The 115,343-nt window shown below is 57.8% G+C and carries 102 protein-coding genes and 1 pseudogene; 31 read left to right on the top strand and 72 right to left on the bottom strand.

Annotated features, from left to right (window positions below; genetic code table 11):
- The first annotated feature begins 161 nt into the window (after positions 1–161).
- Complete coding sequence (locus AAC599_RS04235; protein ID WP_340149157.1) at positions 162–737, top strand: methyltransferase domain-containing protein; 576 nt, start codon at positions 162–164, stop codon at positions 735–737.
- A gap of 26 nt (positions 738–763) precedes the next feature.
- On the opposite strand, the gene AAC599_RS04230 is transcribed toward AAC599_RS04235, so the two are convergent.
- Both AAC599_RS04230 and AAC599_RS04225 read right to left on the bottom strand, forming a co-directional pair.
- Complete coding sequence (locus AAC599_RS04230) at positions 764–2,077, bottom strand: TetR family transcriptional regulator (RefSeq protein WP_340149156.1); 1,314 nt, start codon at positions 2,075–2,077, stop codon at positions 764–766.
- Positions 2,078–2,119: 42 nt separating this feature from the next.
- Complete coding sequence (locus tag AAC599_RS04225; protein WP_340149155.1) at positions 2,120–2,824, bottom strand: transglutaminase family protein; 705 nt, start codon at positions 2,822–2,824, stop codon at positions 2,120–2,122.
- A 200-nt stretch (positions 2,825–3,024) separates the two neighbouring features.
- Here AAC599_RS04225 and AAC599_RS04220 point away from each other — a divergent pair, with 200 nt between their 5' ends.
- A complete protein-coding gene (locus AAC599_RS04220; RefSeq protein ID WP_340149154.1) occupies positions 3,025–4,692 on the top strand; it encodes an NAD(P)/FAD-dependent oxidoreductase in 1,668 nt (555 codons plus the stop codon).
- A 4-nt stretch (positions 4,693–4,696) separates the two neighbouring features.
- Here AAC599_RS04220 and AAC599_RS04215 read toward each other — a convergent pair whose 3' ends face one another.
- The 4 genes from AAC599_RS04215 to AAC599_RS04200 all read right to left on the bottom strand — a co-directional run bounded on the left by AAC599_RS04215 (position 4,697) and on the right by AAC599_RS04200 (position 10,003).
- Positions 4,697–5,671, bottom strand: coding sequence for an NADPH:quinone oxidoreductase family protein (locus tag AAC599_RS04215; protein ID WP_340149153.1), 975 nt, complete (start codon positions 5,669–5,671; stop codon positions 4,697–4,699).
- Between the two features lie 88 nt (positions 5,672–5,759).
- On the bottom strand, positions 5,760–6,794 hold the full coding sequence (locus AAC599_RS04210; protein WP_340149152.1) for a TAXI family TRAP transporter solute-binding subunit: 1,035 nt from the start codon (positions 6,792–6,794) through the stop codon (positions 5,760–5,762).
- Between the two features lie 42 nt (positions 6,795–6,836).
- Positions 6,837–8,741 (bottom strand): TRAP transporter fused permease subunit, encoded by a 1,905-nt coding sequence (locus tag AAC599_RS04205; protein WP_340149151.1) that lies wholly within the window; start codon positions 8,739–8,741, stop codon positions 6,837–6,839.
- Positions 8,742–8,758: 17 nt separating this feature from the next.
- A complete protein-coding gene (locus AAC599_RS04200; protein WP_340149150.1) occupies positions 8,759–10,003 on the bottom strand; it encodes an acyl-CoA dehydrogenase family protein in 1,245 nt (414 codons plus the stop codon).
- Between the two features lie 105 nt (positions 10,004–10,108).
- On the opposite strand from AAC599_RS04200, the gene AAC599_RS04195 reads away from it, so the two are divergent.
- From AAC599_RS04195 to AAC599_RS04175, 5 genes are all read left to right on the top strand, one after another.
- Positions 10,109–11,320, top strand: a complete 1,212-nt coding sequence (locus AAC599_RS04195) for a CoA transferase (RefSeq protein WP_340149149.1) — start codon at positions 10,109–10,111, stop codon at positions 11,318–11,320.
- Positions 11,317–12,150: an IclR family transcriptional regulator gene (locus AAC599_RS04190; protein ID WP_340149148.1), complete on the top strand. Its 834-nt coding sequence runs from the start codon at positions 11,317–11,319 to the stop codon at positions 12,148–12,150. Before AAC599_RS04195 ends, AAC599_RS04190 begins: the two co-directional genes overlap by 4 nt.
- A gap of 27 nt (positions 12,151–12,177) precedes the next feature.
- Positions 12,178–13,269, top strand: a complete 1,092-nt coding sequence (locus tag AAC599_RS04185; protein WP_340149147.1) for a nitronate monooxygenase — start codon at positions 12,178–12,180, stop codon at positions 13,267–13,269.
- Positions 13,270–13,301: 32 nt separating this feature from the next.
- Positions 13,302–14,477 carry an acyl-CoA dehydrogenase family protein gene (locus AAC599_RS04180; protein WP_340149146.1) on the top strand — a complete coding sequence of 392 codons (1,176 nt, stop codon included), beginning with the start codon at positions 13,302–13,304 and terminating at the stop codon, positions 14,475–14,477.
- Positions 14,478–14,544: 67 nt separating this feature from the next.
- The gene (locus AAC599_RS04175; RefSeq protein ID WP_340149145.1) at positions 14,545–16,782 is read left to right on the top strand and encodes an arylsulfatase; all 2,238 of its coding nucleotides are present in this window, start codon (positions 14,545–14,547) and stop codon (positions 16,780–16,782) included.
- 34 nt (positions 16,783–16,816) lie between these two features.
- Here AAC599_RS04175 and AAC599_RS04170 read toward each other — a convergent pair whose 3' ends face one another.
- Entirely contained in the window at positions 16,817–18,451 is a 1,635-nt protein-coding gene (locus AAC599_RS04170) for an AMP-binding protein (protein WP_340149144.1), read from the bottom strand.
- A gap of 290 nt (positions 18,452–18,741) precedes the next feature.
- On the opposite strand from AAC599_RS04170, the gene eutB reads away from it, so the two are divergent.
- The 8 genes from eutB to AAC599_RS04130 all read left to right on the top strand — a co-directional run bounded on the left by eutB (position 18,742) and on the right by AAC599_RS04130 (position 27,902).
- On the top strand, positions 18,742–19,758 hold the full coding sequence (gene eutB, locus AAC599_RS04165; protein ID WP_340149143.1) for a hydroxyectoine utilization dehydratase EutB: 1,017 nt from the start codon (positions 18,742–18,744) through the stop codon (positions 19,756–19,758).
- Positions 19,751–20,743, top strand: a complete 993-nt coding sequence (locus AAC599_RS04160; RefSeq protein WP_340149142.1) for a cyclodeaminase — start codon at positions 19,751–19,753, stop codon at positions 20,741–20,743. Before eutB ends, AAC599_RS04160 begins: the two co-directional genes overlap by 8 nt.
- A 28-nt stretch (positions 20,744–20,771) precedes the next feature.
- Entirely contained in the window at positions 20,772–21,944 is a 1,173-nt protein-coding gene (doeA, locus tag AAC599_RS04155; protein ID WP_340149141.1) for an ectoine hydrolase DoeA, read from the top strand.
- A gap of 16 nt (positions 21,945–21,960) precedes the next feature.
- Complete coding sequence (gene doeB / locus AAC599_RS04150; protein ID WP_340149140.1) at positions 21,961–22,953, top strand: N(2)-acetyl-L-2,4-diaminobutanoate deacetylase DoeB; 993 nt, start codon at positions 21,961–21,963, stop codon at positions 22,951–22,953.
- A 131-nt stretch (positions 22,954–23,084) separates the two neighbouring features.
- Positions 23,085–24,659 (top strand): AMP-binding protein, encoded by a 1,575-nt coding sequence (locus AAC599_RS04145; protein ID WP_340149139.1) that lies wholly within the window; start codon positions 23,085–23,087, stop codon positions 24,657–24,659.
- Position 24,660: 1 nt separating this feature from the next.
- Complete coding sequence (locus tag AAC599_RS04140; protein WP_340149138.1) at positions 24,661–25,650, top strand: nitronate monooxygenase; 990 nt, start codon at positions 24,661–24,663, stop codon at positions 25,648–25,650.
- A 100-nt stretch (positions 25,651–25,750) separates the two neighbouring features.
- Complete coding sequence (locus tag AAC599_RS04135; RefSeq protein ID WP_340149137.1) at positions 25,751–26,761, top strand: lipid A deacylase LpxR family protein; 1,011 nt, start codon at positions 25,751–25,753, stop codon at positions 26,759–26,761.
- 70 nt (positions 26,762–26,831) lie between these two features.
- The gene (locus tag AAC599_RS04130) at positions 26,832–27,902 is read left to right on the top strand and encodes a saccharopine dehydrogenase (RefSeq protein WP_340149136.1); all 1,071 of its coding nucleotides are present in this window, start codon (positions 26,832–26,834) and stop codon (positions 27,900–27,902) included.
- 80 nt (positions 27,903–27,982) lie between these two features.
- On the opposite strand, the gene AAC599_RS04125 is transcribed toward AAC599_RS04130, so the two are convergent.
- The 12 genes from AAC599_RS04125 to AAC599_RS04070 all read right to left on the bottom strand — a co-directional run bounded on the left by AAC599_RS04125 (position 27,983) and on the right by AAC599_RS04070 (position 40,940).
- On the bottom strand, positions 27,983–29,725 hold the full coding sequence (locus AAC599_RS04125; RefSeq protein WP_340149135.1) for an AMP-binding protein: 1,743 nt from the start codon (positions 29,723–29,725) through the stop codon (positions 27,983–27,985).
- A gap of 57 nt (positions 29,726–29,782) precedes the next feature.
- Positions 29,783–30,487 (bottom strand): transglutaminase-like domain-containing protein, encoded by a 705-nt coding sequence (locus AAC599_RS04120; RefSeq protein ID WP_340149134.1) that lies wholly within the window; start codon positions 30,485–30,487, stop codon positions 29,783–29,785.
- A 42-nt stretch (positions 30,488–30,529) separates the two neighbouring features.
- Positions 30,530–31,423 carry an alpha/beta hydrolase gene (locus tag AAC599_RS04115; protein WP_340149133.1) on the bottom strand — a complete coding sequence of 298 codons (894 nt, stop codon included), beginning with the start codon at positions 31,421–31,423 and terminating at the stop codon, positions 30,530–30,532.
- Positions 31,424–31,536: 113 nt separating this feature from the next.
- Positions 31,537–32,538 (bottom strand): 4-hydroxyproline epimerase, encoded by a 1,002-nt coding sequence (locus tag AAC599_RS04110; protein WP_340149132.1) that lies wholly within the window; start codon positions 32,536–32,538, stop codon positions 31,537–31,539.
- 9 nt (positions 32,539–32,547) lie between these two features.
- The gene (locus AAC599_RS04105; RefSeq protein ID WP_340149131.1) at positions 32,548–33,816 is read right to left on the bottom strand and encodes an FAD-dependent oxidoreductase; all 1,269 of its coding nucleotides are present in this window, start codon (positions 33,814–33,816) and stop codon (positions 32,548–32,550) included.
- Positions 33,817–33,907: 91 nt separating this feature from the next.
- Positions 33,908–34,852 (bottom strand): alpha/beta hydrolase, encoded by a 945-nt coding sequence (locus AAC599_RS04100; RefSeq protein ID WP_340149130.1) that lies wholly within the window; start codon positions 34,850–34,852, stop codon positions 33,908–33,910.
- Positions 34,853–34,998: 146 nt separating this feature from the next.
- Positions 34,999–35,808, bottom strand: a complete 810-nt coding sequence (locus AAC599_RS04095) for an enoyl-CoA hydratase-related protein (protein ID WP_340149129.1) — start codon at positions 35,806–35,808, stop codon at positions 34,999–35,001.
- A 27-nt stretch (positions 35,809–35,835) separates the two neighbouring features.
- A complete protein-coding gene (locus tag AAC599_RS04090; RefSeq protein ID WP_293958460.1) occupies positions 35,836–36,999 on the bottom strand; it encodes an acyl-CoA dehydrogenase family protein in 1,164 nt (387 codons plus the stop codon).
- Between the two features lie 3 nt (positions 37,000–37,002).
- Positions 37,003–37,749, bottom strand: coding sequence for an SDR family NAD(P)-dependent oxidoreductase (locus tag AAC599_RS04085; RefSeq protein WP_340149128.1), 747 nt, complete (start codon positions 37,747–37,749; stop codon positions 37,003–37,005).
- 31 nt (positions 37,750–37,780) lie between these two features.
- Positions 37,781–38,530, bottom strand: a complete 750-nt coding sequence (locus tag AAC599_RS04080; RefSeq protein ID WP_340149127.1) for an enoyl-CoA hydratase/isomerase family protein — start codon at positions 38,528–38,530, stop codon at positions 37,781–37,783.
- Entirely contained in the window at positions 38,527–40,158 is a 1,632-nt protein-coding gene (locus AAC599_RS04075) for an AMP-binding protein (protein WP_340149126.1), read from the bottom strand. The genes AAC599_RS04080 and AAC599_RS04075 overlap by 4 nt, the downstream gene beginning before the upstream one ends.
- 5 nt (positions 40,159–40,163) lie before the next feature.
- A complete protein-coding gene (locus tag AAC599_RS04070; protein WP_340149125.1) occupies positions 40,164–40,940 on the bottom strand; it encodes an SDR family oxidoreductase in 777 nt (258 codons plus the stop codon).
- A 579-nt stretch (positions 40,941–41,519) separates the two neighbouring features.
- Here AAC599_RS04070 and AAC599_RS04065 point away from each other — a divergent pair.
- Positions 41,520–42,179 carry a TetR/AcrR family transcriptional regulator gene (locus AAC599_RS04065; protein WP_293958451.1) on the top strand — a complete coding sequence of 220 codons (660 nt, stop codon included), beginning with the start codon at positions 41,520–41,522 and terminating at the stop codon, positions 42,177–42,179.
- A gap of 95 nt (positions 42,180–42,274) precedes the next feature.
- Here the strand turns inward: AAC599_RS04065 and AAC599_RS04060 are convergent, their stop codons facing one another.
- The 13 genes from AAC599_RS04060 to AAC599_RS04000 all read right to left on the bottom strand — a co-directional run bounded on the left by AAC599_RS04060 (position 42,275) and on the right by AAC599_RS04000 (position 56,787).
- Positions 42,275–43,576, bottom strand: coding sequence for a TRAP transporter large permease (locus tag AAC599_RS04060; RefSeq protein ID WP_340149124.1), 1,302 nt, complete (start codon positions 43,574–43,576; stop codon positions 42,275–42,277).
- Positions 43,577–43,605: 29 nt separating this feature from the next.
- Complete coding sequence (locus AAC599_RS04055) at positions 43,606–44,151, bottom strand: TRAP transporter small permease (protein ID WP_340149123.1); 546 nt, start codon at positions 44,149–44,151, stop codon at positions 43,606–43,608.
- A 106-nt stretch (positions 44,152–44,257) separates the two neighbouring features.
- Positions 44,258–45,331 (bottom strand): TRAP transporter substrate-binding protein DctP, encoded by a 1,074-nt coding sequence (gene dctP / locus AAC599_RS04050; protein WP_340149122.1) that lies wholly within the window; start codon positions 45,329–45,331, stop codon positions 44,258–44,260.
- Positions 45,332–45,526: 195 nt separating this feature from the next.
- Complete coding sequence (locus AAC599_RS04045; protein ID WP_340149121.1) at positions 45,527–46,312, bottom strand: SDR family oxidoreductase; 786 nt, start codon at positions 46,310–46,312, stop codon at positions 45,527–45,529.
- Between the two features lie 42 nt (positions 46,313–46,354).
- Positions 46,355–47,554: a CoA transferase gene (locus tag AAC599_RS04040; protein WP_340149120.1), complete on the bottom strand. Its 1,200-nt coding sequence runs from the start codon at positions 47,552–47,554 to the stop codon at positions 46,355–46,357.
- Positions 47,555–47,585: 31 nt separating this feature from the next.
- Complete coding sequence (locus AAC599_RS04035; RefSeq protein ID WP_340149119.1) at positions 47,586–48,452, bottom strand: MaoC/PaaZ C-terminal domain-containing protein; 867 nt, start codon at positions 48,450–48,452, stop codon at positions 47,586–47,588.
- Between the two features lie 137 nt (positions 48,453–48,589).
- Positions 48,590–49,360, bottom strand: coding sequence for an enoyl-CoA hydratase-related protein (locus tag AAC599_RS04030; RefSeq protein WP_340149118.1), 771 nt, complete (start codon positions 49,358–49,360; stop codon positions 48,590–48,592).
- Between the two features lie 19 nt (positions 49,361–49,379).
- Positions 49,380–50,879: a hypothetical protein gene (locus AAC599_RS04025; RefSeq protein ID WP_340149117.1), complete on the bottom strand. Its 1,500-nt coding sequence runs from the start codon at positions 50,877–50,879 to the stop codon at positions 49,380–49,382.
- 22 nt (positions 50,880–50,901) lie between these two features.
- Complete coding sequence (locus AAC599_RS04020; RefSeq protein WP_340149116.1) at positions 50,902–52,044, bottom strand: CaiB/BaiF CoA-transferase family protein; 1,143 nt, start codon at positions 52,042–52,044, stop codon at positions 50,902–50,904.
- A 50-nt stretch (positions 52,045–52,094) separates the two neighbouring features.
- Positions 52,095–53,249, bottom strand: a complete 1,155-nt coding sequence (locus tag AAC599_RS04015) for an acyl-CoA dehydrogenase family protein (protein WP_293960129.1) — start codon at positions 53,247–53,249, stop codon at positions 52,095–52,097.
- Positions 53,250–53,251: 2 nt separating this feature from the next.
- Positions 53,252–53,722, bottom strand: coding sequence for a MaoC/PaaZ C-terminal domain-containing protein (locus tag AAC599_RS04010; protein WP_293960126.1), 471 nt, complete (start codon positions 53,720–53,722; stop codon positions 53,252–53,254).
- A complete protein-coding gene (locus AAC599_RS04005; RefSeq protein WP_340149115.1) occupies positions 53,723–55,897 on the bottom strand; it encodes an acetate--CoA ligase family protein in 2,175 nt (724 codons plus the stop codon).
- A 212-nt stretch (positions 55,898–56,109) separates the two neighbouring features.
- Entirely contained in the window at positions 56,110–56,787 is a 678-nt protein-coding gene (locus tag AAC599_RS04000) for a TetR/AcrR family transcriptional regulator (protein WP_340149114.1), read from the bottom strand.
- Between the two features lie 244 nt (positions 56,788–57,031).
- On the opposite strand from AAC599_RS04000, the gene AAC599_RS03995 reads away from it, so the two are divergent.
- Positions 57,032–58,225, top strand: coding sequence for a thiolase family protein (locus AAC599_RS03995; protein WP_293960117.1), 1,194 nt, complete (start codon positions 57,032–57,034; stop codon positions 58,223–58,225).
- Positions 58,222–58,641 (top strand): Zn-ribbon domain-containing OB-fold protein, encoded by a 420-nt coding sequence (locus AAC599_RS03990; protein WP_340149113.1) that lies wholly within the window; start codon positions 58,222–58,224, stop codon positions 58,639–58,641. The genes AAC599_RS03995 and AAC599_RS03990 overlap by 4 nt, the downstream gene beginning before the upstream one ends.
- A gap of 12 nt (positions 58,642–58,653) precedes the next feature.
- Here AAC599_RS03990 and AAC599_RS03985 read toward each other — a convergent pair whose 3' ends face one another.
- The 15 genes and pseudogenes from AAC599_RS03985 to AAC599_RS03915 all read right to left on the bottom strand — a co-directional run bounded on the left by AAC599_RS03985 (position 58,654) and on the right by AAC599_RS03915 (position 71,663).
- On the bottom strand, positions 58,654–59,445 hold the full coding sequence (locus tag AAC599_RS03985; protein WP_340149112.1) for a heme ABC transporter ATP-binding protein: 792 nt from the start codon (positions 59,443–59,445) through the stop codon (positions 58,654–58,656).
- A complete protein-coding gene (locus tag AAC599_RS03980) occupies positions 59,442–59,927 on the bottom strand; it encodes an iron chelate uptake ABC transporter family permease subunit (RefSeq protein WP_340149111.1) in 486 nt (161 codons plus the stop codon). Before AAC599_RS03980 ends, AAC599_RS03985 begins: the two co-directional genes overlap by 4 nt.
- Positions 59,928–59,931: 4 nt before the next feature.
- A complete protein-coding gene (locus tag AAC599_RS03975; protein WP_340149110.1) occupies positions 59,932–60,765 on the bottom strand; it encodes a hemin ABC transporter substrate-binding protein in 834 nt (277 codons plus the stop codon).
- Positions 60,762–61,193 (bottom strand): biopolymer transporter ExbD, encoded by a 432-nt coding sequence (locus tag AAC599_RS03970; RefSeq protein ID WP_340149109.1) that lies wholly within the window; start codon positions 61,191–61,193, stop codon positions 60,762–60,764. The genes AAC599_RS03975 and AAC599_RS03970 overlap by 4 nt, the downstream gene beginning before the upstream one ends.
- The gene (locus tag AAC599_RS03965; protein WP_340149108.1) at positions 61,190–61,801 is read right to left on the bottom strand and encodes a MotA/TolQ/ExbB proton channel family protein; all 612 of its coding nucleotides are present in this window, start codon (positions 61,799–61,801) and stop codon (positions 61,190–61,192) included. Before AAC599_RS03965 ends, AAC599_RS03970 begins: the two co-directional genes overlap by 4 nt.
- The gene (locus AAC599_RS03960; RefSeq protein ID WP_340149107.1) at positions 61,791–62,882 is read right to left on the bottom strand and encodes a ChuX/HutX family heme-like substrate-binding protein; all 1,092 of its coding nucleotides are present in this window, start codon (positions 62,880–62,882) and stop codon (positions 61,791–61,793) included. The genes AAC599_RS03965 and AAC599_RS03960 overlap by 11 nt, the downstream gene beginning before the upstream one ends.
- 16 nt (positions 62,883–62,898) lie before the next feature.
- A complete protein-coding gene (locus tag AAC599_RS03955) occupies positions 62,899–63,762 on the bottom strand; it encodes an energy transducer TonB (protein ID WP_340149106.1) in 864 nt (287 codons plus the stop codon).
- Positions 63,756–65,795 carry a TonB-dependent hemoglobin/transferrin/lactoferrin family receptor gene (locus AAC599_RS03950; protein ID WP_340149105.1) on the bottom strand — a complete coding sequence of 680 codons (2,040 nt, stop codon included), beginning with the start codon at positions 65,793–65,795 and terminating at the stop codon, positions 63,756–63,758. Before AAC599_RS03950 ends, AAC599_RS03955 begins: the two co-directional genes overlap by 7 nt.
- Before the next feature lie 89 nt (positions 65,796–65,884).
- A pseudogene (hemP, locus tag AAC599_RS03945) lies at positions 65,885–66,003 on the bottom strand (hemin uptake protein HemP); the annotation flags it as partial.
- A gap of 311 nt (positions 66,004–66,314) precedes the next feature.
- Positions 66,315–67,079 carry an enoyl-CoA hydratase-related protein gene (locus tag AAC599_RS03940; protein WP_340149104.1) on the bottom strand — a complete coding sequence of 255 codons (765 nt, stop codon included), beginning with the start codon at positions 67,077–67,079 and terminating at the stop codon, positions 66,315–66,317.
- Positions 67,080–67,101: 22 nt separating this feature from the next.
- A complete protein-coding gene (locus AAC599_RS03935; RefSeq protein ID WP_340149103.1) occupies positions 67,102–67,926 on the bottom strand; it encodes an SDR family NAD(P)-dependent oxidoreductase in 825 nt (274 codons plus the stop codon).
- 23 nt (positions 67,927–67,949) lie between these two features.
- A complete protein-coding gene (locus AAC599_RS03930; RefSeq protein WP_340149102.1) occupies positions 67,950–68,369 on the bottom strand; it encodes a MaoC family dehydratase in 420 nt (139 codons plus the stop codon).
- Between the two features lie 8 nt (positions 68,370–68,377).
- Positions 68,378–68,821: a MaoC family dehydratase N-terminal domain-containing protein gene (locus AAC599_RS03925; protein WP_340149101.1), complete on the bottom strand. Its 444-nt coding sequence runs from the start codon at positions 68,819–68,821 to the stop codon at positions 68,378–68,380.
- 69 nt (positions 68,822–68,890) lie between these two features.
- Positions 68,891–70,072 carry a lipid-transfer protein gene (locus tag AAC599_RS03920; RefSeq protein WP_340149100.1) on the bottom strand — a complete coding sequence of 394 codons (1,182 nt, stop codon included), beginning with the start codon at positions 70,070–70,072 and terminating at the stop codon, positions 68,891–68,893.
- Between the two features lie 31 nt (positions 70,073–70,103).
- The gene (locus tag AAC599_RS03915) at positions 70,104–71,663 is read right to left on the bottom strand and encodes a long-chain fatty acid--CoA ligase (protein ID WP_340149099.1); all 1,560 of its coding nucleotides are present in this window, start codon (positions 71,661–71,663) and stop codon (positions 70,104–70,106) included.
- A gap of 213 nt (positions 71,664–71,876) precedes the next feature.
- On the opposite strand from AAC599_RS03915, the gene AAC599_RS03910 reads away from it, so the two are divergent.
- The gene (locus AAC599_RS03910) at positions 71,877–72,485 is read left to right on the top strand and encodes a TetR/AcrR family transcriptional regulator (protein WP_340149098.1); all 609 of its coding nucleotides are present in this window, start codon (positions 71,877–71,879) and stop codon (positions 72,483–72,485) included.
- Positions 72,486–72,509: 24 nt separating this feature from the next.
- On the opposite strand, the gene AAC599_RS03905 is transcribed toward AAC599_RS03910, so the two are convergent.
- The 24 genes from AAC599_RS03905 to AAC599_RS03790 form a co-directional block, all read right to left on the bottom strand.
- The gene (locus AAC599_RS03905; protein ID WP_340149097.1) at positions 72,510–73,352 is read right to left on the bottom strand and encodes a sugar phosphate isomerase/epimerase family protein; all 843 of its coding nucleotides are present in this window, start codon (positions 73,350–73,352) and stop codon (positions 72,510–72,512) included.
- Positions 73,349–74,509 (bottom strand): dihydrodipicolinate synthase family protein, encoded by a 1,161-nt coding sequence (locus AAC599_RS03900; RefSeq protein WP_340149096.1) that lies wholly within the window; start codon positions 74,507–74,509, stop codon positions 73,349–73,351. The genes AAC599_RS03905 and AAC599_RS03900 overlap by 4 nt, the downstream gene beginning before the upstream one ends.
- A 4-nt stretch (positions 74,510–74,513) precedes the next feature.
- The gene (locus tag AAC599_RS03895; protein ID WP_340149095.1) at positions 74,514–75,662 is read right to left on the bottom strand and encodes a Gfo/Idh/MocA family oxidoreductase; all 1,149 of its coding nucleotides are present in this window, start codon (positions 75,660–75,662) and stop codon (positions 74,514–74,516) included.
- A 59-nt stretch (positions 75,663–75,721) separates the two neighbouring features.
- Complete coding sequence (locus AAC599_RS03890) at positions 75,722–76,780, bottom strand: dihydrodipicolinate synthase family protein (protein WP_340149094.1); 1,059 nt, start codon at positions 76,778–76,780, stop codon at positions 75,722–75,724.
- A gap of 4 nt (positions 76,781–76,784) precedes the next feature.
- Positions 76,785–77,459 carry a TetR/AcrR family transcriptional regulator gene (locus AAC599_RS03885; protein WP_340149093.1) on the bottom strand — a complete coding sequence of 225 codons (675 nt, stop codon included), beginning with the start codon at positions 77,457–77,459 and terminating at the stop codon, positions 76,785–76,787.
- 6 nt (positions 77,460–77,465) lie between these two features.
- The gene (locus AAC599_RS03880) at positions 77,466–78,491 is read right to left on the bottom strand and encodes an NAD(P)-dependent oxidoreductase (RefSeq protein WP_340149092.1); all 1,026 of its coding nucleotides are present in this window, start codon (positions 78,489–78,491) and stop codon (positions 77,466–77,468) included.
- Positions 78,488–79,942, bottom strand: coding sequence for a hypothetical protein (locus AAC599_RS03875; protein ID WP_340149091.1), 1,455 nt, complete (start codon positions 79,940–79,942; stop codon positions 78,488–78,490). The genes AAC599_RS03880 and AAC599_RS03875 overlap by 4 nt, the downstream gene beginning before the upstream one ends.
- Entirely contained in the window at positions 79,939–80,769 is an 831-nt protein-coding gene (locus AAC599_RS03870) for a sugar phosphate isomerase/epimerase family protein (protein WP_340149090.1), read from the bottom strand. The genes AAC599_RS03875 and AAC599_RS03870 overlap by 4 nt, the downstream gene beginning before the upstream one ends.
- A gap of 6 nt (positions 80,770–80,775) precedes the next feature.
- Complete coding sequence (locus AAC599_RS03865) at positions 80,776–81,294, bottom strand: tripartite tricarboxylate transporter TctB family protein (protein ID WP_340149089.1); 519 nt, start codon at positions 81,292–81,294, stop codon at positions 80,776–80,778.
- Positions 81,291–82,808, bottom strand: a complete 1,518-nt coding sequence (locus AAC599_RS03860) for a tripartite tricarboxylate transporter permease (RefSeq protein WP_340149088.1) — start codon at positions 82,806–82,808, stop codon at positions 81,291–81,293. The genes AAC599_RS03865 and AAC599_RS03860 overlap by 4 nt, the downstream gene beginning before the upstream one ends.
- 101 nt (positions 82,809–82,909) lie before the next feature.
- Positions 82,910–83,911: a tripartite tricarboxylate transporter substrate binding protein gene (locus AAC599_RS03855; RefSeq protein WP_340149087.1), complete on the bottom strand. Its 1,002-nt coding sequence runs from the start codon at positions 83,909–83,911 to the stop codon at positions 82,910–82,912.
- 237 nt (positions 83,912–84,148) lie between these two features.
- Positions 84,149–85,504: a biotin carboxylase N-terminal domain-containing protein gene (locus AAC599_RS03850; RefSeq protein ID WP_340149086.1), complete on the bottom strand. Its 1,356-nt coding sequence runs from the start codon at positions 85,502–85,504 to the stop codon at positions 84,149–84,151.
- Between the two features lie 76 nt (positions 85,505–85,580).
- The gene (locus AAC599_RS03845) at positions 85,581–87,527 is read right to left on the bottom strand and encodes a TRAP transporter fused permease subunit (RefSeq protein WP_340149085.1); all 1,947 of its coding nucleotides are present in this window, start codon (positions 87,525–87,527) and stop codon (positions 85,581–85,583) included.
- 136 nt (positions 87,528–87,663) lie between these two features.
- A complete protein-coding gene (locus AAC599_RS03840) occupies positions 87,664–88,644 on the bottom strand; it encodes a TAXI family TRAP transporter solute-binding subunit (RefSeq protein ID WP_340149084.1) in 981 nt (326 codons plus the stop codon).
- Positions 88,645–88,721: 77 nt separating this feature from the next.
- Complete coding sequence (locus AAC599_RS03835; RefSeq protein WP_340149083.1) at positions 88,722–90,338, bottom strand: carboxyl transferase domain-containing protein; 1,617 nt, start codon at positions 90,336–90,338, stop codon at positions 88,722–88,724.
- The gene (locus tag AAC599_RS03830) at positions 90,320–90,541 is read right to left on the bottom strand and encodes an acetyl-CoA carboxylase biotin carboxyl carrier protein subunit (RefSeq protein WP_340149082.1); all 222 of its coding nucleotides are present in this window, start codon (positions 90,539–90,541) and stop codon (positions 90,320–90,322) included. The genes AAC599_RS03835 and AAC599_RS03830 overlap by 19 nt, the downstream gene beginning before the upstream one ends.
- Positions 90,542–90,565: 24 nt before the next feature.
- Entirely contained in the window at positions 90,566–92,125 is a 1,560-nt protein-coding gene (locus tag AAC599_RS03825) for a carboxyl transferase domain-containing protein (RefSeq protein WP_340149081.1), read from the bottom strand.
- Positions 92,122–93,405, bottom strand: a complete 1,284-nt coding sequence (locus AAC599_RS03820) for a CoA transferase (protein WP_340149080.1) — start codon at positions 93,403–93,405, stop codon at positions 92,122–92,124. Before AAC599_RS03820 ends, AAC599_RS03825 begins: the two co-directional genes overlap by 4 nt.
- A gap of 13 nt (positions 93,406–93,418) precedes the next feature.
- The gene (locus AAC599_RS03815) at positions 93,419–94,117 is read right to left on the bottom strand and encodes a GntR family transcriptional regulator (RefSeq protein ID WP_340149079.1); all 699 of its coding nucleotides are present in this window, start codon (positions 94,115–94,117) and stop codon (positions 93,419–93,421) included.
- A gap of 320 nt (positions 94,118–94,437) precedes the next feature.
- On the bottom strand, positions 94,438–95,205 hold the full coding sequence (locus AAC599_RS03810) for an ABC transporter ATP-binding protein (RefSeq protein ID WP_340149078.1): 768 nt from the start codon (positions 95,203–95,205) through the stop codon (positions 94,438–94,440).
- A 22-nt stretch (positions 95,206–95,227) separates the two neighbouring features.
- Positions 95,228–96,064, bottom strand: a complete 837-nt coding sequence (locus AAC599_RS03805) for a GNAT family N-acetyltransferase (RefSeq protein WP_340149077.1) — start codon at positions 96,062–96,064, stop codon at positions 95,228–95,230.
- Positions 96,061–97,497, bottom strand: a complete 1,437-nt coding sequence (locus AAC599_RS03800) for an amidase (RefSeq protein WP_340149076.1) — start codon at positions 97,495–97,497, stop codon at positions 96,061–96,063. Before AAC599_RS03800 ends, AAC599_RS03805 begins: the two co-directional genes overlap by 4 nt.
- Positions 97,494–98,351, bottom strand: a complete 858-nt coding sequence (locus AAC599_RS03795) for an ABC transporter permease (protein WP_340149075.1) — start codon at positions 98,349–98,351, stop codon at positions 97,494–97,496. The genes AAC599_RS03800 and AAC599_RS03795 overlap by 4 nt, the downstream gene beginning before the upstream one ends.
- A 131-nt stretch (positions 98,352–98,482) precedes the next feature.
- Positions 98,483–99,154: a TetR/AcrR family transcriptional regulator gene (locus tag AAC599_RS03790; RefSeq protein ID WP_340149074.1), complete on the bottom strand. Its 672-nt coding sequence runs from the start codon at positions 99,152–99,154 to the stop codon at positions 98,483–98,485.
- Between the two features lie 175 nt (positions 99,155–99,329).
- Here AAC599_RS03790 and AAC599_RS03785 point away from each other — a divergent pair, with 175 nt between their 5' ends.
- Positions 99,330–100,325, top strand: a complete 996-nt coding sequence (locus AAC599_RS03785; protein WP_340149073.1) for an ABC transporter substrate-binding protein — start codon at positions 99,330–99,332, stop codon at positions 100,323–100,325.
- A gap of 87 nt (positions 100,326–100,412) precedes the next feature.
- Here the strand turns inward: AAC599_RS03785 and AAC599_RS03780 are convergent, their stop codons facing one another.
- Entirely contained in the window at positions 100,413–101,372 is a 960-nt protein-coding gene (locus AAC599_RS03780; RefSeq protein WP_340149072.1) for a LysR family transcriptional regulator, read from the bottom strand.
- Positions 101,373–101,481: 109 nt separating this feature from the next.
- On the opposite strand from AAC599_RS03780, the gene AAC599_RS03775 reads away from it, so the two are divergent.
- From AAC599_RS03775 to AAC599_RS03725, 11 genes are all read left to right on the top strand, one after another.
- Positions 101,482–102,351: an ABC transporter permease gene (locus AAC599_RS03775; RefSeq protein WP_340149071.1), complete on the top strand. Its 870-nt coding sequence runs from the start codon at positions 101,482–101,484 to the stop codon at positions 102,349–102,351.
- Positions 102,348–103,133 carry an ABC transporter permease gene (locus AAC599_RS03770; RefSeq protein ID WP_340149070.1) on the top strand — a complete coding sequence of 262 codons (786 nt, stop codon included), beginning with the start codon at positions 102,348–102,350 and terminating at the stop codon, positions 103,131–103,133. Before AAC599_RS03775 ends, AAC599_RS03770 begins: the two co-directional genes overlap by 4 nt.
- A 40-nt stretch (positions 103,134–103,173) precedes the next feature.
- Complete coding sequence (locus tag AAC599_RS03765) at positions 103,174–104,313, top strand: extracellular solute-binding protein (RefSeq protein WP_340149069.1); 1,140 nt, start codon at positions 103,174–103,176, stop codon at positions 104,311–104,313.
- 66 nt (positions 104,314–104,379) lie between these two features.
- A complete protein-coding gene (locus AAC599_RS03760; protein WP_340149068.1) occupies positions 104,380–105,465 on the top strand; it encodes an ABC transporter ATP-binding protein in 1,086 nt (361 codons plus the stop codon).
- Positions 105,462–106,820, top strand: a complete 1,359-nt coding sequence (locus AAC599_RS03755; protein ID WP_340149067.1) for an aspartate aminotransferase family protein — start codon at positions 105,462–105,464, stop codon at positions 106,818–106,820. The genes AAC599_RS03760 and AAC599_RS03755 overlap by 4 nt, the downstream gene beginning before the upstream one ends.
- Before the next feature lie 42 nt (positions 106,821–106,862).
- Positions 106,863–107,885, top strand: coding sequence for a histone deacetylase family protein (locus AAC599_RS03750; RefSeq protein ID WP_340149066.1), 1,023 nt, complete (start codon positions 106,863–106,865; stop codon positions 107,883–107,885).
- A complete protein-coding gene (locus tag AAC599_RS03745) occupies positions 107,882–108,982 on the top strand; it encodes an FAD-binding oxidoreductase (RefSeq protein ID WP_340149065.1) in 1,101 nt (366 codons plus the stop codon). The genes AAC599_RS03750 and AAC599_RS03745 overlap by 4 nt, the downstream gene beginning before the upstream one ends.
- A gap of 141 nt (positions 108,983–109,123) precedes the next feature.
- A complete protein-coding gene (locus tag AAC599_RS03740) occupies positions 109,124–110,206 on the top strand; it encodes an efflux RND transporter periplasmic adaptor subunit (protein ID WP_340149064.1) in 1,083 nt (360 codons plus the stop codon).
- A gap of 1 nt (position 110,207) precedes the next feature.
- The gene (locus AAC599_RS03735; protein ID WP_340149063.1) at positions 110,208–113,297 is read left to right on the top strand and encodes an efflux RND transporter permease subunit; all 3,090 of its coding nucleotides are present in this window, start codon (positions 110,208–110,210) and stop codon (positions 113,295–113,297) included.
- Positions 113,298–113,496: 199 nt separating this feature from the next.
- Positions 113,497–114,486 carry an AraC family transcriptional regulator ligand-binding domain-containing protein gene (locus tag AAC599_RS03730; protein WP_340149062.1) on the top strand — a complete coding sequence of 330 codons (990 nt, stop codon included), beginning with the start codon at positions 113,497–113,499 and terminating at the stop codon, positions 114,484–114,486.
- 326 nt (positions 114,487–114,812) lie between these two features.
- Positions 114,813–115,343: hypothetical protein (locus AAC599_RS03725; RefSeq protein ID WP_340149061.1), on the top strand; the 531-nt coding region annotated here is incomplete at its 3' end.

The raw sequence follows: 115,343 nt of genomic DNA, 5'->3' as shown, positions 1-115,343 counted from the left end.
CTATCGGGACCCCCGGTTTACAAATTTTTCCACATATTGCGGGGTCCGGCGGTGTCATCAATACTTTTCAACGAACCGCTGTTTATGATTTAATTGTCAGGCTCGCCTTCCACCGGCGCGTAATTCCTGATCCCAATCCGGTCGTATGGAGGGCCCGGCTTTTGTATCAACCATTCGTCCTTGCCCTGTTGCGCAGTCCCCGGCAGGTTGGCGCCGTCGCCCCCAGCGGACCGTTGCTGGCGCGGGCCATGGCCGAGGCGGCCGATCCGGCAGGCAAGCGCATCCTGGAGATCGGACCCGGCACCGGCGTCATAACCGAGGCCCTGCTCGACCGCGGGGCGCCCCGGGACGCGCTTTACCTGCTTGAGCGGGATGTCACCCTCGCTGCCTTTCTCGGTCGCAAGTTCCCCGATATAAACGTCATTGTCGGAGATGCACGCTCCGTTTCAAATCTGATCAGCCCGGACCATGCCGGCAGCTTCGACGTCATCGTGTCCAGCCTGCCGCTCCTGAATATGAAGGAAGCGGACAAGGTCTCCATTTTAAAGCAGTTCTTCACCCTGCTCAGGCCGGACGGCGTGCTGATTCAATATACCTATTCGGCGAAAGCGCCCATCGCGCCCGCTCTCGCAACCCGGCATGGCATCAGGGGGACCCGGATGTCGACAATCTTCCGCAATCTTCCCCCGGCACGCGTCTGGAAATACGGCCGCGATCAGACACCGGCCGGTCAGTAAAAATCTAAGCCCAGCCGCAGCGGCAGCTACGCAGAGACAGCGGCTTCCCGTGCAACGATCCCTTCGAGAAACAAGGCGCGCTGCACATCGATCACCTCGTCCAGTGACTTGAAATTCCGCGTCTTTTGCCGTTCGGGATCGAACCACAGCACCGTCCAGTTCAGGGCACCGAGCATAAACTGGCGAATGGGAATGACATCGAGATTCACGCGGAGAGCCCCCGCCGCCTGCGCCCGGTTGAGGCTGCGGTCCCAGATGGCGGCATAGGCGCGGCGCTCGGGAATATGCCGCAAGCTGACCCCCTTGGGAATTTGTCCGTAGACCCGGATATTTGTCGAGACAAACGCGTGGCGCGCGTAAAGATGCAACATATGGGCCCGTATGCCGGCGGCCAGCCGACTGCCATGGTCGGGAAACAGCGCTTCGTTATCCAGGATAGCACTGACACCATCCGCGATTCCGCGCAGGCCCAACGTCAGAACCTCGTCAATAACCTCCTCCCTTGAGGAGAAATGATAATAGATGCTTCCGGCCTTGACACCGGCCCCCTCGGCGATCCGGCGCAAGGTCGTATTTTCATAACCGCTTTCACAGAGAATCTGCGAGGCAGAGAAGATAATCATATTCCGTGTTTTCTCCGCCTTCGCCCGGCTTCTCCCGATCTCGGACACCGGATCGACAAAAAGCGGGACTTTCGCACGCAGACCGGTCCTGGCGGACGGATCGAGCATGCCGTCCAGCAACAGTCCTGCCGCGTTGTCAAAAAAGTCGCGCAGCGGATAACGATCCGCATCAAACCATTCCACCGTCCAGTTGAGGGCGCCGACGATCAACCGCTGGAGCAATGACAGGTCGATATCCGCCCGGACCTCACCTGTCGCCTGCGCTGTTGTCAGCAGCCTCACCCAGAGATCGCCATAGGCTTGAAAGGATGGTCGATGCCGCCGGCGCAAGGAGCCCTGCATGGTCGAGAAATTCCGCATGGTGGCGGCCGCGAAGTCGCCCTCGATCAGGATGCAGCGTAGATGCGCATGGATCATGGCACGGAAGCTCTCGCGAAAGCCCGCCCCGCGCGCCTCACACTCCCGGCAGACGGTAGCAACCGCATCCATCGACTGCCGGAAGCCGAGATCGAGCACTTCTTCGAGAATGTCTTCCTTGGACGCGAAATAATAATACAGGCTTGCCGGTTCGATCCCGGCAACGGCACCGATCTCCTTGAGCGTGGTGGCGGCATAGCCCTTTTCCCGGAACTGCCGCGCCGCCGCCGCCAGAAGAAGCTTGCGGGTCTCCGCAGTTTGACTGCTTCTGCCCTTTCGCCTGCCCCGTGTTTCCCGCATCAACACACTCGCACTAACAAAACGTCAGAATAGCCCGATGAATTATGCCGTAAAGGTATCTTTTATGTTATCCCGCTCCGCCTTGCTCTTGTTGGCATGCGTCACCATCCCCGGATAGGCGGCCTTGAAATCCGACATGAAGGTTTCCATCGGGATGTCGACGAACAAGCCCCGGTCGTTGACGTATTCCATATGCTGGCGGTTCTTTTCGTCATACTCATGAAAGAGGGCATCCCGTGTCCCGTCGAACACCAGCGGCTTGACGCCGAACCGCTCACAAAGCTCCATGTTGAAGGCGGGCGTGATCTTGAAACTTTCCGCGCCCAGCCAGAGCTGCACATAGCCGTGATAGATGAACAGATCCGATCCCATCAGCTCCGTCAGTTTCGGTGTGTTCAGGTGATTGCGCACATCGGCAAAGCCGAGCGCCGCCGGAATGCCCGCCGCCCGCAGACATGCCGCCAGCAGGATGGCCTTCGGCACGCAATAGGCTGTCCCCTGCTTAGCGACAGCGCTTGCGCGATAGTCTTCGGGATCCATCGACGCGGAATAGGGATCATAGCGGATTTTGTCGCGGACCACATCGAACAGGCAGATCGCCTTGTCCTTGTTCGTGGCATCTGGCGGCAGATCGGCAAGGGCATTCGCCACAAATGCCTGGACTTCAGGCGAGGCGCTATCCACATAGTCTGCAGACTGCAGGTATTTTTTTACCTCTTCGGGAAGGTTCTCTTGCGACGCCGTCATTTTTTATCCTTTATGGCGATCGGGTATCTGACCCCTCCTCTTTGATTACTGCCTCCCCCGACCCCTGTCAATTGGTGTCGCCACACGAACAACCGCCTAAAAGTTACATGTGACAAGGGCAGGAATGATCAGTAATATGACAGACTGCTGATCTTTGATTTGCGAACCGGCAATAAAATTAACAAGACCAGGAGCAAAACATGACCCAACGGCCAGAAACGGATTATGAAGTCATTGTCATCGGTGCAGGAGTGGCCGGTATCTACCAGATCAAGCGCCTGATTGACATCGGCATACGCGCCACCGTGCTGGAGGGCAGCGATAATCTTGGCGGGACGTGGTATAACAACCGCTATCCCGGCGCGCGCTTCGATTCAGAAAGCTATACCTACGGTTATTCCTTCTCCGATGAACTGCTCAACGAATGGCACTGGAAAGAGCGCTTTTCGAGTCAGCCGGAGAATCTGAAATATCTCAACTATGTGGCGGACAAGTTCGACCTGCGCCGGCATATGCAGTTCAACAGCAAGGTCGAGGCCGCGCATTATGACGAGAAGCATGGCATCTGGCACCTGAGCCTTGCCGATGGCCGCAAGATGAGCAGCCGCTTCGTCATCATGGCGATCGGCCTGCTGTCGCAGCCAACCCTTCCTAATATCGATGGGATGGAGGATTTCAAGGGCCCGTCGTTCCACACTTACTATTGGCCGCATGAGGGCATCGACCTCAAGGGCAAGAAAGTCGGGATTATCGGCACCGGCGCCACCGCCATCCAGATCATTCCGGTCATCGCCGGGGAGGCGGAGGAACTCCATGTCTTCCAGCGCCGCCCCAACTGGAGCGCGCCGCTCAACAACAGCCCGATCTCGGATGAGGAAATGGCGGATATCCGCTCCCGCTATGACGAGATTTTCGAAACCTGCAGCCTGTCACCGGGCGGTTTTGTGCACCGGATCGACCCCCGCTCATTCCATGAGGTGTCACGTGAAGAGCGGCTGGCCCTCTGGGATAAGCTCTATGACGAACCCGGATTTGGTATCTGGCTCGCCAACTTCCGCGAAATCTTCATGAATGAGGCCGCCAACGAAGAATTTTCCGAATATATCGCCGACCGCATCCGCCAGCGCGTAAACGACCCGGTGACCGCCGACAAGCTAATCCCCAAGGATCACGGCTTCGGCGTGCAGCGGGTGCCGTTGGAGACCCGCTATTTCGAGGCCTATAACCGCGATAATGTCCATCTCATCGATATTCAGGAGAACCCGCTGGAACGGGTGACGGAGACCGGCCTGCGCACGGCGGCAGGGGATCACGACCTCGATGTCATCATCTACTCGACGGGTTTCGATGCCATGACCGGCGCCTTCGATCATATCGATATCCGCGGCGTCGGCGGCGCGTCGCTTAAAGACAAATGGTTCGAGGCGCCCGCCACCTTCCTAGGCATGATGGTGCATGGCTACCCCAACCTTTTGATGCCGAACGGCCCGCAAAGCGGCTCGGCCTCGACAAACTATCCGCGCGGAATTGAAAGCGGCGTCAACTGGTTAATGGACCTTCTTGAGTTCATGCATAAGCATGGCTACACGCGCGCGGAACCGACCGAGGAAGCCGAGCAGCAATGGACTTCCGAAGTCGTGGAAATGTACAAGATCATGCTGATGCGCAAGGCGAAATCCTGGTTCACCGGCTATAATTCCAACGTCAAGGGCCATGAAGCCGGGCGGGTCCGCCATCTCGTCTATAATGGTGGCACGCCGAAATATATGGCGCGGATCAACACGGTGGCAGCCAGCGGCTATGACGGCGTCCGCTTCGATACGGATCCCGCCATCGATGAGCAGGAAACGGTCCGCTCCCTCGCCTGAGAGGTCAGGCGAGGCGGACCACGGCCTTGCCGATCATCTGCCGGTTTTCAATTTTGAGCATGGCATCGGGCACAGCGTCGAGGGTATCGAGCGGCTCGGTCGGCACTTTCAGGGCGCCATCCCGGATCGCCCCGAGCACGACCTTGGCCGCAAGTGCCAGCCGCGCCGGCTTCTGCCAGCGGTAATAGCCGAGCACCATGCCGAGAACGCTGCGGTTCTTGACCAGCAGGCGGTTGGCGGCGAATTTGGGAATCCCGCCTCCGGCGAAACCAATCACCAGATAGCGCCCGTCCCAGTCGAGGCAATTGGCCGCCGTGTCGGCAAAATCGCCGCCGACCGGATCGAGAACGATATCCACATCGCGCCCGTCATTGGCCGCCTTCACGCGGTCGCGTAAATCATCGCCATAGAGAAGCGCCGTATCCGCCCCGGCGGCAAGACAGGCCTGCGCCTTTTCAACATCACTGACGGCGGCAATTACCTTCGCGCCGTGAAATTTGGCAAGCTGCACGGCGGAGAGGCCAACGCCCCCGGCGGCCCCGCCAATGAGAACCGTCTCACCGGGTTTTATCTGCCCCTTTTCCGTGAGGGCAATCTCTGAGGTGAGCGCCACCGAGAGAAGCGCCGCCGCCGCCACGGGATCGCACCCGTCGGGCAGCAGGAATACCTCGTTCACCTTCGCGCAGACATATTCCGCATGGCCGCCGTCATAAACCAGCGCGGCCACCTTGTCGCCGAGGCGAAAGCCGTCGACACCGGGACCGAGCGCGGAGACCACCCCCACCACTTCCATACCGGTCGAAAATGGCGGTTCATGCTTGTTCTGATGCTTGTTGCGGCTCATCAGGACATCGGCAAAACAAATGCCCGCGGCCGTCACCTGAATAAGGACTTCCCCCGTCTCCGGCGCAGGTGTTTCAACCTCTGTCACGCTGAGAGAGGGAGGACCGTCAAATTCTGTACAGATAAGAGCGCGCATTTACCGTTTTCCTTAGGCTAGAATTCAGTCCAGAAATGAATCGCACCGCCGCGCCTTCGCGCCAGCGGTGCAATCCGTGGGAGAAATTTTATTTAGCTTCCGGCGGAATAATCTCTTCCGGAACCTCAATGCCGATTTCCTTGTAGTATTTATAGGCACCGATATGCAGCGGCATATTCATCTGGCTGAGCGCGGTTTCAGGCGTGATCACCTTCATCCAGGCGGCTGCCTGAGCAAGCTCCGCGTTATGCTCCAGAATTGCCTTGGTGATGTTATACGCGTCTTCTTCGCTCATCCATTTATTCGTACCAAGACCAACCACCGAGTTCAGCATGCGTACTTCGGTTTCGTTGACGAGGTTGTCATAGAGACCGACCGGAAGCATAATGAATTCACGGCCCGGCAGGCTCGATGCCGCCTTCATGTCTTCTGATTCAAGGGCCTCATCAGGAATGCCAAGAATCCGAATTGGCGCGATGGTGGCAAGCTGTGCCATCTGCGGGCTTGGAACGGATGTCGGCACGAAATAGGCATCGACCTGACGATCCTGGAAGGCCTGCAGAGCAGAGTTAAAGTCGAGGTTGATGGCCTCATAGTCCTTTTTCGGCTCATAGCCGGTCGAACCTTTGATGATCTGCTGGGACACCGTCCGTGCGGCACCTGACGGCGGGCCGGTGAAGACGCGCTTGCCTTTGAGGTCCGCAAGCGACTTGATGCCGGAATCGGCCCAGACAACCGCGTGATACGGGCCGATCGGATAGTTCAGTATGCCGCGAAGCTCGCTGAACAACTCCTTGGAGTCCTCCATCTTCGCATACATTCTGGTGCCGGTTTTCATGAAGTGATTGATCGACACGGCGGTCACGAACAGATCAAGGTCTTTCTTCGCCGCATCAACAGCCTGACGGGTCGCCGGGGCGCCAGTCTGAAGCTGGATCTGATAACCATAGGCCTTCTTCAGGATTTCAATGGCAGCGATGGAGAAGGTTGTTGTCGAGTTTGCCGCGCCAAGTGACGCCATTTTAAACGACTCTGCTGCCGTTGCCGTGTGCGATATCGACAGTGTCGCCGCGAGCCCGATAGCCGCGACCCCCATTGTTTTAAGTAAATTTCTTCTTTTCATTACTCTCTCCCTTTTTCTTTTTTGGAATAACGGTAACAGGATCTAGTTTTGCAATTTACGACGGGACCGGATGGTTCCGAAGGTAATCAACGACAGGCCGATCACCAGGAAGGTAATCTGCAACGTCGGTATCTGGATGAGCAGACCGGCACCGGCAAGCCCGCGCAACAATCGCTCCGGCGCGCCCAGCATTTGCCTCTCATAACCGATCAGCGCCGTATTGATGAGCCAGATCGCGAGGGACAGGCAGACGACCACCCGCACGAAGCTCACCGCGTCGAAGGTGCCGACCAGCAGCAACGACGGCTCGTAAATAAAGATGAACGGGATGATAAAGCCGACCAGCGCAATCCGCACGGCATAGAGCGCCGTCGTGAACGGATGGGCATTGGCGATGGGGGCCGCGGCAAACGCGCCAATGGCAACCGGCGGCGTAATGGCGGACAGCACGCCGAAATAAAAGACGAACATATGGGTCGCCAGCAGCTCGGCACCCATCCGCTGCATCACCGGTCCCAGGACCAGAATAATGATGAGATAGGCCGGCAGGGTCGGCATTCCCATGCCGAGGGCAAGCGCGGCCAGCGCCGTGGTGATCAGGGCCGCCAGCAGTGAGAATTCGCTGAATTCCGCCACCACGGAGGCAAATGAGATACCCAGCCCGGTCAGGTTCAGGACACCGATAATGACACCGATGCAGCCGACAGCCACGATAATCCAGGCGCAGGAGCGGCCCGCCTTGACCAGGGCCGTCCAGATGACTCCCGGATTCTCGCGGTTCTTCTTGTTGAAGACACCCATGATGACCGCCGCGACGATGGCCCAGAAACCGGCAAGCGCAGGCGAGCGCCCCATGACCAGCACAAAGACAATAATCGCGATGGGAATCACAAAGGCGAGGCAGGCCAGCATATCCTTGCGGGTAAGCGGCGGCCGTTCGGATTCCGGCAGCGGTTCGATCCCGTCTGCACCGGCCTGAATGGAAATGGAGGCAAATAGCGAGCCATAATAAAACAGCGCCGGAATGAGAGCGGCGATACAGATCGTCGTATAAGCCTCCCCTGTCAGGTCCGCCATCAGGAACGCCGCCGCGCCCATCACCGGGGGTACGATCTGGCCGCCCGTCGAGGCCGCGGCTTCGATGCCACCCGCCATGGGGCCGGAAAAACCGCGCCGTTTGATCATGGGAATGGTGAAGGAACCGGTGCCGACCACATTGGCCGTCACACTACCGGACATGCTGCCGAAGATGGCGCTGGCGAAGACGGCGGAATGCGCCGGGCCGCCACGGGTCTTCCCGGTCAGCGCCACCGAGGCGCGGATCAGCGCATCGCTCGCGCCGGTACTCTCCAGAATGACACCAAAGACGACGAAGATCAGAACAACCTGCAACACAACGCCCATCGGCAGGCCGAAGACCCCCTGGAAGCTGTACCAGATCGTCTGCATCGAACGGTTAAGCGAAAAGCCCGAGTGATTGAGGAACCCCGGCATATACTGGCCATACAGGCAATAGAGAATGCCGAAGGCCGCGATCAGGACGATCGGCAGGCCAAACAGGCGCCGCGTCGCTTCCAGCAGGATGAGGACCGCGACGAAGGCAATAGTGATATCATTCGGGTCATACTCGAATATGGTTTCCTCAATGAGGATCTGAATCTCGATAAACTTGAGCGTGCCGAAAATAAAGACCCCGATCAGAATCAGATCAATCGCCCACAGGAGCCAGGCGGGCATATTTCTGACGACCGCGAAGCGGTTGTCTTGGACCCTGTCCGCGAGTGGATTGCCAAGCAGGGCAATAACCACCGCAGCGCAGAGAATCCAGGATCGTCCATAGGTAATATCCCAGCCACCGAAGAGGGCGACATATACCGCCTGCAGCGCCAGCGCGGCGCCTGTCAACGCAACGATCCAGATTGTGAGGGATTTAAAACTCAGGCTCACCGAAACGCTCCTCTTTCCTAAAATCCTTCGGGGGCAACATAGGGGCAGTCTGCAATGGTCCATTCCGGGACCGGCTCGGTCTTGTATATCTGACGCAGATGAACTTCATCCGGACCGTCACCGATACGGAACCAGCGCGCGTAGGAATGGGCATGGTGGATCAAGGTGTCATCCGTGCCGCCCATGGCGCCGAACAGCTGGATCGCCCGATCGGTCACTTTCTGAAGCATCCGGGGCGCCGCCACCTTGATCTGGGAAACAATCCGCCAAGTGTTCTTGTCCGAACTGGTATCAAGCATCCAGGCCGCCTTCTGGATAAACAGGCGGTTCATATCGATATCGATGCGGGCTTCGGCAATCCATTTCTGAACCGTATCATATTCCACGATCGGGCGGCCGAAGGTTTTGCGTTCATGGGCGCGGGCGACCATCTGCGCCAGCACCATCTCGGCCATGCCGATGCAGCGCATGGAATGATGGATGCGCGCGGGACCAAGACGGACCTGCGCGCCCTTGAAGCCCTGCCCCTGCTCGCCCAGAAGATTCTCGACCGGGACGCGGACATTCTCCAGGCTGAACTGGCCGATCGGCGCCACGAAATCGGCCCAGCCCAGGAACCGCAATTCCCGTTCCAGCGTCAGGCCGGGGGTACCGATGGGAACAATAATCATGCTATGCCTGCTCATCCGTCCGGCATCCGGGTCGGAAACGCCCATGACAATCAGGAAGGAGCAATCGGGATGCGCGCCACCGGTCGCAAACCATTTGCGCCCGTTCAGCACCCATTCATCGCCGTCGCGTTCAATCCGGGTTTCGATGTTGGTGGCATCGGAGGAGGCAACATCGGGCTCCGTCATCGCAAAGGCGGTGCGGGTTTCGCCGTTCAGCATGGAAAACAACCATTTCTCCCGCTGCTCCGGTGTCGCCAGTGCCTGGATCATCGCCATGTTCGGCACTTCCGGCGCATGGCAGTTAAAGACTTGCGAGCCCCAGGGCAGGCGGCCGAGTATTTCGGCAATCGGCGCAAATTCAAGATTCGTCAACCGTGTTCCGGGCTCGTCCTTTGCCAGATTGGGCAACGCCAGATTCCACAGGCCAAGTTCCTTCGCCTGTTCCTGTAGCTGTTTGAGAAAGGCTGGCGCCTTGCGCTCGTGACAAACGGTCTGCACCCACTCGCGATGGCGGGGCAGCATTTCTCTCGCGAAGAAATCCTCGACCTGAAGCCGAATTTCCTCGGATTCCGAGCTTAAATTGAAATTCATATTCCCTGTCGTCTAAATTATTTTTATATTTGACTAGATCGTTTTATATATAGTAACAAATCATGTCAATAGCTACAAAAATAAAAACAGCCTTTGGGAATTCGAATGACAGACAAGAGCCAATCCGGGCCCCTCTCCGGCCTGCGTATCCTTGATATCGCCACGATTATCGCTGCGCCCTTCGCAGGCACCTTACTCGCCGATTACGGGGCCGACGTTGTCAAGCTGGAGCTGCCGGGAGCCGGGGACGGCATGCGCGGATTCCCGCCGTTCAAGGACGGAAAGTCCCTCTGGTGGAAGGCCGCGAATCGTGGCAAGCAGTTTGGCACACTGGACCTGCGCAAGAAGGAGGGAGCCGAGCTTCTCCTGAAAATGCTGCCGGAGTTCGACGTGCTGATCGAGAATTTCAAGCCCGGCACGCTGGACCGCTGGGGCCTCGATATCGAGACATTATGGAAGGCAAACCCGAAACTCGTGGTGTTGCGGACAACTGCTTTCGGCCAGACCGGCCCCTATATCGGCAAACCCGGCTTCGCCCGCATTTTCGAGGCCATGGGCGGCCTGACCCATATCACCGGCGATCCGGACCGTCCGCCGATGCATACGGGCTACCCCATTTCCGATGCCTTCGGCGGCGTATTCGGTGCCATGGCCATTCTGGCGGCACTGTTCAAGGTGGCGCGGGAAGAACCGGCCATGGGCGAAGAGATCGACCTGTCCCTGACCGAGGCAACCTTCCGCCTGCTCGATTTTCTTGCCATCGAATATGACCAGCTTGGCGTCGTGCGCGGACGCAGCGGTAACAAGAACCAGTATTCCGCCCCGTCCGACGTCTATATGACCAGTGACAAGAAATATGTCTCCCTCGCCGGCAGCACGAATGCTACGTTCAAGGGAAATGCAACCGCCGTCGGCAGGCCGGACTTGCTGGATGATCCCCGCTTCGCAACCAACGGTCTGCGTGTGGAAAATGCGGAGGAGCTGGACAAGATATTCGGCAGCTTTATCGCGTCCCATACCCTTGATGAGGTTGTTGAGGCTTTCGATAAAGCCAAGGGAACGGTCGCGCCGATCTATTCGGTCGAGCAAATCTTCAACGATCCACAATATCAGGCCCGCGAAGCGATCGTCCCCGTGCCAGATGACGATTTCGGCTCTGTCCGCCTGCAAAATGTGGTGCCGCGCTTTACTCGTAATCCGGGAAGCATAAGATGGACAGCCAAGGACCTCGGTGTCGACAGCGATGCTATCTTCGAAAAGATTCTGGGTTTGACCAAGGACGAAATCGCGGCATTCCGGGAGAAAGGAATCATATGATCAGCGAGCAGACCAATCTGATTGCCCATGTCGAGAGACGCCGGGTTCCGCTCGACGAAATTGTCGACCGGGACAGTTCGCTCTCGACGACACTTATCCGCGGGCTGGATATCCTTGCCTGTTTCCTGGGCGGGGATCAGACGCTGACCAACGCGCAGATTGCGGCCCGTGTCGGCGTCAACAAGGCGACGGTCTCGCGGCTGTGCAAAACCCTGATTGCGCTCCATTACTTGCGCCGCGCGCCGCAGGGCGGTTTTCAGCTCGCGCCGGGACTACTGGCTCTGTCCTACCCTATTCTCTCGCACATGAAATGGCGTCGGCAAGCGGTCAACCTGATGCAGGAATATGCAGAGATTGCAAAGGGCAACGTCTCCCTTGCCGTCTTTAACGGGGCGGATGCCGTCTATGTCCAGACCGTAGGTGACATCACCGATTTCCCGCATGTGCCGGAAATGGGTATGACCGTTCCCGTCGCGGAGTCATCCACCGGCCGCTCCCTCCTCTCCCTGCTCTCCGATGAGGATCGCGCCGCCAAATATCTTGAGATCGAGCATATTTATCCGGACGCAGTAGAACGCAACAAGGAGCGGATAGACAGATCCATAGAACACTGCCGGGCCGAGGGATATTGCATCTCCTACGGTGAATGGCGCGAGAATATCTACGCGATGTCGGCACCCGTCGGCATCACCAAGGACGGCCTTGAAGTGACCCTGTCCTGCGGTATCCCGGCCTATCGCGCCCGCAAGGAGGAAATTGAGAAGGATCTCGCGCCGCGCCTCGCATCCGTCGCAAAAAACCTGCGTCTTTTCAACATCTTCGGAAGCTAACTATAAGAAACAACAAGGATTAGAAAAATGGCTTTGAACACCCCTCTTGCCAGGAAAATGGGTATTCGCTACCCCATCTTCGGACTAGCCCATAACATCGATGTCATGGTGGCTCTTGGCAAGGCCGGAGGATATCCGGTGTTCGGCGCCGCGCGCAGCATGCCCGAGGAAATCGCCGAGGAAGCGCGGATCATGAAAGACCGCCTGGGCGACCTCCCCTTCGGGATCGACCTGATGCTACCGAGCACCGTCGGCGACGATACGGACCGGGAAGGCACAAAATCGAACCTGCCGGACCGCCACAAGGCCTTCGTTCAGGAACTGACCGAAAAATATAAGGTGCCCCCGGCGACGAAACCGACCTTCTTCTCCTCGCAGATACGCTCGCAGCAGCTGTTTGAGGAGCAGATGGCCGCAACCCTCGAATCCGGGGCCCACAGCTTCGCCTCAGCCGTGGGCATGCCGCCGGAAATGATCCAGCGGGCCAAGGACCACGGAAAAGTCACCTTCTCCCTCGTCGGGGCGCCGCGCCATGCGGAAAAGGCCAAGGCGGCCGGAGTCGATGTGATCGTCGCGCAAGGATATGACGCCGGCGGCCATACAGGCCCGATCGGCACCTTCTCTCTAGTGCCGCAGGTAGTCGAAGTTGCGGGCGACACGCCCGTGCTGGCGGCGGGCGGTGTCGGCCATGGACGCCATATCGCCGCCTCCTTCGGGCTTGGGGCGCAAGGGGTCTGGCTGGGCACGGCCTGGCTCGCCTCCAAGGAACATGCGCTCTGTGATGCGCTGCTGAACAAGCTGCTCAAATCCGACAGCCTCAATACCACGATCTCCCTCAGCCACAGCGGCAAGTCCTGCCGGATCGTCAAATCCGCCTGGTCCGAGGAATGGGATCGGCCGGACGCGCCGGAACCGCTCAAAATGCCGTATCAGCAGGTACTCACTGCCGATCTCGTCGCCGGGGTCAACGAGCATGAGATCGAGCCGCTGCTCTATGAAGCGACCGGCCAGAGCATCGCCTGGTTCAACGAATTGAAAACCGTCGACGAAATCATGCAGCGGCTGGTGGGCGAAACGGAAGTCGCGCTCGACAACATGCAAAAACAACTCGCGGGCTGAGCCCGGCTACCAACAAATAAAAAGAGAATCCGATGATACGTGACGCAAAAAAACTGGAACAGCAACGCATGGAAGTTCGCGACTGGGTGGAGCGGGTTGCCATCCCGAACGAGGACCGCGTGGCCGAGCTTAACGAAGTCCCGCAGGACCTTGTCGATGATATGCAGGCGCGCGGCTATTTCGCCTGGGCCGTCCCGGAGGAGTATGGCGGGCTCGGCCTGACGACGGAGGAGCTGGTCCTGATGGCGTTTGAGCTGTCCTACTGCTCGGTCGCCTTTCGCGCACGTGTCGGATCCAATACCGGTATCGGCAGCGAATCCCTGATTGTCGACGGGACGGAGGAACAGAAACGCAAATACCTGCCCAAACTGGCGGCGGGGGAGATTGTCGGCTGCTTCGCGCTCACCGAAAAAGAGGCCGGATCGCAGGCAACCGCGCTCACCACAACGGCGATCAAGAAGGGCAACCATTATGTGATGAACGGCTCCAAGGCCTTTATCACCAATGCCCCGATTTCCGACCTGTTCACGGTATTCGCGCGCACCGACCCAAATGATGACAGCCACCGCGGCATCAGCGCCTTCCTTGTCGATCGCGACACGCCCGGCCTGACCGTCGGCGAGCAATATACCATGATGGGGCAGTCCGGCTCCCCGGTTTCCGAGGTGCATTTCGAGAATTGCGAAATTTCCCCGGACAGGCTGCTGGGTGGTGAAGAAGGCGTCGGCTTCAAAACGGCGATGAAGGCGCTCAACAAGCAGCGCATTCACCTTTCCGCCCTCAGCACCGGTCCGGCCATGCGGATGCTGGATGATGCGGCAAAATATTCTATGGAAAGAAAGCAGTTCGGAAACCCGATCAGCGATTTCCAGCTGATCCAGGCGATGATCGCCGACAGCCATGTCGACGTCACCGCGGCCCGCACCCTGATTCTGGATACGGCCCGCAAGCGCGATGAGGGCGTGGATATCACGCTGGAAGCCTCCATGTGCAAATATTTCGCGACCGAAATGTGCGGGCGGATTGCCGACCGGGCCGTACAGATCTTCGGCGGGTCCGGCTATGTCGCGGACTACAGCAGCATAGAACGCTTCTACCGCGATGTCCGCCTGTTCCGGCTGTATGAAGGCACCAGCCAGATTCACCAGCTCAATATCGCCGGGAAAACCCTGAACCGCATCCGCAAGACCGGCAGCGTCAGAATCTGACCGTTTCCGAAGTTACCAAGGGGCCGCAATAACCTGATAACGCGCAAAGCGAACGGGAGACATAAAAATGGAAGAGTACACACCCCACTGGCCAGAACCACCAAGAGCCCCGGAAGGGGCACCGAATATCCTCGTCATTCTCTTTGATGATGTCGGCTTTTCCGATTTCGGCTGCTACGGCTCCCCGATCAAGACGCCGACCATCGACAAGCTCGCCGCGAAAGGCGTCCGCTATACCGGCTTTCATACGACAGCCATGTGCTCGACCACCCGGGCGGCCCTCCTGACCGGACGGAACCATCATTCCGTCGGTGTCGGCTGCCTTGCGAATTTCGACAGCGGCCATCCGGGCTATCGCGGCAAGATCGCGAAGTCGGCCGGCACGCTCGCCGAGATGCTGCGCCCCCATGCCTATCGCAACTACATGATCGGCAAATGGCACGTGAACCCGCTTAATGAAAGCGGCCCAACGGGACCCTTTGACGGCTGGCCCTTGAGCCGGGGATTTGACCGTTTCTACGGCTTCCTCGACGCCGAGACCGATCAGTACGCGCCGGAACTGGTGCGCGACAATAGCCATATCGATCCGCCCGGCACCTATGAAACCGGCTATCACCTGACGGAGGATCTGGTCGATCAATCCATCCGCATGCTCGCCGACCATAACGCCGGCGCGGAGGATAACCCCTGGCTTCTCTGGTGCGCCTTCGCCGCCTGCCATGCCCCGCATCAGGCGCCGAAAGACATCATCAAGAGCTATGATTCGATGTTTGAAGGCGGCTGGGACAAGGAACGAGAGCACCGCCTCGCCCGCCAGAAGGAACTCGGCATCGTGCCCGAAAATACTGAAATGCCGCCGCGCAACGACGGCGTCAAGGCATGGGACGAACATACGGCGGACGAGCATCGCCTATACACCCGCCTGCAATCCGCCTATGCGGGGATGCTGGATCACACGGACCGGCATATTTCCCGGCTGATTGATTTTCTGGAAGAAACCGGCCAGATGGACAATACGCTGATTCTGGTCCTGTCGGACAACGGCGCCAGCCAGGAAGGCGGACGCAACGGCCTTGTCAATGCCATGGGGCCGTTCAACCTGCGTCCGGAACCGATGGAAGAGAAACTCGCGCGGATCGAGGATATCGGCGGACCCGATACCCATTCCAACTTCCCCCATGGCTGGGCCATGGCCGCCAACTCGCCACTGAAACGCTACAAGCAGAACACCCACGGCGGCGGCATCCGCGATCCGCTGATCATCAGCTGGCCGAAGGGCCTTCCGGCGCGCGGTGAATTGCGCCATCAGTTCGCCCATTGCTCCGATGTGGTGCCGACCCTCCTCGATATCCTGAATATCGAGCCGCCGGAAACCATCAATGGCATCAAGCAGCAGCCGATCGAAGGGCAGAGCTTTAAGGACAGCCTGCTGAAACCCGAGGCCCCGGCCCGCACCAAGCCGCAATATTTCGAAATGTTCGGCCATCGCGGCATCTGGCAGGACGGCTGGAAAGCGGTGGCCTTCCATCCCATGGGATCGGCCTTCGATGACGACGAATGGGAGCTTTATAATCTGGATGAGGACTTCTCCGAGAGCAAGAACCTCGCCAAAGACAACCCAGATCGCCTGAAGTCCATGATCGATAGCTGGTGGCAAGAGGCAAAAGAAAACCAGGTTCTCCCGCTGGATGATCGTTTCGCCCCGCGCTTCGCCGAGAATGCGGAACGCCTGCAAGGGCACCGCACCAAATTCGTTTTCCACCGTGGTGTCGGCCATATCCCCTCCGATGTGGCGCCGGACCTCCGGAGCCGCAACTACCAGATTGAGGCCGAAGCCGATGTCGAGAGCGAGAACAGCAACGGCGTCCTGATTGCCCATGGCGACACCACTTCGGGCTACAGCCTCTATATGAAGGACGGCCATCTTGTGCATGACCTCAATATCGGCGGCGAGCATGTGGTCGTCACCTCGGACAGGAAAGTGGCCCCGGGCCGCCGCCTGCTCGGCCTCAAGGTCGAACGGCTGACAAAGGAAGAAAAGCCGCGCATGGGCAAGGGGATGGGGCAAAGCCGCTATACGCTGACCATCGACGGCGAGGACGCCGGCTCCGCCGAGAGCAACCTCGGTTTCTTCATGCTGATTTCCTGGTCCGGTTTGGACATCGGTCGGGATCGCGGCAATCCGGTTGGTGACTACGCCGCCCCGTTCGAGTTTGACGGCTTCCTGCGCAAGGTCACCATCCATATGGAGAAACAGACTCTCGACGGTGAGGGTGTCGGCAAGGCGGAAATGGCGCGCGAATAACCCCGCGCCGTTTCTGGTTATTTGCGGGAGAGGCTCAACCCTCTCCCCGCAACTCCACCCGGCGAATCTTGCCCGAAATCGTCTTCGGCAGGCTGTCGACAAACTCGATCTGCCGGGGGTATTTATAGGGCGCGGTCAGGTTCTTGCAGAAATCCTGAATGTCGGTGACAAGCTCCGGCCCCGCCTTTTCCGGTGATTTCAGGATAATATAGGCCTTCACAAGCTGCCCGCGGGTTTCATCGGGAATGCCGATAACGGCACTCTCGACAACCTCGGGATGCTCCAGTAGCGCGCTTTCCACCTCGAACGGGCTGATGCGGTAGGCGCCCGAACTGATCAGGTCGTCGGCCCGCCCCTCAAACCAGATATAGCCGTCCGCATCGCGCTTCGCGGTATCCCCGGTGTAGTACCAGCCATGGCGGAATGCCTCCCTGTCCGGTTCCCCGCCGGTGTAATAGCCATCGAAAAGCCCGGGCGGCCAGCTATCCCCGTCCGTACGGATCGCAATATGCCCGACCTCGTTGTCCGGCTGGCGGTTGCCATCGTCATCAATGATGTCGATATCGAAGCCCGGCACCGGCTTGCCCATGGAGCCGAAACGAGTTTCCATTCCAGGGAAATTACCAACGATATTGATGGTTTCCGTCTGGCCGTAGCCGTCGGCGATGACATTGCCGGTATGCTTCTGCCAGTAGCGGATAACCTCCGGGTTGAGCGGCTCGCCCGCGCCGAGGGACCGCCGCAGGGAAGAGAAATCGTATTTTCCGAGGTCCTGCTGCGCGAACAGGCGGTAAACCGTCGGCGGCGCGCAGAAAGTGGAGACTTTCAGCCGCTGGATCAAATCCAGATGGAAATGCGGATCGAACGCCCCCTCCCCGTCATAAAGCACGATCTTCGATCCGGCGAGCAACGGCGGGAACAGCAGGCCCCAGGCCGCCTTCGCCCATCCGGTATCGGTCAGTGTCCAGTGCACATCGCCCTCGCGCAGATCCATCCAGAAGAGCGCCGTCGCCGCATGGGCGAGCGCATAGCCAAAATCCCGCGGCACCATTTTCGGCATCGAAGTGGTGCCGGAGGTGAAATAGGCCATCATCATGTCGGAGGCGACGGTTGGCGGCGCGTCCTTGCGTGCCAGCGTCGGGGAAGCCTTCGCCATCAGCTCATCGAGGGAGAGCCAGCCCGGATGGGTACCGCCAACGACAATGAAATGCTCAAGCGTCGGGCAATCGCCGCACACCGCATCGACTTTCTCGCAATGCTCCGGCGTGACCACGACAAACCGCGCCTTGGAACGCTGCACACGATAGGCGATATCCTTGGCGGTCAGCAGGTTCGTCCCCGGCATCGAAATCGCCCCGACTTTCATGCAGGCGAACAGCACCGTATACCATTCCGGGATTCGGCCGATGACAAGACAGCCGAAATCCCCCTTGCCAATGCCAAGTGACAGGAAGGCATTCGCGAGCCTCGCCGAGTCTTCTGCATAGTCGGAATAGCGGATGTCCCGGATCGTCTCCCCGTCGCGGGAAACCGCAATCACTGCCACGCCGTCATTCTCGGCCGCGCGGGAATCGATAATATCAAAGGCGAAATTGAAATCATCTGGAATATCAATATGATAGCCCTTGACTGCGGTTGAATAGTCCCGGTTAAACTTCTGCAAATCCATCGTCACCTCCCACACTGACGCCACGCCTTTTTCATGCGCATTTTCGCGATCATAACATAGCCGGCCAGCGTGACATTCTTTTTTTGAGAAGGAAATGTTCGAGGCATTTCGCGCCCTCTTTCCGGGAGCTTACGCGCCCGACGATTGGCCGCAAGCATTGACACGCCCGTTTTTTTTCTTCATAGGCGGAATGAGGAAATATTTTAAGCAGAATTTCCCAATTGCTGCACAACGCGCGTCTGCTGACCTGTGTAGTTTGAAACTCATACATTGTAGATCAGGTTGACGCCATGTCAGATGCAATAACAATTGATGACATTTGCCAGGCCCGGCAGCGGATTGCCGGAATGATCCGCAAGACCCCCCTCGCCCCTTCAGCGGCGCTGTCCTCTGTAACCGGCGGGGAAATCTACCTTAAATATGAGCATCTGCAGATCACCGGCAGTTTCAAGCTACGCGGGGCGACGAACGCTATCCGCTCTCTTTCTGCCGCCGCGCGCGAGAAAGGCGTGATCGGCGTCTCCACCGGCAACCACGGCCGTGGCCTCGCCCATGCTGCGCAGCAGATGGATACCCGCTGCATCATCTGCATGTCCGAACTGGTGCCTTCGAACAAGGTCGAGGCCATTCGCGGTGAAGGCTCGGAAATCGTAATTTCCGGCCGGTCCCAGGATGAGGCGCAGAAGGAAGTCGACCGCCGTGTCAAGGAAGACGGCATGACCATGCTGCCGCCTTTCGATCATGCGGATGTCATCGCGGGGCAAGGCACGCTCGCTCTTGAAATGCTGGAGGAACTGCCGGAGCTTGGCACCGTGATCGTACCGCTCTCGGGCGGCGGCCTGATCGCCGGGATCGCGCTGGCCATGAAATCGGCAAACCCCGATATCCGCGTTGTCGGCGTCTCCATGGAGCGCGGCGCCGCCATGATCGAGAGCCTGCGCGCCGGCAAACCGGTCGAGGTGGCGGAACTGCCGACCCTCGCCGATTCCCTTGGTGGCGGCATCGGGCTTGCCAACCGCTATACCTTCGACATTGTGAAGCGTCATGTGGATGAGGTCATCACCCTCACCGAGGCCGAAATCGCCGATGCGATCCGCCATGCCTACTGGCAGGAGCGGCAGGTGATCGAAGGATCGGGAAGTGTCGGCATCGGCGCCCTGCTCACGGAGAAGGTCCGGCCGCAGGGGCCCACAGTCGCGCTCCTCAGCGGGTGCAATATCGACATGGCCCTGCATAAGCGGATCATCGACGGGGAAAATGTCGACCTGGAGGCAGAGACAATGGGAGGGGAAGCCGGAAATGCCTGAAATCACAATCCTGAACGAATCCGAACTGCGCCGCGCGATTGAGCTCGATAAAAGCGCCGTTGACTGCATTGAAAATGCCTTCCGGCTGCTGGCAACCGAGGCGTTGGAAATGCCACCGATCCTCAGCATGCATATCCCGGAGTATAACGGCGAGGTTGATGTCAAGACGGCCTATGTGCCGGGTATCCCCTCCTTCGCCGTGAAGATGAGCCCGGGCTTTTTCGACAATCCCAAGCTGGGCCTGCCGAGCGTCAATGGCCTGATGGTGGTGTTCGCGGCGCAGACCGGACTGGTCGAAGCGCTTCTGCTCGATAACGGCTATCTTACCGATGTCCGCACGGCCGCCGCCGGGGCGGTGGCGGCAAAATGGCTGGCACGGAAAGATGCCCGAACCGCCGGTATTGTCGGCGCCGGAACACAGGCGCGGCTGCAGCTCAAGGCCCTGACCCTTGTCCGCAAGATCGACAAGGCGCTGATCTGGGCGCGCGATAGCGTCAAGGCGGAAATCTGTGCGCGGGAATGCGCCGATACGCTCGGCATAGAGGTCACGGCGACCCCGTCCCTCGATGATCTGGCCGCGGCCAGCGATATCATCGTGACCACCACCCCGGCGAGCGAACCTGTGCTTACCAAGGCGCATCTGCGCCCGGGACAGCATATCACCGCCATGGGATCGGACGCGCCCTACAAGGGGGAGCTGGCGCCGGACGTCCTGACCGCCGCCGATCTCTATGTCTGTGACCGTCATGCCCAATGCGTCGCGCAAGGAGAGCTTCGCCGGGCCGTGGAAGAGGGCCTGATCGGGGCGGACCAGAGTTTTCCGGAGCTATCGGACGTAATTATTGGAGAAAGTGTCGGACGGCAAACAGCGGATGACATTACAATCTGCGATCTGACAGGTATGGGTATCCAGGATACCGCCATCGCCGCCGAAGCGGTGCGCATTGCGGCAAGCCAGCAGGCAGGAAGCCGTTTTATTAGCTGAAATCGTATTTTTTACAGGGGACTGTGTTATGGATTTGCCCTTTAGCCTTGATGAGTATGCAGACCGGCTGGCCAAGGCACGCCATTCCATGCAGGAACAGGGGATCGAGCTTCTGATCGTCACCGATCCGTCCAATATGGCGTGGCTGACCGGCTATGACGGCTGGTCCTTCTATGTGCATCAATGCGTGCTGCTGGCGCTTGACGGGCAGCCGATCTGGTATGGGCGGGAGCAGGACGGCAACGGCGCAAAACGCACCGTCTTCATGGACCACAGCAACATCCATTCCTATGAAGATCACTATGTCCAGTCGACGGAGCGCCATCCGATGGAACCGCTCTGCATGCTGCTCGAAGCGAAAGGCTGGGACAAGCTGCATATCGGCGTCGAGATGGATAACTACTATTTCACCGCGGCCGCCTACGCGTCCCTGCTGACCAATCTGCCGAATGCGAAATTTCAGGACGCCACCGCCCTTGTCAACTGGTGCCGCGCCGTCAAGTCCGAGCAGGAATTGATCTATATGCGGCGCGCCGGACGGATTGTCGAGGAAATGCACAAGCGCATCGTCGAGGTGATCGAACCCGGCATTCACAAGAACACGCTGGTCTCCGAAATCTATGCGACCGGGATCAACGGTACCGACAGTTTCGGGGGCGATTACCCGGCGATTGTCCCGCTGCTGCCCTCGGGCGCCGATGCCGCCGCGCCGCATCTGACCTGGGATGACAAGCCGATGAAGAATAACGAGGGTACCTTCTTCGAGATTGCAGGCTGCTACAAACGCTATCATGTGCCGCTCTCGCGCACGGTGTTTCTCGGCAAGCCGACACAGCAGTTTCTCGATGCGGACAAGGCCGTGCAGGAAGGCATGGAGGCCGGGCTGGAAGTCGCGCGTCCCGGAAACCTCTGTGAGGACATCGCCACCGCCTTTTTTGCCGTTCTCATAAAATATGGCATTATCAAGAATAACCGGACCGGATATCCCATCGGCATCAGCTATCCCCCGGACTGGGGTGAGCGCACGATGAGTCTCAGGCCCGGCGATAAAACAGTGCTGGAGGCCGGCATGACGTTTCATTTCATGACCGGGCTCTGGATGCAGGACTGGGGGCTTGAGACGACGGAAAGCATCGTCATCACCGACGACGGGCCGGTGTGCCTCGCCAATGTTCCCCGTACCCTTGTTGTGAAAAACTAGAAGACAGGATTTTGACATGTTGATCCGCAATCCGATCACACCGACCATCGACTATGAGAAGGAAGGCATCCAGCATGGCTATCTGAAGCTGCCCCATTCCTATGACGGGTCGGCCTGGGGGTCGCTGATGATCCCGATCACCGTCATGAAACGCGGGGACGGACCGACTGCCCTGCTCACGGGCGGTAATCATGGCGATGAGTATGAGGGGCCGATCGCACTGTTCAACCTGTCGAACGAGATCGATATATCCGACATCACGGGCCGGGTGATCATCGTGCCGGCGATGAATTACCCTGCCTTCCGGGCGGCCTCGCGCACCTCGCCCATCGATGGCGGCAATATGAACCGCATTTTCCCCGGCAATCCGCGCGGGTCGGTGACCGAGAAAATCGCCGATTATTTCCAGCGGACACTTTTGCCCATGGCGGATTATGTTCTTGATCTGCATTCGGGCGGAAAAACCCTTGATTTCGTGCCATTTTGCGCGGCGCATATCCTGCCGAACGCGGAGCAGCAATCCCATTGCGTCGCCGCGATGGAGGCCTTCAACGCCCCCTACTCCATGATGCTGCGCGAGGTCGACGCGACAGGCATGTATGACAGCGCCGCCGAGGAAATGGGCAAGATTTTTGTCTCCACCGAACTTGGCGGCGGCGGTTCGGCAACCTCCCGTACCGTTGCCATCGCAAGAAGAGGCATCCGTAATTTCCTGATCCATGCCGAAATCCTGGCGGGAGAGCCCGAAAAATCGGACAGCATCAATCTCCATATGCCCGATGATGACTGTTATATCTCCTGCGAGGCGGGCGGCCTTCTCGAATTCTGCTGCGAGCTCGGCGATCGCGTCAAGAAAGGCCAGCTGCTCGCCCGCGTCCATGACTATGAGCGCACGGGCCGGGCACCGATGAACTATATCAGCGAGCGCGACGGCGTGCTGGCGGCCCGGCATTATCCGGGTCTCATCCAGATCGGCGATATCGTTGGTGTTATCGGCGTGGAAGGCTAAGAACAGGACGTCCGGCGGCGACGCCATGCTTTTCCCTTGATAAATGACCTTCGCACGGTCAACAATGGTCTCCTCTCATCAGAGCCAAGGCGACAATAAACAAAACCGGCTTTAAGACGTGCGGAGGTAAAATGCGAAATCTGAACTATCTCGACCTGCTGGACCGGGCAGGCCGGAACGCGGGCGAGCGGGCAGCCCTCATCGACGGGACCGGCACCCTCAGTCACAGGGAACTTATCTCCCTGACGAACCGGCTCGCCAATTGCCTGCTGGATCAGGATTTTGCGCCGGAAACGCCGTTTGCGGTGCTCAGCCCGAATACCAACCTCGCCCTCGCGACGATTATCGGCGGAATGCGGGCGGGCGGCGCCTGGAGCAATGTCAACCTCCGCTCCGGCGTGCATGTGAATACGGATGTGCTCAATCGCGGCGGCTGCCGGGCGCTCTTCTTCGACAGCAGCATCCAGGACCAGATTCCGGCGATGCGGGAGGGGGCACCGTCGATCGAGGTCGTTGTCTGCCTTGACCGGCAGATCGGCGATATCCCCTCGCTCGAACAGTTTATCGCCAATGCCTCCGACCGGCCGGTCAATATTCACCTGCCATCGGATGGCACCGGGTTTCAGGGGTCTACCGGCGGCACGACCGGCGCCCCCAAGATTACCCAGGCGGGGCAGGATTTTCTCTCCTGGGATACCCTCGGCTTCATGACCGCGCTGACCGATTTCGATCTTGATCATCCGCCGGTCAATCTCTCCGTCGCGCCAATCACCCACGCGGGCGGCATTATTGCCATGGCCGCGCTGGCTCTGGGCGGCACCGTGGTAATGATGTCCGTCGCCGATCCGGAGCAGATTCTCGACAATATCCCGCGTCACAAGGTGTCGCTATTGTTCCTGCCGCCGACGGTCATCTACATCCTGATGAACCATCCGAAATGCCGGGAAACGGATTTTTCGAGCCTGCGTTACCTGATCTCGGCGGCGGCACCCTTCGCCGTGGAGAAGATAGCCCGGGCGCATGAGATTTTCGGTCCCGTCGTCTGTCAGTCCTATGGCCAGACCGAGTCCGGCTTCCCCCTCACCTTCCTCTCCCCCGCCGCCGTCACCGCGGCGCTGAAGGATGAAAAGCTGGCGCCGCGCCTGAAGTCGGTGGGCCTGCCGACGGCAGCGATCAGCTGTATCGAAATCATGAATGACGACGGCGACCTGCTCGGGCCGGATGAAGTTGGCGAGATCGTGATTAAGGGACCGACGGTGATGTTCCGCTACATCAATGATCCGGAGGCGACCGCCGCCATTCACAAGGATGGCTGGCAGCATACCGGCGATCTCGGATATCGCGACGCGGACGGCTATCTCTATATCAGCGACCGCAAGCGCGACCTGATCATCAGCGGCGGATTCAATGTCTTCCCGCTGGAGGTTGAGCAGGTTCTGGCCCAGCACCCGGCCGTTCAGGACTGCGCCGTTATCGGCGTACCGGATGAAAAATGGGGAGAGGCCGTCAAGGCTGTGATCGAGCGGGCGCCGGGAACCAGCGTCACCGCCGAGGAACTGATTGCGCTCTGCAAGGAAAAGCTGGGCGGTGTTATGGCACCGAAATCCGTCGACTTTATCGACCAGCTCCCGAGGAGCGCGGTCGGCAAGGTCCTGAAGCGGGACCTTCGCGCGCAATACTGGGAGAACCGGGAGACACGTATCTGAGATGACGACACATGATTTTACGGCGCTGAAAAACAGCTTGCGCCTGCCGCTGATTGCCGCCCCCATGTTCCTTGTTTCCGGGGTGGAGCTGGTCGTTGCGACCTGCGCGGCGGGGGTCATCGGCTCCTTCCCGACGGCCAACTGCCGGAGCACGGAGGAGCTGGATCACTGGATCACGGAGATTGAGGATCGGCTGACAAAGACGGCATCGGAGGGAATCTCCCCCATTGTGCCCTATTGCCCCAACCTCATCGTCCATAAATCCAACAGCCGGGTCATGGCGGATCTCGATGTGCTGCTCCGTCACCGGCCGAAGATCGTCATTACCAGCGTCGGCCCACCGACACCTGTTCTGGAGCCGTTGCATGATATCGGCGCGCTGGTCTTTTCCGATGTCGCGACTGTGCATCATGCCGAGAAAGCTGTCGCCGCCGGGGCGGACGGGCTTGTGCTGCTGACGGCGGGCGCGGGCGGACAGACGGGCTGGATCAATCCGTTCGTGTTCGTGCAGGATGTCCGCCGTTTCTTTGACGGGCCGATCGTGCTCGCCGGTGGCATCACGGATGGCCGCAGTCTTCAGGTGGCCGAGGCGCTCGGCTGCGATCTCGGCTATATGGGCACCCGTTTCATCGCGACCGAGGAAAGCATGGCGAGCCCGGTTTACAAGCGAATGCTGATCGACTCGCGGGCAGACGATATCCTGCTCACCAAGGCCTTTACCGGATTGCCCGCGAACATGCTGAAAGCCTCCATCCTGCGGGCCGGGCTCGATCCCGACAACCTCGCGGAGCGCGGCGAGATCGATATCACCAAGGACATCAACCCGGAAGTCAAGGAGTCCGATCCGAAACGCTGGAAGGATATCTGGTCCGCCGGTCATACGGTGTCCGGTGTCAGCGCCGTCAAGACAACGGCGGAACTGGTCGCGGAGATTGCCGATGAATATGCCGCCGCCCGTGCTGCCGAGAAGGCAAGACTAAGCGGAACCTAATATCTGGTTCTGCATCGGGGCGATAAAATAAATGCGCGTGGGCGCAAAATGGCGTATGCATGACCATATTATCACCATGATCCAGGGATAATTCCTCCCGATGACATTTTTCCGATCCGCCATTCTTGCCGCCGGGCTGCTGCTCTCGTCCGGCTTTCATGCCCTCGCCAATGACGTCATCGAGACGGAAGAGGCAGAGGAAGGCACCTTCACCTTCGTTCTGGAGAATGACCTGTTCTTCGGTCTGGACCGGGACTATACCAACGGCGTTCAGCTCGCCTGGATGTCGGAACCGGACAAAGCGCCGGTCTGGGCGTTGAAAGCGGCGAGACTGCTTCCCTTTTTTCCAAATGAAGGGCTGGTCCGTTCCAGCTACGCCATCGGCCAGAATATGTATACGCCGAACGATATTTCCGATGCGAATCCGCCGCTTGACCAGCGCCCCTATGCCGGATGGCTCTATGGCGCCGTCGGTATCGTGGTGGAAACCGGGGAGAAACAGCTCGATCAGCTGCAATTGCAATTCGGCGTCGTCGGCCCCTCCTCCCTTGCCGAACAGTCACAGGAATTCATTCACAAGGTCGTTGGTTCGCCCAAGCCGCAAGGGTGGGATACGCAGCTCAAGGACGAACCCGGACTGGTGCTGACTTACCAGCGGAGCTGGCGGGCGCTGGTCTCCGAGGAGATTGCCGGGATTTCCGTCGATGTGACGCCGCATGTCGGTGGCGCGCTCGGCAACATCTACACCTACGCGAACGCGGGCGCGACCTTGCGTTTCGGCTGGAACCTGCCGAATGACTACGGGCCGCCGCGCATCCAGCCGGGGCTGCCGGGCTCCGGCTTTTTCGAGCAGACGGACGATGTCGGCCTCTATTTCTTCGCCGGTCTCGACGCCCGCGCCGTCGCGCATAACATCTTCCTTGACGGCAATACCTTCAAGGACAGCCGCAGCGTCGATAAGGAACCCTTCGTTGGCGATGCTCAGGTCGGCATCGCCCTCACCCTTCGCTCCGCCCGGCTGGCCTTCACCCATGTCTTCCGGTCCCGCGAATATAAGGGCCAGTCCGACCCGGACGAATTCGGGGCGATCAGCTTCTCTGTCCCTTTTTAAGGTGGAACCGGAAAGCAAGCTTTGACCACCCGCCAAATCACGATATAGATGAGGAAATGAGGAGAGGGACATGACTCATATCTGGGTACGCGCCGAGCAGCGCGAAAATGAGCAACGGGTCGGTATCACACCGGAGGGCGTGCGCGCCCTGATGAAGGCGGGAATGTCCGTGACTGTTGAGGAATCAGGCTGCCGGGCCATTCCCATTGAGGCCTATCGCAAGACGGGATGCGCCATCGCCGCCGAAGGAAGCTGGCCGGATGCGCCGAAAGACGCGATCATTTTCGGCCTTAAGGAACTGCCCGCAGGCGACTCTCCGCTTCCGCACCGCCATATCATGTTCGGTCATGCCTTCAAGGGACAGGCGGATGGTCCCGCCCTTCTCCGCCGGTTCAAGGCCGGTGGCGGCGTGTTGTATGACCTTGAATATCTCACCGACGAGAGTGGCCGCCGCGTCGCCGCCTTCGGCTACTGGGCGGGCTTCGCGGGGGCGGCGATCGGGCTGATGGTCTGGATCGAGGAGAAGCGTGGCGCCGGTCCGGGCCCACAAAAGGTGAGCGTTTATCCGGGCCGCGATGCTTTGGTAAGCGAGCTCAAAACAAATCTTGCTGCCGTTGTGAAAGCCGGTGCGAGGAAGCCAAACGCAATTGTCATCGGCGCATTGGGACGGGTCGGCACGGGCGCAAGCGACTGTCTGGAGGCGCTCGGCCTCGACGTCCTGAAATGGGATATGGCGGAAACGGCCCATGGCGGCCCCTTCCCGGAAATTCTCGATCGCAATATCTTCGTAAACTGTATCCTCGCCCGCGACGGCGTTCCGGTCTTCGTGCCGAAATCCGCGCTGGCGGATGAGCGGCAACTCTCGGTGATTGCCGATGTCTCCTGCGATCCGAGCAGCCCGTTCAACCCAATCCCGATATATGATCACGCCACTTCATTCGATCATCCGGTGATCCGCGTGGCGGAGGCACCTCCGCTCGACGTGATGGCCATCGACAACCTGCCGTCCCTGCTGCCGGTGGAAAGCAGCGAGGATTATGCGGCGCAACTCTTGCCGTCGCTCAAATCGCTGGACCGGATAGAGAGCGGCATCTGGGCCCGCGCCAGGGATATCTTCGAGACACACACCGCGAAACTGTAATCTAAGAAATAAAATAATTTCAATATATTACGGTACATTTCTACAGTGATAAAGAAAGTTCATATTTACAACTTAACCGGTTAATTTCCGCTTGACAGCATCTCCACCATCTGGTCCCGCATAATGAATTTCTGCGGCTTTCCGGTGACGGTCATCGGCAGTTCCTTCACGAAGCGGACATGGCGCGGCACCTTGTAATGGGCGATCTGGTCCTTGCAATAGGCCTTCACCCCCTCCTCATCGAGGGAGGATCCGGCGCGTAAAACGATCCAGGCGCAGACTTCTTCGCCATACTTCTCGCTCGGCACGCCAAAAACCTGCACTTCCTGAACATCCTCGTGGGTGAAGAGGAATTCCTCGATCTCCCGGGGATAGATATTTTCGCCGCCGCGTATGATCATGTCTTTCAGCCGACCGACGATCCGGCAATAGCCTTCTTCATCCAGCGTCGCGAGATCGCCCGTGCGCATCCAGCCGCCGTCAACGATGGCCTCGCTCGTTTTATCGGCGTCGTCCCAATAGCCCTGCATCACGGAATAGCCGCGCGTCCACAGCTCACCGCTGGCGCCGACCGGGGCATCGGCCCCATCCTCTCCGACTACCCGCACTTCGACATGCGGATGGATGCGGCCGACGGTGGAGACGCGCTTTTCCAGCGGATCATCGACATTGCTCTGGAAGGAAACCGGGGAGGTTTCCGTCATGCCATAGCAGATCGTCACCTCGGACATATTCATATGGTCAATCACCTTCTTCATCACCTCGATCGGGCAAGGCGCGCCCGCCATCACCCCGGTCCGCAGGCTGGAAAAATCCAGCTCCTTCAGGCGCGGATGGTCGACCATGGCGACGAACATCGTCGGCACCCCATAGAGCGCCGTGCAGCGCGCGCGGGAGGTGGCCAGCAATGTCTCCTCCGGATCGAAGGCCTCGCCGGGAAAAACCATCGCCGCGCCCTTGCTCACACAGCCGAGCGAGCCCATCACCATGCCAAAACAGTGATAGAGCGGCACCGGAATACAGAGCCGGTCCTCCTCCGTGAAGTTCATGCGCCCGACGGTATGCGCCGCATTATTGACGATATTGAAATGGGTCAGCGTCGCCCCTTTCGGCGCCCCGGTCGTGCCGGAGGTGAACTGGATATTGATGGGATCGTCCGGGGTCAGGCTCTCGGTGATCTCGTCGAGGCGCGCCCGCTCCGCCTCCCCGCCCAGTGTCTCGATCTTTGAAAAGGGATAGATGCCCGGCCCCGGATCGTCTGTAAGACCGATCACGATTTCAAGGGACGGCAGCTTCGCCGCACGAAGCGCGCCCGGTTCCGCCGTCTCCAGCTCCGGCGCGAGGGTTCGGATCATCTTGAGATAATCCGACGTCTTGAATTTCTCCGCTGCGATCAGCGCCCGGCAGCCGGATTTGTTCAGCGCATATTCCAGCTCCGACAGGCGATAGGCCGGATTGATATTGACCAGGATAAGACCGATCCGCGCCGTTGCATATTGCGTCAGGATCCATTGCAGATTGTTCGGCGACCAGATGCCGATCCGGTCCCCCTTCTTGAGGCCGAGCGCGAGCAGCCCTGCGGCCAGCGCATCCACCCGACGGGCCAGTTCCTCATAGGTCAGCGAAATATCCTGAAGCGGGAAGGTAATCGCCTCTCGCGATCCGAATTTGGAAACCGTCTCGCGCAGCATCTCTGGTATCGTCTGGTGACGCAGCGGCGCCGACTTGTCGCCCGCCACGTAAGAGCGGTTATCGACCGGCGCGATAATCGGTTTATCCGCACCGGCCTTCCCTGCCGGCGCCTGTCCCTGCGCAGTTGACATGCATTCCTCCCGTAATGTCCCTGTTGGGAAGTAGCTTACGCCAATCGACGCGGGTTGTCACATGTCCTGTTTGCCCTGCCCGGCGCCCGATACTTCCGCGCTGACCTCGGCTTCGAAGTCGCCCTCAGCGCTGTTCACGCGATTGCGCCAGTGCGGATAATGGGTCACGAAAGTCTCCAGCATGTCGTCAAGCGGCGGTTCCGCAAACGCGCCGCGATAGTTGAGATATTCCATATGACGATTGCCCGATTTGTCGATCGGGTGATAGATCGAATCCTCCTCCCCGTCGAAATCAAGCGGCATCAGGCCGAACTTGTCGCACAACTCGATATTGAAGGCCGGTGTGGATTTGACCCATTTCCCATCCAGGTAAATATCTGTATAGCCATGCCAGTAGAAAATATCCGTCTGCATCCTCTCGCGCATTTTCTCCGTCGACATGTGATTGCGGACATCCGCATAGCCGAGCCTGGCCGGAATCCCCGCTGCCCGGCAGGCCGCGGCCAGCAGGATCGCCTTGGACACACAGTATCCCCGCCCCTCCCGCAAGGTCCGGCTTGCCTTCAGCCCCTCAACTTCCAAGGTTGAGCTGTAGGGATCGTAGCGGAGTTCATCGCGCACGGCGTAGTAAAGCTTGATGGCTTTTTCCTTGTCCGACCCGTCATTGCCGCCGAGAACCCGCTCGACAAAGGCGACGATATCGGGGCTGTCGGAATCGACGGTCGGCCCCGGCGTAAGAAATTCGGAAAACTCTGTTGTCATTTTGCAGCCTTTCTGTTGTGGCCTTAGAGAGAGCGGATGGGGTTAGTCCGCTCTTTTGGCATTCCGCGCAATCGCCTCGACAATCTTCGGAACCGCCCCGTCCGGTATGTCATGACCCATGCCGTCAATGACGACGATCTCCGCGCCGGGAATGGATTTCTGCACATCCTCGGCACAGCTCAGCGGGACCAGCGGATCCTCGCGACCGTGAATGACCATGGTCGGCGCGGTAATCTCGGACAGATGCGCAACCCGGCTGTCGCCGGAGGCAAGGCTCGCCAGCAGATGCCGACTGTTGCCGTCAGGATAGAAGGACCGCTTATACAGCATGGCGGCCTCCTCCCGTATCTCGGCTTCCTCACGCGGGAAGCCAGGACTGCCAATGATACCGGCTGTCTCCACCGCCTCGTCCATGGCCCCTTCCAGAGTTCCCGCCGGATTGCGTGGCGCGGTCAGCCATTCGGCGGCCTTTCCCTCCGGCCGCGGCAATCCCCGCCGGGCAGAGGTCGCCATGACGGAAACCAGCGATTTCACCCGCTCGGGCCGACGATAGGCCAGCGTCTGGGCGATCGCCCCGCCGTTGGAACTTCCGAGAAAATGCGCCTTCTCGATACCGAGCGCCGCTATCAGCTCCGCCGCATCGTCCGCCATATCTTCAAGGGTATAGGGGGCGGAGACAGTCTCTCGCGCGCGGGCCTGGGCGAAGGCCGCCGGGATGTCCGCCGGTCCCCAGTCATCGAACTTGGTGGATTTGCCGATATCACGATTGTCATACAGGATGACGTAAAATCCGTTGCGGGCCAGGGCGTCCAGGAAGGTTTCATTCCAGGCGGCAAGCTGCACCCCGACGCCGCCGATGAGGACAATCGGTTCTCCGGAGGGTTCGCCCCGTGTCTCATATTCCAGTTCGACGCCGTTGACGGAAATTTTTGCCATGTGGTTTTCCTTATCCGATGGTTTTCTTGTTCTTGTTTATTCCTGCATCCGGAATCCGCCTTTGCGGTCCCTGATTTTATGCCTTTAGGGCGGCAAAGCGCAAGCCCGCCGCTTTACCTGACGACGAAGCCATGGGCGAAGGGGTCGCGGTCATCGATGATGATGCGGTTAAAACCGGTAACCCGCGCCCAGCCCCCGATGGAAGGGATGATGGCATCCTGACCGGCGACGGTCGCCCTCTCCTCCACCCGGCCCCTGAACTCGGAGCCGATAATGCTTTCATGGATGAACTCATCGCCGACGGACAGCATGCCACGCGCGGCCAGCTGCGCCATTCTCGCCGAGGTGCCTGTGCCGCAGGGTGACCTGTCCAGCGCCTTATCCCCGTAGAAGACGACGTTCCGCGCCGCCGCCCCGTCCCGCGTCGGCTTTCCGGTCCACATGATATGGGTGAGGCCGTTGATATCGGGCTGCTCGGGATGGATGAAGTCGTATTTTTCATTGAGCGCCGCCCGCAGTTTCGGGCTCCAGCCGATCAGCTCCAGCGCCGCACAATCCGCCATATCGGTGAAGTTTTTCTGCGGCTCGACAATCGCGTAGAAATTGCCGCCATAGGCGACATCGACGGTGATCTCGCCAAGTCCCGGACAGTCAACCGTCAGTCCGCTTACATAGAGGAAGGACGGCACATTCGTGATCCTTACTTCCTCGACATAAGGGCCGACCTGCCGATAGTCCGCAATGACCAGCCCGGCCGGTGTATCAAGGCGTAATCGTCCCGGCTCCCGCGGGGTTACGAGCCCCTGTTCGATGGCGATGGTCACCGTGCCGATGGTACCATGGCCGCACATGGCGAGGCAGCCGGAGGTTTCGATGAACAGCACCCCGATATCGCAATCCTCCCGCGTTGGCGGATACAGGATGCTGCCCGACATCTGGTCATGGCCGCGCGGTTCAAACATCAGCCCGGTCCGGATCCAGTCATGCTTTGCAACAAAATTTGCGCGCCGCGCCAGCATGGTATCGCCGTCCAGCTCGGGTCCGCCCTCAGCGACCAGCCGGACCGGATTGCCGCAGGTATGACCATCTATGCACTGGAATATAGTTTGCGCCATGGCCTGCGCCTAAAACCGTTGCGGGCGATATGGCTTGAGATCGACCGTATTCTCCCGCCCCATGACGAGGTTCGCCACGATCCGCGCCGTCCCGGCGGACTGCGTGAGGCCGAGATGCCCGTGACCGAAGGCGTAGGTAATTCTGTCGGTTCGGGACGCGGGGCCGATGACCGGGATCGAATCCGGGAGCGACGGGCGAAACCCCATCCATTGCGTTCCGCCCTCCGTCTTGAGGCCCGGCAGGAAGGATTTCGCCTTCTTCAGAAGGGCATCCGCCCGGCGATAGTTAGGCGGCAGGTTCAGGCCACCAAGCTCCACCGCGCCGCCCACACGAATGCCGCTCGACAGCGGGCTGACGACAAAGCCATGCTCCTCGAACGAAAGCTGACGCCTCAGATCGAACGCCCCGATTGGGAGTGTCGTGTTATAGCCGCGCTCGGTCTCCAGCGGGATATGATCGCCGATTGTCCGGGCCAGCCGGTGCGACCAGGCTCCGGCGGCAACGATTATCCGATCCGCCGAAAGCCGCGTTCCGTCGGAGAGAAGAACGGAGGCCCCGCCAGACGTTGCTTCGAGCGCATTTGCCTCCGCGATGCGGATCGTCCCGCCCCGGCTTTCGAAATGCGCGCCAAGCGCGACTGTGTAGTCCTTGGGGTCGGAAATGCCGTACCAGTCATTGGTATGGATGGCGCCCACGAAGCGTCGGTCAATGCCGGGCTGATGCTCGGCAATCTCTTCCGGGCTGGCGAGCGCCGTGAAATCAACGCCACGGGCCGCCCGCTCCTGCCAACCGGGCAGGCTTTCCTCAAAGGCCTTGCGCGATTCATAAAGCTGCAGGTTTCCATGCTGGCGCAGCATATTATGGGTGCCCGTCATCTCCATGAAAGGGACGAGCCGTTCCCGCGATGCGTTCATGAGTGCGACCAGCGCCGCCACCCCCGCCCTCACCTGATCGGGCTTGCTCGCGCGCCAGAAACGATACATCCAGGGCGCAATCTTCAGCGCATAGGGCAGCGGAACGGAGAGCGGGCCCAGCGGATCGAACAGCCATTTCGGCGCTTTCTTCATGATCCCGGGAGAGGCCACGGGCGACGCATCGGAAAAAGCAAAGGCCCCGGCATTGCCGCGCGACGCCCCGGCGGCAACCCCCTCACGGTCGAGCACCGTCACTTTCGCACCCATGTGCAACAGCTCAATCGCCGTGGTGATGCCGATAATCCCGGCGCCGATGACGATGATATCCTGTGCCGTGTTTTCTGTGCTCACCTGTTCCGCCATTCCATCCTGCTTATGGATATTCCCGACTGGAAATCCGGCATCTTAATCCATGAGCGGCCGTTCCGATAGCGGAGAAAGCCGCCCAAGCGTATCAGTCGAACAAGGCAGTCCGAAGACGGTCGCAGACCTCGGCGATGGCCGGTTCGGCTGTTGGCAGAAAGGCGCCGAGCGTCACCAGCCCGTGTATTTGCCCGGGATAATGGCGGTGCTCCACCTCCACACCGGCCTGACGCAGCCGCCGGACATAGGCATCCCCCTCATCCGCCAGCGGATCATACCCCACAGTCATCACATAGGCGGGTGCAACATCCTTCAGCGAGGGCGCGAAAAGCGGGGATGCGCGCCAGTCAACCTCATCCTCACATCCCCTAAGGTAATGATCGCGAAACCAGAACATGGTCTTCGTGGAGAGCGGCAGTCCTTCCTCATCCACGTCATAGGAGCGCCGCGTCATCGTCAGGTCGGTGCAAGGGTAAATCAGCATCTGGTATTTGATCGACGGCAGCAACCCGTCCCGCGCATAGATGGCCATGACAGCCGAGAGATTGCCACCGGCGCTATCGCCGCCGACCGCCACCCGCGCGACATCGACATCCAGCTTGTCCGCATTGGCAAAGGCCCAACGCAGGGCCTCCATCGAATCGTCAACCGCCGCCGGGAATTTATGTTCGGGCGCCAGCCGGTAATCGACCGACAGAACGGCGCAGCCGACTGCGTTCGTTATCTGGCGGCACAGAAAATCATGAGTGTCGATATCCCCGATCACCCAGCCGCCGCCATGATAGAAAATGAGCAAGGGAAGCCGGCCTGCTTCCCTGTCCTTGTCCGGCCGGTAGAACCGAAGCTTTATATCAGCCTCCGGCGTCTTGGCGACGAAATCCTGCACCTCGCCCACCTCTTCCGGGGCGAACTTCATCGCCTCTCGCGCGGCCTTCATATCGGCGCGCGCCGCCTCGGGGGAGAGGTCACTATAAGAGGGAGCTTCTGCTTTTATCCGCAGCGCCAGAAGATCCGCCGCGTCCTTATCCATTGTCATGTCATCTCCCCGTCTTTCATCCTGCATTTTCAAAGGCCTGCCGGGTAACCGCCCCGGAATCGGAACGGCTGAAAAAGAGGATCCCCTCCCTTTCAGCCGCGCATGTCGAACAACAGGTTTCTGACGATCGAGTGACTGCCCGATACCTACTCCGGCAGTTCCACGCCGCCGATACGATAGGCGGAGAAATCAGGTGCCCGTTTTTCATTGAAGGCCGCGTTACCTTCCCTAGCTTCGTCCGATTTGACGAACATTGCAAGTCCGTCACCTGCCATTTTTGCCTGGCCGAAGATCGCGGCGGAGTCCGCATTGAAGGAATGCTTGAGGAAACGGAGAGCGCCGGGGCTGAGGGCAACCGCATGCTGCGCGAGAGCGCGTGCCTCTTCCTGAAGTTTGTCGGCAGGCACGACCTTGTTGACCAGTCCCCAGTCCAGCGCCTGTTCCGCCGTGTATTGCTGGCAGAAGAACCAGATTTCCCGCGCCCGCTTTTCGCCGACGGTCCGGGCGAGATAAGCCGTGCCCCAGCCGGCATCAAAGGAGCCAACTTTCGGGCCCGCCTGACCGAATTTCGCATGTTCGGCGGCGATGGTGATATCGCAGATCACATGCAGAACATGACCGCCACCGATGCAATAACCATTGACCGCGGCAATGACCGGCTTCGGTATATCGCGGATGACATTATGCAGGTCGTCGATTTCCCAAAGGCCGTTCTGGCTGGCGCCATAGGTACCCTTTTCCTTCATTTCCTTCTGGTCACCGCCAACGCAGAAGGACTTCTGGCCCGCCGCCGTCAGGATAACAACCGCCGCGCCTTTGTCGGCCCAGGCCCGCTTGAACGCATGGAGCAGTTCTTCAATGGTGCGGCCGCGGAAGCAGTTGAAGCGGTCCTCGCGGTCGATGGTGATGGTCGCGATGCCGTCGCTCACCTCATATTTTACGTCTGTATATTCCATTGTTTTTCTTTCTTTTGCTCAAATTTTCTATGAAAAGGATTTAACGATCTCGCGGCTGAGAATATGCCGCTGGATCTGGTTTGAACCGTCGAGGATCTGGAAGGCCTTGGCGTCGCGCATCAGCCGCTCGACATGATATTCGCGCATATAGCCATAACCGCCGAGGATCTGGACGGCGTCGGTCGTGACCTTCATCGCCGTATCGGTTGCCTGTATCTTGGCCATACCGACCTGCGACAGGGTATCGTAGCTGACGTTGGGGAGTTCGCGGTCCACCCGCCAGTTGGTATCCCGGACCAACAACTGGGACGCCCGGAGCTGGGTGGCCATATCGGCCAGCATGAAGCCGATGCCCTGGAAACGGGCGATGGATTGCCCGAAGGCCTCGCGCTCATTGGCATAGGCCGCCGCAATATCATAGGCGGCGCGGCCAATCCCGAGGGTGATCGCCGCCGCGCCCCAGCAGCGCATGGCATTGGCAACACCGTCGAGAATTTTCCAGCCATCGCCGACCTCGCCGATCAGACATTCGTCCGGCACCATGACGTCCTCGAAAATGACATCGCAGATCGGCCCGCCTTTCAACCCCATCTTCTTTTCCTGATTGCCGAAGCTCAGCCCCTTCGTGTCCTTATGAACCACGAAAACGGCAAAATCGTTCTTTTCCTTACCCGTCCGCGAGAACAGCAGATACCAGTCGGCAACGCCGCCATTGGTGATCCAGCGTTTGGTGCCGTTGATCTGCCACTGATCGCCCTTCTTTACGGCCATGGTTTTCATGGCCCGCGCGTCCGATCCGCAATGCGGCTCTGACAGGCAGAAGGCAGCAATCGAGGGTTTCGAGGTCATCGACTTGAAGAAGGCTTCCTGCTGGTGCGGCTTACCCGCCTCCGCCACGATTTTAAGCGGCGAATAGGTGGAGAGCAGAACCGGCCCCATGGTCGCATAGGAATATCCGATCTCCTCCAGCACGACGGAAAGCACCTGCGCGCTTGCGTTAATGCCGCCATATTCCTCCGGCATCGGCATGGTCAGAAGTCCTGCATCGGAAAGGATGGGGAGCAGTTCCTCGGGAAACCGGTCCGCCGCATCACATTCTTCGGCAAGCGGTGTTATATGATCGGCCGCAAGGCGGCGCACCATTTCACGGATTTCGGCCGTGCTTTCATCAAAATAGATTTCATCCAGCATATCTTAGTCCGCCATTGTCAGGCCGCCGCTGACGCTCAGGACCTGTCCGGTACAGAAGGAGGAGCGCGGGGAGGCAAAGAACAGAACACCATCGGCAACTTCGCTCGGCTTGCCGACACGTTTCATCGGAATGGCATTGGTCAATGCCGTTTTCAGCTTGTCCGGCTGGGAAGCGAAAAGCGGCGTATCGGTCGGACCCGGGCAAACACAGTTCACGTTGATATTGCTGCGGGTCATTTCCCGGGCGAGGGATTTGGTGAAAGAGATAATGCCGCCCTTGGCGCCCGCATAGACTGTTTCGCCGAAGCTGCCAACGCGCCCGGCGTCACTGCTGACCATGACGATCTTGCCGCCGCCCGCTTCCATCATCAAAGGGATAACCGCCCGCGTCAGGCGGACCGGCCCCATGAAATTAAGGCCCATGATCTTGTCCCAATACTCGGGTGTGTTCTTCATGAAGGGTTCGATAATGTCCCACCCGGCCGCACTCACGAAGATATCGAGCTTGCCATGCTCCTTCTCGATGCTGGCCGTCGCCGCCTCGACGGAGGCTTCATCGGTCACATCGAGCTGCAGGAAAGACGCGGTGCCGCCGCTCTCGGTGATCGATTTGGCAACCTTTTCGCCGCCCTCAACATTGATGTCGGAAACAATGACATGGCCGCCCGCCTTGGCGAAGGTTTCGCAGATCGCGGCCCCGATGCCCGACGCGCCGCCGGTGATCAGAGCGATTTTGCCTGTAATATCCATTTTTTTCTCTTTTCTAGTTAAGGGTCATCATTTACTTGCTGAAGAACGCCGCAATCCGGTCCTGTGCCTCCTGCGAGCGCATGGTTATCTTCGGCTTTTCGAGTTCCAGGGCGTATCCGTCCGTCTCATGATCCGAATAGGCCGCAATACATTCTTTCGAGGCGAGCAGCGCCGGCCGCGCGAGGTTGCCGATCTTCGCCGCCCAGTCCCGGCTGACCGTTTTCAGATCCGAAAGCGGACAGCTTTTCTCGGCAAGCCCGATGCGCTCCGCCCCGGCGCCGTCAACGGTTTCGCATCCGAGGATGATCCGACTGGCAACGCCCGGTCCGCAAAGACGGGTCAGCCGCTGGGTTCCTCCGGCGCCGGGGATCATGCCGACCTGCGCTTCCGGTAGTCCCATCCTGGCCTCATGTGCCGCCACCCGAAGATCGCAGCTGAGCGCCAGTTCCAGCCCGCCGCCAAGCGCCGCACCGTTGATGGCCACCATGGTCACCGCCGGGAATTTTTCCAGCCGGTCAAAGAGCCTGTGCATCGCCCGGACATAAGTGATCATGTCCTCAATGCCGCTGTCGGACTGAAAATGCTGCTGAATGCCCTTGAGGTCGGCACCGGCGCAGAAAACTTTTTGGGTGCTGCGAATCAGAACGACGGTCGGCGCCGCGGTCTCGATGTGATCCAGCGCTCTGTGAAATTCGGTCAGAAAGTCGTCATTGATCGCATTTACCGGTGGCGTGTCCATGACAATGTCACAGACATTTCCATTTTCAATCACTTCTATCACCGGACGTCTCCCTCGCCTTTTATGCCTTCAGCCAGCATTTTTTGTACCTTGAACTTCTGTATTTTTCCGCTTGGGGTCTTGGGCAGCGCATCCCAGCATTCGACCCGCTCCGGGATCTTGAACTTGGCCACGCCCTGTGCGACCAAAAGGTCATACACCTCCTGAACACCGACAACATGGCCGGGTTCCATCACCAGCACCGCGCCGCCCGTCTCGCCCAGCCGTTCATGGGGAATGCCGACCAGTGCGCATTCGATACAGCCCGGTATCTGGATCAGCAGTTCCTCGACCTCCCGGGCGGCGATATTCTGGCCGCCGCGGACGATCATGTCCTTGATCCGTCCGGAAATCCGGATGGAGCCGTCCGGCCGTTGATAGGCAAGATCGCCGGAATGATACCAACCTTCGGAATCGAGCGACTTTGCCGTAATCTCCGGCGCATTCAGGTATCCGAGAAAGGTATTCGGCCCGCGGGACCATTCTTCGCCGATTTCCCCTTCGGGGCACTCATCGCCATTTTCATCGACGATACGGATTTCGATCCCGTCCCCGGCGGCGCGACCATCGGTCGTCCAGGCGTTTTCCGGCGGATCGGACGGCCAGACAACCGTATGTGGCGGACTTTCCGTCGATCCATAGACACTCAGGACCCGCATGCCTGTCTCCATCGCCCGGCGGACAACCGACTCCGGGAGTGGTGCCCCGCCGCAGAGAAAATAGCGCAAGGCAGGCAAGGTCGCGTTTCTGGCGTTCAGCTCATTGGAGGTTTCCACGAGGAACGGTGTCGCCCCCATGGTCCAGGTCGCGCTGTCCCGGCTCATCTGGTCCACCGCCGCCGAGGCCGTGAAGATATCGAGAATGGAAAGATGCCCCCCGGTTGTCAGGGTCAGGATCACGCCATGCAGAAAACCGCTGGCATGGGAGATCGGCGATGCCATGAAACAGGTATCCTCGGGACCAAGCTCCAGCGTCTCGACAAAACAGCGCTCACCATAGAGGATGGTGTTATGGGTATGAACAACGCCCTTGGGTTTCGATTCCGTGCCCGAGGTAAACAGGATGGCCGCCACATTGTCGGGCTTCGCCGGCAGCGGAACGGTGCATTCACCCTTGCCCAGCAGCGTATCAAATGGCACACCGGCCTGCCGCGCCCCGTCTGCAAGCTGGATGACGAGTTTCTCGCCATGGCCGGGCCCGAGAATATCCTCAATATGGGCGGTATGATCCGCATTCCGGAACTTGCCTGCGAGGATGAGCGCCTTGCTCTCGCAGGTATCGACGACATATTTGATGTCTTTCCAGCCATAGGTCATCGGCACCGGATTGATGATCGCACCCACCCGGAGCGTCGCCAGAATGCAGACCACCGTCTGCCGCCAGTTCGGCGCGCACATCGTGACGATATCCTCTTCCCCGATCCCGGCGTCGGCAAAACACGTAGCGACACTCTCAACATGGGCGTGGAGTTCCTGATAGGTAAAGAAGTTCCCCTCCGCATCCGACAGCGCCGTCCGTTCCGAATGGTGCCGCACCATGTTCTCGAACATTTGGGAGGTACTGTCGAAACGCCAATGGGCTTCGGTGTAGTAACGTTCAGCTACCGCCGGATTTGGAGAAGGAAACTTCATGCCGGTCAGCCTTTTGTCGCTGGCCGACCAGCAATTTTCGCCTGGATCGATTCGATCAGGCCACCGTCCACGACGATGTTCTGACCCACCATATAGGTCGATCCAGACGTCAGGAGAAACTCAATAATACCCGCCAGATCCTCTTCCGGATCGCCGATCCGGCCCGCTGGCACCATGGCCTCGCGCTGTTTCTTTATGGTCTCGTCGGAATAGACTTTTTCCGTCAATGCGGTACGGAACAGTCCTGGGGAAATGGTATTGACACGGATATCATCGACGATCCATTCCAGTGCTAACTGCCGGGCAAACATGATCAACGCGGCCTTGGAGGAGCTGTAGGGCCCCATCCCGGGATAAGGCTGCACGCCGGACATCGAGGCGATAACGACAAAGCCCCCCTTTGCCGCCTTGAGCGGTTCATGAACGGCCTGGGCGAGTAGCATGGGCGCGCGGACATTCACTGCAAACACACGATCCCAGTTTTCGAGCTTGATATCCTCGATGGCGGACGGAATGGAAATACCGGCATTGCTGATAACGGCGTCCAGGCCGTCAAATGCCTTAACGCTCTCGGCGGCGATCTTTCCCGGCACATCCAGATCGGACAAATCGCCGATGACCGGGATTGCCTCCGCCCCCTTGGCCTCAGCCTCGCGAATGACCTCCTTCAGCTCATCGCTATGCGTGGAGGCGCCAAGGGCCAGCTTCGCCCCCGGTACGGCCAGCCTGAGCGCCGCCGCGCGCCCAATACCCTTACTCGCCCCTGTTATCAAACTTCTCATCAGCCTTCTCCACCCGTCAGATCTTCGGACCTGACCATTTTCAGGCCAAGCCGCACCAGGCTATATCTTAAGCCTCCGGGCATTCGAACCAACATTAAAATTACACCTCAAAACCTGCATTGCCCGCCATCCGGCCCCGTACGACGGATATTCTCCTTCAGGTCAGATTCAAGCTTTCTCTACTCAATTATAGCTAGCTTGCATTTGTTGCTTTTTGTAAATGAATGATTAGTCATTCAACAAATTTTGTCAATCCATTTTTTAAAATTCTTGCCGCCGGATGCCGAACAACTACCGAGACAGAATGCCCCTGATATCCGACCAGAATGAGAAGTCACTTATACAGGACACAGGGCAAGAGGGCTGATCCATTGCCATCCCTCATATCCGCCGTGCAAGATCACCGGAAAATGACATCGAAGCAACAACAGAGATATATTTTTTAAAAATGAATTGGTGTTTATTTTCGGGAGAATGTAAAATCAGCTATACAAGCGAAATACTTATCATTCAGTAACAGGGCGGCTCGCCTCAATATTAGTGATAGTAGTGCCTAAATAGACGACAGGAATTAACAGGATGGCCGGATCGAAACTCTCAGACGGGCTTCAAGCGAAAATCACCAACACGGAACTCGTGGAGGAAAGACGGGGCCAGATCGTCAAGACCGCCATAAAGCTCTTCTCCCGTCAGGGCTTTTACAAGACAACCATTCAGGATATCGCCCGTGAAGCCGGATTTTCACAGGGCTTTATCTATCAGTATTTCAACAGCAAGGAAGAGCTGCTTCTCTATTCCCTGCGGGTGGTTCTGGATGCCTATGAGAATGACATCCCCCCTCGCCTGCGCGGCATTCACCATCCGGTCGACCGCCTGTGCGCGACAATCGCCGCCTTCTGCTCCTCCGTCGATGCCCACAGGGCCGCAACCGTCCTCGCCTATCGCAGTTCGAAATCCCTCAAGCCGGAGATGCAGAAGCTGGTAATGGCGGATGAAACCCGAACCAACCGGCACCTGCGTGAGGCGCTGGACGTCTGCTTCGACGAGGGATACATGATCGAGGTCAACCGAGACATCATGGTGTATCAGTGCCTGATGTATGCCCATAGCTGGGCCCTGAAAAGCTGGGTCTACAAGGATAAATTCACCATCGACGAATATATCCAGGAAGGGCTGAAAATACTGGTTCGCCCCCTCCTCACGCCGAAGGGCGCGGAGTTCTGGTCCAAATATTACTGAAGCTGACGGCGTTGAACGGGCTGTGTGCTGATCTTGCACTGCAGGGATTTTGCGGCTGCACGCTTCTCAGGACACACAGCCGCAAAGGTAATTAGCTAGTTCATCATATTGTTTGGCAAGAAGAGCACGACTTCCGGGAAGGCCACCAGAATGCCGATGATGACCGCCTCCCCAAACAGGAACGGCGTGACGCCCCTGAACACTTCGCCGAGCGGTATGTCCGGCCGGACACCATGTACGACATAGCAGTTGAGCCCCACCGGTGGTGTGATCATCCCGACCTCGATCAGCTTGACCAGCAGGACGCCAAACCAGATCGGGTCATATCCAAGACCAATGATCGCCGGATAGATAACCGGCAGGGTGAGCATCATCATGCCGAGCCCGTCAAGGATCATTCCCATCAGGATATACATGACGATCACACCAAACAGGATAACGATAGGTGGCACGTCAAGCCCGGTTACAAGCGCCGTGATTTCCGCAGGCAAACCGGTGAAGGCCAGAAACCGCACGAAGACCATCACGCCCCAGATGACCATGAAAATCATGGCCGTGGTCTTGATGGTCTCCAGCATGCCGTCCCGGAGATTCGCGAGGCTCATCCGTTTAAACATCGCCATGCCGAGAATGATCGCCGTGCCGACCGCTGCTGATTCCGTAGGCGTCATCCAGCCGAGATAGATCCCGCCGAGAATAATACCGACAACCGCGAGGACACCCCACACCTTGGTCAGGGCCTGCAGCTTTCTGAACATTGACGTTGGCTCCAGACGCGGGGCCAGCGAGGGATTGACCTTCACCACAATCGTGATGACGGCGATATAGACAACGACAGAAATCAGGCCAGGAACGAGACCGGCGAGCAAAAGCCGCCCGATCGATTCCTCGACGATGATCCCGTAAATCACCAGAATGGCACTTGGAGGGATAAGGGCCGCCAGGGTACCGCCGACGGCAACCACGCCCGCCGCCAGCTTCCGGTCGTAGCCGCGTTCCTCCATTTCCGGAATGGCAAGGCGTGTAAAGACGGAGGCGCTCGCGGTACTCGCGCCGGAGACGGCGGCGAAACTGGCGCTCGCGAAGATCGTCGCCGTCGCAAGGCCGCCGGGCGCCCGCCCAACCCATATTCGAGCCGCCTCATAGGCGCCGCTGGTTATCCCCGCATAGAGTGCCAGAAACCCGATGGCGATAAAGAGCGGCAGAACGCTGAAGGAATAGGACGCGGAGTTTGCATAAGGAATGATGCCGGCAAGACCAAACGCCGTCAGCGAGCCCCGCATCATGAATAGGCCGCTGATCCCGACAAAAGCCGACGCATAGGCAACCGGCACGCCGAGGAAGATCATCACCACCAGAAGAATGATCCCGACAATACCAAGTGTTAAGGGGTCCATAATTTTTCCTGACTAAAGAGTGACGGTTTCTATTCTTGCGCCGGTTCGATTTCCGGTGCGGTGATTTTCGGCGCATCCGGATCGGAGACAAGCCGAAGGGCCTCAATAAACTGAAGCACAAGCCGAGCAAGCAACAGACAAAGCGCGATAAAAACCGCCAGTGTACCCGGCCATAAAGGAAGATAGATGTTCGGGGTATTACCGCCGATTTCCCAAGTCCTGAGGAAGTTGTCCCAACTGCCTTTGACCAAAGCGGTCACAACGAAGCTGGCGACAAGAAGGGCAAAAGCCTCCAGTAACCAGCGGGTGCGCCCCGTGGCCCGGGAGACGACCAGCGTCATCCGGACATTGCCCCAATGGGCCTGGCAATAGGCGATCCCGAACGCCGCGACAACGACCATCAACTGTTCGACCATATCGAGGCTGCCATGAATCGGTGCCCGAAAGGCGCTCCGGCCGACGACCTCTGCGACGCCAAGCGTCATGATAACGAGAACGACCATACCCGCGAGAATTGCGAACAGGTTTTCAACTTGCCTCAAGATGCTGTGAGTCAGCCCTATTAACCGCCCCATCCTTACCTCCAACTGTGCCTGTTAGTGGAAAAATGCGTCCGGCAATCAGGATTTGCCGACCACATTTTTCCATAGCGTAACGTCTGTTATTATTATCTCGACGTTGTTAGTTGGTATTCGACTCTTTTGCGAGGGCAAGAATTTCGTCAAGCAAGGCCTGTCCGTCCAGTCCTTCCGCGTTGCGTGCAGCAACCCAGGCATCCCAGCTCGGCTGTACGGCCTTGTCCATGATCTGCTCGACATCCTCTTCCGAGAAACGGACCTTCTTAAGGCCTTCTTCTTCAAAGAGTTTCTCGTTCTTTTCGTCGATCGCGGTGTAGGTATCGATCTGATGCTTGTAGGCGCCAGGCTTCACGCGGTCGATCAGTTCCCGATACTGGGGAGGAAGCGCTTCATACGCCTGTTTGCTGGCAACCAGAACGCATGTCAGGGATCCCAGTGAGGATTTTTCAGTCCGCCAGTCCGCGAGTTCGTGCAGCTTGTAGGCTGCAAATGCGTAAGTATAAGGGAAGGCAACGCCATCCATCACACCCCGTTCAAGCGACTGATACATTTCAGGCGCCGGAACAGTTGTCGGAATGGCGCCGATGGATTTCATCAAATCGCCGATCCCACCGGAGGCACTCAACCGGAGCCCCTCCCAGTCCTTGATACTCTTGGGCGCTTCGCCCTTGCCCATGACCTCATAATTCGGCATGAGGGCGGTCATCAACGGATAAGCGTTCCAACGGGCCAGTTCGTCAAGAACAGCCGGATTGTGCAGATATGCTTCATGGACTTTAACACGTGTTTCCAGATCGGTCACCGGCAGGAACGGCAAATCAAGCCCGGTGATCGCCGGTGTTTTCGATGGATGGTATACAGGGCAGAACATGGCCGCCTCAAATGCACCGATCTTCAGGCCATCAAGGTTTTCCTTAGGATCGGAGAGAACGCCGCCATACTGAAGGGAAACCTCAAAGTTTCCATCCGTCGCCTTGGAAATCTGCTCGGAGAAGGATTCCATCCCCTCCATGATCCCGCGCCGTTTGCCCCAGGTTGACAACAGCCATTTGACTTTCGGTCCTTCAACTTCCGCGGCCTGGACGGTTGAGACAGCTGTCCCGCCTGACCCAAAGCCCAGGGTTACCGCCGTTACCATGCTGCAGGCCGCCAATAGCGCCATATTTCGTATTTTCATCACATTATCTCCCTTGAAGATTAGTTTGTTTTTTACCGGTACTTTTGCGTACTGACTGATTATTCATTCATACTACTATAAGATTAACTACAGGACAAACGGTTTTTATGACTCTCTGCCCTGCGTCTCTTTTGAAACGGCCGATACTCACCATCCCTCGGGATGCATATCGGCCATCGCTCTACTAAAGGATTGTTATGCCGCGGAAATTCCGCCGTTCACGCTGATCCCCTGCCCCGTGATCTTGGCGCCGCCGGGGCCGGCCAGAAAGACGGCAAGCGGTGCGATATCGGCCGGTGTCACCACGCCAAGCTTGGCTTTCTCTTCCGCCTTTTTGAAAAGCCGCTTGGTAAATTCGTTCCCCATCAGGCGATCATAGGCATCGGTTCCCGCGACGATCGACGGCGTCAAAGCATTGACCCGAATGCCATGCCGGGATTGTTCAAGCGCCATGGTGCGGGTAAACATCAGGGTGCCTGCCTTGCTGCCGCCGATCACGGCTTCGCCCGGAGTTGCGATTTTTGCAGCATCGGACGACAGATTGATAATCGCTCCTCCCTCACGCTCGATCAGGTGCGGCAGGGCCGCGTGACAGGTGTAAATCACGCTCATGAAATGGGCATCCACCAGGGCATCGAGTCCTTCAGGTGAGTTCTTGTGAAACGGCATCGGCATATGGTTGCTCGGGCCGGGGATGCTGGTCACCACGATATCCAGCTCGCCGAAGGCCTCGATTGTCGCATCGACGATTCGCTTGGCACCTTCATATTTCGTCGAATCAGCCGCCACAAATCGGACATCCGCCTCAGGCGCCCGTTCCTTCAGTCGCGCCACCGCATCGGCCCCACGCTTTTCATCGCGCCCGTTGAGCATGACCCGCGGCACTCCTGCCTCCGCCAGCTGTGCACCAATCTCGAAACCGATGCTTGAGGTGGAGCCAGTCAGCATGGCCGTGCATTCACTTAGTTGTCGAACCTTCATCTTATGTCCTTCCTTCGTTTTCTTGAATTCCGTAATCCGCGGTTATCCAAACACCAGAGTTTTCGCATCCCGCAGCACCGAGATCTTGTCGGCATCATACCCGGCAACATTCTTCAACACCTCTTCGGTATGCTGACCCAGTCCGGGAACGTTCGGCCGGACATGGGTGCCCGTACCGCTCATTTTATAGGGCGGGTTGACGACGCGGAAGCTGCCTTCCGTATCCTCGACCTCAACAAAACTGCCCCGATGCTCGGCCTGCGGGTCCTGCATGGCTTCGCCAACCGTGAGATAGCGGGAGGCCGGAACACCGGCGTCGAGCAGGATATCCTCGCACTCAAGCGCCGTCCGCTCCGCCGTCCAAGTACCGACCCGCGCCATCAGTTCATCCCAGTTCTTGACCCGGTCTCCCGGCGTCAGGAAAAGCGGATCCTCCATCCATTCCGGATGGCCCGTCACCTCGCACAGATTCTTGAAGTTATTGGCATTGATGGGCACGACGATGATATTGCCGTCCTTTGTCGGCAGCGGACCGTACCGGGGACGCCGCGCCGTGGAGGGTTGCTGCTCGAACTGGATTTCATAGATCAGCAGGTTCAGCATGCATTCCAGCAGCGTCGTGTCGATCTCCTGCCCAATGCCGCTGCGTTCGCGCTGAAACAACGCCGTCTGAATGGCGGAAGTGCTGTACAAACCGCCCAGGATATCGGCGACAAAAACACCGGTAATCGCCGGCTTTTCCTGCTCCTCCTGATACTGAAGGAGCGTCAGATCATAACCGCTCGCGGCGTGGATCATGGGAGCATAGGCCGGTTTCTTCGACTTCGGACCGTCCTGTCCATAACCGGAAATCGAACAATAGATGATCCGCGGGTTGATCTTGTCGAGGCTTTCGTAATCCAGCCCCAGCCGCGCCATGACCCCGGGGCGGAAGTTCTCGACCACGACATCGGAAGACGCAACAAGCGAGCGTATGATCTCAATTCCGGCCTCGCTCTTGAGATCAACCGCGATGCTTTTCTTACCCGCGTTGAGATGCCCGAAATAGCGGCTGCACTCCCCGCGGAGCGGCGGCTGAAATCGCATATAGTCGCCCTTGAGCGGTTCAATCTTGATGACCTCCGCCCCAAGGTCCGCCAGCAGCCGCGTACAGTACGGTCCGGCCATCATGGACGTGAAGTCAAGAACACGCACGCCCGCAAGAGCATCCTTCTGACCGGAATTCTGACTGTTATTACTCATCCAACTTTTCCTCTTGTTTCCATCAGTTCATTTATAGTGATTTTGCAAAATCGAACCGCCCGCTGGCAATGACCGTAACGTCACGCTCCACCGCGCGGCATCGGAAAAAGGCGCCCACCTCTCCGTTTCGCCAAATCTCGATCCGCAAGGTATCGCCCGGCAGTGTCGGTGCGGAGAAGCGAACGCTTAACCTGCCGAATTTCTCCACATCATAATCACATACCGCCTTCAGCAGGGCATAGCCCGTGATGCCATACGTACAGAGCCCATGCAGAATCGGCTGCGGAAAGCCAGCGCGCTCCGCCACGTCCGGATCGGCATGCAGCGGATTAAAATCGCCGTTTAACCGGTATAGAAGTGCCTGATCCCCGGTGGTCAGAATATCAACCAGTTGATCCGGTTCCCTGCCAGGAATTTCCGCGGGCGCCGCAATAGACCGGTTTGTTCCGCCGAAGCCCCCTTCCCCTTTCAGGAAGGCGGTACGGTTGACGGTCCAGACAGGCTGATCTTTCGAATCCCTGACCACGCATTCCACCTCAATGATGGCGCCACCACCGGGGCCCTTGTCAATGAGATCGGAAATACGGCTATGGCCGGTCAGTTCCTCTCCCGGCGGGATGGGTTTATGCAACGTCACGCTCTGCTCGCCATGGAAAATGCGGGTGATATCGATCCCCAGACGCGGATCCTCCGCCCAGAAGCCGGGCGTGCAGACCACGGCCGCCATCGTCGGCAGCACCTTTATCTTAGGCCCATAGACGAACGGGAGTTCATCCCTGTTGAGCGGATCGCGTCCCACCCCGACAGACAGGGCATAGAGGAAGCAATCCGACGGCTCTATGGTCTGAACCACCGGCGCAAATTTCCAACTCGCCACAACATCATGATTGAACGCCATGCTTTTCCCTATCGGCCATCTGTGTTATTCTTATTTAATGACTGATTATTCATTCATTAAATAAGCCGCAATGTCAAGCACCGGAATACACTCCCGCCCCTATTTGACAGCACGATCTTTTCATTTGCCGAACATCGTCACTGACCGGTGAAGTTTGGCGCCCTCTTTTCGAAGAAAGCCGCTGTCCCCTCATCCACGTCATCACTGTCGAACAGGACCTGAATGGCCCGGGTCTCCAAGGCGAGCCCGCTTGCAAGCGGCGCATCCGCCCCGAGGAGCGCAGCTTCCTTGGCGAGCTGGATGGCCAGCGGAGCCTTACCGGCAATCGTCGAAGCAAGCTCGACCGCCGCATCCTCCAGATCGTCATCATCGACGCAGCGGCTGATGATACCGAAGCCAAGCGCCTCTTCGGCACTCAGAACCCGGCCCGACATCAGGATATCCATCGCCACATGCTTGCCGGCAAGGCGGATCAGACGCTGGGTTCCACCGCCACCGGGGATAAGCCCCAGCGTCACTTCGGGCAGGGCAAAGCGGGCCTTGCGGCCGGCGACGATAATGTCAGTGCTCATTGCCAGTTCGAACCCGCCTCCGAAGGCCGCACCGCGCACGGCCGCGATCAGGGGCTTGCTGAACCCGGCAATGGCCGACCACATCTTGTTCGTCGCCCGCTGCATCATCCCGATAGGCGACGTGCCCTTGAGTTCGGATATGTCCGCGCCCGCCGCAAAAGCCTTCTCCCCGCCCGCCAGAATAACCACGCGGACCGACTTGTCCGCATCGAGCCGGGCGAGCTCAGCAACGAGTTTCCGGCGCAAGTCCACAGAAAGGGAGTTGCGCGCCTCCGGCCGGTTAATGCGAAGGCGAACAACGCCCTCCGCCGGATGGTCAATCAATAGGTCCTGCATCGAATGCTCCTTCTTTTGGTCAGGTAATCGGGATTGCCGTGAGCTCACCGAAAATGAGAATGATTCCAGCGCAAACCGTCAGCGCGATGACGCCGAACAGGCGGTTCCAGACAAGCGCAAGGGTCGTTGACTTCACCCCGAACATGCTTGCCGTGACGATGGTAACACCGGTGTAGGGCGACAGCGCCGAGGCAACGGCCCAGGCGCCGAGAATGGAGAGGGCGAGATAAAGCGGATGAATGCCGAGCGCCATCGGGTCCGCCAACACGCCGAGCGCGATGGTGACGGAAATCAGCGGATTGACCGCCAGCACCCCTCCGGCCACGATGGCGAAAAAAGCCACCAGAACAATCACCCCCGGCGGCGTATGATGACTGTGCAGGAAGGCATTGATATCCGCCGTTGGCATCAGCGCGACGAGAACCGGCCCCATAAATCCCGCCACCAGCAATATCCCCACTTCCGAGGACTGCGAGGGAAGCGTCCGGAAAATCGTATTGGCCAGCGGTCCACGAAGACAAACGCCGACATCGCCATGGGACTGGATCATAAGCCAGACGAAGGTGATTACCGGGATTGCCAGCGTCACCGCGACAGGCACCGGAACCGACGCCACCAGCGACAGCGCGGTGATCGCGGAAAATATCGCCACCACCAGCAGGATCACCCGCATCAGTATTTTAAGAAATGACGCGCCTCCCCGCCTCTCGGTTTCCTCCGGCTTTTTCGAGGCCGGTTCGGGATGATGGCGTCGCAGCCAGACTTCCAACTGGCTGACGGCGAAACTGAGCGCCAGAAAGAGGAGTACGCCGAGCAATCCGAGCGGCGTAATCATCGACGAGGTAACGTCCTGCACCTGGGAAAGAACGACCACCAGCGCGAGAGACAATGGCGACCACATCATGGTGGTGACAAACCCTTGAATGATGGCGAGTGCGGATTGCCGCTGTGAATAGCTGTGACCGGTTGCCCCCTTCTCCCGGTCCCGCGAGGAAGCGATCGAGCCCAGCAGGACGACCGAGCCCATATTCATCATCAGGCCGAAGAGATGGCTGCCCAGCAGAAGCATGAGAACGCGGCGTCCCTGCCGCTGCCGGACGATGATATTGCCCGCCGCCTGCAGGAGTTGGGAGCGGAACGCAGGCTCCCGCAGCACCATGATTGCGGTGATGAAGGACAGGAACAGTTGCGCCCGGACCGCCCCCTCATTTAGGGTATGCCACGCATCCTCCGCATATTGAAACGTCAGCGGAAAACACAAAAGGCCGAGCACCAGAAAAACCCGGATCACCCGGCTGCCGGAAATCGCGACCAGCAGGCTGAACAGGATCATGCCCGCCAGAATAGGGAACTTCAGCCATGTCATGCCAAAAATACCCTGAAAGCCCGAGGCAATGGCCATGCTTATCAGGAGAATGCCCTGAAGCGACAATATCCCCCGCGAGAATTTCTCGGGGAGATATCTCAAAAAACCTGTGTTTAGTGCCGGATCATCGGGGCTGCCGGGCGAGGTTGCCATCAACCGGGCTTCCCCGCGCCGCTCACGCTATGGCGCCGGATTTGCGCAGCTCGGCCAGTTTTTCGCCAGAAAAGCCCCAATCCGTCAAGGCGGCGTCCGTATCGGCTCCGTCCGCATGGGGTGGGCCCTGAATTTCCGAGACAGTCCGGCTGAACCTTGGCGCGGGCGCTGGATGGGTGGCACCGTCAATTTCTGTAAAGGCCTGTCGTTCGGTATACTGCGGATGCTGGCTGGCTTCCTTCAGGGTCAGAACCGGGGCGTAACAGGCATCATATCCGGCCATGGCTGCGTCCCATTCATCCCGGGTTTTTTGGCTAAAGACATCCGCGAATATTTTCTTCATTTCCGGCCATTTATCGCGATCAAACTGCTCAGGCAAATCCGTATTCTCCAGTCCCATAGCCTTTAGAAGTTGCTGGTAGAATTTCGCTTCCACCGCACCGACCGACACGAATTTCCCGTCGCTGGTCTCATACACATTATACCATGGCGCGCCGCCGTCAATCAGGTTGCGCTCCCGATCCTCGTTCCAGAGGCCGCCGCTCGTATATCCGTAAAAGGTTGTCAGTAGCGATGCCACACCGTCGAGAATGGCGGCATCGACCACCTGCCCCTTGCCGCTGCTTTTCGCCTCAAACAGGGCAGCGAGCATGCCAAGCGCGAGATACATACCGCCGCCGCCAAGATCGGCCACGAGATTGAGGGGGATCGACGGCGCCTGGCCCTGCCGCCCGATCATGCCGAGCGCCCCGCTGATGGCAAGATAGTTGATGTCATGGCCAACATGATTGGCAAGCGGGCCGTCCTGCCCCCACCCCGTCATCCGGCCATAGACCAGCTTCGGGTTGTCGGCCAGGCATTCATCCGGACCGAAGCCGAGACGTTCCATGACGCCCGGCCGGAACCCTTCTATCAGACCGTCCGCCTGGGAGATCAACTCCCGGACGACGTTCTGGCCGCCTTCGCTTTTCATATCGACGGCAACGGACCGGCGGCCGCGGCGTGTCGTATCGAAGCGGACTTCCTTTTTAACGCCCAGCCCGCTTGGTGTTGTACGATCCACGCGGAGAACTTCCGCCCCCATGTCGGAGAGCAGCATGGCACAGAAAGGACCGGGACCAACGCCCCCGAGCTCAATAATCTTCACACCTGCCAACGGTCCCATTTTTATTTCCTTCTTATTCCGGACGTGATGTTCAAGGTAAGCCGAGGAGATTACAACTCCATCAGCTTGGCGATGATATTGCGCTGGATCTCGCTTGTGCCGGCGCCGATCGGGCCAATGCGGGCATCCCGCAGCATCATTTCAATATCATAGGCCGTGGTGTAGCCAGCGCCGCCAAAGATTTGCAGCCCCATATTCGCCACCTCGAAATTATTTTCGGTCGCGACAACCTTCGCCATGGAGGTTTCCATAACCGCATTCTGGCCATTGTCGAGCAGATCCGCCACCCGATAGAGGAACAGACGGTTGGTCTCCGCCTTCATGCGCATATCGGCGAATTTATGCTGGATGACCTGGAATTTGCCGATGGAGCGGCCAAACTGTTCGCGCTGCTTCGCGTAATCCAGGGTATAGTCAAGAATCTTGAACGTGTTTCCGGCGCCAACGGCGGCGATACACATCCGCTCGACATTCAGGCAATCCATCAGATTTTTCCAGCCCTCATTCTCCTCGCCGATCATCCAGCTTGCCGGTGTCCTGACATTGTCGAGGAACACTTCATTGGCATGCGTCGTGTGACGGCCCAGCATATCCAGCGGCCGAATGGTGACGCCCGGCTGCTTCGCATCGACCAGGAAGATCGTCATGCCCTTATGGCCCGATCCCGGGCGCGTCTTGGTCACCACGATCAGGTAATCCGCCACATGGGCGCAGGTCGTGTAGAGTTTCTGTCCATTAATGACGAACTCGTCCCCGTCGCGAACCGCCTTCGTCTGAATTGAGGCGGCATCGGATCCCGCACCCGGCTCCGTCAGGCCGAGGGCAAGTTTCGCCGATCCGTCGATGATCTTCGGCATCAGCTCTTCGCGGACTTCCTTTGATGCGTGTCGGCAGATATGCATGCCGGCGTAGACAATGGTCGTATTATAGGCCGTGGCGATACCGCCATAATGATAGGCCATTGCCTCGATCAGGACGGCCAGGTCCTTGTTGCTGCCGCCTGCACCACCGAATTCTTCCGGATAGGCAAGCCCCATCCAGCCCGCATCGGCCAGTGCCTGATAGGCCTCGAAGGGGAATTCACCGGCCTTGTCCAGTTCCTTGATCTTTTCCCGCGGCATGACCCGTTCCAGCAGTTCAAGGACATTTTCACGGATCATCATTTGCTCTTCGGACAGACCGAAGAAATTAGTCGTCTGCATCATTATTATTTCTCCGATTGGCTGGCTTTTTTGGCAGCCAGTGTCATGACCATGGTACTGTGGATGCCGCTCTGGACGACCGTACCATCCTGGTTGAGTATCTCCATTTTCCGGCGCAGAACGCCGCGATCAGGCTTCGATGTGGGACGCGCCTCCAGCACGGTACTGCGAAGATAGACGGTGTCGCCGAACTTCACCGGCGCATGAAACCGCCACTCATCAATGCCGAGGGCCGCCAGCGCCGTCCCGTCAAGATCGCCAATCCGGGCGCTCAGCCCCGTGGCGATAGAGAGGACGAGCGCGCCGTGGGCGATCCGCTCGCCGAAGGGGCTTTTCGAGGAATGCACCGCATCCGTATGGGCCGGGTTCGTATCGCCGGAGAGGCCGGAGAACATGACAACATCGGTCTCGGTGACGGTCCGGCCCGGGCTCAGCGCCACATCGCCAACATTAAATTCTTCAATAGCCTTACCCATTTACCCCTCCTGTTTCTTGTTATTAACGGCAATCAGCGCATCGACACAAACCGCCCGGTCCGGCGTCACGATCACCGGATTGACATCCACTTCCGCAATCCGGTCCGGCATGTCCGAAACAAATTCGGAGAAGCGGACAATCAGATCGGTCAGCGCGGCAAGATCGACCGGCTCACTGCCACGAAAGCCCGTCAGCAGCGGATAGCATTTCAATCCTTCCAGCATCTCGCTGACATCCGCGGGCGTCAGGGGCGCAAGGCGAACCGCCGTATCCTTCAACAGCTCGACCATCACACCGCCGAGCCCGACTGCGATCAGCGGCCCGAACTGCGCATCAATTGTCGCGCCGACAACCAGCTCGACACCGTTCGGCGCCATTTCCTGAACGACCACGCCATCGATTTTGGCTTGCGGCAGCTTGGCGGACACAGATTTGAACATCTCCTCGACCGCTGCGCGCAGCGAGGCTTCATCCGGTATCCCCAGTTTTACACCTCCGACTTCGGTCTTGTGAAGGATATCCGGTGAGACAATTTTCATGGCCACCGGATAACCGATCTTTCCGGCTTCGCGCACCGCATCCTCTGCGGTGGCGGCGAACGCTTCTTTCAGCGGGGCAATGCCATATTTCGCGAGCAGCTGCTTTGCCGTAGTTTCATCCAGACTCTTCGCGCCCGGCGCCATGGAGTCAAATATCTGTCGCGCCTTGTCGGCCGCGCCTTCCGGGCTGAGGCGTGCACCCACCTTCTTATCCTTGGGCAGGTTCCGGCGGCGATGCCATTCCTGCCACAGGGCGATCGTTTCGAAACACCGGTCGGAGGAGCGGAAGATACAGGCGCGCGTATCCGCATCCAGCACCTCACTGCCCGGCCCTTCCAGCCAGTCGTTCATCCATATCCCGACAATCGGTAGGCCCGTCTTGCGCGCCATCTCGCACATGAGCGGGGTTCTGGCGCCGGAACTTTCGGGACTTGCGAAAACGAGCGGCACGATGATCGCATCAAATGACGGGTCTTCGGCGAAGGCATCAAAGCAGCCAACAAAGCTCTCTTTGGTCTTTAGAACTTCCGCCGTCAGGTCCGACGGGTTGGCAACGGAACCGAAGCCGGGGACGATCTCGCCCAGCTTCTCCGCGGTTTTCTGGGCAAGCGGCGGGAGTACGACCCCATGTTCCTCGGCCTTGTCCGCGGTTACGACGGCCGCGCCGCCGGACGTTGCCAGAACGCCAACCCCCTTGCCCGAGCGCGGTACACCGGCGCGGGCAAAAAAGTTCGCTGCCTCCAGCAGGCCATCGAGCCGGTTAATCGCAATGGCGCCTGTCCGGGCAATGGCGGCATCGAACGCCTCGCGGGAGCCAACCATCGTACCCGTATGCGACATCGCCGTTTTACTGCTAAGCTCACCGACACCCATCTTATAGACCAGCAGCGGCTTGCCGCGATCATAGGCTTTCTGCGCCGCCTCGACAAAGCGGTCCCCGTCCTTCACGCCTTCCAGCAGGCAGACAATCACCTTGGTGCCCGGATCATCGGCGAGGAAGGAAATATAATCGCAAACATCGACATCGCAGGAATTCCCTGAGGCGAGATATTTGCTGATGCCGATACCCCGTTCCATCCCCTGAAACAGCGTATAGCCAAGACCACCGCTCTGGGAGATGACGGATACCGGACCGTCGATCAGCTTGGTTTTATAGAAGTTGGGCATGAAGTTAAGCCCGGCGCCGAGCGTGGTGTTTACCAGGCCGACGCAGTTCGGCCCGACAATCCGCACGCCGGTCTCACGCCCGAGGTCGATGATACGCTGTTGCGCCGCCTTGTTCTCTTCCGTGCCGGTTTCCGCAAAACCGGAGGCAAAGACAATGACGCCGCCGACATTACATTTTGCGCATTCGCGAATGACATCCTCAACAAAAGGTGCCGCCAGAGCGATAATCACGCAGTCCGGCGGCGTAGGCAGCTCGGATATGGAGGGAAAGCAACGGAAACCGGCTGCCTCTGTATATTTCGGATTGACCCCGAATACCTTGCCGGAAAACCCGCGCATGTTTGACAGGGTCCGCTCTCCGAAAGAGCCCGGCGTCGAGGACGCACCGACGACAGCGACAACCTCCGGGGCGATCAGGCGGCGCAGATCGTCATAGTCGTAAACCGACCGTTTTTCCGTCTTATGCATTGGTGCATTTTCCCTTGTTGCTTTTTTCTTGTTCTCACGCATGAACGAGACCCTTTCCGGCATATCGGATCAGGGCATCCTGTCAAGTTCACGATGAATTACTCGACATGCGATTCTTTAAAAACTAAATGAACAATCATTCATTTTAAATTTTATGTCAAGTATCTTGTCGTCAAAATGTGCCCGCTGCCACAGATATACCAACAACCGTTTCAGCGGAGCGCCGCCCCCTCCTCACAAAGGTCTTTATAATGCCGCTGGCCGTTCGGTGTCAGAAGCGCCGCCAGAAACAGGTCCAGCGTGCCATTCATATACTCCTCCACCCCATGCAACCGGCTCAACCGCCAGCTTTTCAGCGCCCAGCCATGGGCAAGAAGAACAGCGCGATAGGACAGGACATCGACATTCGTCTCCTTAAAATAACCCGCCGCGATACAGGCGGAAATACAATCGGAAATTATCTGATTGGTCTCGACCTCCAGATCCTTGATCCGCTCGCGCATCGGCTGTGGCAGGATGGCGGTATAACGATATGCCAGAAGCGTTGCCTTCGGTTTGTCCGCGACCACCCTTACATAGGCCGACAGGGCGGCAGAAAACCTAAGTATCGGGTCATCATGAAGGCTAACCGCCTTTGGAACCTCTTCTTTATAGCTTTCCAGAACCCCCGTAATCGCGAGCAGAAGTAACTCCTCCTTATCCCGGACGTAGTTATAGACAAGACCCGGGCTGGCGCCTGCCTTCTCCGCAATCTGCTTGACGGTCGTCTCGTGAAATCCGTTGTTCGAGAACAGTTCCGTGGCCGCAGCAACGAATTTTTGCCGCCGGTCGGACATCATATCATTTCCCGCTTTAAGAGTTCTCTGATTGACGGATGAGAGATTGCTCATTCACCCCTCCCTCCTCTGGACGTTGCTCTTGAAAGGTTTGCCGCCCCTTGCGTTGTTTCCGGACTGGCGATGCCGGACACCCGTGGGCCTACCATCCGATCTGGCATTCCGCCTTGTTGTTTTCTTGTTGATCCGAGCATAGCATCGAACAGCTATTGACACCAGCAATAAACTGAACCATCATTCATTCACAATAAAAATGATGTCTCCCGACCGATTGAATCAGGGGAGAGCAAGGGAAGAAATGAAACAGAATGTAGCTATTCTCGGTATGGCCGCGACGCCTGTCGGGAAATACCAGAGCGATCCTTCCGCGGACATACATACGCTGGAACATGAACTGCTGGCGAAGCTGGTGATCGAGGCGATGCAGGACGGTGGGTTGCCGAAAGAGGAAGTGGACAGCCTCGTCCTTGCGCAGTGCCGCCCCTACACCCAGCAGAAATACTTCGCGACCTTTATGGCCAACTATTTGCGCATGCCCTGCACGGCGTCGGTCATGGAAGTTCTCGGCAACGGCATGACCGGCGGTATCGCCCTGGAGCAGGCGATCCGGGATATCGAGAGCGGGCGGGCCCGGGCCGCCCTCGCCCTCGGCGCCAATTTCGAGAGCCGGACGCCGTCCGCCGAGCATATGAACAGCAGCATGCGTGCGACCGGCGACGTTGATTTTCATACGCCCTTTGGCCTGACGCCTATCGCCTGGTATGCCATGGATGCCAACCGGTATATTCATGAATATGGTTCCTCGCGGCGGGAGCTGGCAAGCGTTGCCGTCAAGGACCGCTATCACGCCTCCCTGAACCCGATTGCCCAGTACCAGAAGACAATTACGCTAGACGATGTGATGGCGCAGCGTGAAATCGTCGAACCGCTCGGCCTGTATGAAGTGCCGCCGCGTGGGGACGGCGCTGTCTGTATCCTGCTCTGCTCGGAAGATATGGCGAAGGCCTCGGGCAAGCCCTATGTGCTGGTAAAGGGGCGTGGCTTCTATCATGAGGGCGTGCACCAGATCAGTGAAATACCCAACGACATGATTGCCTTCAACTCCTTGCAGCGCGCCAGCAAGAGCGCCTATGAGAACGCCGGGATCTCCGCGCAGGATCTCGACTTTGCGGAGATTTATGCCCCCTGCACTATTGTCGAGGTACTGGCCAGCGAGGCCATGGGCCTGGCGCCCCGCGGTAAGGGCGCCCGGGCGGCAGTGGACGGGGAAACCACGCTTGGCGGGCGCATCCCGATTTCGACCTCCGGCGGCCTGCTGTCGCGCGGTCATCCGGCCTATGTCACCCCGCTTTACAATATGTATGAGGCGGTGGAACAGCTTCGCGGCGATGCAGGCAAGCGCCAGGTGAAAGAAGCACGGCTCGGCGCAACAAGCTGTGAGCTTGGAAATTACAACGCGGCGATGGTACAAATTCTGGAGGCTGTGAGATGAGCATTGACGTTATTGAAAAGAACCGCCCCCGCGCCTATCCGCCCCGGCCGACGGAATGCACGGCGATTTTCTGGGAAGCGCTGGAAAAAGGCAAGTTCCAGACCACCAAATGCAATGATTGCGACAGCTTCACCTTCCCGCCGAAGCCAATCTGCCCTCACTGCTGGTCAAGCTCGGTAAGCTGGAAGGAACTCTCGGGCAAGGGAACGCTCTATTCCCGGACGACGATTTATGCCGCGCCGGCAACCTTCGAGAATGAAACCCCGATACATGCCGGGATCATTGATCTGGAAGAAGGTATTCGCATCGCCACCCAGCTTATTGAGGATGAGGCCATCCCCATCGACAGCCCGGTCGAGATTGTCGCCATTCGCCATACGGACGGTCCGCTTTATGGAGCACGAAAGGCGAAGTAGATGCCCCCGGCCTTATGCCGGAAGGCTAGGTTCGGTCAGGATAGCTGCTTGCTGCCCGCCGAACCGCATTCCGGCATATTTGAGCGGCAGGTCGAAGATGTCCGAGATGCGTTCCGCGTTGATCATATCCCGGCTTTCTCCGCTGCCCTCAATCCGGCCATCCTTGATGAAATAGCAGTCATCTGTGCAGTGATAGGCGAGATTGAGGTCATGCATCACGATCACCACGGCAAGGCCATGCTGCTGGCATAGCGACTGGACAAGGTCGAGCAGCTGGTGCTGATGTTTGAGATCCAGCGCCGATGTCGGCTCATCAAGAAAGAGGCAGGCGCCCTCCTGCTCCCATATTTGCGAAATCACCCGCGCGAACTGGACCCGCTGCTGCTCACCGCCTGACAAGGTAGGAAAGGAGCGATCGCGAAGATGCCAGGCATCCATCATCTCAAGCGCGGCCATCGCGACTTCGGTATTCCGGTCGGCGCTGTGGTCGAGCTCATACGGATTGCGTCCCATCAGAACGATCTCAAGCGCAGTAAAGGGAAAGCTGATCGGATTGGCCTGAGACAGGACTGCGCGCTTGCGGGACAAATCGGCCAGCGAATATTCTTCAAGTTCCCGGCCATCCATGGTGACCGACCCCGTATCCGGTGTCAGCGAGCCGGTCAGGCAGCGTAGCAAGGTGGACTTACCTGCGCCGTTCGGACCAAGAATGGCGCTGACCCTGCCCGCCGCAAAGCGGGTGGAAACGCGCGTCAGTATCTGCTTCGTACCGATATTATAGGAGATGTTATCGGCGATGATCACAGGCTGAACCTCCCGGCGTACTGCTTGATGAGAAGCCACAGGAAGAAGGGCCCGCCAATCAGGCTGGTGAGAATACCGACCGGCATTTCCGCCGGTGCCACGATCGTGCGGGCGGCTGTGTCCGCCACCACCAGTAGCGCCGCCCCAAGCAGCGCCGATGCCGGGATCAGCAGCCGATGGTCGGGCCCGAGGGTCAGGCGCACCAGATGCGGCACCACCAACCCGACGAAACCGATCACCCCGCTCACGGAGATGGCTGCGCCGACACATAGGGCCGTGCAGATGACGATGGTCCGTTTCAGTCTTTCCGCATCGACGCCGAGGTAGCGCGCCTCATTCTCGCCGAGCAGCAGGACATTCAGCTCCCGGGCATTCCGGATCAGGATCAGGCCTGAGGGAACGGCAATGGTCGTCACCACGATCACGGCAACCCAAAGCGCACCGCCAAGGCTGCCCATCGTCCAGAAGGTCAGTGTCCTCACGGGTTCATAAATCGTTCGATTTACGGTTCAGTTGGAGGGCGGCATCGGCAGTCCGAGGGCCGAAGCCCAGCAATAAAAGACTGTCCATCACAACAACCTTCTTCTCTTTCGCCGCCGGTGTGAGGGACAGGCCGGGAACAGCAAATATGTTGTCCACACCACCCGCCTGCTCCACCCCTTGTGAGGTAACCAGCAGGATTTCAGGCGCCAGGCTCGTCGCTGATTCCGGAGAGAGTGGCTTGTACCCCTCGTAATCGGTGACGACATTCTCCGCACCCGCCAGCTTGATGATGCTGTCCGCAGCAGTATGCACCCCCGCAACCATAGGCGCGCCGCCCGTATGCTGAAGGATAAACATGATTTTCTTCGGCTCACCCTGCGCCACAATCGCCTCCTTCAGCTTCGCTTCCGTCTCGCGCATGCTGGCGATCAGCTCCGCGCCTTCCGCCTCACGGTCCAGCGCCTCGGCAATCACCTCGATGTTCTGCTTTACATCCGCAAGCGAGCGTCCGGCCTTCAGCGTCAGCATATTGACCCCGGCGGACTCAAGCTGTGCCAATACCGGCGGCGGCCCGGCTTCATCCGTCATGAGCACCAGATCGGGACTGAGAGAGAGAATACCCTCCGCCGACAAGGCGCGCTGATATCCGACCTTCGGCGAATGAGCGGCCTCCTTAGGATAGTAGCTGGTAGTATCGCTTCCGACGAGCAATTCGCCCGCCCCCAGCGCATAGACCGTCTCGGTCAGGGCCCCGCCCACAGAAACAACGCGCTTGGGCGTATCCGCAACGGCGGCGGTCGAGAATAGCAGGAAAATAACGGTTAAAAATCGGATCATGGATTTGTTTCTTTTTGCATAAGAATATTGGCCGCATCGATCCCCTGCGTTTGCAGAAATGTCAGAACCCTCAGCAGCCGTTCAATGGCGATCCGTCGGTCACCGGCGACAATCAGTTCATAGCCGGGCTTCTCCGCGATGATCTTCGGAAGCGCGGTTTTAAGCTCGACAAAATTGTTGATCTGCTCGCCGTCGATGGCGTAGGAGCTTTCGCGGATTTCCAGCATGATATGCCGGGGTTCGTTGACCTGCGTCAGCTCCTCTTCCACGGCCGAGGGCAGCTTGAGATCGAGAGACTTGAACACTGTTCCGACGGTCAGCAGGAAGAAGACCAGCAGGATAAACAGGATATCCAGCATCGGCGTCAGGTCCGGTGCCAGATCCCGGAGCGTACCGCCATGCGGGTCTTCAGACTGAAGCGTGATCATTTGCGCCGCACCTCGGACGCGAACTCGACAATCTCGGATTTGCTTTCCGTCTTCGCAAGCTCGAAAGAGAGAGACAGTCGATTGAGATCAAGACAGAAGCGCCCGAGCTGCCTCTCGCTGAACGAACTGAAGAAATGCGCCATCAATAGCGCCGGCAAGGCGATCAGCAGACCGACCGCCGTCGTCAGCATCGCTTCCCACAGGCCATCCGCGATCAGGGCCGGCGACACCGGCCCGGTTTGAACGGAGATCACCTTAAAGGCCGCAATGATCCCGAGAATGGTCCCGAGCAGGCCCAGGATCGGGCTGATCATACCGATCATCCGCAAGGATTTGATGCCGCTGTAGTATGGGCGCTGCAGATCGTTCAGCATGACACCGACCATCTCGTCGCGCACCGGCTTCGGCTGCAACTTGATCTCCCGCAAGTACGCCGCGAGACGCTCATACCGGGCCTTAGCGGTTCTCGTTGCCTTCAGCACGAAAACCAGCCGCTCTATCCCGATCGCCAGCGCCACGATGGAGCAGACCGCGAGCGGCCATGCCATGATCCCAAGCTGCGCAAACTGCTCCGCGAAATCAAACGCCGGAAGCCCGTCAGGCAACATTCGTTACCTCCTTAACGGGCAGCTGGTCGACGATTTTACGCCAGAGGTCCAGTTCCGGCTGGCCGGGTTTGCGCTTGCCGAAGAAGGTTGCGATCAGTTCGTCATTCTCATCAAACACCTCGACCGCCGTCACGATGCCGTCTTCCGTCGGTTTCTTCGTCACCCAGGTGTGACTGATACCGGATTCATCGAGATGCAGGTTAAACTTCGGATCAAGCACATTGTACCATTTGCCATGTTCAACCAGCTTCTTGACCGGACCGGTGTGAATCTGGATGCAGCCGGGGCTGCCGACAAAAACCATGATCTCGCATTCACTTTCGGCGGCGAGATCCAGCAGGCGGCGCGCGGCCGTATTATCCACTTCGATGGCAAGATCGTTCCCGATATTGCGGAATGCCTGAACCCGTCCGACCTTGAATTTCCGAAGCAGCGGGAAGAAGGCATGGGTGTCCTTCAGGTTTTCCCAGCCGTCACGGAATCCTTCCCAGTCAATTTCCGAATCCGGGCGGTCCGACGCTTTTGGCGCTGCGCCTTCAACTTCAATAGACGGGTTCTGTTCAGCATGTCGATACTTTGCAACCAGATCATCATAGGCGGCCTCGCTTGATTTGTTGGTCAGATATATCTTGTGAATGGCCAGCCCCGCCCCGTTGAAAAACTGCAGGCTTCTCCGGGTTCCGGCCTTGATGGCTTCCGTCACGGCGAAGCCGTATTTCCACTGCCCCATGAACAGGCGAAGATCGATATCGGGATTGACGAACAGCCCGGTCTTCATCTGCCCGTGGCTGAAAAAGCTGGCGTTCTCATAGACGCCCTTGCGCTCATGCACGCAATGCTCGTTCCGGGTCAGCGCCATCACCTCGCCGAGCGAGACAATCTCTTTTAGAATCGCTTCCGGCTCATCGGCAAGACGGATGACATCCGCACCGACGCGGGACGCCAGCAACTCCCCTTCCGAAATTCCGATTTCCTGTGCAGCGTTCCGTGCTCTCAGCCCTTCGCTTTTGGTGAGCCGTTCATATTCAGCCCTGATTTGCTCAGGCGACAGCTGCGCCCTGATGGATGTTGATTCATTCATTGATCTTTCCTGTCCATTAGTGGATGACAAAATTTACGGGAACTCGAACCCAGCTGACGATCGCGCTTCCGTTCACGCTCGTTGGTTCAAACTTCCATTTTTTAACCGCCGCCAACGCCGCCATGTCCAAAAGGCGATGGCCGGATGATTTCGCGATTTTCAACTCCCGCGGATCGCCGCTCGGCAAGACTTCGGCATGCAGCGTTACCGTTCCCTGCTGACCCAGATCCTGGGCCCGCCGCGGATAAACAGGCGCAACCTGATGACGGTAGCGGGCCTGATGAATAACCGTTGAGTCATCCTCGCCATCGTTCTGCCCCACCGGCGGCTCGACCGCGACCAGCTTCTTCGCGGGCTCGCTGACGGGTTCAATAACCGGTTTCTTCACGGCTTCGGGAACCGGGCGTTGCTCAGGCGGCTTGACTGCTTTCGGCGTCGGCTTGGCGATAATCTCCTTCACCGGTTTGGCCGCAACTTCCGTTATCTCGGCCTCCGGGGGTTTGGCCTTGGGCAGTGGCACGGGTTTCGCCGGTGTCTTCTCAACGGGCTGAACCCGAGACGGGGTAATCTCGGGAACGGCAGCAATTTTCCGGGCGGCATAAGGCGTCGTCTCAACGGGAGTGACGCGGGCCACCTCGCGCGGTGGCGGCGGAGGCGACTGCACCGCCTTCACGACCTCTTCCGGTGGCGCCGTCGGTGTCGGCCGGGACACCGTCATGAGATTGACTTCCATCACCGGAATTTCAAACACCATGTCCGGGCGCGCGTTCAACTGGACCAGAGACATGAGGAAGACATTCGCGCAGACAGAAAGGGTGAGATAGACGAGCCATCTCTTCCCCTGATCTTCTGAAAACGCGACTGCCGTTGCTGCTACCATTTATAGGCAACCCTCACATTGTAGCTCCGCCCTTCTTCGAGGAGAGTGGCGAACGCCGTTGTATAGGCCTTGTCGAAAATGTTGGACACACCGAGATCAACCGTCAGCGTATCCAGACCGGGGCCGCTCGGCAGCCAGCGGTAATAAACGTCATAGACCGAATAACCCGGTGTCGGGGTGTTGGCACTGCCGACCTTGTCATTGGCGGCCGCAAAACGCCCTCTCACACCGAAAATGCTCTCGATCGAGGTGGCGCTATAAGAGAGGTCGGCGACCAGGGTCAGCGGCACGTTGTTGGAGAGGTATTCACCCGTATCCTTGTTCTCCGCTTCGACATAGGAGAGGCCGAGTTTGGCCGTGATCGGGTGCAGTTGATAGGTGCCGTCCACTTCAAAGCCGGTCAGCCGGGCATTGGGAACGTTCACGACCTGCGTCGTTCCCGCCGCAACATTGACTTCCTGCGCAATGAAATCATCTCCCTCACTGATGAACCAGGAGCCCTTGACCTGCATCCGGTCCTTTTCAGCCATCACACCATCGAATTTGAGACCGGCGCCAAGTTCAAAGGTGGTGACAGTTTCAGGACGGAGGTCCGGATTGGGAATGAAGAAGTTGTCCGGCAGAAACGGAGGGGCACCCGGAAAATGAAGGCCCGTCGCATAGATTTCCGTCAGGTTGGGCGCCCGGAATGCCTGGGCAACGCTACCGAAGAACATGAGGTTATCGTTCGGAAGATAGCTCATCGAGAGCTTCGGCGAAATCTTGTGCTCGCTTTGCGAATTACCGGCATCGTCACTGCTGCGATAGGAATCGAAACGCGCCGCCGGAATAATCAGGAACCGGCCCGCACCGGTATCCAGGGCGATTTCATCCTGCACATAGAGACCGTAATTCGTGGCATCGGCATTGGGCACGCCCGGGCGGGTACCGGCATTTGTCGTCGTCCCCTCCTGCTCGTCGTGATAAATCTCGAAACCATAAGAGATGGTGTGGTTCTGCGTTTCGCTGAGATCGATGGACATCTGGTTGTCCGCCGTAAAGCCGATGGTGCTGAGGTCCCGTGTCTGCACGCGTCCGGCATTCGTTCCGGTCACATCCTCCTCGCGTACACGGGTGTCGTTGTAGTAGAGATGCAGCTTCGGCTTCAGCCAGTTGTTGGACGGATTATCAAATTCATATTTGACGGCATACTGGTTGTCATTGACGGTTTTCTCGACGATCGGGTTTGACGGCGAGATCGCGCCGCCGCCATTGTTCGGCTCCGTCCCGTCATTGTGAAGACCCTGATAGATGAACTTGACAGTATTGAAATCATCAACGCTGTAGCCGAGCTTGAAGGTGCCCGAGAGCAGATTGTCTTCCGAAGTCAGCTCATTGCCGTCACCCTGTTCGATATCCCCGGAATTCCGGACCGCGGCGATGCCGATGATATCGAGGGCGCCGGTCCGTCCATATGCCGAAATCACCGGCGAATATTCCTTGCTTGCCGTGCGATAGCCTGCCGCGGTATAGACACCCCATGTCTCGCCCGGCAGCAGCATGTCAGCCGCATCCTTTGTCTCAAACGCCACGACACCGCCAATGGCGCCACCGCCATATATCGCCGAAGAGGCACCCTTGACGATCTCGACACTCTTCAGGAGCGACGGATCGATAAAAAATCGGCCATCATGGGCCGATTCAAAATTCTGCCGGCGCCCGTCCATCATGGTGATGATCGCTTCGTCATCAAAACCGCGGATCGAGACTGTCTGGCCGTTGCGGCGCGGCCCGTCAGTCACTTCCACACCTGGCGTGAATTCCAGAAGGTCTCCGACATCGCCCGCCATCGCATTGCCGGGCGCATCGGTATCCACATTGGACGTCATGGCCGGTACCTCGAACGCGGATTGCGGACTGCGGGTTGCATATACGGTCACGGCATCAAGCGAGGTCGACGGCGCTTCCCGCGCCTCTTGCGCCGATGCGACGGGCGTGAGAAATGTACTTGATAGGAGCACGCCCATACAGGCAAGCGGCAGCATTTGACGCATGGCAACAAACTTTCTTCAATGTTGGAGTCGCGTTTGCTTGCTGCCTGGCTGCCGGATTTATCCGGGTGGCTGGGTGGCTGGCTAGTTGCTTACTTTGTTAAAATCAGCTTTCCGTTTCCTGTAAGCCTCAATTTGTATGCATCACTATTGTGAATGATGGTCAGCTCCCGGCCCTGCGCGAACAGATCACTGCTCTGCAGGGCATCGTCGACAAGCGTGATGACCCGCTTGTTATGTTTACGACTGGACTGTTTTTCCAACATCCCGAGGGCCATTCTTTTCACGTGAAATTACAATACATTGGCTACTTTCTAGTAATGATTATCAATAGCGCAGAAAAGAGTCAATCGCATTTTTGCGAATTATTATTAATAAGGCGTATAGCGAGAAGCCGCCAACTAACGGGAAAAGCTGGCAAATTTCGATATGGCGCAGTGCCGGTGATCCCGGTGATCACTGCGGCAGGCAGAGGGGTGATATCGGCTCACGGCAAAAGGCCGAAATCACCCGCAAGGCTTTCTATCGACGGGAGGCAAAAAACCGGGCGATAGAGGCCTTCATTTCCGGGCCCTTGCACACATCGCCCTGGGCATCGCGCTCCAGGTCGAGAAGCCGGGACAATCCCGGTTCCGATGCCTCAAAGATCAGGTTTTTCGTATGGGCCAGCGATTTCGGCGACAGGCTGCTGAGCTTTTGCGCCATCTCGTCCGCCTTGGCCATCAGCTCATCATCTTCGTAAACGCGCCAGACCATGCCCCAGGACAGGGCCTCTTCCGCGGAAATCCGATCGCCGAGGAACATGGCTCCGGCGGCGCGGATCCGACCGACGATACGGGGCAGAAAGATCGTATTACCGGCATCGGGCGTCAGGGCCAGTCCGACGAAAGGCTCATAAAAATAGGCCGATTTCCCGGCTATGACGATGTCGCCCGACAGGGCCAGCCCGACGGACGCACCCGCACAGGGGCCGTTGACAACGCTGATGATCGGCAAGCGGGATTTCCGCATTTTCACGGTCAGCGGATTGAAATGTTCCTCCAGAACCTTGGCGAGATCCGGGACGACATCAGGTTCGATGACAGAGAGATCATATCCCGCCCCGAACGCCCTGCCCTCGCCCGTGAAAACAACGACGCGGACGTCAGGATCATTCTCGACGGCATCGAAAGCAGCCTGCAACTCATCCCCGGTCTGGTCCCGGAGAGCATTCAGCTTGTCAGGACGCCGCATCGTGATTTTTGCAATGCCGTCCGCAATCTCCAGCGAAATATCTTCAAATTCCATCGTGATACTCCTTTGGTTTCCGCTAGATCGTAAGGCCACCGCCGACGATCAGTGTTTGTCCGCTGACGTAGTTGGATTCAGGCGCGCAGAAGAGATAAACACCGTCTGCGGCCTCTTCCGGCGTTCCGGCGCGGCCCATGGGGATCATCATCTGCATGCCCGCCACCAGCTTTTTCGGAATACCAATGCCGACTTCATTGCCTTCGACGACGATGGTTTTCTTCTCGTCCGACGCTTCCGTCAGGCGGGTCTCGATGAAGCCAAAGGCGACGCAGTTGACATTGACCTTCAGCCGCCCCCATTCCTTCGCCATGGTCTTGGTCATCCCGAGGACGCCGGACTTCGCCGAGGAATAATTGATCTGGCCTGCATTCCCGCCCGTCCCGGCGATGGAGGAAATATTGACGATCTTGCGGAAGACCTCCCGGCCTTCTGCGGCCTCTTTTTCGGCCTCGGCGCGGATAAATCCGGACGCGGCGCGGATAACCCGGAACGGGGCCTTCAGGTGAACATCAATCATGGCATCGAACTGCTCATCCCCCATTTTGTGCACCAGGGCGTCCCACGTATAGCCCGCATTGTTGACGATGATATCTACCCCGCCGAAAGCTTCGATCCCGGCCTTGATAAACCCGTCGGCAAAATCGGGATCCGTCACGCTGCCGACGACGGCAATCGCCTCCCCGCCAAGCGCCTCGATCGCACCCACCACTTCATCGGCCGGTTCCTGATCCAGATCATTGACCACGACCTTGGCGCCTTCGCGCGCCAGTTTGAGGGCAACGGCACGGCCAATCCCCCGGCCTGAACCGGTCACATAGGCGACTTTTCCTTCTAGTTTTTTCATTTTCTAACTCTGCTTTTGTTGAATTAAGGAAGGGCGATAACGGCGTCCCCCGCAAGCTTGACATCGCCGTCCTGATTGACGGCCTGCACAGCAATACGAACACGTGCTTCGCCATTTTCTTCAAATTTTTCAGTTATTTCCCCGGAACAGCTAATCCTGTCTTTCAGATGCGTGATCGCGGTAAAACGAACCGCATAGCTCCGTAATGCAGTCTGCGGCACCCAGTTTGTCAGTATCTGCGCAAGATAGGCCATGGACAGCATGCCATGCGCGAACACATCCTCCATCCCCGCGGCCCGCGCAAAATCAATATCGATATGGATCGGGTTATGGTCACCGGAGGCGCCAGCAAACAGGCCGAGCGTTGTTCGGGTAATTTCATCCTTGGTCAACGCCGGGACAACATCGCCGACCTTGACGGATGCATAGGTAACTTCTGACATCTTTCCCCCTATCCGTTCCGCACGACAATGGTGCGGGTCATCTCTGCGACAAGATCGCCATGCTGGTTTGTGGCTTCGGTTTTCTTGACGATGAATTCAAGCGCACCGCCCTTTTTATCGAATATGTCGGTGATCTCGGATTTGAAGGAAATCCTGTCCCCGGCATAGACATCCTTGAAATAGTTGAATTCCTGGGTGCCATGCAGGATCTTGCCGAGGTCAACATCCATGACCGACAGAATCTCAAACGGATCCGGCACTTCCATATCCATCGAGAACAGGAAAGTCGGCGGGGCGGGCAAGGTCGGTAGTCCCGCCGCTTTCGCCGCTTCTTCATCAAAATATATTGGGTTGGTCTCGCCGGTGGCTTTTGCAAAAAACCGGAGGCGGCCCTTTTCAATATCGGCCGTGTGGGCACCGAATTCGCGCCCGATATGGCTGCGGTCAATCATAAGTTCAGCTCACTATTCGAGGGTCAGGAGCGCTTCGCCGAAGCGAAACGCCCCTGTGGGAGGAAGGGTTCAGGCAGTCTGATAGAGCGTAACCACGCACGCACCACCAAGCCCGAGATTATGCTGAAGGGCATTTCTTGCGCCTTCGACCTGCCGGTTGCCGAGATTGCCGCGCAGCTGGTTCACCAACTCGAAGCATTGCGCGAGGCCCGTTGCGCCGAGCGGATGTCCCTTGGAGAGCAACCCGCCGGACGGGTTGGTAACAACCTTGCCGCCATAGGTGTTATCGCCATCCCAGATAAATTTCTCCGCTTCGCCCTCACGGGCCAGGCCGAGCCCCTCATAGGTAATCAGCTCATTTGCGGTAAAGCAGTCATGTAGTTCCACCACGTCGATATCGTCCGGCCCGACACCGCTCATTTCATATACTTTTTTGGCGGCCGCCGCGGTCATGTCATAGCCGACAACCCGCATCATGTCATGATCGCCAAAGGTCGAGGCGAAATCCGATGTCATGGCTTGACCGGCAATGACGACATCGGCATTGATGCCGTGTTTTTTAGCAAATTCTTCCGTGCAAACGATTGCCGCACCTGCGCCACATGTCGGCGGGCAGCATTGCAGGCGTGTCAGGAAACCGGCCACCACGGGCGATTCCAGAACATCCTCGACGGAAATCTCTTTGCGGAAGATAGCTTTCTCGTTATGAACGGCATGCTTGCTGGCCTTAGCGCGGATTTTTGCGAAGGTTTCGTTTTTGGTGCCATATTTCTTCTGATGCTCGATTCCCGCGCCGCCGAACATCTTCAGGGCCATCGGTGAGGTGAAATCCTGCGTCAGTTCATCCGTCAGCTTGTTGAACTTGCCAAGCGGGCTCGGCCGATCAGTCCAGACATCCGCAAGGGCACCGGGGGTCATTTGCTCGAACCCGACAGCAAGGGCGCAATCGACAACGCCGGATTCAACGGCCTGCCGCGCCAGGAACAGGGCGGAGGAGCCGGTGGAGCAGTTGTTGTTGACATTGACAACCGGAATGCCGGTCATCCCGACTTCATACAGAACACGCTGTCCGCAGGTGCTGTCGCCGTAGACATAGCCCGCATAGGCCTGCTGGATCTTGTCATATTTGATGCCCGCATCTTCCAGCGCCATGTTGATCGCCTTGGCGCCCATGACAGGATAATCCTCATTCTGTCCCGGCTTTACAAAGGACGTCATGCCGACGCCCGCAACGACTATTTTCTTACCCATGATATGTCTCTTTCCTGTTTAATGTATAAATCTAGTTGACGTTCCGTTCCTTGCCGCCCCAGTAGGGAGCCCGCAAATCCTTCTTGAGCACCTTGCCCGCCGCCGACAAAGGCATTGGCTCGGTGCGAAATTCCACACTGCGCGGGCATTTGTATCCCGCGATCAGCTCGTGACAATGCTTTATGATATCTTCTTCCGTGGCTGATGCACCGGGCCGGAGTATGACAATGGCATGCACGCTCTCTCCCCATTTGTCACTGGGGATACCAATGGCAGCGCATTCGGCAACAGCCGGATGCTTCGTGACGGCCTGCTCAACTTCCGCGGAGAAGACATTTTCACCGCCGGAAACGATCATGTCCTTGAGCCGGTCGGCGATATAGAGAAATCCTTCCTCATCAAGATAACCCCCGTCACCGGTATAGACCCAGCCGTCCTTGAAGGATTCCGCTGTCTGCTCCGGCTTGTTCCAGTACCCCAGCATCGTGATCGGACCTTTTACCGCAATATGGCCGACGGTGCCGGTTGGCGCTTCATTCCCGTCCTCGTCAACGACCTTCAGCTCGCAGGTAGCGACGGCCTTGCCACAGGACCGAAGCCGTCCGGCATTCGGACCTTCCAGCGTGTGATATTCAGGCGCAAGGATTGTTGCCACGGGGCTTAGCTCGGTCTGGCCATATGCCTGGACGAATTTGGTCTGCGGCAGCTTGTTCATTGCCTCGACAAGGACAGCTTCGCTGATCGCGGACGCACCGTACATAATCGTCTCAAGGGACGAGGTGTCATATTTATCGAAGTCGGGATCTCGTACCAGCATCTGAATCATGGTCGGGACGAGCAGGACATGAGTCGGCCCATGATCCTGCAGCGCCTGAAGCATGCCAGCGGGAGTGAAGCTTGGAATCATGATATGGGTCCCACCGGCAAAGGTCGCCGCCAGCGACCCTGCACCATCGGCGAGGTGGAACATTGGCGCCGCATGCAGATAGCGGGCCCCGTCCTGCATGCAGAATTCCCGGCAGTTGGACAGGTTGCTGATATAAAGGCTCCGGTGGGAGAGCATAACGCCTTTCGGAAACCCGGTCGTGCCGCCGGTGTAATAGATGCCTGCAAGGTCTTCCCCGCCCCGGCCCGCATCTTCAACCGGCGCGGCTGCCTCAACAATGTCGCTGTAGTTCAGCATGCCTTCCGGCGTATCTCCCTCGCCTGCAAATATCAGGGTCTTAAGGCAGCTCGATTTTTCCTGAATTTCCGGAACGATACCGGCAAAATTTTCATCTACCAGCAAGATCTCTGTGCCGGAATCATCAATCGAATAGGTATTCTCCGCCGGTGACCAGCGCAGGTTCATCGGAACGATAACACCGCCGCCCCACAGGACACCGAAGACATACTCAAGATAACGGTCTGAATTGAGCGCCAGCATGGCGACCCGATCCCCGGGCTTCATTCCGACTTTCTGAAGCGCGCCTGCCAGCTTTGCCGTACGTGTTACAAACTCTGACCAGCTATGCTGACGATCCTTGTAGATCGTTGCCATAGCCGTCGGGTTCGCCTGCGCCGCCCGTCTTATCGTTGATGTTAGCTGCATGATTTTATCTCCCATTAAAATCTGTACCGGGCCCTGGATCGATCTGTTTTTGACGTGTTTCGAGGTCAGGATTTCATTTTTTTGGTAATGTAACCCACTAGTGGGTTACACGTCAATATAAATGGTATATACTGATCGGACTTTATGGCTTGCCCTAAGGGGCGCGGTTGTTTAGGGGATAACTGATAACGGTGAAGCGACAAGGCAGGGACGATGGTTTGGACTGACGTAACTTTGAACAGGGACGATCCGCGAGAGCAGAAACGCATGGCGGTTCTTCGTACCGGGGCACGGCTCTTCAACGCCCGCGGATTTGACCGGACATCGCTCGACGATATTGCTTCCGAGTTGAATGTCTCCAAGCGGACGCTTTATTATTACGTCAAAAATAAAGATGATATTCTGTTCGAATGCAGCCGGCTCGCACTTGAGTTCATGCAGGAAGCCACGGATAACAGCAAGAATCTGGATATGCCGCCGCTTGATCGGCTCGCCATCGTCATGCGGAGCTATATGGATTTGCTCTCCAACGAATTTGGCGCCTGCCTTGTCCTGTCTAAGGACCGGGTACTGTCAAACGACAGCCAGAAAATACTCCGCAGCGGGCGGCGCGCGCTCGACCGGACAGTCCGCGAACTGATCGAACAGGGAGTTGCGGATGGAACCATCGTCCCGTACGAGCCAAAACTCGCCGCCGCCGCCCTGTTCGGCGCGTTCAACTGGGTGCCGCACTGGCATGGCGAGGGAGATCGCGAGGATTATGCGGAGATTGCCGATAATTTCCTTGCGATATTTCTGGAAGGCCTGCGGGTGCGCGGCTGAGCCGCAATTGCATCCACCGTCAAATCAGACAACCGTCAGGGAGCGTTCCTTGCAGACCTCAACGACTTCCGCCGGGTCCCGTTTCCACCAGTCGAGTTCCGAGAAAATCTCAACCTCGTGAAAGCCGTCATAGCCTGACTGCTCAACCCAGCCGCGCAGCAGCGGAATATCGATTACGCCGTCGCCCATCATACCCCGATCCATGAGCAAATCCCGCGTCGGCACGAGCCAGTCACAGACATGAAAGGCGAGCAGGCGTTCCTTTCCGGCGCGCTTGATCTGGTTCTGCAATTCGGTATCCCACCAGACATGATAGACGTCGACCGCCACACCGATCCCCTCCCCCGCACGATCACAGATATCGAGGGCATGACCCATTGTATTGACGCAGGCGCGGTCCGCCGCATACATGGGATGTAGGGGTTCAATGGCCATCTTCACCCCGGCGGCGCGGGCTTCGGGCAGAAGCGTATTGATCGCCTCCTCCACCATGGCATGGGCGCCTGCGAGGTCCTTCGATCCCGCGGGCAATCCGCCAACGACCAGCACCAGACATTGCGCCTGCAAGGTCGCCGCCTCCTCAATGGCCCGGCGGTTATCGTCGAGCATGGCCAGCCTGCCTGCCTCATTGGCCCAGGGAAACATGCCCCCACGGCAGACACCGGTCACGGTCAGTTCCGCGTCCCGGATGGCCTTTGCTGCATTGGCAAGCCCCATCTCTGCAATCTGGTCCCGCCAGGGGGAAATTCCGCCGACACCGGCACGGGCGTAACCGTCGATCGCCTGCGAGAGGGTCCATTGCGCGCGCGTCGTCGCCGTATTGATGGAGAGACGGGAATGATCCGTAATCGGGCGGGCCTTGCTCATTGCGCAACCCCTCTCACCGACATGACGGCGGCACATCGCGCCGCCGCCAGATCAGGATCGGCAAAGAGACCGGCCTTATCCGCCAGACGGAAAAGCTCGGCCAGATGCTGAGTGGAGCGGGCACTCTCCTGACCACCGATCATGGTGAAATGATCCTGATGACCGTTGAGATAGGCCATGAACACGACGCCGGTCTTATAGAAGTTCGTCGGCGCCTTGAAGATATGACGCGAGAGCGGAACCGTCGGCGCAAACAGTCGATCATATTCCGCTGTCTCTTCCGCCGCCAGATGCCCGAGCGCCGCCGCCGCGACAGGCGCAATCACATCGAAAATACCAAGGAGCGCATGGCTGTATCCCTGCTCATCGCCCTTGATCAGGGCCGGATAGTTGAAATCATCGCCGGTATACATGCTGACCCCTTCCGGCAGCCGGCGGCGCATCTTGATTTCCTTCTGATCGTCGAGGAGGGAGATTTTAATCCCCTCCACCTTTGCGGCGTTATTTTCAAGAATGCCAAGGCAGCTATCCATGGCGGTATCGAGATTTTCCGATCCCCAATATCCCTTCAAGGCCGGATCGAACATATCGCCGAGCCAATGGATAAGCACCGGCTCCCGCACCTGAGAGAGGAGACGGTCATAGACTTTCGCGTAATCCTCCGGCCCTTTTGCCACCTTGGTCAGCGCCCGGCTCGCCATCAGAACGAGCTTGCCGCCGAGCTTTTCAATGGCCTCAATCTGGGTTTCATAGGCCGCAATCACGTCATCAAGCGATTTGGCCGCCGCCGGGTCCAGATGATCCGTCCCGCAGCCGCAGGCGATTTTATCTTCTGGTCCAGCCGCCTCCAACGCATGGCGGATCAACTCGAGGCTCTCCGCCCAATGCAGACCGCCGCCGCGCTGCGCCGTGTCCATGGCCTCGGCAACCCCGAAGCCCAGATCCCAGAGATGCCGCCGATAGGCGATTGTCCGGTCCCAGTCGATCGCGGGCTTGAGCCAGGGGTCGTTATCCGCAAAGGGATCGGCCACCACATGCGCCGCCGCATAGGCAATGCGGTTGCGCGCACCCGTTACCTTTGGCGGCTCAACCGGCGTACCGGTCAGGCTGTAGCGTTCGGTTTTCCCATCAAATGTGGGCAGGATCAGGCTGGTCATCAGATTATTTCCCCAGTTCCGGAACGTCGATAAAGCGTTTCTCGTCCCAGCTCTTGAGTGCGAGCTCCGCAAACTGAACCCCCTTGCAGGCCTCCATCAAAGTCCAGCGGAACGGCGTGTCCAGAACGACATGGCGCAAGAACAATTCCCATTGTGCCTTGAAGGCGTTATTGAACGGCTCCCTCTCCGGGATCAGTTGCCAGTCATCGAAGAAATTCATTTTCTGCTTCTCATCGGGGTTCCAGACCGGCTTCGGCGTCGTTTCCCGCGGCTGGATGCGGCAATCCGTCAGGCCCGCCACGGCAGAGCCATGAGTACCATTGACATGGAAGGTAACAAGATCATCCCGTCGGACACGCGTGCACCAGCTGCTGGCAATCTGAACAATCGCGCCGTTTTTCAGCTCGACAATCGCATAGGCCGCATCATCGGCCGTGGCGTCATACCGATCGCCATTCTCGTCCCAACGCTCGGGGATATGGATGGCGCCGCGGCAGACGACCGAACTGACATCACCAAACAGATTGTCAATGACATAGCGCCAGTGACACATCATATCGAGGATCACCCCGCCGCCGTCCTCCTTGCGGTAGTTCCAGGAGGGGCGCTGCGCCGGTGTCCAGTCGCCCTCAAACACCCAGTACCCGAAATCAATCCGGACATCGAGGATCCGGCCAAGGGCGCCATTGTCGATGGCCTGTTTCAGCTTCAGCAGCCCCGGCAGCCAGAGCTTGTCCTGCACCGCGCCGTTTTTCACGCCAGCCGCCTCCGCCGTCCGGGCAAGATCGAGAGCAACCTCAAGGTTGTCGGCGATCGGCTTCTCGCAATATACATGCTTGCCCGCCGCAATCGCCTTTTTCAGCAACTCTGCCCGCATCTGCGTGGAGCCTGCATCGAAGAAAATCGTATCATCCGGATTTCCCAGGGCCTCATCGAGATTATCCGTCCAGCGCTCAACGCCATACTCCTTCGCCAGATGCTCAACCTTTGCGGCATTACGGCCGACGAGAATGGGATCCGGCATCAACCGGTCACCGTTCGGCAACGGCATACCCTTTTCGGCGCGAATGGCCAGAATGGAGCGGATCAGATGCTGGTTCATCCCCATTCTGCCCGTGACCCCATGCATGATGATCCCAATCCTGCGTTCCATTCAAATATTCCTTTCAATCCAATCCGTTGCGTTTCGTGTTTTCGAAACAAAATTATGCGTCAGTCCGTCAGCCATCTGTCGAGATTCTGCCGGACAAAGTCATCGTCATTCAGTTCAGGGTATGATTTGTACACCCGGTCAATTTCCGCAAGTTGCCCTGGCCCCAGGTCTTCGTCGGGATCAAGACACCAGATTCCTTCCAGCAATCCCTGCCGCCGCAGCACTTCATGCAGTCCGGCGATCACGCCGACATAATCATTCGCCGCATCGAAGAAAGCTCCATTGCTGTCGGTTACCGCCGCATCCCGGGTCCACCAGGAGGCCGGCACCGTTTCCTGACCTCGAATGGCAGAGACTTCCTCGACGAGTTCCACCGCCTTGCGGGTCCAGACGGACCAATGGCCGAGCAACCCGCCGACGATATTCATTGTCTCCGTCTGGCCATTGATCCGGACGGGAAAGGGCGTCATCAGGTCGCCGACGATATGATCATCATTCCCGGTATAGAGGGTGATGCGATCTTTCGCCCCGGCGTCGGCCACGCCGCGCACCACATCGAGGGTTTTGTAACGGTTGAACGGAGCCATCTTGATACCGATCACATTCTCGATCTCCGCAAACCGCTTCCAGAATTCATACGGCAGGTTGCGCCCGCCCACAGCGGGCTGCAGATAGAACCCGACGACCGGCATGACATCGGCAACTTTCCGGCAATGCGCGACCAGTTCATCGACACTGGCATTGTTAAGCGCCGCAAGCCCCAGAAGAACGGCGTGATAGCCGAAAGATTTTGCCATTTTGGCTTCGGCCAACGCCTGCTCCGTCTTGCCGACAACTCCGGCAACCATGAACGGCGTCCGCTCGATCCAGCTGTCCGCTTCTTCCGCTGCGAGTTTCAGGACCGGCTCATAAAGCCCGACATCACGAATGGCGAACTGGGTTGTGTGCACGCCGACCGCAATGCCCGCCGACCCGGCATCGAGGTAGTATCGGCTCAGCGCGCGCTGACGCCGCGGATCGAGCTCGCGTTTGCTGTTAAGCGCAAGCGGCTGTGCGGGAATAACGCCGCCGCGCCGAAATACCGACAGGGTGTGTTCCGGAATATCATCGATACGCATTCTCTTATTTCCTTGATTTGCCGGTGGGAACCGGCGGTTGTGTTACCGGATGGCACAGATATCCGAGGATAACCTCCACGACATGATGGCGCCGCTTGTCCAGCTCCCCGCGCGAGGAGAGGTCGCGGCCGAATATCTCCGACAGGGTATGCATGTTCGAAAAATAGAGATAGGAGACACCGGCGATCGAGATATAAAGCTCGACCGGGTCCACGTCGGGCCGGAAATCCCCTTCCTTCACCCCTCTCTCGAGGACCTTCGAAATGATATCGACCAATGGCATGTTCAGTGTCAGGACGGAGTCGCTGGACTTCGCATGCACCGCGCCATGCAGATTTTCCTCATTCAGGATGGCCATGAATTCCGGATGGGTCTCGAACCAGTCGAAGCTGAACGTACAGAGTTCTGCCATCGCCTCAATCGGATCGCGTCCCGTCAGGTCCAGCCCTTCCTCGGCACTTCGGATATCCAGATATATCTTCTCAAGCACTGCCTGAAAAAGTCCGTCCTTGCTATTGAAATAATGGAACAACATACGCTTGCTGACACCAGCGGCGCGCGCAATCTCGTCCGTCCGCGCGCCTTCAACCCCTTTGTTTGCGAACTCAGCCGTCGCCGCATCAAGAATCTGCTTGCGGGTGCGTTCGGGGTTGCGGGTGCGTGGCGTGGCGGTTCCCATGGCGGATCAGTAGTTCCCGTCATTCACTTCGAAATGAGTCGGTTTGCCAAGGCTGGTCTGACCGCGTTCTACCCAGTCCGCCGTCCAGTCAATCAGCTTGGCCAGCGGTACGGAGGGATAGCCGAACAGATGCTGCTGCTCGTTGGTATTGACAAGCCAGGCTGTTGCGCCTTCCTCCCCTTCGAACAACGCTTTCTTGCCGAACTTGCGGGCGAACAGTTCCGCAACCGAACGAATGCTCGTGACTTCCGGGCCCGAAATATTGATCGGCGTCATTGGCGTCTCGGCATGGGCAAGACACCGAAGCGCGCAGGCGTTGGCGTCGCCCTGCCAGATGATATTCACGTGACCCATGGCAAGGGAAACCGGCTCCCCCTTGAGAACCGCCTGCGCTACATCATGAAGCACGCCATAGCGCATATCGATGGCATAGGAGAGACGGAACAACCGGCCCGGCGTATTATGCTTCTCTGAAAAATACTGAAAGAGACGCTCCCGCCCGACGCAGGAATTTGCATACTCGCCCTGCGGGGTCGGCAGGACATCCTCGGTCGCGCCCTGATGACGGACATCGACAAAGGGATACACGCACGCCGTTGAGAATGCCACAATCCGGCTGGTCGTAAAATGACTGGCGACCAGCGCCGGAACATGGCTGTTCATGGCCCATGTCAGCGGCTCGTTGCCGCCTGCCCCGAACTTCATGCCCGCCATGAAGATCACATTCTCCGTCACCTCCAGTTGCCGGACGGCGACCTCATCGAGAAGATCGCAGACCACTGTCTCGATACCGGCATCTTCCAGTTCGCGGCGGACACTCTCGTCCGAGAAACGGGCGACGCCGATTATCCTGCGATCCGGGTCTGCGCGCTTCGCCATGCGGGCGAGCGACGGACCCATCTTTCCCCCGATGCCGAGGATGGTAATGGCACCCGGAGCCTTGGCAAGGTCTTCCGCCAGGCCGGGAACCGGCCGGGTCATGAACTCTTCAAGCTCTGCTACATTTTCAAAACGCTCTGGCATAAGTGTCATGGTTTCGTCTCCAGCATCGTAAAACTCCAGTCCTCTTCCGGTATACCGTCATCGAGGTCCGGATGATCGCGAACACCCAAACCCGGCACCTGAAGCGACCGTACATCCAACAGCCCGTCCTTGATCCAGAGGGCGCCGATATCTTCATGACTGACATACAGCCCCGCGTGATGATCCAGCGCCGCCTCGCGTTCAGCCGCGGGCAGATGGGCTAGGCCGGCAAAATAATGATGACCGTTCCGCTCGACATGCGGAATGCCGAGCGTAGCGACAACGGCGAGATCAGCCTGCAATGGCACAACAGCCAGATTTGTCAAATCCTCGGCCGAGAGGAAATATTGCGGTCGGCCAATTGCCGTGTTACGGACCGCCGCCAGCCCCGTATTGATCAGCGAGCGATAAACGCCCTTGCAATTCTTGTGGCTTACGCCGTCATAGCCAAGGGCAATGGCATCAAAAAACGCCTCCGCCCAGCCATCTGCCTCATCGATCAGCAGTGGCTTGCCGATTGCAGCCATGGCGTCCACGGGCAGCGCCGAGGCCATCGCCACATCGCGGTGCAGCGGCTGTTCGATAAAGAGGACAGAATCCCAGAGATCTTTGAGCGCGGGCGTTGACTTGATCCTGTCAACCAGGGCCACGAAATCCTCAAGATTTTTATATTGCTCGTTGCCATCGAAGGTCATTTCAATCGGGCGTCCGGTCGCCGAGACAACCGCCGCAATCTGGCTGAGCCTGTCGATATCTTCTTCGATCTGGCCGCCGACCTTCACTTTCAGATAATCGACCTTGTCAACAGCGAGATATTCTTCCAGCGTCACAGGGAAGCCGTCATTTGGCGCATCGGCTTCCTTGTCGGCGGCGGAGATAGGATCCACCAGCCCGACCGTATGCCGGAGCGCAATCTGCTCAAGCGGTTGTTTCGGAAGCGCGCCGAGAACATCGGCGTAGCTTACTTCCGGCAACAATGCCGCCGGGTCGATGCCGAGAGAATTCTCCCGCACCATCTGGTCGAATGTCTGGCCCGTCCGCCGCCCCACGGCGTCCATCACGGCGCGTTCCATCATCGAGCTCGCGAAAGAGGCACCGAGCCGGTTGAAGCCACGGGCAAGCGATTTCGCCTCAATCTCTTCGCGGGTGGAGAACCACAGGCCATAGGGCGTGCCATATCCTGCTTCGGCATAGACGGCGCGCGCATCGCGCATCGCCTGAAGCAAATCAGCCACGTTGTCGGCCGGTGTTTTCTCGGGCGATTTGTCGAACCATTTATAGGCCAGGAAATCACTGGCCACCCCTGCGGCCCGGGCACTGTTTTCGAATTCGACCTCGACCTGCAGGATGCCCACCGGCGCGGCTTCCATCGTCACAACACCGAAACGGAACGGAAGGCGAGTAAAGGCATTGCGGACAACGACGCGGCTGTTAATAACGCGCAATTTCGGCGCACTCATGTCAAATTCTCCATTATACCGTGGATATATCCCGCGGCGACCGCCGCCGTCGTCACACCATCGGGCTCATACACAAAAGGTTCCACCGCAACGATCCCGTCATAGCCGACGTCCTTCAGGGCCTGAAAGACCGGGGTGAATTTATTCTCCCCCTGCCCCGGCGCCCGCTGGTTCGTGTCATTGACCTGAATATGGGCAACCCGCCCGGTCGGCAGCCATTGACGCACCAGTGCGTCAACCGGTTGTTCTTCCGTCAGGCCCGCCGAGGACGTATCAATCATTGTCTTAAAGGCAGAAGAATTGACCGCATCGACAATCACCGCCGCCTCATCAACCGTATTGACGAAATCCGTCTGGTTCCGGCTCAACGGTTCAAGGCAATAGGTGACACCGGCGGCCCGCGACCAGCTTGCGATCCGCTCAAAACAGTCCGAAGCGTTGTCCCGTGCCCCCTCCGGTGTTGCGGCCTGCGACAGCAACCGCTGTTTAGGCGATCCATGCACCAAAACCGATCCGCCCATACCGGCGCAAAGCTCGATCAAATGTTGCAGCAGAGCAAGGGTCTTGCCTCTCAGTTCCTTGTCATCGGTTGTCAGCGACAGTCCCGCCGGGGCGACAAGAAGCCAGTGCAGACCGGTGATTTCAATCCCGTGATCCTCCGCAATCCGCCGATGCTCGGCGGCGTCAGCGTCGGTAATGGAAAACGGATCATCCGAGATCGTAAAGGGCGCAACCTCCAATCCCTTGTACCCCAGCGCAGCGGCAATCCTGCATTGATCCGGAAACGGATAGTCCCGCAATACTTCATTGCACAAACTCAGTAACATTCTGTATCAGCCTCCCGGCAGACGGACGAAAAACAGGTCCTGAAAAACATAATTAATGACGAGGCCGGCGACGACTGCCAGTACAAGCGCCGTCAGCAGCCGTACCGGATCGGGCAATCGGCCATATTTCATCGCTTCCGTCGCGACGACAAAGGCGAAAATAAACACCGGCGTCGCGAGCCAGAACGGCACATGCGGGAACAGCAAAATTGCGTAGGCCATTGTAATGGCAACGGTAACGGCCGTTCTCTTTACCATCGCGGAGCCCAGCCAGCCGGCTATCTGGCCGCTGCTTGAGCTCAGCCTGTATCCTCCGCGCCGGATCGAACGGATAAGGATAAACAGGCCCGCAATCGTCAGGAACAACCCGAGGAACCCGGGAACAATCCCAGGCACCGTATAGGCATTGATATCCAGATTCTCAAGCCGCGGCAGCCGCAAACTTTCGACAACGATGCCAATCCCGAACAGCGTCAGAATGATCGAGGAAATGAAATCCGCCTTGTTCATGGCCGGGGAACTCATGACGCCCCCCCTTCTCTTTTCCGCTTGAAGATGCCGCCCAGAAACTGCCGGATCGAAGGCATCGTCAGCACGATGAACAGCAGCGCCGACATCCATAGCACCATGCTGATCGGCCGGTCGAAGAACTGGGACAGATCACCGTCGGACAGAACAAGGCCACGGCGCAAGCTCTTGTCCAGAATATCCCCGAGCACAATGCCGAGGATAAGCGGCGCCATCGGATATTTAAGTTCGCGGAGGATGAAGCCGAAAACGCCGAAGAACAACATGATCCAGACATCGAAGGTCCGACTCGCGATCGCAAAGGCGCCAACCGTGCAGAGCACGAAGATTATCGGCATCAACCGCTCCCGCGTTACTTTCAGGACGAGCACCAGAGGCCGCGTCAGGAGCAGTCCAAGAACCCCCATGGCGATGGTTGCCAGGAAAACCATGGCAACGACGGAATAAACGAAGCCCGGCGATTCAATCATGATCAGCGGGCCGGGGCGTATGCCGTGAATAATCATCGCGGCAAGCAGTACGGCCGCTGGCGCCGAGCCCGGAACCGCCAGAGTCAACACCGGAATAAGAGCGCCCGGAACGGCGGCGTTGTTGCCGGTTTCTGCCGCCAGCAATCCTTCAACGGAGCCTTTGCCGAATTCTTCCTTGTTCTTGGAGGCCTGACGCGCCGCCGCGTAGGAAGCCCAGGACCCCATATCCTCCCCAACACCCGGGATCAGGCCCATAAGCGTCCCGATGAGGCCCGAGCGGAGGGCTGTGAATTTATATTTGTATGAATCCTTGATGCCGGTCCAGACGCTGTCCGTCTTCGCCCGTACCGCCTCATAGGCCTCATGGCGCATGACGGTGAGAATTTCCGCAAGGCCAAAGGCGCCGACCATGGCGGGCAGCAGACCAATACCGCCTGAAAGATCTGTCGATCCGTAGGAAAATCGCGGGACGGCATAGATGCCCTCCTGACCAATCGTTGCGATAAACAGGCCCAGAAAGCCCGCGACCCAGCCCTTGATCGGATCATCGAGCGACGTTAGCTGACCGGAAATGAGAACGCCAAACACGGCAAGCCAGAAAAATTCGAAAGCGCCGAATGACAAGGCGAATTCCGCCAGAACCGGGGCAATAACGGCAAGAGCGACCATCCCGATCATCCCGCCGAAGACCGACCCCGTCGTGGCGATGGCCATGGCAGTGCCCGCCTTTCCCGCGCGCGCCAGCGGAAATCCGTCCAGTGCCGTTGCCGCATTTGCCGGTGTTCCCGGAATATTGAGGAGAATGGCGCTGCGGCTACCGCCGTAAATCGCGCCGACATACATGCAGATCAGGATGAGGATGGCCTGATCAGCCTCCATCTTGAAGGTCAAGGTGGTCAGGAGTGCCACGCCGAGCGTTGCCGTCAATCCTGGCAGCATGCCAACGATGATGCCAAGTAAGGTCGCCCAGATGACATCAATGGCGGACCAACTCGTAAGAATCGCGGCCACAGAGTTGGCAAATGAAATCAAGCCGTCCATGAATTAGCTTTCCTGATCCCGGTCCCGACAGCGGTGATCGGACGAAAGATAACGTACCCTTGACGCATTATGCGTCAAGGGCGCTGTGAGAGGTTCATGCGTTATGGACGCGTGAAACCGTATTTGGTCGGATCATTTTCTGTCTTGCCGCCATCAAAGAGCAGGAAGACGTTTTGCGTCAGGGCCGGCTTAATTGCTGCCTGAGCCGCCTCACCAGAAGACGGATCGAGGATTGCACCCCGGTTAGCTGCATAGTCGGCCAGTGCCTTTGAATTGGCGATCTTGTCCGCCCAGATGGCGTTCATGGTCTCGATTACGTTCGCCGGAACGTCCTTGGGCGTCCAGATACCGAAATAGTTATTGGCAGTCTTGATGTCCGGAATCCACTGCTTGATCGACGGAATTTCACCGTAGCCTTCAATGACCAGCGGCTTGTCCGCCAGCACCGCAAGCGGCTTCAGGCGACCCGCACGGATCATTTCGGCCTGCTCGGACGCAAGCTGTGTCGTGACTTTGGTTTCACCGGATACCGTCGAGAGAACGGCCGGCTTGCCGCCATCATAGCTGACATGCCGGTATTTGCCGCCAGCTGTCTGGGCAATTGATTCCATCGCGTTATGGCCACCGGAGGTAACACCGGCGGTCGCCACCGTTACGCTGTCGGGATCGTCCTTCATCGCGGCAAGCATGTCGCCAAAATCTCCATACCCCGCATCCGGGTTCGCGCCGACAACCGCCACATTGGCGATATGCAGATACATCTGCCAATCCGTTGCCGGAACGTCGAGCATGCCGAGAACCTGATAGGCGCCCGCATCAATCGCGGCGCCGGCCGCCCATGTCAGGCCGTCATGTTCTGCCTGCCAGGCATTTGTTGTGCCGACCGAACCTGCGGCACCCGGCTGGTTGACGATCACGACCGTCTGGCCGAGAGCATCTTCAAGCTCGCCAGCAAGAACGCGTGTCACGCTGTCAGTGGAGCCACCCGCCGACCACGGAACAATAATTGTAACCGGCTTTTCAGGCTTCCAGGAATAGTCTTCTGCTTTGGCTGGTATTGCGAACAAAGCCAGCGCGGCAAGTGTTGTTAGGATGAGTTTCATTTTTATATCTCCCTGAAGGAATAAGTAACCTGCTGGATACTTAAAGGGAAGATATGGACAACGCAGGCGCCTTGTCAAGAACCCTTTTTTGCCTAACATTATGATATTGTAATATATAAATAACGGCGTCCGGGCACGTCTGTGGAGGCTTCAAAAAAAGGGCCACGGCGCGGCGTCCGGCGCGAATCGCCGCCGGAATTTCAAATTAAGATCTCAAGGTTTCAGGTGAAAATCCGTCTATTTGGAGAGCTTATCTATATAGTTTGTTGTAATCTGGACATTCTCGAAATCCGGGTCTGACAAGACCTCAAGCAGGAATTCGCGATTATTGCCAAGACCCTCGATTCTGGTTTCCTGAAGGGCCTTGCGCATTCTCTCTATGGCGGCTGTGCGGTCCTTGCCGGAGGCAATGACTTTCGCGATCATCGGATCATAGTAAGGCGTGATCTTGTCGCCCTGCGTGACCCCTGTATCAATCCGCAAATCCTCTGAATTTGGTGGAAATGCAAGAACTTCAAGGGTTCCCGGCGAGGGCATGAATTTCTTCTCCGGCCGCTCCGCATAGATACGGCATTCAATTGCATGCCCGGTCAGTCTGATATCCTCCTGTCTGGCAGAGGTATACTTTCCGGTCGCGGCCTCAATCTGGCAGCGCACCAGATCGGTTCCGGTCACCATTTCGGTCACCGCATGTTCAACCTGAATGCGTGTGTTCATTTCCAGAAAATAGAATTCCTCACGATCGCAGTCATAGATAAATTCAACCGTTCCGGCTCCGAGGTATTTCTGATGCCGTACCAGAACCAGCGCCGCTTCCTGCATCCGCTCGCGAACCCCGTCCGGCAGCTTCGGCGCGGGGGCTTCTTCAATGATTTTCTGGAACCGCCGCTGAATGGTGCAATCGCGATCGAAAAGGTGAATCCCCTCCCCGTTTCCGAAGCCGAACACCTGCATTTCGACATGACGGGCGTTGGCGACATATCTCTCCAGGAAAATCGAAGAATCACCAAAAGTGCGTTCAGCCAGATTTTGCGTCGTCTCGATTTGTGCCGCCAGCTTTTCCGGCGCGTTGACAGCACGCATTCCGATGCCGCCGCCGCCTGCCGCCGCCTTTACCAACAGGGGATATCCAATCGTTTCGGCTATCTCAGACAAATCTCCATCATCGCCAGGCCGGAACCGGCCGCTGCCCGGCAGGACCGGAACCTCAAGACTGATAGCCAGTTCCCGCGCACGCTCCTTATCGCCCATGGTGTCAATCGTCTCGGGCGCCGGGCCGATCCAGATATGCCCGGCATCCTGCACTGCCCGCGCGAATCGCGCATTTTCCGAGAGCAGGCCATATCCCGGATGAACCGTATTTGCACCGCTTGTCTTCATTACGCTTAAGATTGCATTGATATTGAGATAACTCTCTTTCACCGGTGCGGGGCCGATTTCATAGGCCTCATCCGCTATCCTGACATGCAGTGCCTCCTTGTCCGCTTCAGAATGGACAGCGATAGTGGGAATCCCCATTTCCTGACAGCTCCGGATGATACGGCAGGCAATCTCACCGCGATTGGCAATCAGTAATTTCTCAACGGCTTTCATGATCTTCTTTCACTTGTTATTGCTTTTTCAGGAACCTGACCCTGATTATTGTGACCGAACCGAGCGGACCCGAAGGTTATTCCGTCTGGGCTTTCCTGTCTAACCATACAGCGCGCCGCTGCGTGATGACAACCGTTGCCAGAACAAGGATCGCAGCGACGTCCAGCCACCATTGATTTGCCGCCACAACCGCCCCGACAGCAACCAGAAAGATGGCTACGGGAAGGGATATCCGCTGTCGATAGAACCGCCCGCCGCCAATTGCCATCAGCATGGAGGCAATGAGCCCCATGACGAGTGACCAGACGATTTCAACGGTCCCCGCCTCCAGCAGGACAGCTGGCCGGAACACAAAAAAGAGCGGCATCACATATTTCATCAGGGCAAGCCGTATCGAGACAATGGAGACGGACCACCAGTCTGTTTTCGCGATCACCGCCGCCGTGAACACCGCCGTGCAGACGGGAGGTGTCAGCGCCGACAGCAAAGCGGAATAGAAGACGACGAAATGCGCAATAAGCGGGTCGATGCCGAGAGTGATCAACGCGGGTGCAGCAACCGCCGCCGCCAGCAGATAGGCCGCAGTCGTCGGCATTCCCATGCCCAGAACCAGCGCCACCAGCATGGACAAAACGACACCGATGAAAATCTGGCCGTCCCCGATATTGACGATCGTCTCCGACAGCTTGATCCCGGAACCGGTCAACCCGATGAGAGAGAGGGCGACCTGCGCCGTCACCAGCAAGGCAAGGATACCTGTAATGCCGAACGCGGCGGAGACAACCGCCTTTTGCAGTTTCGCAAATCTCTCCTTCAGATCGTTGCCACCGAACAGGCCGATCAGCAGATACAGCCCGACATTCGTGCAGATTGCATAGAACGCCGCCAGCGTCGGTGTATTTCCCGAGAACATGCTTGTCAGCAGCACCCCCAGAGTGATGACGAGCGGACCAATCCTCCCCGGCGCCAGAACTTCCTCTTTCGTCGGGATATCCTTTTCATCAAAGGAGCGCATATTCTCGCGGCGGGCCTCGACGTCAATCGACATCCAGACGCAGGCATAGAACAGAAACGCCGGAATAATTGCGGCATAAACAATATCTAGATAGGGAACTGACAATAGCTCTGCCATGACGAAGGCACCGGCCCCCATGATCGGTGGCGTAATCTGCCCGCCGGAGGAGGCCGTCGCTTCAACCGCACCGGCAAATTTCGACTTGTAACCCAGTCGTTTCATGGCGGGAATGGTAAACGCACCCGTGCTGGCGACATTGGCGACGGCGGCGCCGTTCAGCATGCCGAAAAGCGCACTTGACACCGTCGCGACCTTGGCCGCACCGCCCGGAAACCGCCCGGCGGCGATCAGCGCCATATCCATGAATGTCTGCGCCGCGCCTGTTGCCATCAGGAAGGCGCCGAAAATGATGAATATGGCAATGAGGTTGGCGGAAAGGCCCGTGACGGTTCCCCATATCCCCTCGGTCCCGAGATACAGATGCTCTATCAGATAGACAAAGTCAAAACCCGGATGCCCCCATGTTCCGGGAATATACTGCCCGAACATCGTATAAAGCAGCATGACAATCGCCAGAACGGGAAGCGCTGGACCGGTGGTCCGCCAAGCAGCGACAAGTAAAATCACTGTCAGTATGGAGCCGAAGACAAGTTCGACCGGCCGGACAGTGAGAATGAAAGATTCCGTGATTCTGGCTTCCTGCGTCAGGATATAGACTGTCGTCGCAACAGCCAGAACCGCAAAAATGATATCTATGATGCGGGCAAACTTATATCCGCCCCCGGACGTGCCATAAAACCGCACGAAACCGAGGAAGACAATGGCGAGCCCAAATCCGACATGGACGGCCCGTTGCGATAGCGGGGGTAATTGCCCGAAACCGGCGGTATAAAGCTGGAACAGGACAAGGGCCATACATAGAGCCCACATGACAGGGCGGTAAAGCCGGGGCAATGCGTCAAGCCCGCGTTCCTCGTCTTCGTCTTTTAGCACGTCTCCCATGCTCATCTGCCTTATCCCTGCCGTGTTTTTTTGAGCTGATTGTCGAAAGAAGGCGCGTCTGATACGCCCGCTTTTCACCTGGCGCTGCGGAGAGGCCCGATGCGCTGCACGCACCGGACCGACTTCTGCAACGCTCGCCTTCTTACTTCATTTCCGGCGGGATAAGCCGTTCGGGCACGTCCAATCCACGCGAGCGGTAGAACTTCACCGCACCGCTATGAAGGGGAATGGTAATCAGGTTCAGAGAGTCCTGCATCACATCCAGCTTGCCGAACGAAGGAAACGCCGCGACCTGCGGTCCGGGGTTATCGACAACACCTTCAAGGATGGCGATCACCTGTTCATCCGTCAGGCTGTCCGAAAGGGCAAACTGGCCGATAACCTGGACCGGAGACGTAAAGGCCGGAAAGTTTTCCACTTCATTGTCCTTGTATTTCTGGAAGTTGATGAAGGGGAATTTTTCCTTGACCTTTGCTACCTCTTCATCCGTGAACCCGAGAAGGCGAATGGGCGTGAAGGCCATCAGTTCAAGGGTCGTACCATCAAGAACGGCCGTACCGCCGGCTTTGACGTAGCCGTTCGAACGGTTGTCCTTCACCGCAGCCACCGCATCCGCGAGGCTGGCCCGGTAGAGTTCCGGTTTCACGTCAACCGCCTCCAGCATCTGGATCGCCAGCTGCTCGGTTGCGGAGCCCCGCTGACCGGGCGTGAATTCCTTACCCGCCAGATCGGAGATGGACTTGATACCGGAATCCTCACGCACAACCCAGGCCTGGAGGGCCGGCGCATGTACCCAGAGACCGCGGAGGTTCGGCATGGCATTGCCGTCGAACTTCCCGATGCCCTTATAGGCCTGATAGATCGTGGCATATGTGCCAAGGCCCATGTTAATCTGGCCCTGTCCGATCCGCTTGAGGTTATCAACGGCGCCGCCGGTCGAAATAACCGTAATATCGACGGCCTCGCCCGATTTCTCGTTAATCGCCTTGGCCGCCGCAGCGGCATAGGTGTAATGAACTGATTTAAGTGCCGTGGTACCAAACGCAATCCGGTCGGCTGCTTGTGCGCCCCCGGCTACCATAAAGACGGCGCAAATGGCCGCGAGACTGTTACGTAGTTTCATTATTATTTCCTTCCCTGTTAGAAGAATTGAATCCGCTTTCGGCAATGTCGTTTCCGCCGTCACCGGCATGGCACCCGTCAGGGTGATACTCCCGCCTTTCCTTTCGGGCCGAGATTGGCCCTGAGACGACCTTCCGCGAGCGCAATAAACTCGCAAAGGATCGGGCGGGTTTCACTCGGGTCGATAATTTCCTCGACCGCAAACGCTTCTGCTGTCCGGAACGGCGAGGCATAGGCTCTCAGTTCCGCTTCCAGTTCCTGTTCTCTGGCTTTGGGGTCTTCAGCGCTCTCGATGTCGCGGCGGAATGCGGCGGCAACGCCCCCTTCCACCGGCAAGGAACCCCATTCTCCCGTCGGCCAGCTTATTTTCAGATCGATGTCGTTCTTGTTGCAGGTGGCCATCCCGGCCATGCCATAGCATTTCCGGATCACCACCGTGAGTGTTGGCACGGTCAGCTGACCGGCCACGTAAACAGCGCGCATTCCCTCGCGCAAGGTCGCTTCCTGCTCCGCTTTAAGACCCACCATGAACCCGGGCACATCGACAAGGAAGACCAGCGGTATATGGAATGTATCGCACAGCTCCATAAAATGGATCTGCTTATGGGCCGAAGCGGCATCCATCGCACCGGAATAGATTTTCGGATTATTCGCAATGACGCCGACCGGGCGGCCATCCAGCCGTGCGAGGGAGGTTATGACCGATTTTCCGTTCGTCGGCTGAATTTCAAAGGATGATCCCTTGTCGACAATGAGGTCGATAAGGTCATGCATGCTGTAGGGTTGCGTCCTCTTTTCAGGGACGATATCCCGGAGCTTCGTCTCGCAGCGATCGACCGGATCGTCGCATGGCAGGACAGGCGGCAACTCCCAAACATTCTGCGGCATGAAGCTGAGGAAACGACGGATCTGATCAAACGCCTCCTCCTCCGAGTCAACCGCGTTATGGATTGTCCCGGCCTTGTCAACGGCCACCGCCGCGCCGCCAAGTTCCTCCTTGGTGATATCGCGCCCCAGGGATCGCTTCACAACGGGCGGGCCCGCAGCGAAAACCTGACTCGTCCCGCGCACCATGACCGAGAAATGCGATAGAATTGCGCGTCCCGCCGGCCCCCCGGCCGCAGTTCCCAACACAGCGGAGACGACAGGGACTTCCCCGAGAAGCTGAACCGAACGTTCAAAGCCGTGAACGCCCGGAAACGCAACATAGCCGCGCTTCTTGGCCGAAGTCACCGTTCCCCCGGCCCCGTCAATGAGGTTGACCAGAGGAATTTTATAGTAATGGGCGAGGTCTTCGATAAAACCGCCCTGCCCGCCCTTGCGCCGCGCCGCGCCAAAAGTCGTTCCGCCGCGAACGGTGAAATCCTCACCACCGATAGCGACGGGACGGCCATTCACGCGCGCCATCCCGGCCACATAGGGTGCCGGTGTAACCCGCACCAGCTTGTTGTTCTCGTCATATTCACCGGAACCGCCGAGTGTTCCGATCTCACGAAGGCTTTCTTCGTCAATCAGCTTGGCAAAGCGTTCACGAACCGTCAGTCGGCCGTTGGAGTGCTGCCGCTCGATTGCCGCCGGGCCACCCATTTCAAGGGCAGAAAGGCGACGAAACCGAAGTTCCTCATTTATGGCACTTCCAGCGTCTGCGCCCTCACCGGCGCTGCTATTGTCGGTTTTCAACTCTCGATCGTGCATAGCACCTGATCCTCATCCACCGATTCTTCGGGTTGCACTTTCAGCTCGGCGAGCGTGCCGTCGACCGGCGCCTCGACCGGGATTTCCATTTTCATCGATTCCAGAATCATGATGGTGTCGCCGGCTTTCACCGCATCGCCCACTTTCATCTCCACTTTCCAGACCGAGCCAATTACCTCGGAAGCAACATTCGTAATCGTCATACAAGTTTCTCCAATTTGCGGCGTTTAAAAGGTTGTCGGCCAGTTGGCCAGTTTATGGCGGCCGATCCCGCGACTGCGTCTCAACTGCTGGATCTTGAGCTCTTCAATGAGATACCTTCTGGTGTCCTGCGGGGCGATAACGCTCTGTGCCGCGAAAATCTGCGCAAGGCCGAGATAGGTGCTGTTCCGCTCCATCTCATCCCGGATGCTCTGCTTTTCACTCTCACTGACCTCGCGTCCCCAAGTGACAACCTCGGTGGCATATTGCGGATCCATGAAGCTGACTTCGGCAGTCGGCCAGACGGCAACGGAATCGGAATTCCGACCGCCCCCCATATTGAGATATGCCTGCCCGTAGCTCTTGCGCATGATTACGGAAAGCTTGGGGACCGTGCACATTTGCAAGGCCGTCATGAAATTCATGATCTTGCCTGGCGCCTTCTTTTTCTCACCCTCGATGCCAATCACGAAACCTGGTGTGTCCACCAGCATGACGATCGGAATATTGAAGGAGTCGCACATCACCAGAAAGCGCGTGACCTTTTCGCAGCCGTCGACATCCAGCGCCCCGGCCTTCGCCATCGGGTTGTTGGCAACGACACCGATAACCCCGCCATCCAGACGGCCAAGACCGGTTACGGCCGTCCGCCCGAAGCGCGGCTTGAATTCGAAAAAGCTCTCCAGATCGACAATGCAATTAATGATCTTGCGTACGTCATAGCCACGCTTGCGGCTGTCCGGTAGGATCTTCGCAATCTTCTCCGCTTCCTCATCGCTCCCCTCCGGGACCGGCGCGAGGGGCGGCGTTTCACCATTGTGAGACGGCATGTAAGACAGGAACTTCCGGATTTCGGCGAGAGCCTCCTCGTCCGTATCGACGACGCGATCCACCATGCCGGTTTCTTCGCTGTGAAGCTTCCAGCCGCCGAGATCTTCCGGTTCGACCTTCTGTCCGATGGCTAGGGAAGCGAGCGCCGGGCTTGCCACCGCGAAAACGGCGCCTTTGCGCATGACCGTAAAATCGGCAAGACAGGAGTACCAGGCGGAGGAGCCAAAACACTGGCCAAGCACCGCGGAGGCCCAAGGGGTTTCACGCTCCCGCGCATATTGATGCGGATCATTGCCGAGCATGGTTCCCATGCCTTCCGATCCCATATTGTCCGGCATCCGGGCGCCGGAAGATTCCCCAAGGAAAACAAGTGGAAAGCCGCGATCGGTCGCCGTCCGCTTGATATGACCGATCTTCTTCATATTGGTCATGCTGGAGGAGGCCCCCTTGACCGTGAAGTCATTGGAGATCACGCCGACCATACGGTCATCAATCAGGCCAAACCCGGCAACCTTGCCGTCCGCCGGTGTCTTCTCCCGGTCTTCATCAAAGACAGTAGACACACCGAGGAGACCGTTTTCCGAAAAGCTCTCCGGATCGAGAAGCGCGTCTATCCGGCTGCGGGCATTCATAACCCCGGCCGCCTCGCGCCGCGCTATTTTCTCCTTGCCCCCCATCTGCCGCGCTGCATCTTCCCGCTCACGCAGAAGATTCAGGCGGTCTTCGAGGGTTTCCGGGACGACGTCCTCGCTCATTCACTTGCTCCAACTGACTTTTCTTCTTGTTCTTTTTCATGGCCAACTGATGGCGCAGCGCTTTTTACCGTCGCGTTCCTCTCCAGCTGATCAATCTCCGCACGGGAGAGGTGCAGCTCGCTCTCGAGGACATCATATGTATCCTCCCCGCACTGTGCTCCGGCGCGCCATATCGCACCCGGCGTGCCGGAGAGCTTCGGCACTACGCCAGCGACGGCCACATCGCCGAGTGCCGGATCCGTCGCATGGACGAGCATCTCCCGCGCCTGAAAATGCGGATCATCAAATATGTCATCCATTTTGTAGATACGGGCCGCCGGGACATTTGCCGCCAGAAGTTCTTCCTCTATCTGCTCGACAGATTTTGTCCGCGTCCAGTCGCTGATAAGGCGGTCACAGTCATCTTCATTTTCGGCGCGGGCAACGGCCGTCCTGAATTTCGAATCCTCCGCAAGTTCCGGCTTGCCGATAACCTCGGCGAGCCGATAGAAAACCGGATCGGACGCGGCCGCAATCACGACAAAGCGATTGTCCAGCGTCGGATATATCGAGTTCGGCGTATTGCCGGGAAGCCGCGATCCGGCCCGCGCTGCAATCTTGCCAAGCTGCTGAAATGCCGGGACATGCGGCTCCATAAAACTGAAAGCGGATTCATAGAGAGCCGCATCCACCACCTGACCGAGGCCGGTATTGTGACGTTCCACGACCGCCATCATCGCGCCAAAAGCACCATAGAGGCCAGTAATGTAATCGGTGAGCGATGTGGCCACTCGTGGCGGTGGCCGGTCGGGATCACCCGTAATCTCGCGAAGGCCGCTGACAGCCTCGCCCACCACGCCATAGCCACTCCGGTTGCTGTAGGGGCCGGACTGGCCAAAGCCGCTGATCCGGACAAGAATCAGACCCGGGTTCTCTTCCTTGAGATCATCATACCCTAGCCCCCAGCGCTCCAGCGTGCCGGGTCGAAAATTCTCGACCACAATATCCGCGCCCAGACATAAACGCCGCACAAGTTCCCGCCCTTCCTCCTGCCGCATATTAATGGACACGAGCCGCTTATTCCGGAAGATGGATGCCCCATAGAGCGACCGCCCCTCGCGACGTGTTCCCATGGAGCGCACGGCATCGCCTTCCGGCTGCTCCACCTTGATCACATCCGCGCCAAAGTCAGCCATCAGTCTTGCGCAAAAGGGTCCGGCGACAGTAGAGCCCAGCTCAATGACACGCAGCCCCTTAAGCGGACCCGCACCATTCCTTTTATTATTGTCATCTGCTGTCATCACCGGACCGCTCTCACAGGAGAAAATCGTTGTATTTGAGGAACCATTGCCGGGCGCTGCGAATATTCTTGCGCTTCAAATCCTCCGCCCGCTCCGCATCACCGGAGCGCATGGCCTGCAAAATTTCCTGATGCTGGCGAAACCCTTCGCTGGCGCGGCCCGGCACCAGCATCAGCCGCCGCGTCATGCTCAGCACCCGGTCATAGATATCGTCCAGCAATCCCCGGAGCGTACCGCTGCCAGCGGCATCGATACAGCTCTGGCGAAATTCCGCGATGGCCGCCATATAGGCGTTGAAGTCATTTTCGGCGACGGCCTTCTCCAGATCGTCCCCGAACAGCTCTATCAGGCCGTCCCAATACTCAGGCTCGGCATTCTGTGTCGCCAGCCGGACCATCAGGCCTTCCAGCACTTCGCGAACATCGAACAGCTCCAGAAAGCTGTCTGCCTCCAGCCGCATGACAACGGCACCCTTGTTCGGAATCCGCTCGATCAGGCCACGCTCCTCCAGTATGCCGAACGCATCGCGAACGCGGGAACGGGAAACACTAAACTCTTCCGCCAGTTCATTTTCACGAATGCGGGAGCCAGGTGGCATCTGATTATTGACAATGCGCCGACGCAGCTCATCCACCAGCCGGTCCGTATCGGAAACCGCCGGTTTGAGGGGCGATTCTATGCCCGGTAATTTGGTGACATTTCTGCTGTTCATAACGTCTTTGTTTTTTGATTTATTCCCTGTTCTAAAAACGATATGTATTGCCGATAATATTGTCAACAATATATTTTGCAATTATGTCGCCAAAAATAATAGGGCGCTAAAATGGAAATAATTCCGCAGAATTTAGCCAATTTTTCCGATTTTCGGAAACCGATTCTATTCAGATATAAAGAAGAAAACGGATAAATTTGCAGTACAGATACCTGTTCCTGCCCGCTGACCCGCAGCAAATTTCATAAGAGCAAAGCCTATGAGTATCGACCTAAATACCGGCGATACATATCGCCGTTCAGGAGTGAACAGGGCGCGTTTTAGTCGACGCCCAGCAGGTCGTAAATCTTGCGAGTATAGGTGCCAAATTCGGGTTCAGTGACCATGGAAAGGTGCCGCGGCACCCCAAGCTCGATCGGGAAATAGGAGGCCATGCGCGCAGGTCCAGCCGTCAATACGGCGCAATGGGTGCCGAGGAAGACCGCCTCCTGAATGCTGTGGGTCACGAAAAGGACTGTCTTGCCCGACTTCCGCCAGATCTGGTGAAGTTCCGTATTCATCTTCTCCCGCGTCAGCGCATCCAGCGCGCCAAACGGCTCATCCATCAGAACGATTTCAGGATCATGCACAAGGGAGCGGGCAATGGCCGCCCGCTGCTGCATCCCGCCGGACAGCTCATAGGGGTAGACTTCCTCAAAACCCCTGAGACCGACCATTCCAAGCAGGTCTTTTGCCCGATCCCGGGATTCCTTCATGGGAAGGCCGAGTATTTCGGCAGGCAGCAAAACATTATCCATAATTTTCCGCCATTTCAGCAACAGCGCCTGCTGAAACACCATACCGATGTCACGGCTTCGGTCTATCGGGCGCTCCGCATTGCCGATTTCGATGGTTCCCGCCTCAACCGGGATCAGATCCGCGATGATTTTCAGGATCGTCGACTTCCCGCATCCGGAGGGTCCGACCAGAGAGATGAAGTCCCCGGCGTTGATCTCCATGCTGACGTCGGAAACGGCAATCGTCTCTTTTTCCCTGGTGCGATAGATTTTCTTGATACCGGAAAGATTAATTATCGTGTTCGCAGACATTATTTTCCAACTTTCAGTTCAATCACCCAAGTTCAGGCCCGGCGGCGGCATAGGCCAAGGCAGGATCGCCCATCGTTCTGACAGTCCCGCGTATCATCCGCGTGAAGCCACGTTGAACCGTGAACCCGCAGGCCATCAGATGCGACGCAAACCCCTCCTGCGCGTCAAAGGCATCGATGGTTATCGTGCCGGAGATCGAGGCAATGGCTGTATCGAGCAGGTTTTTTGCCGCCGCTTCATCATTCGCCGACACCGGTCCGAGTTGCGTGACACCCCGCCCTTCCCGGCCAAGGAGAAACCCCGCCTCATGATCGGCAACAAATGCCGGGCCGCGCGTCATCAAATCGCCGAGGATAGAGGGACGATACGCCCCGAACACCTTCGCGTCATAGTATGCTATCCAGGTCAATGCCTCCGCCTGTGCAGGAGACGCCATCGCCTTTCCGCCAGACACGCCACCTTCACGCCGCCATCGGGAAATGCCGAGCAGATCGTGAAAGCCCATCTGGGAATATACGGTACGGCCGGCCGGCGTGGCATCCAGCAGCGGCGTAATCCCTCTCTCTTCCAGCCAGTCGCAGCATTTATCGACCAGCTTCGTGGCCAGCCCTTTTCTCTGCCAGCTCTTAGTCACCAGGATCATACTGATCCAGCCGTACCGGTCATCCATCGGCAGGGCGACACCGGAGGCAATCGGAACACCCGAGGGATCGCGAAACCCGGCGCAATAGCCGAGCCCCATCATCAATCGCCAGTCATCCGCGACCTGTGTCCAGCCCGCCTCCCCCGAAAGACTGAGAACCGCCTCCATATCATCAGGCGTCAGATCATCAAAAGTGAGCGCGTCAACGGATGTCATGATATAGCAGCATCCTGTTTTCCATACTGCGGTTTGATATCCTCCCAGGGCAGAATTTTCTCAAACTGCCGCGCGGCCTGCAGGACCGCCAAATCGGCAAACTGCGGCCCGACGATATGCATCCCGATGGGCATGCCGCTGGTGGCAAATCCGCATGGGATACTCGCCGCGGGCTGGCGTGTCATATTGAACGGGGAGGTAAAAGGTATCCAGTCATACCGCCCGCCGCCTTCGGGCGCGTCCTGTTCAGCCGGGAAAGCCTGCGCCGAAATCACCGGTGTGAGCAAGATATCGTATGTCTTGTGGAATTCAGCCATCTGCCGGTGCAGCTCGGCCCGCTCCATTTCCGCATCAAAATGCTTGGCCAGATCAGCCCCGCGCGACGCCTCAATCTCCGCGGCGATCATCGGGTCCACCTTTGCCATGGCCTCAGGTCCGAGATGACGAAACGCATAGTCGGCAAAGCCCTTCTTGAGCCGCTCCATAGCTTCAATAGGACTCTCCATAACCTTATCGACAATGTCGATATTGGCGCCATTGGCCGCAAGTTTATCGATGGCACGCCTGACAACAGCTTCAAGTTCTGGGTCAACTTCCGCATAGCCCATGGTCGGGCTATAAGCGATACGCAAGGCAGATAAATCACGATCGTCCAGCCTCTCCTCATAGGCGACCGGATCATAGGGCAAGGCACCGAAATCGCGCGTATCCGGACGGGAGATCACGCTCAGCATCATCGCCGCATCTGTCACATTTCGTGTGATCGGTCCGAAGCCCGCCAGGCTCGCATAGGGTGTCGGCGGAAACATCGGTACGCGGCCGCCACTCGGTTTATGCCCGAAAACGCCGCACAGGCTCGCCGGAATTCGAATGGACCCGCCCGCATCCGTTGCAAGCGCAAGCGGCCCGAGCCCGGAGGCAACGGCGGCAGCGGCTCCGCCACTGGAACCACCGGGTGTGAGTGCCGGGTTCCATGGATTGCGGGTAATGCCGGTCAGTGCGCTGTTGGTCACCGGTTTCGAGGCAAACTCCGGCGTTGTCGTCTTGCCGAATATGACGGCGCCTGCCTCGCGCAGCCTCGCGACAGCGGGTCCATCGACATCCCATGGCTGATCCGGGCTGATCGTCAGCGATCCGCGCAATGTAGGCCAGCCCTTTGTCAGGATAATGTCCTTGACGGAAACCGGAATACCGTCAATGGCGCTTAAGGGTTGGCCCGCCTTCCATCGGCGTTCGGATGCCCTCGCCGCTTCCAGTGCCGCATCCCGATCCAGCACGCAAAAAGCATTAAGCACAGGCTCCAGCTGCTCCAACCGTGCAAACAGATTTTCCGTTACATCAACCGGTGACAGCCCCCCGCTGTGATATGCGTGGGAAAGATCATGGGCGGATTTGAAGGCAAGCTCTGCCGTCATGTCGGCATCCGAACTCACGACTGACCTTCCAGACGCGCATCTTTCGGCACGAAAATACTCTCAAGCAAAGTGACAAAGCTGAACAGGCCAATGCCCAGAACGCTCAGCAGGATGACCGCCATGAACATCGCCGCAGTATCCAGCGTCGATTGCACCTGGATCATCAGATAACCGAGACCCTGACTTGATGCCACAAACTCCCCGACAATCGCCCCGGCAAGCGCCAGAATAGCGCCGACTTTCATGGAGGAGAAGATATAGGGCATTGCGCCCGGAAGCTGGATTTTCCGGAAAATCTGCCAACGAGTGCCTTTCAGCGCCCGTACAAGGTCCAGCAGGTCCGGCTCCACCTCTCGCAGGCCACGCCCGGAGGTAATCAGGATCGGGAAGAACGACAGAATAAAAGCAAAGAACACATTCGTTCCGATGCCATAGCCAAACCAGACGATGAGAAGCGGCCCAAGGGCAATTTTCGGGATCATGCTAAAGGTGACGAACAGGGGAAACAATGTCGTCTGCAAGCTCCGGAACCAGGAGAACAATAACGCCAGCAGCACGCCGACAACTACCGCCAGGCAGTATCCGGCAAATATCTCCCATGCGGTGATCATGGTATTTTCCAGCCACTGATATTGCGGTTGGGTAAGCGTCGCGAAAGTCTCCCCCGGGGAGGGCAGGATCAGCTTATGCACAAGACCAGTTGCCGTCACCGCGTACCACAGGACAACAACCATGATATGGACAAATGCAACAACGGAATATCGCGGCAGATTGGTAATGAATTGCGGCCAGTGTCTGGCAAACCAGCCGGTCGGGCGTCGCTGGACCGACATCTCGTTATCAGGATTCGATTTCGCACTTGCCTCGCCCATTCGCATCCCCTACCCAGATCAAGCAATAATCATCCAAACAGTTGGTTGATTATTAAATGGATGAATATCGGCTGTCAATAATGGAAATGTGGCTCTCAAACATTTCCAGACAGCCTTGTTTTACTCCTCGTTTATCGAACCACGGCGTCGGTTATCAGCCTGATAACATGCGCCTTTCGCTCGGAAATTTTGTCTTGCGTATCCAACTTATGTCCGAAGATCGCCGACAGCGTGTAGATATTGCTGAAATAGAAAAAGCCGAGGCCCGCGATGGACATATAAAGCTGCTCGGGATCGAGGTCGCTGCGAAACACACCTTCCTTCTCCCCCCTTTTCAATATCCGTTCAATTGCTGATATCAGCGGTGAATGCAAAATCTCAAGGTCCTTGATATCCTTCATATGACGGCCTTTATGCACATTCTCATCAATGAGCATCGCCGTGAAGTCCCGGTTTTTTGCGGTGTAGTCGAAAGAAAATTCAACAAGCTTCTGTATAGCCTTAAGCGGTGGCAAGGTATCGAGCTTCAGCCCCTGCTCCCGCTTGCGGATTTCAAGATAGATACTTTCAAGAACATGCCGGTACAGCTCATCCTTGTTGCCAAAGTGATGATAGACGAGCTGCTTGTTCACGCCCGCGCGCTTTGCGATTTCATCCACACGCGCGCCCTCAAGGCCGCGGTTGGCAAACTCCTTGCGCCCGGCCGCCAGCAGTTTCTTGCGTGTCGCGCCCGGCACACGCCTCTTCGTCACCTTCTCGTCTTCCGCCAACGCTTCTGCCTGAGCCGCTGATACTTTGGCCATCTTCCCTCTAAATCAACCAAACAGTTGGATATATATTGACTTCCATTATGACATAGATAACATTATTGCACGATCTGACAACTTAATTTGACCACAGCGACTGTATTTGAGTGCCCGTGGCCGCCTGAGACTGTTTAGCCGTACCCGTTAAGCATTTCTACAACAGGAGAGAGCGATGAAGAAACTTTTAAAAACATGTATTGCTGGCGCAGCGCTTATGGGCATGTCCGCTACTGCCGGTTGTGCAGCGGAGGCAAACCTGATCCTGAACTGGACGCCGGGTGCCGACCACGCCCCCATATATTACGCCATTGAACAGGGCTGGTATGCCGATGCCGGTCTCGACCTGACGGCGAATAGTGGTAAAGGCTCCGGCCTCGCCGCGCAGACAGTCGGTACCGGCGCATCGGAATTCGGCATCGCCGAGCTGGGCACGGCATTTGTCGCCAAATCGAAGGGCGCGGACTTGACTGCCATCATGGTCCTCTATGCGAACTCGCCGCTTACTCTCTACTGGAAAAAATCCTCGGGCATGAAGGGGCCGAAGGATTTTGCCGGTCATACACTCGGCAACCCTCCGGGAGATGCCGCGCGCGTTCTCTGGCCGGCTTTTGAGAAGGCCGTCGGCCTTGAACAGGGATCGGTGAGCTTCGTCAATCTCGCGCCTCCTGCGAAGAACCCGTCTCTCGCCGCCGACCGGGTTGATATCATCAGTGAGTTCTATAACGGACATGATGCGAAGGTTGCCGCCTTTGGGGATGATCTGGCACATCTCCGCTGGAGCGAGTATGGCATCAACCCCTATGGCAACTCCTTTATCGTCAATACCGCCTATATGAAGGAAAATCCCGAGGCCGTCGCGACTTTTGTCTCGGTCACCCAGCGCGCCTACAGCGCTTGTGTCGAAGACCCGAAGCCATGCGTTGAAGCCCTGATGGCCGCGGCCAGCGGCCTTGATGAGAAAGCCATGTATGATCAATGGACCCGGGTCAAGGACCTGATGGCTGACAACACTACGACAACGGATGGGCTGGGCTTCTTCGACGGGGAACGGATCCAGGGCACCTACGATCTGATTGAAACCTATTTTGGCATGGAGAAACCGTTCGATCCGGCGGAATCCTATACGAATGAATATCTCGACGGCTCGCTTAAGATGACCGCGCAATAGGACGGCAGGCACCACCTGTGAAAAAGGCCGGTTGACCAGAAGTGTCTGCCGGCCTTTTTTGCAACCTTTTTCTGCTCGCCTGGGAATTTAACGGTAGGTGCGCTCACTGATATCGGTCCGCTCAATCCGCGCAAGGAGGGCCTCCAGAAAGGCCTGCTCGGCACGGTTCAGCTGCACCTTGGGATTCCAGACCACATAGACATCGATCTTCCGTACATCCTCGTAGGGCGGCAACTGCCATAGCTGGCCGTCCTTAATATCCCGGCGCACCACGTGAATGGGCAAAGGACCAATCCCGAGACCGGCGATAATCATCCGCCGTACTTCCTCCAGATGGGCGGATGTTCCGACGACACGGTCGCTCAGATGCGCCTCCGCCCGCATCAGGGTTACGGGCCGCAGGGCATCATCCATCTGGTCGGTGACGAAACTGACCGACGAATGCCCCGCGAGATCAGCAATGGTCAGGTTTTTCTTGCCGAACAGCGGATGCGAGGGGCCGCAGAAGAACCCGAAATATTCCTGAAACATACGCCGGTAGCGGAGCTTCGGGCTGCGGTCGTGAACCAGGCACACGGCCAGCGACGCGTGACGGGCAGTCAGATTCTCGATGGCATAGCGGCTTGCGGTCACATCGATGGACAAGGTTGCGTGAGGATGTGTCGCATGAAATTCAGTGAGGGTGTCATTGAACAACGGACTCACAACATGGCTGGCCATGGCGATCCGGACATGTCCCCTCACCTCATCCGTCACATCCCGCATCAGGGTGCCAAGCCTCAGGATGGCTCCATGGATTTCAATGGCCTCCCGCTCCAGCAGCTTTCCCGCCGCTGTCAGGCGGAAGTTTCCGGGCGAACGGTCAATCAAGCGTTTGCCGACCCTGCTTTCCAGCCGCTTTAGCGCACTCGACAGGGTCGGCTGCTTCAGGCGCAGAACCTCGGCCGCTTCTGTCAGACTTTTAGATTTTGCAATAACGATGAAGGTCCGGAGCAGGTTCCAGTCCAGTTCACGGGCGAGGCGTTCGATCGGGTCCGTCTTTTCCATAGTATATAAATTTCATCAATACTGAACATTGCCATTATCTATTTGATCAATACTAACCACTATGTAACGCTTTAATCCAGAAGATTTATTGAGGGTATGGGGAGACCTGATGACAATCGAGACGCGCGAAGCACGGCAACCATGGAAATTGCTGGCGCCCTCGCTGACAGCGATCACGCTGCTGCTCATTATCCCGCTCCTCTTCATCATCGTTTATTCATTCTGGCTGCGCACCTCGACCGGCGCGGACCAGGTCGGCTTCTATCTCGACAACTGGCAGGAAGCGCTGACCGATCCCTTTTACCGGGATATCCTTCTCTACACGCTTAAGATTGCGGCGATCACCACTATCGTTTGCGCCATTCTCGGCTATCCGGCCGCCTACTTTATTGCGAGATCCAAGGGCCACAAGGCCTTGCTGTTGCTCCTGCTCATGCTGCCATTCTGGATCAGCTATATCATCCGCACCATGTCATGGATCAATATTCTGGGCGTTTCCGGCGCCTTGAACACGCTGCTGATAACGCTCGGGATTACAGATGAGCCGATCCAGATGCTCTACAATCAGGTGACGATCGTCCTCGGGCTTGTGCATTTTCTGCTCCCCTTCATGATCCTGAACATCTATGTCAGTCTAGAAGGCATTGATACAACGCTGGAAGATGCCGCCCGGTCCCTCGGGGCAACGGGATGGCAGAGTTTTCTCGAGGTAACTTTGCCGCTTTCAATCGCGGGCCTCGCCGCCGGCGGACTGCTCTGTTTTGTCCTCGCCGCAGGAACCTATATCACGCCGATTATTCTCGGCGGTCCCTCCGATGCGATGTTCGCGAACCTTGTCTTCGAGGCCATTATCACCCAGCTCGACTGGCCTCTTGGCTCGGCCCTCTCCCTCATGCTCCTAGTCGTACTTGGCGCGCTGGTGATTGTCTATAACCATTTCCTCGGCATGGGGCAGCTAATGAAAGGATTGGGCAAATGAGCTGGATACTGCTTCGATTCTGGACATTCCTGGTCTATCTGTTCATGTTCCTGCCGATCGGCGTTGTCATCCTGCTGAGCTTCAATGCCAACCAATTCGGGGGCTTCCCCATTACCGGCTTCTCGTTCCGCTGGTTCATCAGGCTGGCGAACAATGACGCGATCCTGCGCGCCTTCGAGACATCACTTCTCCTAGGCGCTCTGACTGCCATCATCTCCACGACCCTCGGCGTTCTCGCCAGCCTGGCACTCATCCGCTACAAGGTGCCGGGACAGAATATGATCTCTACCCTATTGATCGCGCCGATCCTGGTGCCCGAGGTTGTTCTGGCGGTTGCCCTGCTCCTTTTCCTGAACGCACTGTCCATCAACAAGAGCTTTTTCCTGCTGCTGATGGGGCATGTGATTTTCACATTGCCATTTGTCGTTCTCGTTGTTCAGGCCCGGCTGGTGAACATTCGCCGCGACGTGGAGGAGGCGGCCATGAGTCTGGGTGCGAGTCCGCGGCAGACCTTCTTCCAGATCACCTTGCCGCTGCTGGCACCGGCCGTCTTTGCCGGCATGCTGTTCGCCTTCACCATCAGCTTTGACGACATCACCGGCACCCTTTTCTGGAAGCCGGGCGGTGTCGAAACCGTTCCGACACAGATTTTTGCCATGCTGCGCAACTCGATCTCGCCGGAGATAAATGCACTCGGCACCGTCATGATTTTCCTGACCGTCGGACTTCCGCTGATCGGAATTGCGATTGTCCGGAAAATGTCAACGAAAAGTGGTGGATAACCCACGGTCTTAAGAAATTTTACAACCCAGGAGGTATCAAATGGATAATTCGAAACGCTATGAAAGATTACTGGAACGCTACAATAACGGAGATTTGAGCAGACGCTCTTTCCTCGGCCTGATCGGTGCGGCAGGTCTCGCCTATGGCGTGGCCGCGCCGTATGCAAGACATGCCCTGGCGGCAACGGAGCAAGTCCGCTTCGACGGCTGGGGCGGTGTTGTTTCCGAGGCCTTCCGCAAATATGCGTTTGATCCCTACACCAAGAAGACCGGGATCAAGGTCGTTGACGGAACTTTCGGCAGCGGCGATGAGTATATTTCCCGTATCAAGGCAAGCCAGCCGGGCGAATACAACATTGCCCATCTGTCCGGGGTCTTCGACTATGCCCGTTACAACAATCTCGGCCTGACCAGCGAATTGAACGAGAAAAATATCCCGAACCTTGAGTTTGTCATTCCGAAGCTGACGAATGTGTTCCGCAAGGTGACGGACGGAACGCTGTCCTGTGTTCCCTACGATTATGGCACGACCGGGATTGCCTATAACCGCAAGCATATCTCGGACGATGAAGCCAAGGAAAAGGGGGCGAAGCTGCTGATCGACGAAAAGCTGAAAGGCAAGCTCGGCGCCTGGGGCGACTGGCGGACACGGATCTGGTACGGCTCCCTGCAGACCGGGCAGGATCCGAACAACGCAACGGATATGGACGCAGTCTGGGATGCCATTCGCACGAACCGCGACCTGCTGCTCAAATACTGGAGTTCCGGCGCGGAACTGATGAGCCTGCTCGCGGAAGAGGAAATCTACGCGACGGAAGCCTGGTCCGGACGGGTCTACGCCCTTCAGGAACAGGGGCATGACATCGGCTATATGGATCCGCCCAACGGGTTCGGCTGGCAGGAATGCCTGTTTGTGATCAAGGGTTCCCCCATGGAGGCCTGCGAGGAACTTCTGAACTTCATGCTGGCGCCGGAAACTTCCATAGCGGTGGCGGAAGGCCAGAATTATCCCCCGGCCCTCGATCCGAAAAAGGTCGAGCTGGGTGAGAAAATTCCAAAATTGCCGGCCTTTGATCCGACCGGCACGCTGGACGGCCTCACCTTTGCCGATCCGACCTACTGGAACGACCATGAACAGGACTGGTCAAAACAGTTCGGCCGTATCCAGAAAGGCTACTAAGCCCAGCTGCTCCCTGCCCGTCCCAGTGGGCAGGGAGCCCTTCATTCTCAGTCAAGGAGATTGTTCGTGAGTGTCGTCAGCCTAACAAATATCGTCAAGCGCTTCGGGGCCTTTACGGCCGTTCACCCCATGTCGCTGGAGATACCGGAAGGGAGTTTTATCACGCTTCTCGGACCGTCCGGCTGCGGCAAGACGACGACTCTTCGCATGATTGCCGGGCTTCTTGACCCGACCGAAGGGGACATTACCATCGGCGGCGAGCGGGTGAATGACCTCCCCATTCACAAGCGTAATCTCGGGATCGTGTTCCAGAACTATGCGCTCTTTCCCCACAAGACGATTGCTCAGAATGTCGCCTTCGGCCTTAAGTATCGGGACGTTTCAAAGGAGGAGATCAAAAAGCGCGTGAAAGACGCGCTAGAGCTTGTTCAATTACCTGATGTCGGCGACCGATACCCCGCGCAATTGTCCGGCGGACAGCAGCAGCGGATTGCCCTCGCCCGCGCGATCATCATCGAGCCCGATGTTCTGTTGCTGGACGAACCGCTCTCCGCGCTCGACGCAAACCTGCGTGAGGATATGCGGATCGAACTTAAGCGCATTCAACGACAGACCGGGATCACCACGGTATTCGTGACCCACGACCAATCCGAAGCCCTTGCCATGTCCGATCTTGTGATCGTCATGTCCGACGGCCGGGTTGAACAGGTGGGCCCGCCGGAGGAAGTCTACAACAATCCAGCTAGCGAATTCATTGCCCGCTTTCTGGGCACGTCCAATATTCTGAGCGCCCGCTGCACGGAGGTTTCGGAAAGTAGCGTCACACTGGATGTTCCCGAAATGGGCACAATTACCCTGCCCAAGAACCGGAGCCGGGACGTTCATAAAGCTGAGCAAGTCAAGCTCGTGATCCGTGCAGAAAAACTCAACCTGCGCCCTCAGGCTGCTACCGCGGACGATCGCTTTGCAATTGAAGGAACCGTCGAAACCGTTGATTATCAGGGGCAGGCCGCACGCTATTTCCTGCGTGTGGGAAGCATGCAATTGCAGGCCATCAACATGATTGAAAGCTCTCCTTTTTCCGTCGGCGAAACCGTCTCCATCCGTGTTCGACCCGAGGATTGCGTTGTCCTTCCCGGAGAGACAACATGACCGAACGACCCAAAAGCAACCTGTTCTATCAGACCCGGCTGCGCCGCCCCGCTCTGGCGCAGGCGCGGGGAATTTATATGTGGGACGTGGATGGCAAGCGCTATCTTGATGGGTCTTCCGGCGCGATGGTCTGTAATATCGGTCATTCGAACCCACATGTCCTGGAAGCCATGCGCCGACAGATGGAAAAATCGACCTTCGGCTATCGCCTTCATTTCGAGACAGAACCTTCCGAGCGGCTGGCGGCGAAAGCAGCGGCCCTCGCCCCGGACGGACTGGAAAAAGTCTTTTTTGTCTCCGGCGGTTCCGAAGCCGTGGAAAGCGCCGTCAAACTGGCCCGCCAATATGTCCTCGCCATCGGCGAAAGCCAGCGATACAAGATCATTTCACGGTATCCGAGCTATCATGGCAGCACCCTTGGCGCACTGGCCCTTACGGGCTATGCACCGATGACCGCGCCGTTCGATCCGATGATGCACCAGATGCCGAAAATTCCGGCGCCACGCGCCTATCTCGACGGGCTGGACATGACGCAGGAGGAAACCGGCCGCCATTATGCCGATATGCTTGAAGAACGCATTCTGCAGGAAGGGCCGGAAACTGTTCTCGCTTTTATTGTTGAGCCGGTCGGCGGCGCGTCTACCGGGGCACTGGTCCCGCCCGCCGGATATATGCAGCGTATCCGGGAAATCTGCGACCGCTACGGGATTTTGCTAATCCATGACGAGGTGATGACAGGCGGCGGTCGAACGGGACGCTTTTTCGCGGCGGAGCATTGGGATGTAGAGCCCGATATCCTCGTTATTTCCAAGGGATTCGCCGCTGGATATGCGCCGCTCGGCGCGATGATTGCGCATGATGCGATTGTCGAGCCGGTTCTGGCGGCCGGCGGATTTCAGCACGGATACACCTATGCAGGAAACCCGCTTGCCTGCGCCGCCGGGCTCGCGGTGATAGAGGAAATCGAGATACAGGGGATGATCGGTAACGCCACAAAAGTCGGCGACTTGCTCAAGTCCGAACTCGAAACACTCATGACACGCTACCCGTTTATTGGTGATGTGCGCGGCATGGGCCTGCTACTAGCGTTCGAACTGGTATCAGATCGCCAGAGCATGGCGCCGCTACCGAAAGAGCTGAATGCATTTCAAAGGCTGGTGGACATTGCCTATGACAACGGGTTGATCATTTATTCACGGCGCACCCGGGGCGGTCATAACGGCGATCATTTTCTCGTCTGCCCACCGATGATTGCAACGGCGGAAGATGTCGGTGAGATTATGGAACTCCTGGTCTCGGCCCTCGACGCCTTTGCGGCGGAAGCCGACCTGCCCGTTCATTCGAACGCCGCCTGACAATCATATACGTATCTATAGTCAAACTGACTGAGGGAAATCATGAAAGCAATTCTTGACGACCGGCAACGGGCCCATGACCCTAAAAATTTCATGTCCAGCGGCGTTGCGCATCCCAATCCCGAGCAGCCCCGGCGGATCGATGTCCTGAAAGAAGGCGCCATCGCCGCCGGATGCAAGGTGCAAACGCCAGAGGACCATGGCGCAGGGCCCATCGCCGCCATTCATACGGCTGAATATCTCCAGTTTCTCCGCAATATATATGAACGCTGGCGACGGATTGACGGCGCTTCGGAAGAGGTTATTCCCAATGTTCACCCGGACAGACGGCGCGCCAATTACCCAAAATCTGCCGTCGGTCAGGCCGGATATCATCAGGCTGACACCGCTTGCCCCATCGCATCCGGCACCTGGGAGGCCGCCTACTGGTCCGCGCAATCGGCCCTGACGGGAGCAGATTTCCTGCTGTCGGGGGAGAAGTCAGCCTATGCGCTCTGCCGCCCGCCCGGCCATCACGCCTTCAGCGATTATGCGGGCGGGTTCTGCTTCCTGAACAACTCCGCCATCGCCGCGGAGCATCTTCTCAAGGCCGGGAAAAAGCCGGCAATCCTGGATGTGGATGTTCATCACGGAAACGGGACACAGGGCATTTTCTATGACAGGGGCGATGTGCTGACGGTTTCCATTCACGCCGATCCGGACAGGTTCTACCCCTTTTTCTGGGGCGGCGCGCAGGAGCGAGGCGACGACGCCGGGCGCGGTTATAACCTGAACCTTCCCCTCCCGCGCGGAACAGGTGATGATGAATATCTGAAGACCCTCGAAAAGGCGTTCAAACGGATTCAGGCCTTTGGCGCCGACTGCATCGTGATTGCATTAGGCCTCGATTCATACGAAAATGATCCGCTTCAGGGGCTGTCAATCACGACACCCGGCTTTGCGAGGCTGGGGAGTGCAATTTCGACATTGGAACTTCCCACACTTCTGGTACAAGAAGGAGGGTATCTTTCCGATGAACTCGGCGAGAACCTGACGAGCTTCCTTTCCGGATTTCAGGGCCAATGACGACAACAAGCGACATTCTTGTTATAGGCGGCGGCATCGCCGGAACAAGCGCTGCTGCCGAGCTTTCTGCAGACGCCAGTGTGACCGTTCTGGAAACAGAGGCCACCATCGGATACCACTCCTCCGGCCGGTCCGCCGCGATCTTCATCCGCAATTACGGGAACGCCACCTTGCGCGCGCTTAATGCCGTGGCGGAACCCGTGCTGAAAGAACCCGAAGGGATTTCAGAAAACTCCCTGCTATCGCCGCGCGGTGAATTGATGTTCGCGGCGGAAGATGAGTTGGAGGCGCTGGAAAGCTATCTTGAAGGCGCCGAAGGAATGGAAAGAGTAAGTCCGGACGAGGCCGTGCAACTCGTCCCCATTCTGCGCCGGGACAAGATTGCCGCCGCCGCGATTGAGCGGAACGCTCAGGATATCGATGTCGACCGGATGCTGCAGGGATATGCCCGGCTTTTGCGCAAGCGTAAAGGCAGGATAATCACGAATGCACCGGCCAGAAAAATTACTTTTTCCGATGGTAACTGGAATGTCGAAACCCCCGCCGGTGACTTTCAGGCTCCCGTCCTGATCAATGCCGCGGGCGCCTGGGCCGATGTTGTTGCCGACATGGCAGGCGTTCGAAAAGTCGGCCTGTCACCGATGCGCCGGAGTGCCATCCTGCTCCCGTCCCCGCCCGATCACGACATTACAAACTGGCCCCTCTTTGTCACGGCGTCGGAACAATGGTACGCCAAGCCGGAGGCGGGAAAGCTGTTTGTCTCTCCGGCGGACGAGGATCCGGTTGAACCCCATGACGCCTGGCCCGACGATATGGTAATGGCCGAAGGGCTGGATCGCTTCGAGAAGGCGGTGACAGTCCCTGTGACCCGCGTCGAGAAAAGCTGGGCGGGGCTTCGCAGTTTTGTTGCCGATCGCACACCGGTTGTCGGTTTCGATGGCGAAGCAGACCGGTTTTTCTGGCTGGCAGGGCAAGGAGGCTATGGTATGCAAACGGCCCCCGCCCTCGCCTCGCTTAGCGCAGCGCTTTGCCTTGGAAGATCGAGCGCATTGCAGCCAAATACTATCTCCGCCTTAAGCCCAAAACGATTTTTGTAGCGATAAGCTGCACAATCAGCAATTGCGGCTATCCGCAGTCCCAACGGCACCAACAATTGAATTTGACGGTTGCCCGCAGAAAACATAAAATACTTTGGTCTGGTTCCAATTTGCGAGAACCGGAAACCGGGACATAATTGAATGAATAACAAAACATTCTGGGCAGTGTTGGTGATTGCCGCAGCCGCTGTCGGCGGCGGTTACTATTACCTCACGGAGCAGGGCATGAGTGCGGCCCCCGCCGCCAATGCGGCCAGCGCGACCACGGAAAAAGTCGTTACCGTTGAAGCTGAGAAAGTCACCATCGGACCTGTCGTCGAAGATATCCGGGCCGTCGGCACCCTGCAACCCAACGAAGCCGTCATCATCTCATCGGAAATCGCGGGACGGGTTGAGAAAATCCGCTTTGATGAGAGCGAGAATGTCGCGGCGGGGGATGCACTTGTGGAGCTGGATGACAGCATCCTGCGGGCGGAACTGACAAAGGTCAATTCCGACCTGACGCTTGCAAAAACCAATCTGGAGCGGGCCAACAAACTCGCCAATCAGGGCACCGGGACCTTGCGCGCCCGCGATGAGGCCGTCGCCGCCAATCAGGCCGCCGAGGCAAATCTCGCGCTGGCGCGGGCACGTCTTGAGAAAGCAACGATTACGGCCCCGTTTTCCGGCGTTGTCGGCCTGCGCTCCGTCAGCATCGGCGCTTATGTGACGCCGGGCGACCATCTTGTCCAGCTTGTCGATATAGATCCGATAAAAGTTGATTTCCGGGTGCCGGAACTAGCGCTGTCAAACCTGCGCCCCGGACAGGCCATCCGGGTCACGGTCGACGCCCGCCCCGGCAAGACATTTGACGGGGAAATCTATGTCATCGATCCAATCGTTGATGAGAACGGTCGCGCGGTCAGGCTCCGCGCCCGCATCCCGAACCCGGACCATATTTTGTTTCCGGGATTGTTCGCCCGTGTTCAGATTATCGTCAACCGCCGCGACAATTCGGTAATTGTCCCTGAATCCGCCATATTTGCCCGTGACCGCAAACATTATGTTTACACGGTCGTCGATAACCGCACGGTTCTGACGGAGATCGAGCTGGGGCAGCGTCTTTCTGGCTTGGCCGAAGTGACGAAGGGCCTGGATGGTGAGGCGGTTGTTGTCACCGCGGGTCATCAGCAGGTGAATAACGGTACCCGCGTCGAAATCATCAAGCTCGGCGCGGACAGCTAACATGAACATTTTCGAATTCTTTATTCGGCGACCGGTGTTTGCAACGGTCATGAGCCTGATCGTCATATTGATCGGTCTTGTGTCATATATGCAGCTGACGGTCCGGGAATATCCGAATATCGATGAGCCGATCGTCTCCGTTCGCACGGACTATCCCGGTGCCAGCGCGCAAATTATCGAAACACAGGTAACCCAGGTGCTGGAAGGATCCATTGCCGGCATCGAGGGGATCGAGATCATCAGTTCGAGCAGCCTGCCGGAGGAAAGCCGCATAACCGTGCGCTTCCGCCTCGGTGTGGATCCGGATGTCTCGGCAAGTGATGTGCGCGACCGTGTCTCGCGTGTCCGTGGACGGCTGCCGGCAGAGGTGTTGGAGCCCGTCATCGCCAAGGTCGAGGCGGATGCGCAGTCGATTATTTACCTTGCTTTTACCAGTGACCGGAACTCCCCGATCGAAATTTCCGATTACGCGGATCGGTATGTCCGCGACCGGCTGCAGAATATCCCGGGTGTCGCCGAAGTCCGTATCTTCGGCGAGCGGCGCTATGCCATGCGCATCTGGCTCGACCGGGCACGGCTTGCCGCCTACAAACTGACCGCGCAGGACGTCGAGGAAGCCCTGCGCCAGCAGAATGTCGAGGTTCCCGCAGGGCGCATTGAAAGCCTTGACCGGGAATTCACGGTGCTGTCACGCACCGGGTTGGTAACCCCGGAGCAGTTTGAGAAAATCGTGATCCGGGATATTGACGGCCTTCTGATACGGATCAAGGACGTTGCGCGTGTTGAGGTCGGACCGCAGGATGAGCGCCGCGTTACCCGGTTCAAGGGGGACAATGCCGTAATTCTGGGTATCGTCAAGCAGGCAACCGCCAATCCACTGGACGTGTCCAAAGCGATGCAGGAAGTCCTGCCGACGCTGACAAATGATCTTCCAGACGGAATGAGCGTGACCATTGCCTATGACAAGTCAACCTTCATCGACCGGTCGATCAAGGCAGTCTATGCGACCATTTCAGAGGCCGTCGCCCTCGTGGTCATCGTGATTTTCTTCTTTCTGCGCACATTCCGGGCGACGATCATCCCGCTGGTAACGATCCCTGTCTCGCTGATCGGCGCTTTCGCCCTCATGCAAATGCTGGGCTTTTCCATCAACACCCTGACGCTGCTGGCGATGGTGCTGGCAATTGGTCTGGTGGTCGATGATGCCATTGTCGTGCTTGAAAATATCCACCGTCATGTGGAGGAAGGCATGGCGCCGATCAAGGCCTCTATTGTCGGCATCAAGGAGATTTCGAGCGCCGTTGTGGCCATGACGCTGACGTTGGCCGCCGTATATGTGCCGGTCGCCTTTGCGCCCGGACGCACGGGCACACTGTTCACCGAATTCGCGCTGACTCTGGCCGGGGCAGTGCTGGTATCCGGCTTTGTCGCCCTGACACTCAGTCCGATGATGTGCTCCCGTCTTTTGAAAACCCATGAGAAACACGGGCGGCTCTATAATTTCCTGGAAAACGGCTTGCTGGCCCTGAACAATGGCTACAAGAAGGTTCTGGTCACAACGCTTCGGATACGGCCTGTTGTAGTCATCGTCGCCCTCCTTGTTGCCGGGTGGAGCTACTTCCTGCTGACGGGCCTCAAATCAGAGCTGGCGCCGATTGAAGACCGGGGCGTGCTCTTTACTGCGGGAAATGCCCCTGAAGGATCAACGGTAAATTTCACGGCGCGTTATGCCGAAGAGTTTGAATCCCTTCTCGACGAGATACCGGAAGTTCAGCATTATTTCGCGATCGTCGGCTCCCGCGCGGTGACGGAGCTAATCTCCTTTTCCCAGCTGACACCATGGGAAGAGCGGGAACGGACACAGATGGAAATCGTTCGCGGCCTACAACCCGAACTCAGCAAGATTACGGGGGTCCGCGCTTTCGCCAATAACCCCGGATCCTTCGGCCAGAGCGCCCGCAGCAAGCCGATTGAATTCGTTATCCAGACATCAGAGTCATACGAAACCCTGGATGATTATGTTCAGGCGTTTCTGGAAGAAGCGGAGAAATATCCGGGTCTCATGAATCTCGATAGCGACCTCCGGCTCAACAAACCGCAGCTTGATGTCGAGGTCGACCGCGAACGCGTCGCGGATACGGGCGCCGGTGTCCTAAATGTCGGGCGAACCCTTGAAACATTGCTCGGCGGGCGACAGGTAACCCGCTTCAACCAGAATGGCGAGCAATATGACGTTATCGTCCAGATGGCGCCCGATGACCGGCGGACGGCAAGCGACCTGAATGACATTTATGTCCGTGGGCGTGACGGCACGCCGATACAGCTTTCCAACCTTGTTTCCGTACGTGAAACAGTGGCCCCGAAGGACCTGAACCGCTTCAACCAGTTCCGCGCGGCGACGATCACCGGCAACATCGCGCCCGGCTACTCTCTCGGAGAGGGTCTGGATGCATTGGAGGCAACAGCAAGACAGGTTCTTCCCCCGACGGCACGCTACGATTTCGCCGGAGAGTCCCGCGAGTTCAAGGCAGCGGGGACAAGCCTTCTGTTCGTGTTCCTGCTGGCGCTGGGTTTCATCTTCCTCGTGCTCGCGGCCCAGTTCGAAAGCTTTGTCGATCCGCTGATCATCATGTTCACCGTGCCGCTTTCCATGACCGGTGCACTGCTAGCCCTCAATTTAAGTGGCGGGACGCTGAATATTTACAGCCAGGTCGGGCTGGTAACGCTCATCGGGCTGATAAGCAAGCATGGCATCCTGATTGTGCAGTTCGCCAACCAGCTTCAGGACGAGGGTAAATCCATTCATGACGCGGTGGTCGAGGCGGCCGCCCTTCGTCTCCGGCCGATCCTGATGACAACCGGCGCCATGGTGTCCGGGGCTATCCCCCTCGCCCTCGCGTCGGGTGCAGGAGCCGAAAGCCGGCAGGAAATCGGCTGGGTGATCGTCGGCGGCATGTCCTTCGGGACGGTGCTGACCCTGTTCGTGGTGCCGACGGCATACAGCTTGCTGGCCCGCGACAGGAAGAGGACGACTGCAGAAATACATAAGAATTCCAAGCCCTTAGAGGAACCAAAACCTCTGTCATCATAAGAAAATATCTTTATTTATTTAAATGCTTGATATCGAACATTTATCTTTTTTGTGTGCGAATAAATACTCACGAAAATACTCTCGAAAACCCTCATGTGAATAATATCAATTATTTAATTATATTTACTGAAAATTCATCTATACTGTATTTAAATAGGAATACATTGACACAATTCGAGATCCGTAACCGGAGCAAAGAATGGCTCAGCCAAAGTTTTCCATCGTTAGTGGTTGGCAGATACTGCTGAACGATCTTGGTTTATCCATTCAGGATGTGCTGGCGCAAGCGGAGCTTTCTCCGGAGCTGATCAACACTCAAAGACCTTCCCTTTCATTAGACGAATACTACCGTTTCTGGGAAGCTATGGTATTTCTGCATGGCGAGCCGGACTTTCCGCTGCTCCTTGGCAAGGCCTTAACAACAGAAGCGTTGAATCCATCCATGTATGCCAGCCTTTGCAGCCCAAACCTGAATGTTGCTTTGGAACGGCTGGCACGCTACACTCCTGACCTGACCCCTTGGTCCTTGTCGGTTACCAGAAACCATAAGAAGACCCGCGTTGTCGTACAAGGGTTACCGAACCACCCGCCACTGCCCTCCTCCCTTGTGGCGCTGGAGATGGTTTTCCTAGTTCAGTTTGCCAGAATAGCAACGCGCGAAGAGATCAGTCCGAAAGCCGTCTATCTATCCGTTCCCATTCCACAAGACTGGAAATATGAAGACTATTGGGGCGTCAAAATTGAGAAAGCCGACTTCAACGGCATCTCCTTCTATGCGGAAGATGCCCAAAAGTCGTTCCTGACGGCGAATGACAGTGTCTGGCACGCCTTTGAACCGGAACTCAGCAAGCATTTATCCGGTCAGAACAGCAATTCCCGCTTCGGAGATAAAGTCCGCGCCCATCTGGCAAAGGCCATTGCCTCCGGGCAACACACGATGGAGGACGTTGCGAGACATCTTGCAGTCAGCACCCGGACGTTGCAGCGGCGCCTTAAGGATGAAGGAACCTGTTTTCAGGATGAGCTGAATTATCTACGCGAAGAAATGGCACGCGACTATCTTTGCAATTCCTCCATTAGCACGTCTGAAATCGCCTTTGCCCTCGGCTATGAAGACGCCAACTCGTTCAGACGCGCCTTCCAGAGCTGGACCGGTCAGACCGTCCTCTCCGTCCGCGGAAAATCCTGAACCTCGCCAACAGCAAGACCTCTTGAAAAACAACCTTATAGGTTATTTCTTTGGCGTATATTGCCGCAAAATTGGCATCTTCTGCTAGTTACGCTTGTATTCAGTTGAACTAACATTCCTTCTGGGTTGGCATGCCCCAGGTGAGTATGGACATCGCCAATTCGACAACAGGCGGCAAAATAGAACAAATAAATTTGCGGTTATTTAATCTGACGAGAATGTTCAAAAGACAGGGAAATAATAAATAGAAATACAATAAAGTTTCAAGCTGCCGAATGTTTTCGCCGATTAAGACGTTGTCACTGTTTTATAGGCGGTATCAGAGTTTGTTTATTAATTATGTCACGGTAACGGATCAGGACGCTATCAATGTCCCGCCGGATTCAATTATTCAATTCCCTTTCGATCCTCAGGCAACGCTCACCTATGTAAAAAGCGCCGCCGATCTTATCATCACAGCATCAGATGGACAGATTATCCTCCTGAATGACTATTTCGCTGTCGGGGAGTCCGACAAAAATGTCGTCTTGAGGCTGGGAGAAAACGGTCCGCAGTTGTTGCCGGAAGATGTGATTAATGAAATTGAGTTTTTTAACTCAAATGCGGCCTCCCCCTGGGATTACGATACCTCCTCAAGCAGCGGCAATGCCAGTTTCACAAAATTTGTCCCCGGATCGCTGGAGAAAGGCCTGACAATTGAGGATCTTCTCGGGGCGACCAGCCTGAGCTTTCAGCAATTCGATCTGGAAGATGAAATAACGGGCTATACGATCTCCGGCCTCAATGATGCAATCGCGCTCGCCGCCGATATCTCCATCGACGGCGGCATCCTCTCCGCCTTCACCCCCGTCGACGGG

This window comes from uncultured Sneathiella sp. (assembly GCF_963976355.1).
Lineage (GTDB): Bacteria > Pseudomonadota > Alphaproteobacteria > Sneathiellales > Sneathiellaceae > Sneathiella.
Note: the sequence above shows the minus strand (reverse complement) of the source record. Positions and strands in the feature narration are given on the sequence as shown.

Excerpts from the sequence above, each read along its gene's own strand:
- AAC599_RS04230 (WP_340149156.1), bottom strand. The coding sequence starts at position 2,077 with ATGCGGGAAACACGGGGCAGGCGAAAGGGCAGAAGCAGTCAAACTGCG.
- AAC599_RS04225 (WP_340149155.1), bottom strand. The coding sequence starts at position 2,824 with ATGACGGCGTCGCAAGAGAACCTTCCCGAAGAGGTAAAAAAATACCTG.
- AAC599_RS04220 (WP_340149154.1), top strand. The coding sequence starts at position 3,025 with ATGACCCAACGGCCAGAAACGGATTATGAAGTCATTGTCATCGGTGCA.
- AAC599_RS04215 (WP_340149153.1), bottom strand. The coding sequence starts at position 5,671 with ATGCGCGCTCTTATCTGTACAGAATTTGACGGTCCTCCCTCTCTCAGC.
- AAC599_RS04210 (WP_340149152.1), bottom strand. The coding sequence starts at position 6,794 with ATGAAAAGAAGAAATTTACTTAAAACAATGGGGGTCGCGGCTATCGGG.
- AAC599_RS04200 (WP_340149150.1), bottom strand. The coding sequence starts at position 10,003 with ATGAATTTCAATTTAAGCTCGGAATCCGAGGAAATTCGGCTTCAGGTC.
- AAC599_RS04195 (WP_340149149.1), top strand. The coding sequence starts at position 10,109 with ATGACAGACAAGAGCCAATCCGGGCCCCTCTCCGGCCTGCGTATCCTT.
- AAC599_RS04190 (WP_340149148.1), top strand. The coding sequence starts at position 11,317 with ATGATCAGCGAGCAGACCAATCTGATTGCCCATGTCGAGAGACGCCGG.
- AAC599_RS04185 (WP_340149147.1), top strand. The coding sequence starts at position 12,178 with ATGGCTTTGAACACCCCTCTTGCCAGGAAAATGGGTATTCGCTACCCC.
- AAC599_RS04180 (WP_340149146.1), top strand. The coding sequence starts at position 13,302 with ATGATACGTGACGCAAAAAAACTGGAACAGCAACGCATGGAAGTTCGC.
- AAC599_RS04175 (WP_340149145.1), top strand. The coding sequence starts at position 14,545 with ATGGAAGAGTACACACCCCACTGGCCAGAACCACCAAGAGCCCCGGAA.
- AAC599_RS04170 (WP_340149144.1), bottom strand. The coding sequence starts at position 18,451 with ATGGATTTGCAGAAGTTTAACCGGGACTATTCAACCGCAGTCAAGGGC.
- eutB (WP_340149143.1), top strand. The coding sequence starts at position 18,742 with ATGTCAGATGCAATAACAATTGATGACATTTGCCAGGCCCGGCAGCGG.
- AAC599_RS04160 (WP_340149142.1), top strand. The coding sequence starts at position 19,751 with ATGCCTGAAATCACAATCCTGAACGAATCCGAACTGCGCCGCGCGATT.
- doeA (WP_340149141.1), top strand. The coding sequence starts at position 20,772 with ATGGATTTGCCCTTTAGCCTTGATGAGTATGCAGACCGGCTGGCCAAG.
- doeB (WP_340149140.1), top strand. The coding sequence starts at position 21,961 with ATGTTGATCCGCAATCCGATCACACCGACCATCGACTATGAGAAGGAA.
- AAC599_RS04145 (WP_340149139.1), top strand. The coding sequence starts at position 23,085 with ATGCGAAATCTGAACTATCTCGACCTGCTGGACCGGGCAGGCCGGAAC.
- AAC599_RS04140 (WP_340149138.1), top strand. The coding sequence starts at position 24,661 with ATGACGACACATGATTTTACGGCGCTGAAAAACAGCTTGCGCCTGCCG.
- AAC599_RS04135 (WP_340149137.1), top strand. The coding sequence starts at position 25,751 with ATGACATTTTTCCGATCCGCCATTCTTGCCGCCGGGCTGCTGCTCTCG.
- AAC599_RS04130 (WP_340149136.1), top strand. The coding sequence starts at position 26,832 with ATGACTCATATCTGGGTACGCGCCGAGCAGCGCGAAAATGAGCAACGG.
- AAC599_RS04125 (WP_340149135.1), bottom strand. The coding sequence starts at position 29,725 with ATGTCAACTGCGCAGGGACAGGCGCCGGCAGGGAAGGCCGGTGCGGAT.
- AAC599_RS04120 (WP_340149134.1), bottom strand. The coding sequence starts at position 30,487 with ATGACAACAGAGTTTTCCGAATTTCTTACGCCGGGGCCGACCGTCGAT.
- AAC599_RS04115 (WP_340149133.1), bottom strand. The coding sequence starts at position 31,423 with ATGGCAAAAATTTCCGTCAACGGCGTCGAACTGGAATATGAGACACGG.
- AAC599_RS04110 (WP_340149132.1), bottom strand. The coding sequence starts at position 32,538 with ATGGCGCAAACTATATTCCAGTGCATAGATGGTCATACCTGCGGCAAT.
- AAC599_RS04105 (WP_340149131.1), bottom strand. The coding sequence starts at position 33,816 with ATGGCGGAACAGGTGAGCACAGAAAACACGGCACAGGATATCATCGTC.
- AAC599_RS04100 (WP_340149130.1), bottom strand. The coding sequence starts at position 34,852 with ATGACAATGGATAAGGACGCGGCGGATCTTCTGGCGCTGCGGATAAAA.
- AAC599_RS04095 (WP_340149129.1), bottom strand. The coding sequence starts at position 35,808 with ATGGAATATACAGACGTAAAATATGAGGTGAGCGACGGCATCGCGACC.
- AAC599_RS04090 (WP_293958460.1), bottom strand. The coding sequence starts at position 36,999 with ATGCTGGATGAAATCTATTTTGATGAAAGCACGGCCGAAATCCGTGAA.
- AAC599_RS04085 (WP_340149128.1), bottom strand. The coding sequence starts at position 37,749 with ATGGATATTACAGGCAAAATCGCTCTGATCACCGGCGGCGCGTCGGGC.
- AAC599_RS04075 (WP_340149126.1), bottom strand. The coding sequence starts at position 40,158 with ATGAAGTTTCCTTCTCCAAATCCGGCGGTAGCTGAACGTTACTACACC.
- AAC599_RS04070 (WP_340149125.1), bottom strand. The coding sequence starts at position 40,940 with ATGAGAAGTTTGATAACAGGGGCGAGTAAGGGTATTGGGCGCGCGGCG.
- AAC599_RS04065 (WP_293958451.1), top strand. The coding sequence starts at position 41,520 with ATGGCCGGATCGAAACTCTCAGACGGGCTTCAAGCGAAAATCACCAAC.
- AAC599_RS04060 (WP_340149124.1), bottom strand. The coding sequence starts at position 43,576 with ATGGACCCCTTAACACTTGGTATTGTCGGGATCATTCTTCTGGTGGTG.
- AAC599_RS04055 (WP_340149123.1), bottom strand. The coding sequence starts at position 44,151 with ATGGGGCGGTTAATAGGGCTGACTCACAGCATCTTGAGGCAAGTTGAA.
- dctP (WP_340149122.1), bottom strand. The coding sequence starts at position 45,331 with ATGAAAATACGAAATATGGCGCTATTGGCGGCCTGCAGCATGGTAACG.
- AAC599_RS04045 (WP_340149121.1), bottom strand. The coding sequence starts at position 46,312 with ATGAAGGTTCGACAACTAAGTGAATGCACGGCCATGCTGACTGGCTCC.
- AAC599_RS04040 (WP_340149120.1), bottom strand. The coding sequence starts at position 47,554 with ATGAGTAATAACAGTCAGAATTCCGGTCAGAAGGATGCTCTTGCGGGC.
- AAC599_RS04035 (WP_340149119.1), bottom strand. The coding sequence starts at position 48,452 with ATGGCGTTCAATCATGATGTTGTGGCGAGTTGGAAATTTGCGCCGGTG.
- AAC599_RS04030 (WP_340149118.1), bottom strand. The coding sequence starts at position 49,360 with ATGCAGGACCTATTGATTGACCATCCGGCGGAGGGCGTTGTTCGCCTT.
- AAC599_RS04025 (WP_340149117.1), bottom strand. The coding sequence starts at position 50,879 with ATGGCAACCTCGCCCGGCAGCCCCGATGATCCGGCACTAAACACAGGT.
- AAC599_RS04020 (WP_340149116.1), bottom strand. The coding sequence starts at position 52,044 with ATGGGACCGTTGGCAGGTGTGAAGATTATTGAGCTCGGGGGCGTTGGT.
- AAC599_RS04015 (WP_293960129.1), bottom strand. The coding sequence starts at position 53,249 with ATGATGCAGACGACTAATTTCTTCGGTCTGTCCGAAGAGCAAATGATG.
- AAC599_RS04010 (WP_293960126.1), bottom strand. The coding sequence starts at position 53,722 with ATGGGTAAGGCTATTGAAGAATTTAATGTTGGCGATGTGGCGCTGAGC.
- AAC599_RS04005 (WP_340149115.1), bottom strand. The coding sequence starts at position 55,897 with ATGCATAAGACGGAAAAACGGTCGGTTTACGACTATGACGATCTGCGC.
- AAC599_RS04000 (WP_340149114.1), bottom strand. The coding sequence starts at position 56,787 with ATGAGCAATCTCTCATCCGTCAATCAGAGAACTCTTAAAGCGGGAAAT.
- AAC599_RS03995 (WP_293960117.1), top strand. The coding sequence starts at position 57,032 with ATGAAACAGAATGTAGCTATTCTCGGTATGGCCGCGACGCCTGTCGGG.
- AAC599_RS03990 (WP_340149113.1), top strand. The coding sequence starts at position 58,222 with ATGAGCATTGACGTTATTGAAAAGAACCGCCCCCGCGCCTATCCGCCC.
- AAC599_RS03975 (WP_340149110.1), bottom strand. The coding sequence starts at position 60,765 with ATGATCCGATTTTTAACCGTTATTTTCCTGCTATTCTCGACCGCCGCC.
- AAC599_RS03970 (WP_340149109.1), bottom strand. The coding sequence starts at position 61,193 with ATGATCACGCTTCAGTCTGAAGACCCGCATGGCGGTACGCTCCGGGAT.
- AAC599_RS03965 (WP_340149108.1), bottom strand. The coding sequence starts at position 61,801 with ATGTTGCCTGACGGGCTTCCGGCGTTTGATTTCGCGGAGCAGTTTGCG.
- AAC599_RS03960 (WP_340149107.1), bottom strand. The coding sequence starts at position 62,882 with ATGAATGAATCAACATCCATCAGGGCGCAGCTGTCGCCTGAGCAAATC.
- AAC599_RS03955 (WP_340149106.1), bottom strand. The coding sequence starts at position 63,762 with ATGGTAGCAGCAACGGCAGTCGCGTTTTCAGAAGATCAGGGGAAGAGA.
- AAC599_RS03950 (WP_340149105.1), bottom strand. The coding sequence starts at position 65,795 with ATGCGTCAAATGCTGCCGCTTGCCTGTATGGGCGTGCTCCTATCAAGT.
- AAC599_RS03940 (WP_340149104.1), bottom strand. The coding sequence starts at position 67,079 with ATGGAATTTGAAGATATTTCGCTGGAGATTGCGGACGGCATTGCAAAA.
- AAC599_RS03935 (WP_340149103.1), bottom strand. The coding sequence starts at position 67,926 with ATGAAAAAACTAGAAGGAAAAGTCGCCTATGTGACCGGTTCAGGCCGG.
- AAC599_RS03930 (WP_340149102.1), bottom strand. The coding sequence starts at position 68,369 with ATGTCAGAAGTTACCTATGCATCCGTCAAGGTCGGCGATGTTGTCCCG.
- AAC599_RS03925 (WP_340149101.1), bottom strand. The coding sequence starts at position 68,821 with ATGATTGACCGCAGCCATATCGGGCGCGAATTCGGTGCCCACACGGCC.
- AAC599_RS03920 (WP_340149100.1), bottom strand. The coding sequence starts at position 70,072 with ATGGGTAAGAAAATAGTCGTTGCGGGCGTCGGCATGACGTCCTTTGTA.
- AAC599_RS03915 (WP_340149099.1), bottom strand. The coding sequence starts at position 71,663 with ATGCAGCTAACATCAACGATAAGACGGGCGGCGCAGGCGAACCCGACG.
- AAC599_RS03910 (WP_340149098.1), top strand. The coding sequence starts at position 71,877 with ATGGTTTGGACTGACGTAACTTTGAACAGGGACGATCCGCGAGAGCAG.
- AAC599_RS03905 (WP_340149097.1), bottom strand. The coding sequence starts at position 73,352 with ATGAGCAAGGCCCGCCCGATTACGGATCATTCCCGTCTCTCCATCAAT.
- AAC599_RS03900 (WP_340149096.1), bottom strand. The coding sequence starts at position 74,509 with ATGACCAGCCTGATCCTGCCCACATTTGATGGGAAAACCGAACGCTAC.
- AAC599_RS03895 (WP_340149095.1), bottom strand. The coding sequence starts at position 75,662 with ATGGAACGCAGGATTGGGATCATCATGCATGGGGTCACGGGCAGAATG.
- AAC599_RS03890 (WP_340149094.1), bottom strand. The coding sequence starts at position 76,780 with ATGCGTATCGATGATATTCCGGAACACACCCTGTCGGTATTTCGGCGC.
- AAC599_RS03885 (WP_340149093.1), bottom strand. The coding sequence starts at position 77,459 with ATGGGAACCGCCACGCCACGCACCCGCAACCCCGAACGCACCCGCAAG.
- AAC599_RS03880 (WP_340149092.1), bottom strand. The coding sequence starts at position 78,491 with ATGACACTTATGCCAGAGCGTTTTGAAAATGTAGCAGAGCTTGAAGAG.
- AAC599_RS03875 (WP_340149091.1), bottom strand. The coding sequence starts at position 79,942 with ATGAGTGCGCCGAAATTGCGCGTTATTAACAGCCGCGTCGTTGTCCGC.
- AAC599_RS03870 (WP_340149090.1), bottom strand. The coding sequence starts at position 80,769 with ATGTTACTGAGTTTGTGCAATGAAGTATTGCGGGACTATCCGTTTCCG.
- AAC599_RS03865 (WP_340149089.1), bottom strand. The coding sequence starts at position 81,294 with ATGAGTTCCCCGGCCATGAACAAGGCGGATTTCATTTCCTCGATCATT.
- AAC599_RS03860 (WP_340149088.1), bottom strand. The coding sequence starts at position 82,808 with ATGGACGGCTTGATTTCATTTGCCAACTCTGTGGCCGCGATTCTTACG.
- AAC599_RS03855 (WP_340149087.1), bottom strand. The coding sequence starts at position 83,911 with ATGAAACTCATCCTAACAACACTTGCCGCGCTGGCTTTGTTCGCAATA.
- AAC599_RS03850 (WP_340149086.1), bottom strand. The coding sequence starts at position 85,504 with ATGAAAGCCGTTGAGAAATTACTGATTGCCAATCGCGGTGAGATTGCC.
- AAC599_RS03845 (WP_340149085.1), bottom strand. The coding sequence starts at position 87,527 with ATGAGCATGGGAGACGTGCTAAAAGACGAAGACGAGGAACGCGGGCTT.
- AAC599_RS03840 (WP_340149084.1), bottom strand. The coding sequence starts at position 88,644 with ATGAAACTACGTAACAGTCTCGCGGCCATTTGCGCCGTCTTTATGGTA.
- AAC599_RS03835 (WP_340149083.1), bottom strand. The coding sequence starts at position 90,338 with ATGCACGATCGAGAGTTGAAAACCGACAATAGCAGCGCCGGTGAGGGC.
- AAC599_RS03830 (WP_340149082.1), bottom strand. The coding sequence starts at position 90,541 with ATGACGATTACGAATGTTGCTTCCGAGGTAATTGGCTCGGTCTGGAAA.
- AAC599_RS03825 (WP_340149081.1), bottom strand. The coding sequence starts at position 92,125 with ATGAGCGAGGACGTCGTCCCGGAAACCCTCGAAGACCGCCTGAATCTT.
- AAC599_RS03820 (WP_340149080.1), bottom strand. The coding sequence starts at position 93,405 with ATGACAGCAGATGACAATAATAAAAGGAATGGTGCGGGTCCGCTTAAG.
- AAC599_RS03815 (WP_340149079.1), bottom strand. The coding sequence starts at position 94,117 with ATGAACAGCAGAAATGTCACCAAATTACCGGGCATAGAATCGCCCCTC.
- AAC599_RS03810 (WP_340149078.1), bottom strand. The coding sequence starts at position 95,205 with ATGTCTGCGAACACGATAATTAATCTTTCCGGTATCAAGAAAATCTAT.
- AAC599_RS03805 (WP_340149077.1), bottom strand. The coding sequence starts at position 96,064 with ATGACATCCGTTGACGCGCTCACTTTTGATGATCTGACGCCTGATGAT.
- AAC599_RS03795 (WP_340149075.1), bottom strand. The coding sequence starts at position 98,351 with ATGGGCGAGGCAAGTGCGAAATCGAATCCTGATAACGAGATGTCGGTC.
- AAC599_RS03790 (WP_340149074.1), bottom strand. The coding sequence starts at position 99,154 with ATGGCCAAAGTATCAGCGGCTCAGGCAGAAGCGTTGGCGGAAGACGAG.
- AAC599_RS03785 (WP_340149073.1), top strand. The coding sequence starts at position 99,330 with ATGAAGAAACTTTTAAAAACATGTATTGCTGGCGCAGCGCTTATGGGC.
- AAC599_RS03780 (WP_340149072.1), bottom strand. The coding sequence starts at position 101,372 with ATGGAAAAGACGGACCCGATCGAACGCCTCGCCCGTGAACTGGACTGG.
- AAC599_RS03775 (WP_340149071.1), top strand. The coding sequence starts at position 101,482 with ATGACAATCGAGACGCGCGAAGCACGGCAACCATGGAAATTGCTGGCG.
- AAC599_RS03770 (WP_340149070.1), top strand. The coding sequence starts at position 102,348 with ATGAGCTGGATACTGCTTCGATTCTGGACATTCCTGGTCTATCTGTTC.
- AAC599_RS03765 (WP_340149069.1), top strand. The coding sequence starts at position 103,174 with ATGGATAATTCGAAACGCTATGAAAGATTACTGGAACGCTACAATAAC.
- AAC599_RS03755 (WP_340149067.1), top strand. The coding sequence starts at position 105,462 with ATGACCGAACGACCCAAAAGCAACCTGTTCTATCAGACCCGGCTGCGC.
- AAC599_RS03750 (WP_340149066.1), top strand. The coding sequence starts at position 106,863 with ATGAAAGCAATTCTTGACGACCGGCAACGGGCCCATGACCCTAAAAAT.
- AAC599_RS03745 (WP_340149065.1), top strand. The coding sequence starts at position 107,882 with ATGACGACAACAAGCGACATTCTTGTTATAGGCGGCGGCATCGCCGGA.
- AAC599_RS03740 (WP_340149064.1), top strand. The coding sequence starts at position 109,124 with ATGAATAACAAAACATTCTGGGCAGTGTTGGTGATTGCCGCAGCCGCT.
- AAC599_RS03735 (WP_340149063.1), top strand. The coding sequence starts at position 110,208 with ATGAACATTTTCGAATTCTTTATTCGGCGACCGGTGTTTGCAACGGTC.
- AAC599_RS03730 (WP_340149062.1), top strand. The coding sequence starts at position 113,497 with ATGGCTCAGCCAAAGTTTTCCATCGTTAGTGGTTGGCAGATACTGCTG.